This is a genomic window from Ensifer sesbaniae, from assembly GCF_013283665.1.
GTDB lineage: Bacteria > Pseudomonadota > Alphaproteobacteria > Rhizobiales > Rhizobiaceae > Ensifer > Ensifer sesbaniae.
Map to the genome: position 1 here is coordinate 2,244,196 of NZ_JABEKU010000002.1, position 82,311 is coordinate 2,326,506.

Consider the following 82,311-nt stretch of genomic DNA (forward strand, 5'->3'; position numbering starts at 1 on the left):
GGGCGCCATTACCGCTCTGGTGATCGTGGCCCAAAACCCGGAGGCGCTTGGCCACAGCGGCTCAATCGAACCCGTCGCCCTCTTCATGCAGATCTTCGCCTTCGGCGCCTCGTTCGCCATGGGCAGTCTCGGCACGGCTTTAATGGGAAAGATCGACTGACCGAAACAACGATCGTCTCTCGCTACGGCCAGTTTTTGGAATCCGTTCCGCCCCGCCACGCCTGGCCCGGCGCCAACCGACCGGAACCAAAGAAACGACAGCCGGTTGGGCCAAGACAACTTGCGGAGTTTCTGGGTGAGCCAGTGCCGCCGGCAGCGACAAGGAGGTTTCGCATGCAAACGGTGACAGGGTTGTTCGACGACTACGCCGACGCACGCGCAGCAGTCACTGAGATGGAGCAGGCGGGCGTTCCCTCCGAGAACATAAGCATCATCGCCAATAATGTGGGCGGCTGGCATGCGGGCGAAAGCCACGCCGTCGAGGGTGCCGGAACTGGGGCGGCCGTCGGCGCGGTGAGCGGAGGTACTCTCGGACTGTTGGCGGGTCTTGGCCTGATGGCCATCCCAGGGGTCGGTCCCGTCGTCGCCGCCGGTTGGCTGGTCGCAACACTTGCCGGGGCGGCCGCCGGGGCCGTTTCCATCGGCGCGGTGGGCGGTATCATCGGCGGGCTGATTGATGCCGGCGTTTATGAAGAGGACGCACATTTCTACGCGGAAGGGATACGCCGTGGCGGCACACTGGTCATTGCCCGTCTTCTCGACGAACCGATGGCCTACCGCGTTCAGGCTATCCTCGGCCGAGCGAGCGTGGACCCCGCAGAGCGCCGCGCCGACTACGAGCAGACGGGCTGGGAACGTTTCGATGAGACTGGCAGACCTTGGACGAACGGGGAGATAGATGCCGAACGGGATCGGCTGCGACCGGGATCCTGATGGCGCAATCCCGGCAAGCGCTGGCTGATTGCGACCCGGTAACCGCACCGACCTTCTTTACAACACGTCTCGCCCCCCGGGCGAGCGACAGCTCCCATGTCTCAATGGTGGATCGGGGCATTCTATTCGGCGTCGAAACCTCGGTATTGTCGCGCTCCAAGGCTTCCGGGCGGGAACAAAATGGACGTTGGAATACTTGGACGGTGACGCAGCCCACGGGTCGGCGTGGGTTGCAAACCGCCAATACCGACGTTGCTCGACACCAGGAGATCGAGATGGCACAGCACCAGCCCGCTTCCCATGGAAGCAAACCGTCTGCCTCTGTAAAACGAGGGCGCGCCAAGATCATCAATCCGTCGGAGGCCGTCTATTACGGGCATTACGACCTTACGGAATTCATTGCGAAATACGGATTGACGCCTCTGGTCGCACGCGAGATTTTCGGTCGCGTCGGACCGGCGCGCAGTGATCTCGACAAATTCATGAACGAACGCCGCCAGCACCTCGCAGAGTGACTGCGCGAGCCGCAGAGCCGCTATGCCCCATCGGTCGGGCGCGGCTCGATGGCGGTCGGCTCCAGGAATCGATCCGCCGGTCCCGCCAATCGCCACCGGAGCATTCCGTCGCCGCAGACAATGTCCACGGTCGCGCTCAGCGCTTGCGCAACGCTGCGCCTCAGCACAACTGCGCCGAAACCGGCTTGCGGAAAGCTCGGGCTTTTGCTTCCCGGTGCGAGCCGCTCTTCCCATGTGATCGAGAAGCCTCGGATCGGCCCCCGTTCGGCGAGCGTCCATTGCACGGAAATCGCTCCGGTTCGCTCTTTCAGGACTCCATTGTGCAGCGAATTCAGTGCCAACTCGTGGACCGCCATGCCGAGGTTCTCGATTGCGATTGGCGCCAATGCAAGGGAGGGCCCGGCGAGTTCACAGGTATCGCCCGGATGAAACGGCGCCATTTGCGTCTCGACGAGACCACCGAGATCGACCCCCTTCCAGTCGGCCGACGCAATCAGGTCGTGGGAGGCTGACAGTGCCCAGATACGCTCCTCGAGCCGTTTTTGGAACGTTGCTGCATTGGATGCCTCACTGCCGCTCTGCCTGATCATCGCAAGGATGATGGCGTACTGGTTGCGAACCCGGTGGTTCACCTCACGCAGGAGAAGGCGAATGCGCCGTTCCTTCTCTTTGTTCGATGTAATGTCGCGGGCAGCCACCGACGCACCCACGATCTTGCCCACGCCGTTTCGAATGGGCGAGACTGTCAGCGACACGGGAACATAGCTTCCGTCCTTTCGCTGCCGTACCGTCTCGAACGGTTCGATCCGCTCTCCTCGTCCCACGCGATCGAGCAGCCTCCACTCCTCGTCGTGCAGATGCGGCGGGATGATGGTGAGGATCGATTGCTCCATCATCTCTTCGGCCATGTACCCGAACAGCCGCTCCGCGGCACCGTTCCAGGTGCGCACAGTGCCGTCCAGATCTTTGCTGATGATCGCATCGAAAGACGATTCCACGATCGCAGCCAACCTGGCCCGAAGGACATCGTTGGCGACTGCGTCCTCATCGAACGGGTGTGACGGCATCGGATTGCTCGCTTCCGACCGGGCATTCATCTGCGGATTCGCATTGCCCGGCCCAGCTAGTACGTCCCAACTCTCAAAAATGTTCCGCGCAGCGGAAGCTCAATACCGCTTTCAGGAAGGACTTGAGCATCAGCGCGAGGTGCGATCTTCTATCGGTTTGCGCGTTTCGGCTGCCTTCTTCGGAGAGACCGAGCGATCCGCCTTGGAACGTCGGGCTGAGGCGTCCACGCCGATTTGTCCGCCCTTCTGCAATGACGCTTCGCGTTCCGGTTCATTACCATGGCCAGTCTTGCGTTGATTGTCCTGGCGGTTTGTCCGTTTGTCTCCGCGGGGCACGACCGTTCTCCTCTGGTTGAAGCCGTCAAACCGCCGTCGCGACCAAATGTTCCGCACGAACATTCGCGCCAACCGCGACCGAAAGATCACGGAACCTCTTCAGCCCGCAAAGGTTCAACTAGGGACACAAACCTGACGCGGAGAACACAGAGAGATCATCCTATGTCCCGAAAGATAAAGATCGAGAAAGCTCAAAAAATGAACCTGATGCTGAGCCAGGCCGTCACTGCGATGCGCGTGAATGAGAGGTTGACGTGCCGGCTGTTGCGATGGGCGGCCTCTCATAGCCAGGATCCACACCGCTTCATCGAGAAGACGGTGGAAGAGGCGAGAAACGACCTGCAGCAGGCCGTCGACGACGGCAGTACCACCTCCGCAATCGCTGCGGGTGAGGCGCTCGAATATCTCGACGACCTCGCAGTCGAGATCAAGACGAAAGGCCGCAGAAAGCGCCAGCGTCAGGTCGACCGACCGGCGGCGCGCTGAGCGTCCGATTTTGAGGTCTAACACCCGAAGTTTAGAAGTCCCCGACAATTCAGGCCGCAACGGCGGCCAAAGAAACGGGCCGACTGGCAACCCAGCCGGCCCGATCGATCTGTCAGGCAATGATCACGACAACCTGCAGCGAAGACGGGTCAACGATGACGATCCGACCATCGGCAAGGACGAAGTAGAGGTAGCCTTCATATGCGGGAACGATCTGAACTATGCGACGCGGAAGCGGTTGCAGCTTGGCCTTGACGGTCCGAGGCACAACGACGCCGACCGAAACGTCGAAATCAACGTCAATGGGGCTAACGTTTTCTTCCTTGATGACCTGTGTGATTTCGGTCTTCTGTTCGACGGTCACATTGGTCGTGGACGCGTTGGACTTGCCTTGCCCAGACTGATTGGCTTCACCCTGTTGTGAGGGCTGCTCGTCGCCGCCCTGTCCGCTTCCCGATTTCTGAGTTTGGCTCGTATCGTTCTGTTGCGTGGTGCCGCCTTCCTCCTGAGTTTGGCCCTCGGCTGCAGCATCGGTCTTCTTTCGGTCGGTCTTCTGTTGTTCGGTGCTTTGACCTTGCTTTGTCTGGCCTTGGGTGTCGGGCGCTTTCTGTCCCGTTCCCATCTGCCCGCCATCCGAATCCTGTTGATCAGGTGACTGCGCCTCAGGCTGTGTGGAACCCTGAGTGTCGGGCTGTTGGCTCTGTTCCGTACCACCCTTCGGGCATTCGGTGCCCACAGGACACTCGGTCGATTGGCCCTGGGCGGGTTGCTCGGCTTGCCCTTGAGCGGGCTGTTCTGTCTGGGCAAAGGCCGGAATGCCCACGGTACCAAGGCTCAAGGCCAAGGCACTTTTGATAAGGATATTGGTCATTAGAACTCTCCAACTTGTTTATCCGCACTGCGGCCCAAACCATCGTGCTTTTCTAATGTTCCGGAGACTTCAGGCACTTCGCCAGTTTGCCGAGAACCATTTCATCCTCCGCGAGCCGCAATAGCGCCTGTAGATCGATGAGGACCTTGAACGGTCAGCAACCGTATCGAAGGAAATTGGAAGCGCATCAGAGACAAGATCCGGAGCCGTTTTCGCAGGCCAATTGCCGCGATCTGAGCCCAGGGCGACGCAAGAAGGGATCGATCGCTTTTCCCCACATTGCGGTACATTTGCTGGCAGGGGCCGACATAGCCGGGATACCTCACGGGACCAGATTGCGATCATCGCCTCACGAACCGCAAAGGAACGATCGCATGCGCCACTCCCAACCATTGCTCTTGCATTTGCCACGAGCGTTGTCGCCTTCGCCGCCCAGGCTGCGGACATCAAGAACATCGTCATCGTGCACGGCGCCTTTGCCGACGGTTCGGGCTGGTGGCAGGCCGGCGATATCCCGGCGCGGCGCGGTTTCAACGTAACGGTGGTGCAGGAACCGCTGACCTCGCTTGCGGCCGACATCGAGGCTGCGAACCGTGTTCTGGACCTGCAGGACGGACCGACCTTGCTCGTCGGGCACAGCTAGGGCGGCATGGTGATCAGCGAAGCCGGCCATCACCGGAAGGTCGAAGGAATGGTCTACGTCGCCGCCTTCCAGCCTGACAAGGGCGAGGATTTGGCAACGCTTGCCGGTTCGAAGCCGCAGGCGGCAATGAGTATCAAGGAAACCGCCGACGGCAAATGCGTCTATCTCGACCCGGCGGCGTTTGCTGCTGATTTCGCCGCCGACCTCCTTAGCAGCGAAGTCGCAAGTCTTTGCCGCAAAGGAAGTTTTAACTGCCGGGGCGGGCGATCCCCCCTGGAGGACGAAAAAGGGCTGGGCGATCGTGGCAACCGAAGATCGCGCCATCAATCCGGACCTTGAGAGAAGCATGGCCAAGCGAGCCGGCAGCAAGGTAAGCGAAATCAAGGCGAGCCACGCCGTCTTTGCCTCGCAACCGGAAAAGGTTGCCGAGATTATCGAGACCGCAGCCAAGGATGCCGGCAAATAGCCCGAACACGGCGAGCATCCGCGTCCTGAGTGCGGCGCCCTTGCGCACTCAGGACGGTGGGCTGGCCTTCCATTCTCAACCGTCGGCTTGACAGTCGGCTCAAAGAGCGGAAAACTTGATACATGGGGGTGCGATCACCCCATGAGGCGCCAGCTGAAGAATCGCGTCCATTCAACCGCTCATCCGGAGGACGCGTCATGTCGTCATTTCTCGAAATATCCTCGGAAAAACTCTCCCGCCTCATCGGCACGCCGAACTGCCCGGCACTGATCGATGTCAGGATCGACGAAGACTTCGATGCCGATCCACGCCTCATCCCAGGTTCCCACCGGCGTGACTATCGCCGGGTGCAGGACTGGATGAAGGATGTCGACAGAACAGCGGCAATCATCATCTGCCAGCAGGGCAAGAAGCTGAGCCATGGCGTTGCAGCCTGGCTTCGACATGCCGGCATTGCTGCCGACGTGCTCGAAGGCGGTTTCGAGGCCTGGGCGGAGGGCGGCCATCCGGCCGTGCCGGCTTCTGCTATCCCCGAACGGGACACCAATGGACGAACCGTCTGGGTGACACGGGCGCGACCGAAGATCGACCGTATCGCCTGTCCCTGGCTGATCCGCCGCTTCGTCGACCCGATGGCGGTGTTCCTGTATGTCGCCCCATCCGAGGTCGAGTTGGTCGGCGAGCGCTTCGGCGCCACGCCCTTCGATATCGATGCCCCGATCCGCTGGAGCCACCGCGGCGAGCTCTGCACCTTCGACGTCATGGTAGAGCAATTCGGCCTGGCAACCGCCCCGCTGCTGCGGCTCGCGACCATCGTGCGCGGGGCCGACACCGCCCGTCTCGAGCTTGCGCCCGAGGCACCTGGTCTGCTGGCCGCCTCTCTCGGTCTTTCGCGCATGTATGCTGACGACCTGGAGCAACTGGAAGCAGGGATGCTGCTCTACGACGCCTTCTATCGCTGGTGCCGGGACGCGACCAACGAGACGCACAACTGGCCCTCGCCGAAGAAGGATCTCTGAGATGACCGATATCGCTGACAAGGCCGCGCCCGACGTGGCGCGGCAAGGGCAGAGCCACGGCATTTCGTTTAGCGAAGCGGTGCGGGTATGGGCGCGCATCGCGGCGCTGAGCTTCGGGGGCCCGGCCGGACAGATCGCGGTGATGCACCGCATCCTCGTTGATGAGAAGCGCTGGATCGGCGAGCATCGCTTCCTGCATGCGCTGAACTACTGCATGCTGCTGCCTGGACCCGAGGCGCAGCAGCTTGCCGTCTATATCGGCTGGCTCCTGCACCGCACCGCCGGCGGCCTCATTGCCGGCCTTCTCTTCGTGCTTCCTGGTTTCCTGGCGATCCTGGGCTTGAGCTACATCTACACCGCCTTCGGTAATGTCACCGTCGTCGAAGGGCTGTTCTTCGGCCTCAAGGCCGCCGTGCTCGCGGTGGTTTTCCAGGCCGTCTTCCGCATTGGCGGCCGGGCCCTCAAGAACCGGATGATGGTCGGCATCGCGGCAGTCGCCTTCATCGCCATTTTCTTGTTTCGCGTTCCCTTCCCCCTGATCATCCTTGCAGCCGGTGTGCTTGGCTATGTCGGGGCGCGCGTCGGCTCGCCGCTTTTTCGCATCGGCGGCGGACACAAGGGTGGCACGGGCACATTTCTGAGAGACGAGGACTCCGCGCTCGGCGAGGAAATCCCCGTTCACGCACGCCCCAATCTTGCATGGTCGCTTCGGATCTCCGGCGTCCTGCTTGCGTTGTGGCTCTTGCCGTTGGCGCTCATCGTCATCGTCCTCGGCCGGGAGAGCGTCTTCAGCCAGATCGGCCTGTTCTTCAGCCAGATGGCGGTCGTCACCTTTGGCGGCGCCTATGCCGTGCTCGCCTATGTCGCCCAGGAGGCGGTCCAGCACTACGGCTGGCTAAGGCCCAGCGAGATGCTCGACGGTCTCGGCATGGCCGAGACGACGCCTGGGCCGCTGATCATGGTGGTGCAGTTCGTGGGCTTCATGGGCGCCTACCGTGATCCGGGTGGGCTCCATCCGATGGCGGCGGCGACACTGGGCGCGATGCTGACCACCTGGGTGACCTTCGTGCCCTGCTTCCTCTGGATCTTCCTCGGGGCGCCCTTCATCGAGCGGCTGCGGAACAACATCGCGCTCACAGGCGCCATGTCGGCGATCACCGCCGCCGTCGTCGGCGTGATCCTCAACCTTGCCGTCTGGTTCGGCCTGCACACGTTGTTTGCGGAGCTCGTGAGCTGGCAATTCGGGCCGTTCGCGCTCGACATACCGGTGCTACGGTCGCTGGTCATGCCATCGCTCCTGCTGACGGTTGCTGCCGGCACGGCGATCTTCCGCTTCAACGCCTCGGTCATCACGACGCTGCTTGCCTGCGCGTTTGCCGGCATGGGCTGGACGCTGGCAACCGCATGATTGCGGAGGCGACATCTCGTCTTGGTCTCGTCGCTTTGTGCAGAGGATTTGGCGGGTTATAGCTTTGGTAGGTCGTCGGGTTTGATGAGCCATTCGACGCTTCGCGCGACGCCCAGCCGCCTTCCGTGTCGATCTCGACCGACCCGAACCAACGGGGCTCGCACGCGCCCCTGCCCCCGAGCGTCCATGGTGTCAGCCATCAGCAACAGCACGGGATCGCGCAACGCCGCTTCGTCCTCTCACCCTCGATCGGTAGAAAATTGCGCTTTCATCCGGTAGAGGGTGGGTGTATATAGCTAGACAGACTAGCTAGTTTGGAGCGCAATCATGGAATGGCAGTTGCAGGACGCCAAGAACCACTTTTCGAAAGTGGTGCAGAAGGCCCGACACGAGGGGCCGCAGATCGTCACGCTGCGTGGCGAGCGCGCGGCGGTGGTCCTGTCCGCCCATGACTATGACGCCCTGCGCGCCGGCCGACCGACGCTGGTCGACGATCTACTTGGCGGTCCCCCTTGGAATGATGAGCTTGCCGATGCGGTCGAGGCGCGCGCCAAGACACCAAGCCGCGACGTGGCCTTCTGATGTATCTGGTTGATACCAACATCGTTTCGGAGGCGCGGCGCGGCACGCCGCAGGCGATTGCCTGGTTGCGCTCGGTCGATCCGCTCAGTATCCATCTGAGCGCGCTGACCCTCGGCGAAATCATGCGCGGTATTGCGCTGAAGCAGAAGTTGGATCCGAAGGCCGCTGCTCACCTCACCGAATGGCTGCGCAAGCTGCGCCACGACCACGGCGACCGCATCCTCCCGGTGACCGACCAGATCGCCGTCGAATGGGGCCGCATCGCCGCCATCCGGCCGCGTGGCGATATTGACGGGCTCCTCGCCGCGACCGCGATCGTCCACGACCTGATCCTCGTCACGCGCAACGTCAAGGATTTTGAAGACACGGACGCATCTGTGATCAATCCCTGGGAGACATCGGCGTGAGCGGCCCACCCACGAGCTTGGAACTGACAGAAGTCGATCTCTCCGACCAGCTGGTGTAACGGTCGACACAAGCCCCGGGTGGCACTGCACAGGAAGCGATGCCGCCCTGCCGGCGCACCTCGAGCGCCTCGCCGATGCCGATGCCGATGCGCAGCATGCTCAAGAGTTCGTGGCGTTCGGTTGGTCGAGATCGACACGAAGGCGCTCCGGTGTCGAACGAAGCAATGGCTCGTCGAACCCGACTGTGCACCAAAGCTACAACCCGTCAATCCTCTGCGCAGAGCTACTCGCCGTCGTAGACCGACTGCGGCAGGTGAAAGCCTTCCGGCAATTGCGATCCGTAGAAGCGCTCTTCCGGCGGAGATGGCGGAGGTTCGCGGTGTTTCACCGCAAAGGCGGCGAGCACGGCCTTGAGCTGTACCGGCCGATAATGTTCGACAAGACTTGGAGGTGGATCTTGCTCGTCCGTCTGTCGCGACATCAGGCCCTCCTGGAAACAGCTCGTTACGCACCGACAGTGCCAGCCAATCGATCTCGCTGCAACTATCCACCGACGCAGTCGCCCGTTTGTCAGTGCGACCATTGGACAATTGACCTCTGGCCACTCCGGGTTTCCTTTATGGCCCCGTGCGATGCCCGGGCTATCAATCTTCGCCGATTGATCACCAGCTCCTCGGAACGTGGCCCCGACCCCGCAAGAGGAAGATGCCCGCCCCTTTACTTCTGCCAAGCCGCGGGTGAATGCTTGCCAATAGGCAACCATCATCGCGAAAGTCGGCAGAATGGATCGTATCGACGCCATGAAAGTCTTCGTGACTGCTGTCGACGAAGGCAGCCTCGCAGCCGCGGCCCGACTGCTGAAGCGATCGCCGACGGCCGTCAGCCGCGCCCTGAACCTGCTTGAAGCCCATGTCGGGGTCGAGTTGCTGCATCGAACGACGCGATCGCTGAAGCTCAGCGAGGCCGGCCAGCGCTACGCGGCGGCCTGCCGGCGGGTGCTGATCGATCTCGAAGAGGCCGACATGCTCGCAGGTGGCGAACGTGCGGCCCCTCGCGGCACGCTGACGATTTCCGCGCCACCGATCGTTGGCGAAGAGGTCCTGCGTCCGATCCTCGACGACTTCCTCAACCTCCACCAGGCGGTATCAGCCAGGCTTCTCTTGCTCGACCGCTTCGTGAACCTCGTCGACGAGGGTGTCGATATTGCGCTCCGCATCGGCCATCTCGCCGACTCGTCGCTGATTTCGACACGGATCGGCGGCGATGTCCGGCGCGTGGTCGTCGCCTCGCCCCGCTATCTTGCCAACCATCCGCGGATCGGCGAGCCGGCCGATCTCGCCAAACACCAGATCGTCGCCTTCACCAACTTCGGCCTCGATTCCTGGACATTCACGCCAGCCGAAGGCTCGTTGATCCCACGCACGGTGCAGTTCACACCGCGGTGCATCGTCAACAGTGTGCGTGCCGCGCTCGACTTTGCCGCTGCGGGTACTGGCCTGACCCGGCTCTACTCCTATCATGTCGCGCGCTATGTCAGCGATGGGCGGCTGAAAATCGTGCTGGCTGACGCCGAGCATCCGCCGATGCCGGTTCACCTTCTTGCGCCACAGGGCCGCATGTCGGTGCCGAAGGTTCGCGCCTTTACCGATTTCGCGTTACCGCGTCTCAGGACCGAGTTCTCACGAATGGCAACAGAAGCCGGCAAGCTCGGCTAACTATGCCGATTTTCGGTTGACTGACTGTCGAATGGCGCCAATTCTCCCACTCATCGGATGGGTCTAAATCTGATTGCACCAACGCCGAGGGCGAAGGACGGGCCGGACCAAGCGCCCGTTGCAGTCGAAGAAGGATCACATCCATGAGCAATGAGCAGAAGGTCGCCGTCATCACTGGTGCATCGCAGGGCATCGGCGCCGCCCTGGTTCAGGCCTACCGCGATCGCAACTACCGGGTCGTCGCCACGTCCCGTTCCATCCAGGGAAGTTCGGACGCTGGCATTCTCAGCGTTGCCGGCGATATCAGCGAGCCGGAGACCGCCGAGCGGGTGGTTCATCTGGGCTTGGAACGCTTCGGCCGTATCGATACGCTGGTCAACAATGCCGGCGTCTTCACCGCCAAGCCGTTCACCGAATTCACCCAGGAAGACTATGATCTGAACATGGGCGTCAACGTCGCCGGCTTCTTCCACATCACCCAACACGCGGCCCGCGAGATGCTGAAGCAGGGCTCCGGTCACATCGTCAGCATCACGACCAGCCTCGTGAACCAGCCGATTGCTGGCGTCCCGGCAGCGCTTGCATCTATCACGAAGGGTGGGCTGAATTCCGTGACCCAGGCGCTCGCCATTGAGTTTGCCAAGACCGGCGTTCGCGTCAATGCCGTCTCGCCGGGCATCATCAAGACCCCGATGCACGCGCCAGAAACGCACGCGGCCCTCTCGACATTGCATCCCGTCGGCCGCATGGGCGAAATTCGCGACATCGTCGACGCCGTCCTCTACCTGGAGGGCGCTGGCTTCGTCACCGGTGAGATCCTGCATGTGGATGGCGGACAGAACGCCGGACGCTGGTAGGCAACTCTCAGGCGTGAGGGGAGCGGCTGTCGGCCCAATCCTGGTCGCTCCTCCGCCTTCCCACCCATTGCACAAGGGTGCGGCCCCTGATGGCGCTATCACCTCCCAGATTTGAAGAGGAAACGACAATGCCGATCGTTACAGTTCAGGTGACCCGAGAAGGCACCACTGCGGACCGCAAGGCGGTCACGGCCGAGGAAAAGGCCGAAATCATCAAGGGCGTGAGCCAGGTGCTGCTCGACGTGCTCAACAAGCCGTTGGAATCGACCTACGTGCTCATCGAGGAAGTCGAACTCGACAATTGGGGCTGGGGCGGCCTGCCGACCGCGCAATATCGCGCTCAGCGGGCGGTCGAGGCAAAGGCCTGACACCTCCGACCAGACGTCCCTGCTACCCGCCGCTCGAAAGCAAGCGGCGGGTTTCGTTTGCGAAATTGTGTCGAAATGTATCCGGAGGTGCTTGCATTACATTCTCATGCAAGTCTGGATGTTGCGAACACACCGAGGACATATCCCAGGCGCCAATCAGGCTGAGCAGGCCGGATGATGCCGCAAGGACGCGACGACTGAACCGGATATGAGGAGCTTGCTCGATGGAGCATATCGACCATGTATTGATTGTCGATGACGACCGTGAAATCCGGGAACTCGTGTCTAGTTATCTCAAGAAGAACGGGCTGCGCGCAACGGCCGTCGCCGACGGGCGGCAGATGCGCAGCTTCCTCGAAGGAGATACCGTGGATCTCATCGTGCTCGACGTGATGATGCCGGGCGACGATGGGCTCGTGCTCAGCCGCGAGCTGCGCGCCAGCAAGCACAAGGCAATCCCGATCATCATGCTGACGGCCCGCAGCGACGAGATGGACCGTATCCTCGGCCTCGAGATGGGCGCGGACGATTATCTCTCCAAGCCGTTCTCGGCGCGCGAACTGCTCGCGCGCATCAAGGCGGTGCTCCGACGCGCGCGCATGCTGCCGCCGAACCTGCAGATCTCGGAGGCCGGACAGTTGCTGCGATTCGGCCAGTGGAAACTCGATACGACCGCCCGGCACCTGATCGATGCGGAAGGCACGGTGGTCGCATTGAGCGGTGCCGAATATCGGTTGCTGAAGGTGTTCATCGACCATCCCCAACGCGTGCTCAACCGCGACCAGTTGCTCAATCTCACCCAGGGCCGCGAGGCCGAACTCTTCGACCGATCGATCGATCTGCTCGTCAGCCGGGTTCGCCAGCGGCTGGGCGACGATGCCCGTGAACCGACCTACATCAAGACGGTGCGCAGCGAAGGTTATGTCTTCTCGGTGCCGATCGAAATCATGGAGGCGCGGGAATGACGACGCGTGCCGAGCCAAAAGGTTTTCGACTGTGGCCGCGCACGCTCAGGGCGCGGCTCTTCGTTATCCTTCTGGCCGGCCTCATCATCGCGCATGTCATGTCGTTCACCGTCCTGTTCTTCGAGCGCTATATGGCCGCCAGGTCGGTCATGTTCGATACGCTCGAAAACGACATTGCGACGTCGATCGCCATCCTCGATCGCCTGCCCGCGCCCGAGCGAGCCTCGTGGCTTACGCGCCTGGCCCGCGACAATTACGGCTTCGTTCTCGGACCCGGCATTCCCGGCAATCCGTCGCTCGATCCGGCCGCCATGGAGATCGCGTCAAAAATCGAGCGGGCGACGGGCCTTCGATTTCCGGTCAAGGTGGAAACGATCCCGGGCGACCGCCGCCATCTGCAGGCGCATCTGACGCTGAGCGACGGCTCGCCGCTGACGATCGACGTCTTTCCCAAGGGGGTCATGCCCTTGGCCGATTGGCTGCCCTTCGTGCTCGTGGCCCAGCTCGCACTTCTGCTCCTGTGCGCCTGGTTCGCCATGCGTCAGGCGGTGCGCCCGCTCGTCAATCTTGCCGCGGCTGCCGATACGCTCGATCCGAACCGGAACACGCCGCGCCTCAGCGAGACCGGACCTACGGAGGTTGCCTATGCGGCGACCGCGTTCAACGCCATGCGCGACCGGATCGCCCAGTATCTCGAAGAGCGGGTCCAGATCCTTGCCGCCATTTCCCACGATCTGCAGACGCCGATCACCCGCATGAAGCTACGCGCCGAGATGGCGGATGATTTCGCCGACCGGGAGAAGCTGATCCAGGATCTGGGCCAGATCGAAAGCCTGGTTAAGGAAGGCGTCGCCTATGCGCGCAGCGCCCATGGCAACGTCGAAAAGGCGACACGCATCGACCTTGCCTCCTTCGTCGAAAGCCTCGTCTATGATTATCAGGACACCGGCAAGGTCGTTGCCATCAGCGCTGTCGATCGCGGCGCGATCATCACCCGGCCGCAGGCTCTCAGACGTATCCTCACCAACCTGATCGACAATGCGCTCAAGTTCGGCGGCAGCGCCGAGATCGAGGCCAGCCAGCTTTCTGACGACGCGGTGATAATCAAGGTGCTCGACCGCGGGCCCGGCATTCCCGATGATCAACTGGATGCCGTACTCAAACCCTTCGTCCGGCTGGAGGATTCCCGCAATCGCGATACCGGCGGTACCGGCCTCGGTCTTGCCATCGCCCAGCAGCTCGCGGCCTCGATCAACGCCTCGCTGACCCTCAAGAACCGCGACGGCGGTGGATTGATCGCAGAGCTCGCCATTCGTCATCATCGGGCATGAGACATAACAAGGCGCGGCTATTTCGCATGCCTGTGCCTCGCCGCTTCAATACAACCGATCCTCCAGTATCCGGCTTTGTGGTTCCGCACCTGCGTTGTTTCGGTCGGCACGCAGGACGTCTGAAGCCCGTTACAGATGCTTGCCAAGGATGGTCGTCTTATCGGCGCAGATCTTGCGCATGGTGCGGAATCGCGCACGTTGCCCACTGACGGCGACTGATCTCTTTCTTCGAAGGTTTGGCAGGGCCGGCCGCGGAAGCGGCCGCCCCCGTTGTCTGCCTAGATATCCCAATCAGAGTTCAGCGAGTACGCCTCGATGGAGTCGATCTTCATCTCCGATCCGTCGGCAAAGTCGTCATTGGGCGTGTCCGCCATGCCACCGACCGCGAGATTGACGACCATATACATTGGCTCGTGCATATCTGCGGGCGTGTCGGCGCGGGCGATCTCGGTATCGTCGAAGTACCAGACGATCTCGTCTTTCGTCCAAAGCACGCCGTAGTCGTGAAACCCATCGGTATCGGCAACCTGCACTCCGTCTCGGGTCATTGTGTGTTCGCCGCTTTCATTGGAATGGGCGGTGGTGATCACGGTATTCGTGTCCTGCCCGCGCATTTCGACGACGTCGAGTTCCGGCGGCCAGGAGCCGTCGGCGGGCAGCAGCCAGAAAGCGGGCCAGGCTCCCTGATCATCCGGCATGTCGGCCCGCATCTCGAAGTAGCCGTAGGTCTGGGCGAAGGAGGAGTACGTCGTCAGCATGCCCGATGTATAGTCATAGCCACCGATTTCGGCCTGGATCTCCTCCGAGGCACGCTCTGCGGTGATCGTCAGCACGCCTTCCTCGACCGAAAACGGGTTGGCGGAAGCGGTCGGTTCGTAGCTCGGATTGACGTACCACTGCAGTTCACCGTTTTCGACGAGCGTTGCTCCCTCTTCCGGCGCCCACCAGTATTTCGTGTCCCAGACACCGCCTGTGTCGTTGCGGAGTTGAAGCGTGTCGAAGTCGTCCGAGAAAGTCTGCGTCAGGGACGACCGATCCAGGCTCAACTGGAACTGGCTCTCGTGCAGCTGATCGGCTGTCGTATCGGAAAAGACCAGGCTTTCGCCATCGGTCAGATGAAGGCGGAGATCCTCCCCCTCCTGGGCAGAATTGGCCAGGACCTGGTCGAACGAGGTAATTCCATAACCGTCGAGGCGGACAGTGTCGTTGGAGCTGAAATCGGCAATGAGGTCGCTGCCATTGCCGTGCCCGAACACGAAGGTATCGGCGCCACCGGCACCGAACAGCACGTCGTTACCGGCGCCTCCGTCGATGGTCTGGCTGCCCGAACCACCCCTGATGATGTTGTCGGCACTATTGCCGAACGCGTGCCGGCCGTCGCCGGTGACGGTCAGATTCTCGAAATTCTGCGGCAAGGTGTAGCTCATCCACGTATCGATCGTGTCTACGCCTTCGCCTTGGTCTTCATAGGCTCGGTTCGTCGATGAATAGAGATAGTAGACATCGTCGCCCGTGCCGCCGACCATCGTTACGTCGACGGAACTGTCGCCCCAGATGGAATCATTGCCCGGCGTGCCATAAAGGGTCGGTCCGGATCCGGTTGCGGAAAACCATGCCGTCGAACCTCCGCTGTAATAGACCGGCTGTCCTAGGGCGTTCATGGCAGTTCTGCTCATCGAGAAGTCTCCTGCTTCATTGCGTGCCCCTTCCCGACGAACACCCCTAGCATCTCTGACTGTGGCCTGTCGCCCACACCTCCAACTCTTTTGCCGCGACGCACTCCTCAACCTGCGATGCAGCAAGTGGCGCCGACCGACCGGATACGGCGCGGCGCCAAAGCGCTACCCCGTGTGGCCGGTCCCAGCCCAGGCGATCTTCTCAACCCGATGACTGGTCGAGGGACCGCTGCCGAGGCACCGCGGCCTCGTGCCCTGCCGCATATGAAGGCATAGCGCTGGTTTCCTGCCAAACAACTGCACCGAAGACGCGCACGTCCTCGGAGAGCCCGAAGAGGATTTCCTTATGCCGGATGGTGGCGGGCGCTCGTAGGCACCGACGCCGACCCCGATAACGGTGGCGCTTTCCATTACAGCCTTGTAATCACCCTGTTTGAAGGCGGCCGAACCTGGTGTCGCCTGGTAGCGACAAGCTCGCGCCGCAGAGTGTCGGGCCGGCGCGCCGAGATTGTGCAGTCCGATGCCGAGCGCGATGGTCGCAAGCGCAACCAGTCGGCCACCCCTGTCGTTGGGAGATCGACCTGATCGACAGGCAGATGCTTGATGCTTGCGACCGCATCCGCGCACTCGCCGAGCCATGACGACACGTATTTTGCCGACCTTAGGAAGCACACTCGGAGGATTGCCTATACACCGGGGCTGCTCGCAGGCCTCGATCTCAGCACCGCCCTCGCCGCCCTCGCCGGCCGCCCCTTGCTGGAGGCGATCACGTTCAGGCCGCGCCGCGTTCCTCGTTCGGCCGAACGTTCTGGTTCAGCCGGAAGAGGTTCTGCGGGTCGTAGCGCCGCTTGACCTCCACAAGTCGGCGGTAGTTGCCGCCATAGGCCGCCTCAACCCGGTCGACCTCGTCTTCCGGCATGAAATTGACGTAGGCTGTGCCAGCGGCATGGGGCTTGGCGGCCTCGAAGAGATGCCGCGCCCAATCGATGCAGGCCCGGTCCATCGCCGGATCGCGCCAGCGGGCGTGCACATTCATGACGAAATGCGAACCGCGCTGCGGGAAAGCAGTCTCCTCGACTGCGATGCGACCGGCGGCCCCGCCGACATGGCCGATGAATATCTCGCATTCCGGCCCCGGCAGTTGCCGGATGGCATCGAGCAGTAAGCCCGTGGTCTGATCGGAAAGCTCCAGGAAATCATGGCTCTTCCAGTAGTTGCGCGCGCCGGGGGCCAGCAATGGATCGAAGGCCTGCTGCCAGGCGACGAAGGGATGCGGCGCGACGACGTCGGCGATCGGCCTGCCGATCGCGCGAAGGCCGGCCGTCGCCTTCTCACCCGCCTCGAGATCGCCGCAATAGCACATCGCGAGCACGAGCACCTCCTTGCCGTGCCACTCGGCAGGAAGGAACGGCAGCGGTGGAGCCTGCCGCATCACCACCCAGCAGGTGAGTTCGTCCGGCGCGTTTTCAAGCGCCTGCCGGTACTGCTGGAGCACGTTTTGCGCATCGGCGAAGGGATGGACGACGAGCCCGGAGAGAACCTCCGGCCCGAGATCGTGCAGTTCGAATTCGAACGCCGTGACGACGCCGAAATTCCCGCCGCCGCCTCTTAAGCCCCAGAAGAGGTCGCGGTGCTCCGTCGGGCTGGCGCGCACCAGTTCGCCGTTCGCCGTGACCACATCGGCCGAAAGCAGGTTATCGATCGTTAAACCGAACTTGCGCGTGATCCATCCAAAGCCACCGCCGAGCGTCAGGCCGGCAATGCCGGTCGTGGAATTTATGCCGGTCGGCAGGGCGAGGCGGAATGCCTGCGTCTCCTTGTCGACATCGGCAAGCGTCGCTCCCGGCTCGACCCAGGCCCTCTTCGTAGTCGCATCGACACGTACCGATTTCATAGGCGTCAAGTCGATCATCAGGCCGCCGTCGCAGACCCCGTTCCCGGCAATGTTGTGACCACCGCCACGCACGGCGACGAGCAGGTGGTTTTCAGCCGCGAAGCGAACCGCATGGGCGACATCGGCAGCCCCGGCGCACTGCACGATCAGTCCGGGCCTGCGGTCGATCATGGCGTTCCAGATCGTCCGCGACTCATCATAGGTGGCGTCGGTCGCGTTTAGGACTCGACCGCGCAACCGTCCCGCCAGCACCTCGATCGCCGCGGCGCTGATCATTGTTACTCCCGCTTGCAGATTGGTGAGGCTCATATCGTCCATGATTCGCTCCTCCAACAGGAAGCATTGCCCCAGCGGCCAGCATTCTGCGCCTTTGCCGCGCACCCGGCAAGCGCGCCGGCGACCGCCATCCATAGCCCTTTGGGGTGCTGTCGGCCCAAATCGTCGATGCCGTGTTCCCCCCATCACGACCTTCCGGAGTTGAGGAAGCATTGTCGAATGCAGAGGCGTGTGCGTTGTCGCTGTGAACCGGAACCGGCAATCTCCGGTTGAACATTGATCCAGCCAAGACCGGGCGCGTCGCTTGCCCATGTCCCGACCAGCGATCGCGATCGAACGTTTGTAGCCGCAGGCCCGGCAGACCCGACCATCGGGCGACACCATGCTTTCCAGCAATCTGCGGCAATGTACCTCGTCGCGGAAGCCCGCAACCATCTCCTCTCTCAACGACAATGCTGTCTTTGGTTGATAAGCCGCGTTGTTCGGCAGGCGCTATGCCCTCCTATGGAGAATGACGCACAATCTCGTCCGTTGCATCCTGAGAGATGTGCATTGTCGATACGCCGAGAGTGTGTCAGCTTCCCGTGTAGGAGGATGGTCGATGATAACGCCGCTATCGCATATACGTGAGATAGAGCGTGTAGCTTCGGGAGCCGCGAGCCCGCGCGATGCGCCCGTCGTCCAATCCTGGCTTCGCTGCCTCAACGATTACAAGCTGGATCCGACAATCGCGCAGGAAGCCTATATTGTTCCGGGATCGAAGCTGCGCGAGCATCGCGAGCAGGCAGAAGAGCTGATCCGCATCGGTCGCTCCGGCCTTGAAGGGCTGTTCAATCAAGTCGCCGAACAGAACTATGTCCTGTTGCTGTCCGATGCGCGCGGCGTCACGGTCGATTTCATGGGGGATCCGACCTTCGACAACCAGTTGCGCAAGGCGGGTCTCTATCTCGGTTCGGAATGGTCGGAGAGCCGCGCGGGCACCTGTGCCGTCGGGGCCTGCATCGTCTCCGGCGAACCGGTCATCATTCATCAGGACGATCATTTCGACGCCAGCCATATCGGATTGACCTGTACGGCAGCACCCGTCTTCGACACGCTTGGCGACCTCACCGCCGTGCTCGATATCTCCCAGCTCCGATCGCCTTCCGCCAAGGCGAGCCAGCAACTGGCGTTGCATCTGGTGTCCGCCACCGCCCGGCGGATCGAGCTCGCCAATCTCATGACCCGTACCCGCAATGACTGGGTCCTGCGGCTCGCTCGCTCCCCGGAATTCCTCGATGTCGACCCGGACGCCGCCATCGCACTGGATGGCAGCGGCCGCATCACCGGAATGACCCATGGCGGTTTTGGCGCACTCGCCCGCTCGATGAACATACGAAGCCTCAGAACGCGCGACTTCCTTGGCCTGCCCATCTCCGAGGTTTTCGATATCGACGTGGACGACCTGCCCAACTTCATGCGCGGCCGGCCGAACGGCGAGCGCCTGCTCCGGGCCAAGAGCGGCCTGGTCCTCTTCGCCAGCGCAATCGCGCCCGTCGTCAATGTTCGAGCGCCTGCCGTTCCGGAACCGCGGCTGCCCCGGGCTTTGCGCGACCTCAGCCACGGCGACGCGGCAATGGAACGGGTGCAGGCACGCGCGGCGAAGCTTGCCACTCGCCATATCCCGATCCTCATTCAGGGAGAAACGGGCAGCGGCAAGGAATATCTTGCGCGTGCGATCCACGACAGTTGCGGCGACAACGGCAATTTCGTCGCCGTCAATTGCGCGGCGATCCCGGAGCACCTCATCGAATCCGAACTTTTTGGCTATGCGCCCGGCGCGTTCACCGGCGCCAGCCAGAGGGGTAAGCGCGGCCTGATCGAGGACGCCGATGGCGGCACCCTGTTTCTCGACGAGATCGGCGACATGCCGCTTTCGCTGCAAAGCCGGCTATTGCGCGTGCTTTCGGAAAACGAGATCCAGCCGGTCGGCGCACTGAAGGCCCGCCCGATCCGCCTGCGCGTCGTCTCCGCCTCCCACCGCGACCTCGCAGAACTGGTGAAGGAAGGTCGGTTCCGGCAGGATCTCTATTATCGCCTGAACGCCGCGACGCTCTCGCTTCCCGCATTGCGGGAGCGCCAGGATCTCGGCTGGCTGATCGACCAGTTGCTCTCTCGCATCGAGAAGGAGAACAACGAGTCCTACCGGATCGACAAGGCCGCGCGGGCGGCATTGCTGGCGCATGAATGGCCGGGAAATCTGCGCGAGCTTTCCAACGTCCTGCGGGTGGCCGCGGCACTTTCCGAACGCGGCCTCATAGATGCCGAGTGCCTGCCGGAACAGCTCTTCTCCGCCTCCGTCTCTCCGCTACCTGGCGAAGACGACGCATTGCGTCAGGCGCTCAAAGACTGCGGCGACAACGTCTCGGCACTTGCAAGGAAACTCGGGGTCAACCGCTCAACGATCCACCGCCGTCTGAAGCGGCTCAACTGACGCAACGTCTGCAACACCTGTTGCAGAGCAACTGTTGCATTCCCTGAATGCCTTCGACGAAGAGCTTTTTAAGCCATTGATATCACGCCGCAAATAGGCGTCCCGTCGATTTGGCATGCCGTTTGCTGCGCCTCCTGTGCAAGAACAACAGGAGGAAACGAAATGAAAGCTCTGCGCTTTCACGCCGCCAGGGATTTACGCATCGATGAAGTCGAGGCCCCACCGGAGCCTGGGCCAGGTGAGGTGCTGGTGGAAAATCGGTTCTGCGGCATCTGCGGGACCGATCTGCATGAATATGCCTATGGTCCGATCTTCATCCCGAAGGAACCGCATCCCTTCACCGGCGCCCATGGGCCGCAGATTCTCGGTCATGAATTCGGCGGCGTGGTGAAGGCGATCGGCGAAGGGGTCAGCCATGTGAAGCCGGGCGACCGGGTCTCGATCCAGCCTTTGATCATGCCGCGCCGTGGCGACTACTATGCCGATCGCGGCCTGTTTCACCTGAGCGCCGACCTCGCTCTTGCAGGGCTCTCCTGGCATTCCGGCGGGATGGCGCAAGCCGCCCTTCTCAACGACTACAACGTGCAGCCCATACCCGATGCCCTGTCAGACGAGGAGGCTGCGCTGATCGAACCGACCGCAGTCGCCGTTTATGCCTGCGACCGCGGTGGCGTCACTGCGGGCAACAGCGTGCTGGTCACCGGCGCGGGACCGATCGGCATTCTCGTCGCCATGGCCGCGCGAGCCGCCGGCGCATCGAAGATCTTCCTCTCCGACCTCAACGACACCCGGCTGGCGCTGGCAAAGGAGGCGCTTGGCGAAGTCCGCACGATCAACCCCAAAATGGAAAAGGTCAGCGACGTCGTGCAAGCCGAGACCGAGGGCGGCGTCGGTTGCGACGTCGCAATCGAATGCGTCGGCAACGAACATGCACTCAAGAACTGCGCAAGCGCCGTGCGCAAGCAGGGTGTCGTGGTACAGACCGGTCTTCATCCCGGCGAAAACCCGCTGAACTGGTTCGACGTGACCTTCAAGGACATCGATATCCGCGGTTCCTGGGCCTACCCGACCCATTACTGGCCGCGGGTCGCACGCCTGATCGCCAGCGGCCAGATACCGGCCCGCCGCATCGTCACCAAATATGTCTCGCTCGCCGAGGCCGTTTCGGCCGGGTTCGACCAGTTGCTCGACCCCGCCGGCACTCATCTGAAAATTCTGATCGACCTCAAGCGCTAGGCCGATCCGCGTTGCGGGACGGTTGAAGAGCCGCCCCGTTTTCCATCGAAGAGCAGGAGGAGAAACAATGCTCGACAAGACCCCCACCACCCGCGTCCAGGCACTGCTTGATGCCTTTGGCGTCGCACTCGAAGCCGGCCGCATCGACGATGCGACCAGCCTCTTTGCCGAGGAATGCTACTGGCGCGATCTCGTCGCCTTCACCTGGAACATCAAGACCGTCGAGGGGCGCGATCAGGTACGCGACATGCTTCTTGCGCAGCTTGCCTCCGCAAAGCCCTCCAACTGGCGCGTCGCCGCCGGCGAGGAAGCGACAGAGGCGGATGGCGTACTCGAAAGCTGGATCTCGTTCGAGACGGCGACCGGGCGCGGCTATGGCCTCGTGCGCATCAAGAACGGCCTCATCTGGACGCTACTGACGGCACTGGCAGAACTCAAAGGTCACGAGGAGAAATCCGGCTTCACCCGCCCGCTCGGTGCCAAGCACGGCCAGAATGTCGGCGCGAAGACCTGGAAGGAGGAGCGCGAGCACGAGGAGCGCACGCTCGGTTATGAGACGCAGCCCTATGTCGTGATCATCGGCGGCGGACAGGGCGGCATTGCGCTGGGTGCCAGGCTTCGCCAACTGGGCGTGCCCACCATCATCCTCGAGAAAAACGATCGGCCGGGCGACAGCTGGCGCAAGCGCTACAAGTCGCTCTGCCTGCACGACCCGGTCTGGTACGATCACCTGCCCTACATCGATTTCCCGAAGAACTGGCCGGTCTTCGCGCCGAAGGACAAGATCGGCGACTGGCTGGAATTCTATACGAAGGTAATGGAGCTGAACTACTGGACGCGCTCCACCGCCAAGTCGGCGAAATGGGACGAAGCCACGAAGGAATGGACGATCGTGGTCGACCGCGACGGCGAGGAAGTGTTGCTGCGCCCGAAGCAGCTCGTCTTCGCAACCGGTATGTCCGGCAAGGCAAACATTCCGGACTTCAAGGGCCGCGAGCGCTTCAAGGGCGAGCAGCATCATTCCTCGCAGCATCCGGGGCCGGATGGCTACAAGGGCAAGAAGGTCGTCGTCATCGGCTCGAACAATTCGGCCCATGACATCTGCGCGGCCCTTTACGAAGGGGGCGTCGACGTCACGATGATCCAGCGCTCGACGACCCATATCGTCAAGTCCGACACGCTGATGGACATCGGCCTCGGCGCGCTCTACTCCGAACAGGCGCTGGCAAATGGCGTGACGACGGCCAAGGCGGATCTCATCTTCGCCTCGCTCCCCTACCGGATCATGCACGAGTTCCAGATCCCGCTTTACGACAAGATGCGCGAGCGCGATGCCGACTTCTATGCGGCGCTGGAGAAAGCCGGCTTCCAGCTCGATTGGGGCGCTGACGGCTCGGGTCTTTTCATGAAGTATCTGCGCCGCGGATCCGGCTACTATATCGATATCGGCGCTTCGCAGCTGATCATCGACGGCAAGGTGAAACTTGCCGCGGGACAGGTGGAAGAGATCACCGAAACCTCCGTAAAACTGTCTGACGGCAAGGAACTCCCGGCCGACGTCATCGTCTATGCGACGGGCTACGGCTCGATGAACGGCTGGGTCGCCGATCTCATAGACCAGGAAACCGCCGACAAGGTCGGCAAGGTCTGGGGGCTCGGCTCCGATACGCCGAAGGATCCCGGCCCCTGGGAGGGCGAGCAACGCAACATGTGGAAGCCGACGCAACAGGAGGCGCTGTGGTTCCACGGCGGCAACCTGCACCAGTCGCGCCACTACTCGCAGTATCTCTCGCTGCAACTGAAGGCGCGCTTGGAAGGTATTCACACACCGGTCTACGGCCTGCAAAGCGTTCATCACAAACGCTGATTGAAGCCAGACGACGAGAGGGCGGTTTGACCGCCCTCTCGTCGTGCCCGGCCGGGTCCATTGAAAAGAGGCTGGCAAATAACGACTCAGGTCCAGCTCGGTAGGGGCGGCGCCGTCAGAGGTTCACCGGGGACGGATCGCATTCGACAATGCCAAGCTCTTGAAGGAAGTCGAACCGCGGGCCGCAAAGCATGCATTGATGTTGTGTCTACTCGTCGCCGAACTCGAAGGGCCAAATCTGGGCGCCATGCAAAATACGAAGAATGCGATTCGATCCACCATCAGCATGTAGGCTGCGATGTATGGTGTGCGTGGGATTACCAACTCCCGCGTTCCCTCTATTCGACCAGGTCGACCGCTTTCGGGAAAATCGAGGAGACGGCGAACGGCTCGCGCAATCTCCTCGTCGACGTGAACCGCCGCCTTCGGGTTCTCATTTTCAATGTAAGTGAAGATGGCATCGCGATCGTCAAGCGCATACTGCGCCCAGACAATCCTCATCGGCCGCCCGCTCCGGATTTACGCGCAGCCGCCATCCGACGCTCGCGGAATCGAGCCTCCGCGTCGCCATCCTCGAGATCGGGTCGCGTGTCTTCAAGAGCCTGCAACACCTTCGCGCGGAACCAGGCATCATGAGCGTCAGTGCCACCAACCAGTTCCAGTGGAAGCGAGCCTTCGTTTGCCGTTCGAGTTAAAAGGATTCGAACAGCATCCGAAACCGTCAGTCCCATATTCTGTAGGACAGCAGTAGCGCGGTCCCGAATATCGGGATCAATCCGAGTCTGTACGATTGCATTTGAAACCATCGCAAATCTCCTTCGGTTTCAGTGTAATGCAATTGCATGACAAACTTCAGTCCAGCCATACACGCCGAGCATTCCGGTCGATATATCATGCACTTCGGTCAGCTTTTCCAAACGTTCTTTTCTACGTGCGGTCCCCCTTGTGCCGCGGGCGCTTTGTAATTGGCGGTATTGCTAACCGTGTTTTTTTTGCAGCCCCACGGCCCTGAAGCGCACTCGAACTGGGGCCTCATCCAAACCGATGGCCGTTCGCATCGAACATGTGGAGAGCATCGGCGCTCGCCCCGACTTTCACCGCGTCGCCGATCGCGTTGCGGGCACGCCCGGAAACGCGAAAGATCAGTTCACTGCCGTTTTCGAGCCTGCCGTGCAGCAGGCTTTCGGCTCCGACCAGTTCGATCCCGTCGACGCGAACCGTCGCCTCGAAGGCCGGAGCCGGACCATTGGCAAGTATCGGGGAAAGGTCCTCTGGACGGACGCCCAGCGTAAAGTCACCATTCGGACGCGCCACGTCAGGGGCGAGCGACCAGCCCGCCGACGCGTCCCTGCCGTGCAGCAGGTTCATGGAAGGCGAGCCGATGAAGGTGGCGACAAAGGTGGTCGCGGGCTTCTCGTAGAGCTCCAGCGGCGTGCCGACCTGTTCGATCCGGCCGGCGCTGACGACAACGAGCCGATCGGCGAGCGTCATCGCTTCCATCTGATCGTGTGTGACATAGACGCTCGTCGTCCCGAGGGAGCGCTGCAGCCGCTTGATCTCTATACGCATCTGCCCGCGCAGCTTCGCGTCGAGGTTTGACAGCGGCTCGTCAAAGAGAAAGGCCGCGGGTTGGCGAACGATGGCCCGTCCCATGGCAACCCGCTGGCGCTGGCCGCCCGAGAGCTGCCGCGGCTTCCGGTCGAGATAGGGTTCGATCTCCAGTGTCTTCGCCGCGGCGGCGATGCGCCGATCGATCTCGGCACTCGGTGTTTTCCGGTTCTTGAGACCATAGGCGAGGTTCTGTCGCACGGTCATATGCGGATAGAGCGCGTAATTCTGGAACACCATGGCGATGTCGCGTTCCGCCGGCTCGACATCGTTGACCTGGCGCCCGCCGATGAGGATATCGCCGCCCGTAATGCCTTCGAGGCCTGCGATCATGCGCAAAAGCGTGGACTTGCCACATCCCGACGGGCCGACCAGAACGACGAACTCGCCGTCGTCGATGTCGAGCGAAACGCCCTTGATCGCCTCCACCGTGCCGTAGGACTTGCGGACGTCTTTGAGGGTAATCTCAGCCATTACTTTTCTGTCTCCACAAGGCCTTTGACGAACCAGCGCTGCATCAGCACGACGACGAGAATGGGGGGAATGATCGCAAGGATTGCGGTCACCATGACATAATTCCAGGGGGTCGAAGCGTCGGTGAAATCGATCATCCGCCTGAGCCCGATGATGATCGTGTTCATTTTCGCATCGTTGGTCACGAGCAGCGGCCAGAGATATTGGGTCCAGCCATAGATGAAGAGAATGACGAAGAGCGCAGCAATGTTCGTTGCCGAGAGCGGCAGCAGGATGTCCCGCATGAAGCGGAACGGACCGGCATTGTCGATGCGTGCGGCCTCGACCAGTTCGCCCGGTATCGTCAGGAAGAACTGGCGAAAGAGGAAAGTCGCCGTGGCCGAAGCCATCAGAGGCAGCGTCAAACCCGCATAGGTGTCGATCAGGCCGAGGTCGACGATCACCTTGTAGGTCGGCAGGATACGCACCTCGACCGGAAGCATCAGGGTGATGAAGATCATCCAGAAGAACAGCATTTTCAGCGGGAAACGAAAGAAGACGATCGCGAAGGCCGACAGGAAGGAAATCACGATCTTGCCGACGGCAATCGCGATCGCCACGACCGTCGAATTGAACAGCAGCCGCTCGAGGCTGACGCCGACGACGCGCTCGACGCCGCCGCCGACCGCCTCCCTGTAGTTCGAGACGAGATGATCGCCGACCGCAAGCGACATGGGTGGCCGCACGATCTCAATCGAAGTGTGCGTGGAAGCGACGAAGGTGTAGTAGATCGGCAGCGCGACGATGATGATCCCGAGCACGAGCACCAAGTGGCTGATCAGGGTGGAAATCGGACGATTCTCGATCATCGGCTTCTCACGAATAATGGACCCGCTTCTCGACGAAGCGGAACTGGAAGGCCGTCAGCGCGACGACGATGATCATCAGGATCACCGACTGGGCCGCCGAACTGCCGAGGTCGAGATTGACGAAACCGTCGTTGTACACCTTGTAGACGAGCGTCTCGGTCGCCTTTGCCGGACCGCCCCCTGTTACCGCGTGGATGATGCCGAAGGTATCGAAGAAGGCGTAGACGGTGTTGACGACGAGAAGGAAGAAGGTCGTCGGCGCGAGAAGCGGAAAGACGATGGTCCAGAACCGCTTGGTGCCGCGCGCGCCGTCAATTGACGCTGCCTCGATCAGCGATTTCGGGATCGCCTGCAGACCAGCGACGAAGAAGAGAAAATTGTAGCTGATCTGTTTCCACGCCGCCGCGACGATGACCAGCCACATCGCCTGGTTACCGTTGAGCAACGGATCCCAGACGAAGCCGTTCCGCCGCAAGATATAGGCGAAGGTTCCCATCGCCGGATTGAACATGAAAAGCCACAACATGCCGGCAACCGCCGGGGCGACCGCATAGGGCCAGATCAGGAGCGTGCGGTAGACGTTGCGCCCGCGCACCACACGGTCGGCGGAGGTCGCCAGCAAAAGCGCGAGAGCCATCGACAACAGCGCAGTTGCGAGACTGAACACGACCGTCACCTGCAGCGAGTGCAGGTAGTCCGGATTGGCGAGAATGGCCCGGAAATTGGCAAGGCCGACAAAACCGGACTTCAGGCCGAACGGATCCTCGCGCAACACCGACTGGTAGAGCGCCTGGCTTGCGGGCCAGAAGAAAAAGACGACCGTCAGGACGATCTGCGGCGCGAGCAGAAGATAGGGCAGCACCTTGTTGGGAAACACGACGGACTGCATGAAACGACCCCTCCATGAATAACCAGTCCGCACCGCCTACAGCGTCGCGCGTCTTATCAGACGCGCAAAGGCCGCTGTAGCACTTTGAAGTGCTGCATGTTTTTGTCCTTTAATCGGCGACGATTAAAGGAAACATGCAGTGGCGGTGCGGACGTTCGCTGAGAAGATCAGTTGCCGATCGCGGCAGTGATCGCCGCGTTTGCCTTCGCTACACCTTCGCTGAGAGCCGTCTTTGCATCCTTCTGTCCAGCAAGCATCGCCTCGAATTCTTCGTTGAGAATGTCGCGAACCTGCGGAAGGTTGACGAGGCGAACGCCCTTCGAATTTTCGGTCGGCGCCTTGCCCATCATTTGCTTGATCGGCGTTTCGCGACCCGGATTCTTTTCATAGAAGCCGGACTTCTTGGTTTCCTCATAGGCTGCGAGCGTCACGGGCAGATAACCAGAGACCTGGTGGAGCTGGGCCTGGGTTTCCGTTTTCGAGAGGAAATGGAAGAACTCGGCCACGCCCTTGTATTCGGCATCACTCTTGCCGGCGAAGACCCAGAGGCTTGCGCCACCGGGAATGGTGTTTTGCGGGCCATGCCCTTCATAATAGGGAAGCTGGCCGACGCCATAATTGACGCCCGACTTCACGATGTCGCCCAGACCGCCGGAAGATTCGGTGAGGATGGCGCATTCGCCTGACATGAAGAGCTGCTTTGCTTCCGAGGTGCGGCCGCCGTAGCGGAAGGTACCGTCCTTGGCGAGGTCGGCAATCGACTGGAAATGCTCGACGAACAGCGGGGCGTCGATCTTCAGTTCCACTTCGAGGCCGGCAAGCCCGTTTTCGTTCGTGCCATAGGGTACATTGTTCCAGGCAGAGAAGTTCTCGGTCTGGATCCAGGTCAACCAGGTCGAGGTGAAGCCGCAATTTGCCGCTCCGCTCGCCTTGATCTTCTTTGCCGCCTCGAAGACCTCAGGCCATGTGGCCGGCGGCTTTGCCGTATCGATGCCGGCCTTCGCGAAAGCGTCCTTGTTGTAATAGAGAACCGGGGAAGACGAGTTGAAGGGGAAGGACAGCATGGTACCGTCCGGCTTGGAATAATAAGCAACGATCCCCGGCAGGTACTGATCCTTGTCGAACTCGTAGCCGCCCTTCTTAAGAACGTCCGCCACCGGGACCACGGCGCCCTCGGCACCCAGCATCACGCCGCTGCCTGCGTCGAAGACTTGCAGGATGGCGGGAGCCTGCCTGGAACGGAAGGCGGCGATACCGGCATTCAGCGTCTCGGCATAGGTCCCCTTGAAGACCGGAACAACCTTGTATTCCGACTGGCTTTCGTTGAACTCCTTGGCAAGCCGTTCAACCGTTTCGTTGTTGGCGCCGGTCATTGCATGCCACCAGGCGAGTTCCGTCGCCGCGAAGGCGCTCGAGGTGGCAAAGATCGAAAGCGCAGATGCGGCCGCAAGGGTCCATTTCAAAGCTCTCATGGCGGTTCCTCCCATTGGTAAGACGATAAGTCCCGATGCTCAGACACGTCGACTCTCCTCAATCGGACGCACCCGACTTTCGCAGCGAAAGTGCGCCGATTAAAAACGAACGATAACGAACCCGCAAGAGAAAACTGGAACGGAAAATTCGCAGATTTTTCATAGTGGAATATTCGTTCTGCTTCATATGCGAATGGCGGATGAAGCGGCCAAACGGACAGAACGAGATGGAGCCAGGCAAGCTGCGGCGGTGACATGGAAATTCTCGAGCGGCCGGCGATCGCCGACCGCGAAAAGATGGCGCCTGTTTCAGACGAGCTTGATCAGAACGACGCCCGCAAGCAGCAGCAGCACCCCGGCAAGGCGCAGGCCCGACACCGGCCTTTGCGGCAGGCGGAACCAGCCGTAACGATCGACGAACACGCTTGCCACCTGCTGCCCCGCGACCGTGAAACCAACGGCGGCAACGGCGCCGATCACCGGGATCGCCGTAAAGACCGTGGTGACATAGGTCGCTCCGGCGAGACCGCCGAGCCAACCCCACCAGGGCATAGCCTGCACGCCGACAATGTTGGGACGGGGTGTCTTCTGTCCGGCGAGCGCCAAGAGCAGCACCGTCGCCATGGCGAGCGTAGCGACGAAGAACGAGATCGCGCCCACCGCAAATGGCGCACCGCCAAGATCATGGCGCAGCAGCGCATTGACGGCCCCCTGGACCGGGAGCACCGCACCGGCCACGAGTGCCAGGGCGATCCATCCAAGCTTGTCAGCCTCGATCTTGTCCTTTCCGCCTTGGCCGAACACGATCATGCCGACGCCGATCAGCACGACGAGCGTACCGATTGCGGCTCCGACCCGAAGCCCGGTTTGCACGACACCCAGCAGGCCGAAGCTGTCGAGCGCGAGAGAGGCGAGCATCTGCCCGGCGATAAAGAGCCCGACGGAAACGACTGCGCCGAGGCGGGGGAAGAGAACGATCGTCGAGACGACGTAGGACGGCCGAGGCAGTGCCTCCGACGAGATGCCACCACTTAGCCTGCGGAACGGTCGCAAGCACGGCCAGTGTCCCGGTGAACAGGGCGACCAGAACCAGCAGGCCGGTGCCGATCGCGAGTTGGAGCGTGGTCGCCACGAACGGCGATCCGACCGCTTTCGAAAGTTGCGCGTTCGCGCCGGCCTGAACGGCGAGCAGACCGCCCGCGACGAGAGCCAATGGGACAAACAGGGTCTCCATGACGGGACCTCCTTGATGAGAATGACGTTGGACGGATGGGAGAAAAGGGATCAGGCGGTGATGCGCTCGCGAAACGGCAGCCGCGGCACGACAAATCTGGTGTCTCCATCGACCGGCCCATCCGATCATGGCTACTTAGTTAGACCGTGCTTTCTCGCAGCGCGATCTGTTGCTTTGCCGAATTCTTCTGCATATTTGCACATCCGCAGCCACGACGACCGCGCAGGCCGACGCAACACCGGTGGCGTAATCAGGCGAGGTCGACTTGGCGGATCCGATCAATAGTGGCGCGCTGCAACTTCGCTCGCTCGGTCACCAACCGTAGCTTTGGGCAATCATGCACAGCCATCACCGTATCGACTGGGAAGATCTCCGTTTTGTCTTGGCGGTCGCGGAGGCAAACTCCCTCGCCGCTGCCGCCCGCGCGCTCGGCGTCAATCACACCACCGTGCTGAGACGCGTTGGATCGTTCGAGCAGAAACTGGGGGTTCGGCTTTTTGATCGCCTCCCTTCCGGCTACACGCGGACAACCGGGGGCGAGGAACTGCTCGCGGTGGCCCGCCAGATGGCCGAGACCGTCACGGAACTCGAACGCCGACTGACGGGGCAGGACCTGCGTCTGGAAGGTAGCCTGCGCATCACCACCACCGACACGCTCATGGCTTCGATTCTGCCATCGATATTGGCAGCCTTCCGGCAGCGCCATCCCGGTGTCCTCCTCGAGGTGAGCACGTCGAACGCTCTCGCAAATCTCTCCCATCGCGACGCGGACGTCGCCATTCGACCAGCGGTCGATTCACCCGATGCCCTGGTTGGCCGCCGAATAGCGAGCGTTGCCTTCGCCGTCTATGCGTCGCCCGCCTACCTGCGGGAACGCGGCCTCGCTTCGATCGAGAAGATCAAGTACGCAAACGAACGCTGGATTGGGCTCGGCGATGCGCTTGCCTCTACATGCGTCGCACGGTGGATGCGGGCGACGCTGTCCTCTCCAGCGGTCCTGCGTTGTGACTCACTCGTTACGGCGCGTGAAACTGCCGCAGCCGGCATCGGCCTTACCGCCCTGCCGTGCTATCTCGGCGATACGACAGCCGGTCTGGTGCGCGTCGGCCCGCCTGTCGCTGAAATGACGAGGGAACTTTGGCTTCTCACCCACGAGGATCTCCGCCGTACGGCCCGCGTCAGCGCCTTTAGCGAGTTTGCGGGCCGGGCACTTGCCAAACAACGCCCGCTGCTCGAAGGGCATCTTCCCTTGGAACGCTCCCGCTAGGGAATTTACTCCTAGGCGGCGGGATCTGTCCTCTGGTTCAGTCGGTCGAGCGCTTCGGCGTGGAGCGTCTCGTTTGCTGCCATCAGGACCGTCTCGTACCGGCTCGCGTCGGTCAGCGTCCGGCCCTCCCAGTCCGTAACGATACCACCCGCCCCTTCGATGATGGGTATCTGCGGAAGGATGTCGTAGTCGAATACGTTGCTCTCGACCAGAAGGTCGATGCTGCCAAGCGCCAGCAGGCCGGCGGCGTAGCAATCATGAGACATTCGCGTGAAGCGCGCCCCCGCGGCCAGCCGCGAGAAGCGCTCTCTGGCATCGAGATCGAACTGCTCCAACGCCGATGTATAGACGATTGCCTCCCTGAGGCGGGCCGTATCGCTCGTTCGGACTGGCACACCGTTGAAGAGCGTCGGGCTCGTGCGTTGGCCGACCCAGCGCTCGTTCGTTATCGGCTGATCGATAATGCCGAGGACCGGCGCGTCCTGATGCAACAGGGCGATCTGGATGCCGAACGCAAGGGAGCCGGACGCAAAGGATTTCGTGCCGTCAATCGGATCGAGCACCCAAACCCATTCCGCCTCCGCATTTGAAGTGCCAAACTCCTCGCCACGAACACCGTGGCCGGGAAAGCACTTCTCGATCATCCGTCGCATCGTCATTTCGGCAAGGCGATCGGCGACGGTAACGGGGCTGCTGTCCGCCTTGGCGGCGATCTCGAGCCGCTGGCGAAAATAGGGACGGATAACGGTAGCGGCGGCATCGGCTATTTCGTGGGCGAATGCCAGAAACGCCGGCGGACAGACATTTTCGGCCGTCATTCTTGGACCTTCTCGGCTTGGGTTGTAATTCTCTGCAACAGGCTTCTGACCGTATCGACCTGCCGGCGGGCGGCGACGGCCTCCTGGCGCAACCGAGCCTGCTGATTGCCCGTTCCGATCGCGGTGAAGCTTGGCGAGCGGGCGGGAATGAACGGGTCTCGGGCCTCGGAGGCAAACCGGAGTGCCGGTGCGAAATAGCCCTCCTCCTCTTCCAGCCCGAAGGCCAGAACCTGAGGCTTGTCGCGGCCAAGCAGCAGGAGTTCCACCAACATCGCGAGCATCGGCAAGTCGCCGCCTCCAGACAGGCAGGCGAGATGGGCCCAACCGCCACGATCGGGTCTCACGAGGCAGTCCTTGACGTGCACCTCGGTGATGTATGGCGACTGGGCGATCAGGGCCGACATCGGCATTTCAAATGCATTGATCATGTTGCCGAAATCGAACAGAAGGCTGAGGCGCGGATTGGCGACCGCCTCGATAATCCGGATCAACTCCGCCGACTTGAGATCCTCATGCTGTTCAAGCGTGAAGCGAAGCCTGCCGTCAGGATCGAGTATCTCAAGCCGGCGGAGATCTGCGATCGTCCATTCGACGATCTCAGAGACGCGCCCCTCGTAGCGCGGATAGCAGCGAAGCGAAGTGGCGCCTGTGGCAAGCGCGATGCGCACCGCATCCGAGAGCCCGGGCAGTTCCGTCGTGCTGGTTTCGACATGCAGTTCCAGGCCGAGCCCGCCAACCGCTGCCCCGAAGGCACGCAGCTCTTCGTCCGGCATTCTGGCGAGACTGGCCTGCTCGCCGTCCTCGACGTGAATCTTGAGGCCCGAGAGGCCCTGAGCTTTGGCGAATTCAGCCAGATGCAAGGGCTTCATGCCGCCAAAGCGGAAGTTCAGATGAAAGGCATAGGCATGAGCAAAAAGCGGCGCGCATCGCGCCCGTGCAGCCAGCTGCGCGCGGCTCTCAGCGGACAAGCCTTCTATCCTCTGTCGCCAATTCGGACGAGGCGTCATTTCCCACGGCATATCGGTCACCATCCCCGGTTCCTTCCCGCGCTGCGTCAGGCGGCAAGAACGAGCAGGTCGCGATCAGAAATGCTGACCTCGACCGGGGTGCCGACCGAAGGCGGCGGTCTATCGGGTTGATTGAACGTGTCGAGCGAGACGAACTGACCGGCAACCGCGACCCGGATGCGGATGACCGACCCTAGGAAATGCACCTCCGCGATATGGCCGGGGAGAACGACGCTGCCTTCGCCTTTTCGCCCCAGCGCCACGGTTTCCGGCCGAAGCGCCAGGCTCACCCGGTCTCCAGCCCGGCCAGGCAGCTTACGGTTCAGCGCCACCGGCAGATCCCCCAACCCTACCCGCCCTGCGGCTGCGTCGAGGAGGCTGGCGTCCAGGAGATTGAGCGTACCGACGAACTGCGCCACGAAACGCGTCGCCGGACGATTGTAGATTTCAAACGGTGTGCCGACCTGATCGGCAATGCCCTGATGCATGACCACGACCCGGTCCGACATCGACAACGCCTCTTCCTGATCATGCGTCACGAAGATGGTGGTGATGCCGAGCTCGCGCTGGATGCGGCGGATCTCCTCCCGCAGGCTCGTGCGTATCTTCGCATCAAGCGCCGACAGCGGCTCATCCAGCAGCAGAACCTGCGGTCGGATTGCCAGTGCGCGCGCCAAGGCGACCCGCTGCTGCTGGCCGCCGGAAAGCTGGAACGGGTAGCGTTCGCCAAGATTCGGCAGGCCGACCATCTCCAACATTTCGCCGACACGTGTGCGAATGTCCGCCTTTCCTTCACCCTTTATTCGCAGCCCGAACCCGACGTTCTGCTCGACTGTCAGGTTGGGAAAGAGCGCATAGGCCTGGAAGACCATCCCGATGTTGCGACGGTTGGCAGCAAGCCCGCTGACATCGCGCCCGTCGATGCAAATCGCGCCTGATGTTGGCGTCTCGAAACCGGCGACCATACGCAGGACCGTGGTCTTGCCGCAGCCGGAGGGCCCGAGGAAGGAGATGAATTCGCCCTTCTCGATGTTGAGATTGAAATCCTTGACGACGCGATGCGCGCCAAAGGACTTTTCCAGTCGAAGGATATCGAGAAAGGCCATGGTCAGCGCCTCACGGTGGAGAATTTGGAAAAGCGGGTGAAAAGCTGGATCAGCCCCATACAGGCCCAGGTAATGGCAAAGGCCACCACCGCGAGCGCGGATGGTTCATAGGCTCGGTTGCCGCCCATCCAGACCATGTAGGGACCGAAGGAGCCGACGTTGAGCAGGGCGGCGAAGACATATTCGCCGATGACGATCGCGAAGGTCAGGAACGCCCCCGACAGTATTGAGACGAAGACGTTCGGCAGGATGACGACAGCGAGAATGCGCGCCCAGCCGGCCCCAAGGCTCTGTGCTGCCTCCGTCAGGCTGCCGATATCGATGGTGCGAAGGCCCGTATCCACCGAACGATACATGTAGGGGAGCGACAGCGTCGCATAACCGAACAGAAGCAGGAGATTGGTACCCCACCAGCTTCCCGTCAACGGCAGGACCGAGGACGTGTTGTAGATGCGGATATAGCCGAAGACGATGACGATCGGCGGAATGACCAGCGGCAGCAGCGTGAGGAACTCGACGATCGGCCGCAGGCCCGGAAAACGCAACCGCACGAAATAGGCGGTGGGGACCACGATCAGGATACCGAGCACGATCGTCAGCAGCGCCAGCACGACCGAATAGCCGAAGGTCTGCTGGAATTGCGGATCGGCCAGCACGACACGGTAGGCTTCGAAGCTGTAGCCATCGCGCTGCATGCGCATCGAGAAATCGACCATGCCGACGAGCGGCAGCAGGAAGTAAAGCCCGCCGAGGACGACGGCGAGCCAGGACCAGAGGCGTCTCTCCGTCATTTGACCCACCTTTCCGCGCGCATGCGCAAGAGGATGTAGATTGCATTGGCAATCGCGGTCAGCAGGATCATGGCGAAGGCAATGGCGTAGCCCAGATGCGGGTCATTGAGCACGTCGCCGCGAACCTGCGCGAACAGCACGATGGGGGCGATCGAGAGCGACGAGCCCGTAAGGGCGATGGCGGTGGCAACCGCTCCAAAGGCATTGGCGAAGAGCAGCGCCAGCGTGCCGAGCAGCGAAGGCCAGAGCACCGGCAATGCCACCATGCGCCAATATTGCAAGCCGCTGGCGCCAAGGCTTTCGGCCGCCTCGCGCCATTCGCGCCGCAACCCTTCCAGGGCGGGGGTGATGATCAGCACCATCAACGGGATCTGGAAATAGAGATAGGTAAGCGCCAGGCCCAGAAACGAGACGATGTTGAAGCCGGCCCCGTAGAGATTGATGCCAAACCAATGGCGCAGCAGCATCGTCACGAAGCCGAGGCGGCCGAGCGTTGCGATGAAGGCGAAGGCGAGCGGCACGCCGGCAAAGTTCGAGGCGACGCCCGAAAAGGTGAGAATGGCACCGCGCAGCGGGCGCGGGAGACCACCGAGGGTGATGGCGGCAGCGATCAGGAAGCCGAAAAGACATCCGAGCGCCGCCGTCAGCAGGCTGAGTTCGATCGAGATCCAGAAGGCCGACCGTATGGAGGGTGACAGAAGTTTGCCAAGGTTCTCCAGCGTCACCTGTCCCTCAGCGTTGCGGAACGCGCCGAGCACGATGTTGAGTGTCGGCAGGATGAGGAAGAGCGTGGCGAAGAGGAAGAAGGGAGCAACCCCGAGCCAGCTGAAAACCTGCCGCGGCCGGAACGCCGTCGGCAGGGATGCGACGCTTGTCGTCATCGGATTTGTCCCTGGAATAAATTGCGCCAAAGCGGGCGAGAGGCTTCGTGCGAGCCTCTCGCCGGCCGAAAGACTTATTTCACGTTGGCGCCGACCACCTTGTCCCAACCCTCGACCACAGCGGTCTTGTTGGCGGCAAGTTCGTCGACCGTCGGGAAGATCGCCTTTTCATAGGCTTCGGCCCGCGGCAGCTTGTCGAGCAGATCCTGCGGGAACTTGCCGGCCTTCAGCATGGCGTTGAAGCGCGCCGGGTGGCAGTAGCCCTTCAGCCAGCCGGTCTGGCCCTCGTCGGAATAGAGGTATTCCATCCAGAGCTTGGCGGCGTTCGGATGCGGCGCATAGGCCGAGATCGCCTGTACATAGACGCCGGCGACGACACCGCTTGCCGGCACGACCACGTCCATCGGCGGATTGCCTTTCAGCGCGTCTCGCCAGGCCAAGAGATTGTAGTCCCAGGCAGCGACGATCGGCGTCTGCCCCTGTGCGATCGTGCCGGCCTTGCCGAGCACCGGCACGAAGTTGCCGGACTTGTTCAGTTCCGCAAAGAGCTCCAGGCCCTTGCCGCCGGATTCCGTTCCAGGCTTGGCACCGCGCGAAATACCGGCCGACATCAATGCGAGGATCGCCTGCGCCGAGGACCGCGGGTCGCCGGTCAGCGCCACCGCCCCGGAATATTCCGACTTCGACAGATCCGACCAGTCGGCCGGTGCGGTCTCAAGCAGGTCCTTGTTCACGCCGAAGGCCATGACGCCGTAATAATCGCCGTACCAATAGCCCTTATCGTCCTTGATATTGTCGGGGATTTCGTCCCAGGTCGCCACCTTGTATGGCTGAAGCAGGCCCTCTTGCGCGGCAGCCGGCGCGAAGGCCAGGCCGAGATCGACGACATCGGGGGCCTGCGACCCCGTATTGCCCTTGTTCGCCCGGATTGCTTCCAGCTCATCGGCCGTACCGGCGTCAGGGTTCAGTTCGTTGACCTCGATGCCCGGATACTTGGCCTTGAACCCCTCTATGACCTCGCCATAGTTGCACCAGTCGTGCGGCAGAGCGATGACCGTCAGCATGCCTTCCTTCGTGGCGGCCGTGACCAGCTCTTTGGCGGCTTCAGCGCGCGCGAGACCCGGCAGCGCCGCTGCCAAGGCAAGCGTGGAGACGAAGGCGCGGCTCATTGCGCGCGATACAAGCTTCTTCATGAATTCCTCCTGTTGACCGTCAGCGACGGATCGTGGGCGATGGCTGTTTTTTTCCTTGCATCCGGTCGTCGGCACCGCCGCCTGGCCCGGTTCCCCCGCACCTTGTCTGCGTCCTGCGGGGGCTGCATCGGTGCGTTTTTGTGTAGGGACAGGATGTAACAATTGGACGACGAAGGAACGTCCATTATGATGCATTTGACTGTACCAATTTTGAAAGACGCATCGATGGTCAAACAACTTGAAGGCCCTATCCTGCCTTTCCTTCGCCTCGACGCCACGATCGCGCTGCCGAAATTCCGCCAGGTGCAGGACCAATTGCGCGCGGCGATCCTCAAGGGGCACTTGCGCGCCGGAACAAGGCTGCCCGCAAGCCGCATCCTTGCCGAGGAGTTGGGCCTGTCGCGCCAGACCTTGGTGCGGGTGCTCGAGAACCTGAAGGCGGAGGGCTACCTGGAGGCACGACAGGGAGCCGGCACTTTCGTGTCGGCCGCCCTGCCCCGCCCATCCGCCAACCGCCGCTTCACCCCAATTCGGCGAGATGCCGCGGAGAGCGCACCGCCGCGCCTGTCGCGTATCGGCGACCTCTCACGCCTGATGTCGGCCGATATCGGCCAGATGGAAGACAGGCCTTTCCTCCCGAATCGTCCGGCGCTCGACCGGTTTCCTTTCGCCGTCTGGCGCAAATGCTGGAATTCGGTGACGCGCGGCGGCAAGGCCGTGGCCTTGGGCTACGGCGACGTTGCGGGCGAACTGGTTCTGCGGCAGAGGATTGCGGAATATCTGGCCCTGCATCGGCGCGCCCCCTGCGATCCCGAGCAGATCGTCATCACGCCCGGCGGGCATGCAGCCTTCACGCTCGCAGCCCTGGCGCTTGCCGATCCTGGCGATGGCATCTGGTTCGAGGATCCGGGGCCCGTGACGACCAGCAACCTTTTCCGCACGCTCGGGCTGCGGCTGTGTCCGGCCGATGTCGATGCAGACGGCATGGCTGTCGAAAGCGTCATGGCGCGCTATCCCGATGCGCGGCTCGCCTTCGTGATGCCGTCGCGCCAGCACCCGCTCGGCATTACCCTGTCGCTGCCCCGCCGGCTTGCCCTGCTCGAATGGGCACGGGCAAACGATGCCTGGATCATCGAGGACGATTACGACAGTGAATTCCGTTATGACGGTGCGCCGCTGCCCTCCATGCGCTCGATCGACGGCTCCGACCGGGTGATCTACGCGGGCAGTTTCAGCAAGGCGCTCTACCCGGGAATCCGCGTCGGCTATCTCGTCTTGCCGCCGCAGCTCGTCGGGGCCTTTCGCACGCTTTCGGGGTTGATCCATCGCAGCGTGCCAGTGGAAACCCAGCTCGCCCTTGCCGAGTTCATCGGCGGCGGTCATTTTGCCAGCCATCTGCGCCGCATGCGCGGCCTTTACGCCGAGCGCCGCGAGGCCTTCATCCAGGCCGGACGAGAGACCCTCGCCGGACTCGCCCGCATCGACTGCTCCGAAAGCGGGCTCAACGCGCTCGCCTGGCTGGAGGGGGGCCGGGAGGACCAGGCCCCGCACCGCGCGGCGCTCGATGCGGGGCTGCAATGTTATCCGCTGTCCGACTATACGATCGCGTCACCCCAGCCCGGGGCGCTCATTCTCGGTTATGCCGGCGTTCCGGCGGATCGGATGAGACCTCTTCTTCTTCGGCTGGCCGAGGCGATCGCCCGAAAGGAAGGCCACATCGGGAGATGAGGCGGTTGAGGAGCCTCTCGACCGCCAAAGCCCATTCGTTCGGCTCTTGCCTATCGCCGCGAGCTCGCCGGGCCACCACATAACCGATACCCCGCAACATGCCGCACCGCCTTCTCTAACGTCATTGTCGGACGGCGCGGAGCGGCTTGCCGCTGCGCTGCGTTACGCCGACACCCGGTGCAACACCGACTTCGGCATTGGAGGCCGCGAGCAGCGGTTTGCCGCGCACCATGTCGGAGGCCCGCTCGGCCAGCATGATCGTCGGCGCGTTTAGATTGGCGTTCGGCTCGGACGGAAAGACGGAACTGTCGATGACCCGCAAACCTTCGATGCCGCGCACCTTGAGCTCGCTATCGACGACCGCCATTCCATCCTCGCCCATCCGGCAGGAGCCGCAGGGGTGATAGGTGCTCTCCATGGTCTCACGCACCCAGGCGTCGATCTCGTCATTCGTGCGAACATTCGCCCCTGGGGCGATCTCCTCGCCCCGGAAACGGTCGAAGGCCGGCTGGGCGATGATCTCGCGCGTCAGCCGCAGGCAGCGGCGGAACCCTTCGCGGTCCTCTTCGCGGTCGAGGTAGTTGAAGAGGATGTCCGGCTGCTCATGGGCCTCGGGAGAGCGTAGCCGCACATAGCCCCGACTCTTCGGCTTGTTCGGTCCGGTCAGCACCATGAAGCCATGGCCATCGAGCGGCTTCTTGCCGTCGTAGCGCATCGCCGCCGGCAGGAAGTGGAACTGAACATCAGGCCACTGAAGCGATGCGTCGGAACGAATGAAGCCGCCGCTTTCGAAGTGGTTCGAGACCGAGAGCCCCTTCTTGAGCAACAGCCATTCGGCGCCGATCAGGGCCTTGCTCAAAAGTCCCATCTTGCCATTGAGCGTGATCGGCTCCTTGCAGGCATATTGGATATAGACCTCGGAATGATCCTGCAGGTTTTCCCCGACACCCGGCAGATCGTGCAGCACCGCGACGCCCGCCTGTTGCAGAACCGACGCCGGGCCAATGCCGGAGCGCTGCAACAGGTGGGGCGATCCGATCGGCCCGGAGGAGATGAGCACTTCGCGGTTCGCCCGTGCAACAACACGTTCGCCAGCAAGTTCGTACTCGACGCCGACGGTGCGCTTGCCTTCGAGCAATACCCTTCGTGTCATGGCATGCGTGACCACGGTGAGGTTCGGCCGGTCCATCGCCGGCTTCAGATAGGCATTGGCCGTCGACCAGCGCACGCCGTTCTTCACGGTCATGTGCATCGGCCCGAAGCCTTCCTGCATGTATCCGTTCGGATCGTCGGTGGCGATGTAGCCCGCCTCGCGGCCGGCATCGACGAAGGCGCGGTAGAGCGGGTTTTTCATCTTGTTGCCGGCATTGGTCGCAAGCGGCCCGGCGGCACCGCGATAGCTGTCGCCGCCGTCCTGCCAGCTTTCGGCCCGCTGAAAATAGGGCAGGCAATTGGCGTAGCGCCAGCCCCGCGCCCCCAGTTCCTCCCACTCGTCGAAGTCCCGAGCATGGCCACGCATGTAGACGAGACCGTTAATCGACGACGAGCCGCCGATGACCTTGCCGCGCGGGCAATGCACCCGGCGGCCGTCGAGACCGGGTTCCGGCAGGGTCATGTATTTCCAGTTGTACTTCGTTCCGTTCATCGGAATGGATAGCGCCGTCGGCATCTGGATGAAGATCGACTTGTCGCTGCCGCCGAATTCAAGCACGAGTACCCTGGTGGACGGATCCTCCGACAGGCGGTTGGCAAGTACGCACCCGGCCGACCCTGCGCCGATGATGATGTAATCGTATGTGTCGCTCATGGCGATCTTCTCCGGTGTTATGGGTATTGGCCCCAGCCACGGCCGCGGGCGAAGAGCCGGGTCAGCACGTAGTGCGCGGCACCTGCGGCAAGGCAGGACGGCACGGAAGCGGTCAGGTATTTGAAGGCCGGCAGGCTCGCGAGCGTCTGCGGGTTGAAGACGGCGACATAGACGATGAAGCCGACCGCAAGAGCGAAGAGCCCGATGGGATTGAAGCCCGCCCAGAAGCGGTAAGGTCCGTTTTCCTGCGGCCCGTGCAGGCTGCGCATGTCGAGCTTCTGGCCACGCAGGAAGAAATAATCGGCGATGCCGATGCCGGCGAGTGCGGAATTCAGCGCCGAGGTCCATACCAGGAAGATGAAGAAGCCGTCGTACATCTGCGGGTAGAAGATCACGAGTCCGAACGGGATGAGGCAGAAGAGGAACAGGATCGTGCCCCAGGAAATCGCGCGCACCGACACCGTGCCGACCTGCCTGAGGCCGACAATGGACGTGTAGAGGATGTTCGCCATCGAGGTCATGTTGGCGAAAGCGACAAAGAGCAGCGCCACGATGCCGATCATCGGGCCGGCGATCTTCGTCATCCAGATGGTCGGATCGCTTTCACCGAGCGCAACCGCCGCAAGCAGACCGACGATTTCGCCAAGTGCAGCCGCACCGAAGATGCCGAGAATGTTTGGCCAGAAGGCGGTGCGCTCGTTCTTCGTCAGCCGCGCCAGGTTGCCGATATAGGGCCACCAGGAGAAGCCGGCGGCGAGATTGACCTCGACTGCGACGACGAAGTTCAGCGTCTTGTCCTCGAAGGGCGGAGCGAGCGCGGGAAGTGCCAGAAGCTCGCCGATCGAATGGTGGCTGAGGATGAGGTAGAGCATAGCCACCATCAGCAGCACCAGCGCCGGCGACACGACCATGTTGAAGAACTTGATCGAGGTCGGCCCCTTGGCGACGATGAACCAGGTGAGAAGGATGGCGCCGATGGCGGCGACGATCATCTTGGCGCCGGTCGGATTGGCGGCTTCTCCGGAGCTCAGCGCCATAAGGCCGTCGATCGAGCGGCCGAACATCATCGCGAGGACCGCGAGCCAACCCATGGTCAGCACGACCACGGCAAGCACATAGACGACGCGGCTGCCGTTGTAGCCGAATTGGCTGCGCAGCGCGACGAATTGCTCGACACCATAGCGGCCCGACATGGGCGTCGTGGCGAGCGCCGTCAGAATGACGCCGACGATGTTGCCGATGACGATGGCGGCGATGCCTTCCTTCGGCCCGACGAAAAGACCGACGGAGCCGCCGATCAGGAAGGCCCAGGTGGCAATCGCCAACGCGGAGTTGGCATAGGTGAATTCCCAAAAGCCCCAGAGCCTTTCGGATGGCAGCAGCGGCGCATCGCCGCGCTCGGCGGCGGCGCGGTTGCGCGCCGCCTCTGCCTGTTCGGTTTCGACGGATGCCAGCCGGCCCAGTGCGACGTGATCGGTCATCTCACGCCCCCCAGAACCAGAAGCCGACGACCAGCACCAGCGTCAGCACGGTCATGCCGGTGTAGTCGAGCTTGGTCATCGTGCCCTCGAAGCGGTCTCCAGCCTCGATGTCCTCATAGATGCGGGCGCGCCGAGACAGTTCGCTCTGCCAGGCGATATCGTTGTGTTCCATTGTCGTTCCCCTTTTCGCGTCGCGCCTTTGGCGTCTTTCCCGCGAAGACAGTCGCGGCTCCATCAGCCGCCGATCTTCGGAAGCGGCGAACCCGCTTCCGGCTACCGAACCCGCACGGGCTCGGAATAGAAGGGCAGCCGGTCGATCCTCGGCGACCAGCTGCCATTTTCGACAACGCGCCGCACATGGGCGGCAATCTCCTCCATCGGCGCGAACCAGACGTCGCCGCGTGTGAGAACCCGTTCGAGAAAGCGGTGCACCACCTCCCAGCGGGCCAGACGGCCGGTGGCAAACGGATGGACGACCGGCACCCAGAGTGCGCCATGGCGATAGGCGGCCTCGAACTCCTGCGCAAAGGCGGCAAAGCCCTGTTCCGGCGCCCGGATCGGCATCATGTAGTCGAGGTCCATCGACTGGACGTATTGCGGCCAATCGTCGAGACCCCAGTGCGAGGGAAGTTCGACGAGGCGCCCGGCATCGCACTCGAGGAGGTAGGGAATATCGTCGCCCATCAGCGAGGCGTCGTACTCAAAGCCACGCGACACCAGGAGATCGGCAGAGCGATGGGAGAAATTGTAGAGCGGTGCCCGCCAGCCACGCGGCCGCTTGCCGCTCGCTTTCAAGATCACTTCGATGCCACGATCCAGACAGTAAGCCTCTTCGTCATCGGAAAGCTCGCGCGGGTGTTCGTGCAGGAAGCCGTGGTGAGCAAGCTCGTGACCGCCTTCGAGGATGTCCTCGATCGCTTGCGGATATTGCTCGATGCACCAGGCAGGAACGAAGAACGTCTGTTTGATGCCAAGTTGCCGGTAGCTCTCGACGATGCGCGGGATCGCCACCTTCGGCCCGTATTGCAGCATCGAAATCGCCGAGACGCGGCTGTGGCCATCCTCGGGATGGGCGATATGGATGAGGCTGTCGGCATCCATGTCGAAGGTGATAGAGGCGGCGCACTTCGCGCCATTCGGCCAGGGGATGGGGTTGCGGATCATGGCATGATGCTCCCGCCGTTGCTGCCGATCCCCTGACCGGTGAAGTAGCGTCCTGCGGACCCGGCAAGGAACAGCGCGAGTTCACCGATTTCCTCCGGCTTGCCGAAGCGGGCAAGCGGGATCGCCAACTCCCGAGCACGCCATTCCGCGCTCATATGGGCGGCACCCAGCATCTCCGTATCGATCGGACCTGGGCAGATGGCGTTGACGAGGACGCGTGGCGCGAACTCCTTCGCCCAGGAGCGCACCAGGCCGAGCACGCCGTGCTTCGAGGCGACATAGGGCGAGAATGTCTCACGGCCGTAATAGGCCATGTCGGAGGCGACCATGATCAGCCGGGCCGGCGCCTCGGCCGTTCCGTTCATCAGCCCCAGCGCCATTTTGCCGACGAGGAAGCTGCCGCGCAGATTGATGGCAATCACCCGATCGAAATCGGCAACCGGCGTTTCGAGCAGCGGCGCCTCGTGGATGACGCCGGCGCAGTGAACGACGACATCCAGTCCACCGAAGGTCTGCCGCAGCGCCTCGCCGACGGCGGCGACGGCGCCTTCGTCAGAAACATCGCAGGCGAGTGTGAGCGCCTCGGCCGCCCCGGCCCGTGCGGCCGCCGCCGCGGTCTCCTCAGGTTTGCGGATGTCGGCAAGCGCGACGCGTGCGCCGGACGCAGCGAAAGCCAGCGCACATGCGGCGCCGATGCCACGATAGGCGCCGGTGATGAGAACACGCGTGCTCATGCCATCACCTCGCCGCGGTCGAGCATCAGTGCCTGGCCCGTCATATCCTTGGCGCCGTCAGAGGCGAGGAAGAGATAGGGAGCAGCCAGGTCCTCCGGCTCGAGCAGCCCCGGCAGAACCTGCGCGCCGACGATCTCGGCCAGGAGATCTTCTTCGCTGCGCCCGGTGCGCAACGACATGTTCCTGAGCGACAACATCGCTGCCTCGGTGCGCACCCAGCCCGGACAGACGGCGTTGACGCGGATCCCCTTGCCGGCGAGTTCCTTCGCCATCACGCGGGTAAAGCCGAGGTTGGCATGCTTGGAGGCGATATAGGCCGAGAATTCCGGCACCGCGACCCGGCTCCAGATCGACGCGGTGACGACAATGCGGCCGCCGGCCGCCATATGCGGCACCGCGTGGCGGGTGACGTAGAAGGTGCCGTTGGTGTTGATATCGGTGATGCGGCGGAACGTGTCCTCGACGGCATCACCTTCTTCGGTGAGTGGCGTGATGCGCTCCAGCCCGGCATTGTTGACGAGAACGTCGATCCGCCCAAGCGGCGCAAGTATTGCCTTCACCGCGGCGCTGTCGGTGATGTCGCATTCGAGCGCCGCGATCCTGCGGCCGAAACGAGCCGACATTTCGCGGGCTGCCGCATGGATGCCGGCGCCGGAGGAGAGGATCGTCACCTCGGCTCCGGCAGCGGCAAACCCCTCGGCCACGGCGCGGCCGATGCCGCGGCTTGCGCCGGTCACCAGCACGTGTTCGCCGGAAAAATCGTAACGGATGCGCCCCATGGTCTCAGCCCCTCGTCGCGTGCATGACGCGGCCGATCAGGTTCATCAGCACCTGCGCGGCGAGGATCGACGTGGAACCGGAATGATCGTAGTCCGGCGCAACCTCGACCAGGTCGATACCGACAATCGTGCCGCGCTTGGCAAGTGCCGCAAGGATCTCAAGCACTTCGTAGTAGATGAAGCCGCCATGGGACGGCGTGCCGGTGCCGGGCGCGATCGAAGGATCAAAGCCATCGATGTCGATGGTGACATAATAGCGGGCGCCCGACGGTACGCGCGCGACGACAGCTTCCGTTCCCAATGCACGGATCTGGCGCACCGAGAGGATGTCCGAGCCCATGGCGCGGGCATCCTCATATCCCTCCTTCGCAGTCGAGGAGACGTTGCGGATGCCGAGTTGCGAAAGGCCGCTGACATAGGATTTCTCCGCCGCCCGGCGCATGGGGTTGCCGTGGCCGTAGCGAACCCCATGGCGCTCGTCGACGAAATCGAGATGCGCGTCGATCTGGACGATATGGATCGGACCGTTCCGGGCGCAGTCCTCAGCGAACGCATTGATGCAAGGGATGTTGACGGAATGGTCGCCGCCCAGCACCACCGGCAACGCACCCGCGGCCAGGATCTTGCGCACGCCGAATTCGATATTGGCGTGGCTCTTCATCGTGTCGGTATGCACGATGTCGGCGTCGCCGATATCGACGATCGAAACCTTGTCATTCGGCAGGTAAGTGACGTCGTCTTCGTGGTCATAGGCGCCGCCGTGGCCAAAGGAAAACAAGGTCGAGGCCTCGCGGATGGCGCGCGGTCCGAAACGGGTGCCGGCACGCCATTGCGTGCCGCAGTCGAAGGGCGCACCCAGGATCGCGATGTCGGCGTTTATCGCGTCCCAATCCGGCTGATAGGGATATTTGCCGAAGGTGCAGATGCCGACGAAGGGCAGGTTCAGTCGACCGGAATCGTAGGAATTGCTCGCCATATGTCTCCTCCACAGGTGAAGGAGTGTGCGGAAGGCCGATACCTTTAAAAATATCTATGATTGGATGTTTAGTTGTGACTTAATCAATGCATGATCAACAAGGTTCGACACCGCGTTCTCAATCTGTCGCTCGGCGACACGGAGCTCAGGCTGCTGCGCGTCTTTGCCTCCGTCGTCCAGTATGGCGGCTTCTCCTCCGCGCAAACCGCGCTTGGAATGACGCAGGCAACGATCTCCACCCATATGCGCCATCTCGAGGATCGCCTGGGCTTGCGGCTCTGCAGCCGCGGGCGCAGCGGCTTTCTGCTGACGGACGAGGGGCGCCTCGTCTATGAGGCGACGCTGGAACTCTTCGGATCGCTGGAGAAGTTTCAAAGCCGCGTCGGCGAGGCGCAAGGCGAGCTGACCGGCAGCCTGACCTTCGGCACCGTGGATGCCATGATCACCAACAGGGATCTCGATCTTCAGGGCGCCCTTGCCGCCTTCCATCGGCAGGCGCCGCGCGTGCATCTCGAAATCGACGTCGCCGCGCCGCAACTCCTGCAGCAGGGGCTGCTGAGTGGCGGCTATCAGATCGTGCTGATGCCATCGGTCGGTAGCGTCACGCCGCATTTCCGTACCCAACCGGTCTTTTCCGAGGTTCAGAAACTCTATTGCGCGCAAGGTCACCCGCTCTTCGGCGTCGCGGATGCGGCAATCACGACGGAGCTTCTGGAGGCACAGTCCTTCGCTGGCCGCACCTATATGCTGAACGAGACGATTTGCGGCGTGAACTTCCGCTGGGCGGCAGCCACGCCGCATATGGAGGGAACGCTGCTGCTTCTCCTCTCCGGCGCCTATATCGGCTTCCTGCCCGATCATTATGCCGAGGAATGGGTGCGCAGCGGCCGCCTTCGGCTGCTGGCGCCGGAGCGTATGGCCTTCGAGGACATGTTCCACATTGCTCACCCACGCAACAAACCGTCGCGCGCCGCCGAGACGCTGGCGCGCGCCATTGTCGAAAGTGTGCGCACCCATCGTTGACGGCGGCGGCCGCAGCCCACGCGAAGCGCCTGCGGCCGACACGATCACTAGCCTTTCACCCGGACCGCTTTCGGATCATAGGCCGCAGTAAGGTGCGCAGTGACCGGGAACCGGTCGCCGGCGAGTTCGACCTCGAAGCGGCCGGACTCCACGAAGGCCCGGTCCACACCAGCCGCATGTTCGATCAGTGCCAGCGCCACCGAGCGACCAAGGGTATGACCGTAGGCGGCCGAGCGCACCTCGCCAACGGGCTTTCCATCCCGAAGGATCAACTCGCCACCCCAGAGCATGGGCAAGGGATCATCCACGGTAAATTGAAGGATGCGGCGGGAGGGTGAGCCCTTCGCCTTTGCGGCAAGATAGGCCTCCCGGCCGATGAAGCCCCCAGCCTTGTCGACAGCCACCGCAAAGGAGAGCCCCGCTTCGCAAGGATTGACGTCCGGCGTGAGTTCGCGGCTCCAGGCACGGTAGCCCTTCTCCAGCCGGAGCGCCTCCAAGGCATAGTAGCCGCAATCAGTGAGCCCGAAATCACGGCCCGCCGCGTGCAATGCCTCGTAGACGCCGACCGCGAATTCCGTCGGCACGATCAGTTCCCATCCGAGTTCGCCGACATAGGTCATGCGATTGGCATAGGCGGTGGCGTAGCCGATATCGATTTCGCGGATCGTGGCGAAGGGAAAGCCCTCGTTCGAGAGATCCGCGGAGGTCAGGCGCGAGAGGACATCGCGCGACTTCGGCCCCATCAGGGCGAGAACCGCATAGGCGGAGGTGACATCGGTGAGCGTCACATGGGCCTCAGCGGCAACGTTCTTGCGGATCCAGTCCGCGTCATGCACCGCCTGCGCCGATCCGGTAATCAGCAGGAAGCGATCAGCGGCGAGGCGCATCACCGTAAGGTCGCTCTCATATCCGCCGCGCTCGTTCAGGAGGCCGGTGTAGACGGAGCGGCCGATCTCCACGTCGATCTCGGCCGCACAGATGCGATTGAGCGACGCCACGGCATCTCGCCCCTGGACCAGCAGCTTGGCGAAGGAGGTCTGGTCGAAAATGCCGGCTGCCTCGCGCGTCGCTTTCATCTCGCGCTTTACCGCCTCGTGCCAATTCTGCCGGCCAAAGGCGTATTCCGTCGCGGGTCTTTCGCCCCCGGCGGCAAACCAGTTGGCTCGCTCCCACCCCATCTTCGAGCCGAAGCAGGCCCTCTTGGCGGCGAGCCGATCATAGAGCGGCGACCGGCGGAACGGACGCGCCGTATCCAGCTCCCGGTTTGGCCAGGGCATCGCATAATGCAAGCCGAGTGTCTCCTTGACGCGATCGTGCAGCCAGCGCGGGTTGTTGTTGAAGCTCGCGAAGCGGCGGATATCAACGGGCCAGAGATCCATGGTCGGGGCGCGGTTGACGATCCACTCCGCCAACGCGCGCCCTGCCCCGCCGGCGCTGGCGATGCCCATCGAATTGAAGCCGGCGCCGACAAAGAAGTTCCTCAGTTCGGGCGCCTCGCCCAGAATGAAATTGTTGTCCGGGGTGAAGCTCTCCGGGCCATTGTAGAACTTCTTCACCTCCGAGGTCGCCAGCTGCGGCACGCGCTGCAGTGCGTTGTGCATGAGGATCTCAAACTGGTCCCAATCATCCGGCAGCAGAGCGAACTCGAAATCGTCGGGAATGCCCGCCATGCCCCAGGGTTTGGCCTCCGGCTCGAACCCGCCCATGACCAGACCGCCGACCTCCTCCTTGAAGTAGATGTAACCATCGGGATCGCGCATGACCGGCAGATCGGGATGCACGCCGTCAATCCGGCCTGTGACGATGTACATGTGTTCGGCCGAGTGCAGCGGCACGGTAACGCCGCACATCTGGCCGACCTTGCGCGCCCATTGGCCCGCGCAGTTGACGACGATCTCGGCGGTGATGGCCCCACGGTCGGTTTCCACGGCCGTGACGGCGCCGTTGCGGACGGAAATGCCGGTGACCCGAACGCGTTCGAAAATGCGCGCACCGCGACTGCGTGCGCCTTTGGCGAGCGATTGCGTGAGATCGGTCGGATTGGCCTTGCCGTCGCCCGGCAGCCAGACGGCGCCGACGAGGTCGTCGATCGCCATGACCGGCCACAGATCCTGCGCCTCCCTCGGCGAGATCACCTCGATCTCAACGCCCTGCGCGCGTGCTGAAGCAGCGGTGCGTTTCAGCACCGTCATGCGTTCCGCCGAGCGCGCGACGGAGAGGGAGCCGCAATTCCTCCAGCCCGTAGCAAGCCCCGTCTCCGCTTCCAGCTCGCTATAGAGCTTGGTCGAATATTTGATGAGACCCGTCATATTGGCCTGGCTGCGCAATTGCCCGACCAGGCCCGCCGCGTGCCAGGTGGTGCCGCCGCTCAGTTGCCCCTGCTCCAGAAGGATGACATCCCGCCAGCCGAGCTTGGTCAGATGATAGGCGACCGAGCAACCGATAATACCGCCACCGACGATGACGACCTGGGCTTGTGTTGGAAATTCCTGCGCCATGAAACGACCCTCCCGAAACCATGGAAGGCCATACGGTAACAAAACGCCGCCAAAGAACAAGACAAAATGTTACAAAAGATTACATCTTCTATTCTGCGACGATCAGAACCGGCCCCTTGCGCTCCAGTGCCTCACGGATCGCCTCCGGCGGACGACGATCAACGATCACCCCGGCGGCAGCCTCGAACCGCGGGATGCGCAGCGGCGTCAGCCGTCCGAACTTGGAACTGTCGAGCACGAAATAGGCCTTGGCAGCCGTCGCCACCATCCGGGAGCGCTGCTCGGCGCCACTGCGGGTAAAGTCGGTCACCTCGCCATCCGGCGACAGTCCGCCACCGCCAAGGAACGCAACGTCGACGCGGAAGTGAGCGATGGCTTCGAGCGCATCGACGCCGACAGCCGCCTCCTCGTCCGGATCGATTTCGCCGCCAAGCATATGCACGCGGACCCGGGGTTGCCGGCACATCAGCAACGCGATCGACAACGAAGTCGTGCAAATCGTCAGGTTTTTCCGCCCAGACAGCGCATGGGCGACCGCCAGCGTCGTCGTGCCGGAGTCAAGGAAGACGACCATGCCGTCGCGCACCAAGCCAGCGGCAGCACGACCGATCGCCGCCTTCGCCCCGGCATTTTCCTCCCGGCGCTCGACGAACGCCGCTTCCGTCGGCTCAAACAGGGTGGCGCCGCCATGCACGAGATCGAGCTGGCCGCGATCGGCAAGAAGCTTCAGATCCCGGCGGATCGTCTGACGCGAAACATCGAAGAAATCGGCAAGCTCGGTGATTCCAACCGTGCCGTCCTGAGCAAGGCGTCGCAGGATTTCGCCGTGACGGCGTGGTGCAAGGGCTCGGGCGCTTTGCGAGTCTGACATATGGCTATCTGTGTTCATTTTTGTCGTTTTGGCAAGCCGGGCGGCAACATCGCTGCCACTGCGGGATCATTCTCGCTCATTACCAGCAGAAGTTCACGCAGTTTTGCCGATATCTCGACAAGAATACGCTTGGAGATGTCCTTATATGTTTCATAATGTAACCATTCCTTTCACTCACGTTCCAACCCGTCGCTTCGCGATCAGGAAGGTGACAATGCAACAGGCCAGCATGGGCGCCCGCCACTTCATCTTCTATCTGCTCGACGGTTTTGCCCTGCACGGCTTTTCCGCGGCGATCGAGGCGCTGCGCCTCGCCAACGATGTGGCAGGTCGGCCGGTGTACGGATGGCAATCTGTAACGGCGGATGGTCATCCCGCGGTCTCGTCCTGCGGCACACGCATTGCTGCGACGGGATCGCTGGTGGACGAGCGTGGTCGTATGCATCGCGGCGGAGAACCGCCGTTCGTCGTCGTCTGTGGCGGCCGCGCAAAGCCGCCGGATGACAGGGCGCTGGACGCATGGCTTCGGCTTTGCGCGCGGAGCCACCGGCCACTCGCCGCGCTTGCCGGCGGTGTCTACTGCCTGGCTCGCGCCGGCCTGCTCGACGAGCGCCGTTGCGCCGTCCACTGGGAACATTTCCCGGATTTTTCGGAGCGGTACGTCGCGGCCAAGGCGCACCAAACTGCGTTTGAGATCGACGGCAGCATTTACACCTGTGCCGGCGGCAACGCACCGTTCGACATGTTCCTGCGCATCATCGAAACGGACCTCGGTCGGGACGTGACCAACCGCATCTGCGAGACAGCACTTTGCGAACGGCTTCGCGAGACGGGCGAACGCCAGCGGCTTCCGTTGCAGGCACGCCTCGGCATCGACAACCCATTGCTGATCCGGATTATCGAGCAGATGCAGGCAAACCTCGCCGAGCCACTGAAACTTGCCGACATGTCGCCGGCAACCGGCCTTTCCCGACGCCAGATGGAGCGCCTGTTTCGAAGGGAAATGGGGCGCACGCCAGCGCGCTACTATCTCGAGCTGCGGCTGGAGCGCGCCCATCTCCTTCTGCTCACCTCGTCGCTTCCCGTCATCGAGATCGCCGTCGCCTGCGGCTTCTCCACCGCCTCGCATTTTTCCCGCACCTATCGGGAGCGCTACGGCATCACGCCGCTGCGCACGCGTATCGCCGAAATGGAGCGGCTTCATAAAGGTGGTGGGTTGAGGATGGAGAAGGAAGAGCGTCGGGTGGCCTGAAAGGCGCCACGTCCATGGCGCCTTCCTTCGGGATAAAGTCTTGTTGGAGCGGGGCTACCCGCCGCGATTGGCTATCGCCAAGCCTGGGTGCGGGCCAGCAGACCGCGGGCGATCAGCGCGTGAACGAGCTTGGCAACGACGTTCGTGTAGAAGATCATCATGCCCATGGCGGCGGCCGGCGCGATGTCGCCCGCATCGTCCATGTTCAGCACCGCAACTGAGGCAAGCTTGGTGTCCGTCGCATAGAGAAAGACGACCGCCGAGACCGTCGTCATCGCATTGACGAAGAGATAGATCGCGATGTTGAGGATCGCCGGAAGGCAGACCGGCACGGTCACGCGGAACAACAGCCGATGGAACGGCTGCTTGAGGGAGGCGGCGACGGATTCGAATTCCGGATCCATCTGCTTTAGCGCGGTCAATGCCGTCAGATGCGCGACGGTATAGAAATGCGTCACCGTCGACACGACGAGAATCGTCATCGTGCCATAGATCGCGTGCAGCGGATTGGCCGGGTTGTTGAAGAAGAAGATGTAGGCAAGGCCGAGCACCATGCCGGGCACGGCCATCGGCATCATTGCCAGGAAATGAAAGAGGCCACGGCCGAAGCGGAAGCCATCGGCCTTCTCGACCATATAGGCGCCGGCAAAGACGACGACCGAGCCGAAGAGCGCCGTGAGAAGCGCGAGCCGGATCGAATTGCCATAGGCCGCCCAGCCGCCACCGTCCATCAGGTCGAAGGCAAAGTTCTTCGTCGTCAGCGTCAGGTCATAGGGCCAGAACTTAACGACGGCCGCGATCTGGCACATGGCGATCATGCCGAGAATGAACAGGCTGACGAGGCAGGCGAAGGCAAGGCAGAGCCCATCCATGCGCATGTTGGGCTTCGGCGAATAGGGTACCGCGCGCGCCGAGAGAAGTGCCACTTGCCGCTTCTGCATATGTTGATCGACGACAAAGGCAAGCACGGCTGGCACGAGCAGGATGACGGAAACGACCGCGCCCATCTCGAAATTCTGCTGGCCGATCACCTGCTTGTAGATATCGACGGCAAGCATGCCGTATTGCCCGCCGATCACCTTGGGCAGGCCGAAATCCGTGATGACCAGCGTAAAGACGACGAAGGCCGCCGACACGATACCATAGCGCGCGCCGGGCACGGTGACGGTGGTGAAGGTGCGCCACTTGCTGGCTTTGAGAGAAGCGGCCGCCTCGTAGTGTCGGGCATCGGCGACGGAAAGCGCCGTCAGGATGATCAGGAAGGCGTGCGGCAGGGTGAAGAAGATCGAGCCGATGACGATGCCGATCGGCCCGTAGATCGAATAGCCGAGCAGCCAATCCCTGAAGATGCCCTGATTGCCGAAGAGATAGACCAGCGCTATGCCCGGCAACAGCGACGGCACCAGGATCGGGATTGTCAGGATGCCGCGAAACAGGCCCTTCAGCGGCATGCAGCTTCGCGTCAGCCCATAGGCGAGCGCAAAGGCGATCGAGACCGTGAACACGGTACTGATCGCCGCCATCAGCACCGAATTGTAGATCGACCGGGCAAGGGCCGGTGTCGAGAAATAGGTCGCGAAGTTCTCGAAGCCGAGGCTGCGCGTCGGCCGCAGCACGACACGCCGGAACGTGCCGGAATCGTATTCGCGCCATTCCGTCCCCTTCTCCAGGGTGGAGCCGACGAGGAAGGCTGCATCATCCGTGGTACCGCGAATGCGGTAGTGAACGGGACTGCGGAACTTGAACTCCGGAAAGAACTTCGTGGCGGCGAGCCGCCCGTCGGAACTGCTGGAAAGTTCGCTCTCCGCCACTGCTTCGAGCTGCCGGTTGAGGTCCGCGGCACTGACGACCGGTCCCCAGTTCGCGCCCGTCTCGTCGCTCACCTGAAACTCGAATGCCGCAAGGTCGAACCGGTGCGTGGACAGCGACTTCGACAGCATGACGAAGAGCGGCGCCCCGAGCGCCACGATCAGGTAAAGCCCGATGACCGCCATGAAGCCGAGCTTGATGCGGTCGTCGCCGGAGGCTTCCTGCCGGAGCCGCTTGCCGATAACGGGAAGATGAGGCGCTTCGAGGACCATGTTCATCGTCAGGCCCCCCTCGGATAGAGCAGCAGGCGCTCCCGCGGGATCTCCACCTGGATGGCACCGCCCGTTTCGATCCTGAGGCGCCTGACGGCGTTGACGGAAAAATCGGCGACGAGCGTGCGCTCGCCGAGGCGAGGTGCCGTCAGGCGCGTGCGCCAGAACATGCCGAGGAATTCCATTTCCCGCACCTCCGCATCGATCAGGTTCTGCGGCGTTGCCGGCCGGTCGCTGGCGTTGGCGGCATGCGCATCGGCACCATGCGGGATGATGTCGACGGGACGCACGACAGCCGTGGCCGCATGACCGGCCGAAAAATCCTCGGTCGAGCAGCAGAAGGCCGAATGGCCGATCTCGACCTCACCGTCGCGTAGCACGCTCGCGGGAAACTGATTGGTCTCGCCGATGAAGTCTGCGACGAACAGCGTTTCGGGATGGCGATAGATTTCGGTGGGCGGGCCGACCTGTTCGATGACGCCGTGGTTCATGACGACGATCCGGTCCGCCATGGCGAGCGCCTCCTCCTGGTCGTGCGTGACCATGATGGTCGTCACGCCGAGTTTGCGCTGCAGTGCCTTGATCTCGTGACGGAGGTGCACACGGACCTTTGCGTCGAGCGCGGAGAGCGGCTCGTCGAGCAGCAAGAGCCCGGGTGAGATGGCGATCGCGCGGGCAAGCGCGATGCGTTGCTGCTGGCCGCCGGAAAGTTGCGCCGGATACTTCTTGCCGTGGGCCGAAAGGCCGACCATTTCCAGCAGTTCAGCGACACGAGCCGCCACCCCCGCCTTCGATCGGCCGGTGTTTTCCAGGCCAAAGGCGATGTTCTGTTCGATCGTCAGGTTCGGGAAGAGCGCGTAGGACTGGAAGACGATGCCGTAGTCCCGGCTGGAGGCCGGCAGGGTCGAGATATTGCGCCCGTCCTGCAGGATGATGCCCCGTGTCTGCAGATCGAGGCCGGCAATTGCCCTCAACAACGTCGTCTTGCCGCAGCCGGACGGGCCGAGGAAACAGATGAATTCGCCCCGCGCGATGCTGAGCGATATGTCGCGCAGCGCAACGAAGTCGCCATAGGTCTTCCACAAATCCGAGATCTGCAGATAGGGGGCCGGTTCCGCACAATCGGCGGGGCGCTGACGGCTGGTGGGCATCGGTTCGATCGACAGGGCATGCCTCATCTGCAAGCTCCGCTGCTTGAGGGATTTCGGGAGAATGCGGGTGGGCGCAGCGCCAAGGCGCTACGCCCGGCCGATCAGGCTCAGCTTTTCGGTTCCGACTTGGCGTCGTAACGCTTCTGCCATTCCTTCAGGATCGCCGCCCGATGGTTGGCGGCCCATTCGAAGTCGTTGTCAATCATCTTCGAGGCGATGTCGGACGGCAGGTGCTCGACCTGCTTGGCGACACCCGGATAGGCAACGACGGCATAGCCGGCATTGTACATCTCGTTGGCTTCCTTGGTGACCGACCAGTCGACGAGCGTCTTGGCGGCTTCGAGATTTGCCGTACCGGCAATGATCGCCGTCGCCTCAGCCTCCCAGCCCGAACCTTCCGAAGGAAAGATGATGTCGATCGGCGCACCAGCGCTCCTGGCCTTGGCGCCCGGGAACTCGAAGGAAACGCCGATCACCGCTTCGCCGGCGCCGGCCATCTTGCAAGGCTTGGAGCCGGAATGGGTATAGGCAGAGATGTTCTCGTGGAGCTTGTCCATGAAGCCCCAGGCCTTCTCCTCGCCCCACATCTGCATCCAGCCCGAGACGTCGAGGAACCCGGTGCCAGACGACGCCGGATTCGGCATCACGATGTGGCCCTTGTATTCCGGCTTTGTCAGGTCGTCCCAGCTCGTCGGCGCCTTGAGGCCGAGCTTTTCGCCCTCGACCGTGTTGTAGCAGAGTGCTGCGACATAGGCGTCCATGCCGACCCAGCTCGGCGGCTTATCCTTGTCGACGAATTTCTTGTCGAGTACCTCAACACCCTTAGGCTGGTAAGGCTCCAGCATGCCTTCCGTTTTCAGGAGCAGGAGCGATGTGGCGGCAAGGCCCCAGACGACGTCGGCCTGCGGATTGTCCTTTTCGGCCAAAAGCTTGGCCGTCATGACGCCGGTGGAGTCGCGCACCCAGTTGATCTTGATGTCCGGATGAGCCTTCTCGAAGGTCGCCTTGTACCGATCGAGGTCCACGGCTTCGATCGCCGTGTAGACGGTCAGTTGGGTTTCAGCGGCAGCGATGGCAGGAAGCACAGCGGAAGCGGCGCCGGCAAGCACAAGGAGCATGCGTCTGTTCATGATTGAAGTTCTCCTCTGAAGTCCTGGAAAAACCGGGGAAGCGCGGCGGGCAATCTTGATGCTGCCCTGTTGTGATCGGCTTCGGGAAACATTCTGCGCAGCGGTTTCCGGTAAGTAAAATTTATTATTCTTATCGTTCAGTAGATAAAAACTATGGATGCCATGCCGCGAAACCAGGCATATCGACAGGCAAACGGTCACATCTTCGGCAACCTTCAATAGAACTTCGGAAAGACTGCAAATTCCCGAGGCAGATCTGCGATTGCACCCGGAAAAGGCTGTCAAAGCATCAGGCGGCACAACAAAAAAGGGAGCCGCCACGGCAGCTCCCAGAAGGGTGATTGCGCGGGGGAAACGCTCAGATCACCATGGCAGGGAGAAGGTCTTGACGTTGGTAAAGCTCTTCATCGCCTCGATGACACCTTCCTTGTAGCCGTTGCCCGAATCCTTGATGCCGCCGAAGGGGCTCATCTCGATGCGGTAGCCCGGCACTTCCCAGATGTTGACCGTGCCGACCTTCAGCCCGGCGATGTATTTCTGCATGCGCCGGAAGTCGTTGGTGCAGACGCCGGAGGAAAGGCCGAAGGCCGTCGAATTCGACAGGGCGATCAGCGCGTCGTCGTCATCGGGCGCGCGCACGATCGGGATGATCGGCGCGAAGGTTTCCTCCATCACCAGTTCGCTCGAGTGCGCGACCCGGTCGACCACGATCGGCGGCAGCAGGGCACCCTGTCGGCCGGGGTTGTAGAGGATCTCCGCTCCCTCTTCGGCCGCCTGGTGCACGCGCCGCTCGAAGATTTCGGCCGCGCGCGCATGCACGACCGTGCCGAGTTCCGTCGCGCGGTCCATCGGATCGCCGAACTTGAGCTTCTTCGCCCGCTCCAGCACCAGCGGCACGAAGCGGTCGGCAACGCTCTCCTGGCAGAGAATGCGCTTCACCGCCGTGCAACGCTGGCCGGAATTCTTCGTCGCGCCGGCAACGGCGAGATCCGCTGCTTTGGCGAGATCGGCGTCCGACAGATCGTTGAGGATGATCATCGGGTCGTTGCCGCCGAGTTCCAGCACCTGCCGCTTGTAATGCGCGTGCGCCGCAATCAGCTTTCCGACCGGCACGCTGCCCGTGAAGGTGATCAGGTCGAAGTTCGGGTTGGTGATCATCTCCATGCCGATATCGGCCGGCCAACCGGTCACGACCGAGAGCATCTCCGGCGGCAGGCCGGCTTCGTAGAGAATGTCGGCGAAGACGAGCGCCGTCATCGGCGTCAGTTCGGTCGGTTTCAACACCACGCAATTGTTCGTCGCAACGGCCGGCGCCACCTTGTGTGCCACCATGTTGAGCGGGTGGTTGAAGGGCGTGATCGCCGAAATGGCGGTCAGCGGTTCGCGGGTGGTGAAGATCTTGCGCGCCTTGCCGTGCGGGGTGAGGTCGCAGGAGAAGATTTCGCCATCGTCATGGATGCACATCTGACCGGACAGCGTCAGCACGTCGAAGGCGCGGCCGACCTCGTAAAGCGAATCCTGCTTCGAAATGCCGAGCTCCAGAGTGATCAGGTCGGAGATCTCCTCCTTGCGCGCGACGAGCAGCTCCGCCGCCTTCAGCAGGATGCGCTGACGCTCGTAGCGCGTCAGCTTCGGCTGGTAGGCGGCCGCGATCTCGAAGGCCTTGCGGGCGTGCTCGGCGTTGCCCGCCGGCACGGTGCCGATCACGGCATCGTTCCAAGGGTAACGCACCTCGATGCGCCCCTCGGTCTCGACCGCCTTGCCGGCGATCCGCATCGGCTCGTGGCGAATTGCGAATGTCGTTTCCACCTTGGTCATCGCTCCCTCCCTAATGTGCGGCTTGCGCGGCTGCGACGAGCGCATAGAAGAAGGCATCGAAATTGCGCAACGTGCCGGCCGCCGAAAGCTCGGGCAGCTTGCGGTTGGCGATGAAGGGGACCTCCTGCTCGGTCAGGCCACCGTGCGAGCGCAATGGCTCGTTCAGCGCGGCAAGGTCGTGACGGTGCTCGCTGGTGCCGAGCGTCTTGTTTTCGGTCGAGATCAGCACGAGATCGCCGATGCGGTCGTCGGGCAGGTCGAAACGCACGCAGGCTTCCGGACGGGAGAGCACGACGTCGATGCCGTCGATCGCCTGCAGGCGCTCGATGATCTCTTCCTTGTCCGTCCCTTCAGGCAGATAGGCCGTGGCGAACGAGCCGAGCGCGCCGTGATGGACGACATAGGGGTCGGTGATCGGCAGGATCACCCGCGCGGCGTCCTTGCCGAGCCATTCGTCGAGCAGGTCCTGAACGTAGACGACATCCGGCGAACCATCGGCCTTGTGCTTCGGCTTCATGCCGTGATCGGCGGTGACGATGATTGCCGCACCCAGCGCGTCGAGTTCGGTCAGGTACTTGTCGAACATCTCGTAGAAGGCGTTCGCCTGCGGCACCCCCGGCGCGTATTTGTGCTGCACGTAGTCGGTCGTCGTCAGGTACATGACATCCGGCCGGAATTCCTTGAGCAGCTTGACGCCGGCGGCGAAGACGAACTCGGAAAGATCCGCCGAATAGACTTCCGGCACCGGCCGGCCGAGCCAGGCCGAAGCATTGTCGAGGCCGTTTTCCGCCCTGGTCGTCTTGTCGGATTTTTCCGACGAGAAGCAGATCGCCCTGCCCTCGTCGAAGGTGAGGCCATGGCCGAGAAGCGCCCGCAACTTGTCCTTCGCCGTCACGACCGCGACCTTTGCACCGGCATCGTAGAACGCCTTGAAGATGGTCGGCGCGCGCAGGAAGCGCGGGTCGTTCATCATCACTTCCTTGCCGGTCTGCGGTTCGTAGAGATAGTTGCCGCAGATGCCGTGGATCGCCGGCGGTCGACCGGTGGCGATGGACAGGTTGTTGGGGTTGGTGAAGCTCGGGATAACGCTGAGCGCGGTACGCTCCGTTCCGGTCTTGCGGATGCGCTCGAGCGTCGGCATCAGCCCGGCCTTGATGGCTTCGTCGAGATAGGCCGGTTCGCAGCCATCGAGGCAGATGGCGATGGCCGGAACCTTCGGCCAGGGATAGGTGCGGCGGTTGGCGGTGACGGTGATCTTGGACATCTGGTTCATGGGAGTTTCCTCTGTGTTCAGGCAGCGAGGCGGCGGCGTTCCTCAAGGGCAACGGCCGGCGGGGCGGCGCTGTCGACGCCCATTTCGGTCAGGGATTCGCGGGCAGCCGCGACCACGCAGCGCATGACATGCTCGTCCATGCGGCCGATGCAGCCCACACGGAAGCTGTCGACGACGGTCAACTTGCCCGGATAGATGATGAACCCCTTCTCCTTCATCAGGTCGTAGAAACGATCGAAGGCGAAGGCCGGATGGGCCGGGCTGAAGAAGGTGACGATGATCGGCGACAGCCACTGGTCGGCAAGCAGCGTCTCGAACCCGGTCTCACGCATTCCGGCGACCATGACGTCGCGGTTGCGGGCATAGCGGGCTCCGCGGCCGGCGACACCGCCCTCTTCCCGGTGCAGCCGCAGCGCTTCCAGGAAAGCCGCGACCACATGGGTTGGCGGCGTGAAGCGCCACTGGCCGGTCTTGTTCATGTATTCCCATTGGGCATGTACATCGAGGCTCAGCGAATGGCTGAGACCCTTGGCGGCCTCCAGCTCGCTCTTGCGGGCGATGACGAAGCCGAAGCCGGGCACGCCCTCGATACATTTGTTGGCGGAGGAGACGATCGCCTCGTAGCGGAAATCGTTGACACCGGCCGGCACGGCGCCGAAGGCGCTCATGGAATCGACGAGCAGCTTGCGGCCGCGGGAGTAGACGGTGTCGGAGATCTCCTTCAGGGGATTGAGGATGCCCGAGCTGGTCTCGCAATGGACGACGACGACATGGGTGATCGCCGGATCGGCATCAAGCGCGGCGGCGACTTCGGGACCGCGCGGTGGCATGTAGTCGCCCTTGTCGATCGTCACGTGATCGCGACCGAGATAGGAGAGCGTCTGGGCGATGCGCTTGCCATAGGCGCCGTTCATCAGCACCAGTACCTTGCCGTCCTTCGGAACGAAACTGCCGAGCATCGCCTCGACCGAGAACGAGCCGCTGCCCTGCATCGGCACGCAATCGAACTCACCCTCGGTATCGCCTGCAATCTCAAGCAACTCGCCGCGAAGTCTGGCGGTCATCGCGCGGAAATCGCCGTCCCAGGACCCCCAATCCTTCAGCATCGCTTCCTTGACTTCATAGGCCGTGGTCAGCGGGCCGGGCGTCAGGAGATAGGGTTCGCCGAGTCTCGGCTTTTCCAGGGGCGCGATGGTTCTGTCAGAAGCGGTGTTTGGCATGGTCCGTCCTCGCAGTTGGCGTGTTCGAGAAAGACAATGCGGTGGAAACATGTATCTGTAAAATCGTTCTTTTGTATCAATATATAGACTGTACTTATACATCTAGGCTGCGGGAACCAGACGGCTTTCGAGCAGATCTCCGCTGTCGCGCAGACGCGGATAGGCCATGGCCGTCACCAGTGAATTGACCTCCTTCAGCGCCCGCACGATCTCCAGATGCATGTCGCTCGACAGGATGCTCGCCGCCACCCCTTGGCGAAGCCGCTCCAGATGGCTCTTGCTGCTCTCCTCGACGAGGCGGCGCACGTGTTCCTTTTGCCGGACCATCTCGCGGGCAATTACCGGGTCGGGGGAGACGAGAAGATTGGCCGCGAGCCTGACATTGGAAGATACGGCCGCGTGCAGCAGGGTGAGCTCGCGCCAGCCCGCCTGCGAGAAGGTGCCCGCGCCCTCCAGCCGCTCCTCTGCCATTTGCAGAAGGTTCTTCGCAACGACGTCGCCGGCATATTCGAGATGGATCGCCGCCTCCGTGAGCTCGATGCCGCGCCGGGATTGGTCTTCGGTGAGCACACCGCGGTTGACGGCGGCGATGTAGAGCTTGATCTCGCTATGCGCCCGGTGGATGTCGGCGTCGATGCCGCGCAGCGTCTTGACCGCCTCCGGCGTCGGCGACTGAATGACAGTCATGACCGGCTCCAGCATTCGCGCAATGAGATTGCCCATGTGCAGCACTTCGCGCGCCGCGGCCGCGAGCGCCTGCGCCGGCTTGTCGATCAGCGTGCGGTCGAGCGCGCTGACATGGACAGAGTGGTCGCCAGCACCGGCGGCGTCCGGCATGAGCAACTGAACGAGCCGCGCCATCGCGCCGCAGGAAACCATTCCGACGAGAACCAGGGTGGCGTTGAAGAATACATGCAGGTTGACGAGTTGGCCGGCCGCCGTATCACCCGGAAGCCAGGTGAAAGGGGCGTGCAACGAGAATAGGCCGAAGATCATTGCGCCGAACAGGGCGCGAAAGAGGAGGTTCCCAAGCGGCAGGCGCCGGCCCTCGACCGGCAGACCGCGCGTCAGCCATAGCGCGATCAACCCGCCGCCAATGTTGACGCCGAGAACCAAGGGTATGCCGACCTCGATGGGCACGATGCCTTTCGCGGCAAAGGTCAGGATCAGCAGGATCGCCGCCACGCTGGAATGCAGCGCCCAGGTAAAAAGCGCCGCAAGGATCATCACGGTCAGCGCGTCCCTGCCGATGAAAGCGACGATGGACGGCAGGAGCGGGCTTTGCGCGAGCGGCTGCGTCGCATGGCCGATCATCTGCAGCGACAGGAGCAGAAGGCCGATGCCGAGCACGGCGCGTCCGCCTTCAACAGCCTTGCGCGCCGAGGCCTTCAGATGCATGAGGCCGCCCACCGCAATCAAGAGCGGCGCCAGCCAATTGAGATCGAAGGACAGGATCTTGACGACGAGCGCCGAACCGAGATCGGCGCCGAGCAGCACCGCCAGGCCGGTATCAAGCGCCAGCGCGCCGCTGACGGCGAAGCCGGCGGCAAGCATGGCGACGGCCGTCGAGCTCTGCAAGGCAATGGCAACGGCGCAGCCGCAGGCGGCGGCGCGCGGCCGCCCACCAGCGCCGCCGACGGTGCGCGCGACGATGTCGCCCGCCGCCGCTTCAACGCCTTTCTTCACGAGACTGACGGCATAGAGCAGCAGGACGGTTGCGGCGGCGAGCTCGAGGGCGACAGCCGGCAGGTTCATGGGCGTGTTCCGGAAAGAGCAGCAATCCGAAAACTATCCTTTGCGGCTTTACATAAATCAAATCGTTCGTTCTAATGAATCCATAGATCAAATCTATCCTGAAGAGGCGTCCGCACGCATGCGCTATGTCCAGCTTCGCGCCTTCCACAATGTGGCAATCCATGGCGGCTTCTCGCGCGCTGCGGAAGCGCTGTTCCTCACCCAGCCTGCCGTTTCGGACCAGGTACGCAAGCTCGAGGAGGAGTACGACGTGCTGCTCTTCAACCGAAACAAGAAGCAGGTGACACTGACCCAGGCCGGCCAGCACCTCCTTGAAGTCACGCGCCGCATGTTCGACGTCGAGCAGCAGGCGCTGGACCTTCTTTCGGAATCGCGGGCGCTCAGGGCCGGCAAGCTTCGCATCGTCGCCGACGCTGCCCACCACCTGCTGCACATCCTTGCCGCCTTCCGGCGCACCTACCCGACAGTGCAGGTCTCGATCGATTCCGGCAATACCGAGACGGTCATCACCAGTCTGCACGCCTACGAGGCGGATATTGGCGTTCTCGGCGAAATCCCGCAATCGAGCGATTTCGACATCCTGAAACTCAATTCCACGCCAATCATCGCCTTTGCCAGCTTCAACTATTCGCTGGACAATCGGAAGAAGATCACCTTCGCCGAGCTCGTGAAACACCCGCTCGTCATGCGCGAGCAAGGTTCGAAAACCCGGCAAAAGCTGGAGGCCATGGCGGCACGATGCGGCGTGCAGCTGACGCCGCTGATCGAGGCCGAAGGCCGTGAGGCCGTTCGCGAGATCGTGGCGGCCGGCGGCGGCGTCGGTTTCGTCTCCTCCGCTGAGTTTGGCCAGGACGCCCGCCTCGTTCCCATCGAAATCGACGCGCCCGAGATGCTGATGGACGAAGCGCTGATCTGCCTGCGCGAGCGCAGCAACGGCAAGCTCGTCAGCGCCTTCTTCGACATTGCGCGCAAACTTGCGCACACGCCGACGTGAGCCGCGAGGGATCAAAGACACAAAGGTGTCGCTGCAGCGCTTTGACTTGCCGCATGCTTTGTCCCTTTGACCCGCTGTCATTAAAGGGGACGTGCAGTCGGCCGCCGGTTTGACGCCTGAACGACGGTCACGGCGATCATGTGAAAGACATCGTCGACAGTGCAGCCACGCGAAAGGTCGTTGGCGGGCTTAGCAAGCCCTTGCAGGATCGGGCCGATGGCGGTGGCGCCGCCGATGCGCTGGGCGATCTTGTAGCCGATATTCGCCGCATCGAGATTGGGGAAAACGAAGACATTGGCCTCGCCATGCAGCGCCGAGTTGGGTGCCTTAGCGGCGCTCACCGCCTCGACGAAGGCGCTGTCGAACTGCAGTTCTCCATCGATGACGAGACCGGGTGCGGCGGCATGGGCAAGCCTCGTCGCCTCCACCACCTTGGAAACGCGCTCGTGCGCAGCACTGCCCGCGGTCGAAAACGAGAGCATCGCCACCTTCGCAGGCTGGCCGGAGAGCGCCTCGAAGGACTGCGCCGAAGTCACGGCGATGTCGGCGAGGCCCGCAGCATCCGGATCCACCACCAAACCGCAATCGGCAAAGACGAAAGCGCCCTTCTTCGCGTGATGCGGTGCACAGAGCATCATCAGGAAGAAGCTCGAAACGAGACTGACGTCCGGCGCGGGGCCGATGGTCTGGAGCGCGGCGCGCACCGTGTCGGCGGTGGTCGCAACCGCGCCCCCCACCGTACCATCGGCCGCATCTTCCCGCACCATCATGGCGGCAAAGACGAGCGGCGAACGCACCGCTTCGCCCGCTGCTGCCGCATCCACACCCTTGTTCCGACGCAGTTCATGGTAAGCCGCAGCAAGGCGCCGGGTAAGCGGTGACGAGGCCGGATCCTCGATGCGGATTTCGCCCGGCCCAGCACCAGCGGCCTCCAGCCGCTCTTCGACAATCTTCCGACTACCGACGAGCGTGATCTCGGCGAGACCGGCACGAACGGCCCTGAGGCCCCCCTCGACGATGCGCGGGTCTTCCCCTTCGGCAAGCACGATATGGCGCGGCGCGGCCTTCGCGGCTTCGAGAATGCGATCGAGCGGTTTCATCAGGCGTGCCCCAGATAGTGAATGCCGACGAGGATGAAGAGAGCGATGAAGATGGTTTCGGCAACGATCAGCGCGACCGCATCGCCGCCGACGTCGAGCACGCGGCGAAGCGAAGTGCGCATGCCGACGGCGACGATGCCGGCGAGCAGCGCCCAGCGCGAGGTCTCCATCCCGGCCTTTGCGACCATTTCCGGCACGAAGCCGAAGGAGTTCAGCGCCGCAAAGATCAGGAAGGCGACGACGAAGCCGGGCAACAGCGGCGGGCGCTTGCCGGTCTCACCCTCGAGCTGCGGCACCTTGCGCAGTGCCAGCGAGAAGGTCAGCACGACCGGCGCCAGCATGGTGACGCGGATCAGCTTGACGAGGGTCGCCGTCTCGCCCGCCTCCGGCGAGACCGAAAAGCCGGCGCCGACGACCTGGGCGACATCATGGATCGTGCCACCGAAGAAGATCCCGGTCGCCCGCGCATCGAGCCCCATGGTCTGGGCGATGATCGGATAGGCAATCATCGCAAGGGTCGAGAGTACCGTGACCGAGAGCACGGTGAAGATCAGGTTGCGCTCGGAAAACTCGTTCTTCGGCAGCACCGCGGCGATCGCCATTGCCGCCGAGGCGCCGCAGATGGCGACGGAACCGCTGGTGATGAGCGCCAACCGCCAGCCGCGGCCGAGCAGTTTGGCTGCGAGCAACCCGAAACCGATCGTCGCGGCAATGGCAGAAACGAGCAGCAGGATCGTACCGGCGCCAAGCCCGATCAGGAGGTCGACGCTGATGCGCATACCGAGCAGCGCCACGCCGATGCGCAGCACCTTCTTGGCGCAGAAATCGATGCCGGCGACGCAACGCCCCTCCTCCGAGAGAAAATGAAAGGCAATGCCGAGCAGCAGCGCCATCAGCATGGCCGGCGCACCATAGTGGTCGGAGAGGAACTGCGCAGCAACGGCGACCGCCGCGGTAACGGCGAAGCCTGGCCAATAGGCCGAAAATCCAGAGGGCATGCTGCGGAAACGTTCGTGGACGGAGGCGGTGAAGGTCATGTTTGCGTTCCGGTCGCTTGCGGGAAGCTTCGCCTGCCCGGGCTGACCGGGCAGGCATGGTCTGTGAACGGTCACGCCCGCTTCTGCGGACGCATGTCGGCACGGTCGATGCCGGCGACCGGCACCGGCTTCTTCATCGCGTCGCGGCGGAAGGGTTCGCCAAGCTCCTGGTTGAGGATGACTTCGATGAAAGTCGTCACGCCGTTCTTCTGGTCGGCGATCGCATTGGAGAGCGCCTCGGTCAGTGCTGCCGTGGTATTGACGGCAACGCCCTTCAGGCCGCAGCCCTCGGCGACTTTCGCGTAGGAGAGATTGGGATTGAGCTCGGTGCCGACGAAATTGTTGGCGTACCAAAGCGTCGTGTTGCGCTTTTCCGCACCCCATTGGTAGTTGCGGAAGATCACCATGGTGATGGCCGGCCAGCCCTCGCGGCCGATCGAACCCATCTCGTTCATCGAGATGCCGAAGGCCCCGTCGCCGGCAAAGCCGACCACCGGCACATCCGGGCAACCGATCTTGGCGCCGACGATCGACGGGAAGCCGTAACCGCAGGGCCCGAACATGCCGGGTGCGAGATATTTCCGGCCGGCCTCGAAGGTCGGATAGGCGTTACCGATCGCGCAATTGTTGCCGATGTCGGTGGAGATGATCGCCTCCTTGGGCAGAGCCGCCTGGATCGCCCGCCAGGCCTGGCGCGGCGACATGCGGTTCGGCTCGCGCGAACGTGCGGTCTCGTTCCACTCCGTGCCCGGATCGTCGTCCTCGTGATCCATGGAGGAGAGCTGCTGCTGCCAGGCCGAACGGGTCTGGTGGATCGCAGCCTTGCGCTCCTCGCGGCCGGCATCACCGGCCGACGGCGAGAGCTGCTCGAGGATCTGGCGGGCGACCTGCTTGGCGTCGCCGCAGATGCCGACCGTCACCTTCTTGGTGAGGCCGATCCGGTCGGCATTGATGTCGACCTGGATGATCGCGGCGTTCTTCGGCCAATAGTCGATGCCGTAGCCCGGCAAGGTCGAGAAGGGATTGAGCCGGGTGCCGAGCGCCAGTACGACGTCGGCCTTGGAGATCAGCTCCATCGCCGCCTTCGAGCCGTTGTAGCCGAGCGGACCGACCGACAGGCGATGGCTGCCGGGGAAGGCGTCATTGTGCTGATAGCCACAGCAAACCGGTGCATCGAGCCGCTCGGCAAGCTTCATGGAATCGCCAATGGCATTGCCGATGACGACGCCGGCGCCATTGAGGATGACCGGGAATTTCGCCTCTGAAAGCAACTTGGCCGCTTCTGCGATCGCCTGCGGCCCGCCGGCCGGACGCTCGAAACGGACGATTGCCGGCAGGTCGACGTCGATGACCTGGGTCCAGTAGTCGCGCGGGATGTTGATCTGCGCCGGGGCGCAGCCGCGCCAGGCTTTTTCGATGACCCGGTTCAGCACCTCGGGAATGCGGGAGGGATCGCGCACTTCCTCCTGATAGCAGACCATCTCCTCAAACATCGCCATCTGGTCGACTTCCTGGAAACCGCCCTGGCCGATCGTCTTGTTGGCCGCCTGCGGCGTGACCATCAAAAGCGGCGTGTGGTTCCAGTAGGCGGTCTTGATCGCCGTGATGAAACCGGTGACGCCGGGGCCGTTCTGGCCGATCGCGATCGACATCGTGCCGGTGGCGCGGCTGAAGCCGTCGGCCATCATGCCGGCATTGGTCTCGTGGGCGCAGTCCCAGAACTTGATGCCGGCCTTGGGGAACAGATCCGACACCGGCATCATGGCCGAGCCGATGATGCCGAAGGCATGTTCGAGGCCATGCATCTGCAAGACTTTGACGAAGGCTTCCTCGGTGGTCATTTTCATGGGGCAGTTCCTTTCCTGGGAATTATTTCAAAGAGTTAGAGGATCTCGTCGCGGAGGTAGTACCAGCGGTACATTCCCCATTGGCCAAGCCGGCGGAACGGCGTCAAAAGCCCGTGGCTCGGCAAGGGCGAGGTGAAGATGGGAAGGTCGAGGGCGCCGCCCTTGCCGGCGACCATCTGGGCCATGCGGCGGCCGGCCTGGGCGGAATACATGACGCCGTTGCCGCCATAACCCATGGCGTAGAACAGCCTTTGGCCCGGATCCGGCTGGAAGATGCGCGGCATCATGTCGTGGCTGACATCCACCCAGCCCCACCAGGAGTAGTCGATGTCGATGCCCTTCAGCGCCGGAAACTTGCGGTAGAGACCTCCGAGCAGCAGCTCGAGATGCTTCGGATTGCCGGCATCGCGCCCGGTGATGGCGCTGCGACTGCCGATCTGCACGCGGCCATCGGGCAGCATGCGGTAGTAGTGGCGGAGTGTGCGCGTGTCGGTGAGCGGTATGCGCGCCTTGAAGTTCAGCGCCTGCTGCTCGCCTTCAGTCAGCGGCCGGGTGACGATCGAGTTCGACAGGATCGGCATCAGCCGGTGGCGCGTGAGCGCATTCATGCCGGGTGACGTGTAGCCCGCGGTTGCAATGCAGACGGCGCGGGCACGAACCGTGCCGCCTGGCGTCGTCAGGTAGTGCAAGCCACCCTTCGCCGTGCAGGAGAGCACGGGACTGGAGGTATGCACCTTTGCGCCAAGCCGGCGGGCGAGATTCAGGTAGCCGAAGGCGAGCTTTGCCGCATGAATGCCCATGCCGTCTGGCTCATACATCGCCCCGCGCGCTTCCTCGTCGCGGACGAAATCGCGGTGGATCTCCTCGCGCGAGACCATGCGGGCTCGGTAGCCAAACGTGTCGTTGAGGACGCGAACCTCGCTCTCGAGCGCCGGCAGCATCTTGTCGCGGTGGGCGATATAGAGATGGCCGCCGTCCTGCGGATCGCAGTCGATCTCCGGTTCCCGGACCAGCGCCCGGAAAAGGTCGAAGCCTTCGGCGATCTCGGCATGCATCTTTCTGGCGACATCCACACCCCAACGGGCAATCCATTGCGAGCGCTTCAGCCGGCCGGCGGAAATCTGCGCCTGCCCGCCATTGCGGGTGCTGCAGCCCCAGGCAACGCCATTGGCCTCCAGCACCGTCGCCTTGATGCCGTGGTCGCGCGCCAGATGGATGGCACAGGAGAGGCCGGTATAGCCCGAACCGATGATGGCGACGTCGACATCGATGTCCCGGGTGACGGGACCGTCATCCTCGGGTTCGGGCCCGGCGGTACCAATCCAGTAGGTCGGCGCATAGTCCTTGCCCGTGCCGGGGCTGCGGGCATGGTTGGGATCGTAGGCCGGATCAAACGGCTGCCTTGCGGGCTTGAGGGGTGTGGCGCGCAGTTGCATGGCTCTTGCTCCAGGCCATCAGTAGCGGGGTTGCAGGACCGGGCGGTTCTTGCGGAACGCCTGCTTGCGCACGATCTTGCCGTTGCGGAATGTGAAGAGGTCGCAGCCTTCCGCCTCGATGCGGCTGCCATCGGCCGCCGTGCCCGAGAAGGTCCATTCGGACACGCCGCGATCGCCCTCGACGAAGTGGCTATGGTTGCCCCACTCGGCATCCGGCATCGATTTCCAGACGCTGCTGAAAGCATCTGCGATCGCTCCGGTGCCGACGAAGCGGGTGCCGTGGATCTCCGGCCCGCCGACCGCATTGAATACGCAGTCCTCGGCGAAGAAGCGCATGACCCCGTCAATGTCGTGCCGGTTGAAGGCATCGAACAAGGTTTTGAGATCGGTTGCAGAGAGTGTCATGGTCCTGTCCTTTGGCTTGGTCCGAAGGCATGGCTTCGCCGGAGACGGGAAATGCCGTCTTCAAAAGGCCGCCAGGCCGAATTCAGATAAAGTGTCGAAGTTGCCGCCGGTTACAGGCGGCCCTTCCAGGGGATCAGCGCCTTTTCGAGGTAGCGGATCAAAAGATCGAAGGCGAAAGCGAAGATGCCGATGATGAAGATGCCCATGATCACGGTATCGCTTTCGAGGTTTTCGGCGGCGTTGAGGACCATGAAGCCCAGGCCTCGGTTTGCAGCAACCATTTCCGCGGCCACCAGAGTGGTCCAGCCGACGCCGATGCCGATGCGCATGCCGGTGAAGATCTCGGGCAAGGCGGCCTTCATGATCACCTGGCTGATCACCTGTCCGCGCGTGGCTCCCATCGCATAGGCCGCGTGGATCTGTTCGGTCGAGACCGAACGTACCCCTGCCCTTGCGGCAATCGCCATCGGCGCGAAGATCGCCAGATAGATCAGGAACACCTTCGGGAACTCGCCGATGCCAAGCCAGATGATCACCAGCGGCAGGTAGGCAAGCGGCGGCAGCGGCCGGTAAAATTCGATGATCGGATCGAAGAGGCCGCGCACGACGCGATTGACCCCCATCAGGATGCCGATCGGCACCGCCGTCACCAACGCCAGCAGGAAGGCACCGAAGACGCGGCCGATACTGGCGAGCGTATGCTCTATCAGCGTCGAGTTCGAAACGCCGTCGGTCAGCGCCAGTATGAATTTGTCCCAGACCGCCAGCGGCGACGGCAGGAAGAGCGGTTTGACCCAGCCGGATTCGGTGACGGTGAACCAGAGGGCGACGAGAACGACCGTCGTTGCGAAACTGATCAGGCCGCTGCTTCCGTCACCTGGCGCACCGAAGATCTTTCCGGCCTTGGCGGGCTTGGCCCGTGTCACTCTATCAAGCATGGGCCACCTCCGGGTTGCCGGACGCACGTTCGTCGCCATAGATGATGCCGAGCACTTCCTCGCGCATGCGGATGAATTCCGGGCTGGACTTGATCGCACGCGCATTGCCCTCGGCGAGGAAACGCTTGTTGAAGTCGAGCTCGTAGGTGTGGGTGATGCGGCCCGGGCGCGGCGACATGACGATCAGCCGCGAGCCGAGGAACAGCGCCTCTTCGACGCTGTGGGTGATGAAGAAGAACATCTTGTTGGTGAGCTGCCAGACCTTGAGCAGCAGTTCCTGAATGGTCTCTCGCGTCAGCGCGTCGAGCGCTGCCATCGGCTCGTCCATCAGCAGCATGGCGGGATCGCAGGTCAGTGCCCGCGCAATGCCGACGCGTTGCTGCATGCCGCCCGACAGGTGATAGATCATGTGCCGGTGGAAGTCCTGCAGCCCGACCAAGGCGAGGTTCCTGGTGGCGAGTTCCCGCCTCGTCGCCTTGTCGACACCACGCAGCTTGAGACCGAATTCGGTGTTCTCGATCACGTTGAGCCACGGCAGAAGAGCGTGTTTCTGGAAGACCACGCCACGTTCGGCGCCCGGCCCGTTGACCTGGTGGTTGCCAAGCGTGATATCGCCCTCCGAGGGGGCCATGAAGCCCGCCATCAGATTGAGCAAGGTGGTTTTTCCGCAGCCGGAAGCACCCAATGCAACGACGAAATCGCCGCTGTTGATGGTAAGGTTCACACCTTTCAAGGCGATGATCGCCTGGTCCGAGTACAGGCCCGGATAGGTCAGACTGATGTTCCTGACGCTCAGTGTTTCCATGAGAAATGCCTCCCTGCACCTCGGTCACGGTCTCGATGATGGACGCACCGGCCGCTCCCCACGGCCGGCGCAACAGGCAGAATACGCTATTGCGCGGCAGCCTTCGCGAAGTTCGCGTTGACGTAGGGCGCATAGTCGTCAAGCGAATTGCCGATCTGCTTCTGTTCGACCAGGAATTTTGCGCTCTCGCCGAGCGCGCGCGTCGCACCGCCGCCGAGCCAGACGTCGGAGGCCTGCTCATCCGCATTCGGGAAAGAGAGGAGGCGCAGGGCTTCCACCGTGCTCGGGCCGTCGCCGCCGATCAGCTTGACGATACCCTGGACCTCGGCCGACTCTTCCGTCCAGGCGGCCTTGTTGGAATTGTAGTCGGCATAGGCTTTCGCCAGGACCTTGGTGAAGGCCTCCATCAGCTTCGGGTTTTCTTCCGCCCAGGCCTTGTCGACCACCAGGCCGTCGAAGGTCGGTACGCTCGCCGCACCGATCACCTCGGAATCGGAGATCGTCTTGCCGGTCTTCTGGATTTCGGAAAGCGCCGGCGGCCAGACATAGGCGGCATCGATATCGCCACGCTGCCAGGCGGCGACGATCTGCGGCGGCTTCAGGTTGAGGATCTCCACCTCGCGGGGATCGACGTTCCAGACCTTGTTCATGCCGACAAGCAGATGGAAGTGCGAGGTCGAGACGAAGGGGACGGCGACTTTCTTGCCCTTGAGGTCGGCCGGCGTTTCGATGCCCGAGCCGTCGCGCGCAACCAGCGCTTCCGACTGGCCGATATTGTCGAGGATCCAGAAGAGCTGCAGGTCGACACCGCGTGTGGCGGCAGCCGCCGTGCCGGTCGACCCGAGAACGCCGATCGGCACGTCGCCGGAAGCAAGCGCCGTCGTGATGTCGCCGGCCGAGCTGAACTGACGCCAGTCGATCGAATAGCCGGCTTCCTTGGCCGCCGCGTCGAAACGGCCATCGGCGATCGCGGCGACGAAGGGGCCAACGATCTGCTGATAGCCGACGACAAGCTTCGTCTCCGCATAAGCTGCGCTGGATGCGGCAAGGCTCGCCACGATGCTGGCTGCTGCTGCCAACCGCTTGAAATGTCCATGTAGCATTCTTCGTTCTCCTCTTTGATTATTGATTGACCGGTTTTTCCGGCCTTGCTGACGACGATAAGGCCGAGGCTTGGCTTGCGTTATATCCAGTTTGGAAGTTGAATAGATCCAGATTGAGCTCGCTGAGGGCCGCCTTTGTGCGCATGAGCGTTTCCGAAACGATTTTCTTCATCGAGCGCGAAAGCGGGATCGGCCTGCAGGCGCAATTGCGCGAGACGGTGGTTTCGGCGGTGCTCGCCGGTCGGGTGCAGCCCGGCGCGCACCTGCCCTCGACGCGCAAGCTCGCTGACTATCTGCGCATCTCACGCATCACGGTAACCCTCGCCTACCAGGAATTGATCTCTCAGGGTTACGTCGAGGCCGCCAGCCGCAGTTCCTATCGCATCACCGATAATCCGCCAGGCAGGGACGTGGACGACAATCTCCCGTCCGGCGGTTCCGCCCCGGTGGACTGGAGCAGCAAGATCAAGATGAGCTTCGGCGTGGTGCGCCAGATCCCGAAGCCGCTGGATTGGCGCCGTTATCCCTTCCCCTTCCTCTATGGCCAGATGGACCCGACGCTCTTCGATCTCAACGCCTGGCGTGATTGCGCCCGCCGGGCGCTCGCCCGTGAGGACTTCGTCTTGATGGCGAGCGACTTTGCCGCGGCCGATGACGTGCGGCTCGTCAATTACATCTGCTCGCGCACGTTGCCGCGACGCGGCATCCATGCCACTCCGGACGAAATTCTCGTCACCGTCGGCGCCCAGAATGCGCTCTGGATCGTGACCCGACTGATCCTGGACAGGGCCTCGGCCGCGGTCTGCGAAAACCCATGCCACCCCGACATCAGCGCCTCGCTGCTGCTGAGCGGTGCTGATGTCACCACAGTCGACGTCGATGGCGAGGGCCTTTCGCCGGATGCCCTGCCGGAGAACGTCGACGCCGTGTTCGTGACGCCGAGCCACCATTCACCGACGGGCGCGACAATGCCGGTCGACCGGCGCGCGCGGCTGCTTGAGGCCGCCGAGGAGAAGGACTTCGTCATCGTCGAGGACGACTACGAGTTCGAGATCAGCTATCTGGCACCGCCCTCGCCGGCACTGAAGGCCCTCGATCCGACCGGGCGTGTGCTCTACATCGGCAGCTTCTCGAAATCGCTGTTTCCAGGACTCCGGCTCGGCTACCTCGTCGCGCCGGCCCCCTTCATCCGCGAGGCCCGCGCGCTCCGCTCGCTGATGCTGCGCCATCCGCCCGGTCACCTGCAGCGCACCGCAGCCTATTTCCTGGCGCTCGGCCACTATGACGCCGTGCTGCATCGCATGCGCACGGAGTATCACAAGCGCCACGTCATCATGGCAGAGGCACTCCGCCGCGAGGGCTTGACGATCGCGGGCTCGTCGGTCTTCGGCGGCACGTCTTTCTGGATCAAGGGACCGGAAGGGCTCGACGCCGATCGACTTGTGAGCGAACTGCGCCAGGATGGAGTGCTCGTCGAATCCGGCTCCCCCTTCTTCCCCAGAAGTGACGAGCCCTGTCGCTACTTCCGCATGGGCTATTCGTCCATTCCGAGCGCGAGTATCCCGGAAGGTGTTGCCCGTGTTCGCGCCCGCATCGATCTCCTTTCAGGCCAGCGACGATTGTAGGCAACCGGATCGGCGGCCGTGAACGGAATATCACCGCGCTTGCCGATGCGGATGCCCAGTTGGAACCATTGAAGATGACCTCGGTTGTATCCTTGGCCCCTCTCCTCATCGGGTAGCGGGCGCAGAGGATACATATGAGGCAGACAAATGGTTGAGCATTTGGACGAGCGCGGCGAACCGGAATCTGCAACGCATGATGCGGAGCGAACCCAGTTTTCGCCACGCGAGGCCAGGCAGGCAGGATTGGGCAGGCGCGTCCTTCTGGTGCTCGTCGCCAGCCTGGCTTTGGCGCTGGCCGCATGGGGCCTCGTGGAATGGGGGCAAGGCGTTGGCTCTGATCAAACCGGTTCGGTTGAACGCACTGGGCCCGCCTCTTCGGGTCAACGGCCGGAAGCCGAGCAGCGCCCGAGCACCGAGAGCCCGGAAGGCCTGGCACCCACGGATCGCAACCCGACCCCACAATCCGGAACGGGCGCACCAAGCAACAACAGCGCGCCCGATGATACCAACAGGTGACGGGAAAGCTGGCCTTCGATGTTGGGGGGACACCGACGGTGAATAATGCGCCGGGCATCGGCGAGGTACGCAGATCCCTGCAGGCGCGTTTGGCCCGGTCACAGTCGGAAGGGCAGTCCTAGCTCGTGCTCCGGCGAGATCAGGGCCGGTCCACGAATTTGTTGAACCTGCTCAGGCGGCCATCCGCCGTCTTGTCCTGGCGAAGAAACAACAGCTTGTTGTGATCGAAGATGCGGAAAAACTCATCCCAAGAGATCGGCTCCAGGTCCACCTCTGCTTCCCCGAAATCGATCCGCAATATTCCATCGAGGGCACCTTTTACCCGGGCGGGTCTTCCCTTGCGCGCTTCGGCCCAATGGCGAATTTCGTCGTGGTTGTCGGTGGTTTGTGCCTCGCTCATGCACTCGCTCCTTGCGCTCAGTCGCTACACCGTATCGAACCGCTTTCATGCAGGTTTGTTCCCCGCGTGCGCACTGCCGCTGCGGACGCCAACTGGTACAATAGACGGCGTCGGAAACGAACAAACTTGCCGCGCACTTTGCGTGACGTTTAATGGCAGCGGCTGGATCTAAAGACCGGAACGCAACCGATCCCGATGCATCCCGATCTCGGTCTCTGTCAGCGGCTCCCCTCGTTCATCGAAGCGACGCCAACCGGTTGCTTCGTAGGTGGCGCGACGTTCGGCCAGATCGACGCCCCTGTTGCGAAAGATCATCTCTGCACGCTCGGCCAGATGTTCGCTCAGCGACCGCGCCGTCACGAGTGCGCCGCCACGGCGGATGCCCTCGGCATACACGTTCGCGTCCGCTTCATCGATACCCGATTCCGAAAGTGCGCCGATCACGCCGCCCACGGCACCGCCGGCGATGGCGCCGGTTGCGGCGCCCGCAGCCGTTGCAGCCAGCCACCCCGCCGCGACGATCGGACCGATACCGGGAACAGCCATAAGGCCGAGGCCCGTCAACAGGCCGATCGCGCCTCCATTGGTGGCGCCGATGGCCGCGCCGGCTCCGGCGCCCTCGGCAGCGCCGCTCTCAGGAGAATATCGGCCGCCCGTGTTGTTGGCGATAATGCCGATGTTTTCCGGAGGAATTCCGGCTTGCTCCAGTTCACTGACCGCCGACTGCGCATCCGTATAGTCGTCGAACAAACCACTTACGGTTTTCATGTCGAGATCTCCTCACTATTTCGATTGAGACGTCACGTTGCCCTGATAGTCGAGGGCGACCTCAACGGACTTTCCGCCCCTTGTCGCTGCAGCCCGCCAGACGCCCTGGCTGTCCAGTTTCAAGCCCTGCACGGAAGCGTAGCCGGCCTTTTCGATGCGATCCTTGGCCTGAGCTTCGGTGAAGCTGCTGGCGCCGGCCACCGGTGCGGTCGGATTGTTCGAGTCCGGGGTCGCAATGGCGGGCGTCTCGCCGTCTGGATTGGGCGTCGTCTGCGCGAAGGCCGGCATTGCGACAACACCGAAGAGCGCTGCCATTGCGAGAGTGGTGCGTTTCATGGAGGACCTCTTACCGGGTCCCAATCGGCCCGTGGCGCTCTAACCGGGGGATACCCTGCAAGTTCCGAGAAACATCCGAATTTTGACGGCCATCGACCTGTTTCTCGATACCGACGACGGCTGCCAGCCGTGGTTCGAGTGGAACAGTTTCGTCCAGTGCCGGTTCTTTTCGGTTCATTTCAAAGGAGCAACGAAAATGGATCACACCAATCACGTACGCCTCGACCCGACGGAACTCACGCCTGCTGTCCTTGAAGGCGCGACAGTATATGGGGTGGATGACGACAAGGTCGGCACGGTTGATCACGTCCACGGCGCCGGCGCCGCCAGCACCGTTATCATTGACGTCGGCGGCTTTCTCGGCATCGGCGCAAAGCCGGTTGCAGTACCCACTGCCGACCTCGATTTCATGCGGGATGAAAACGGTGAGGTTCATGCGGTGACGGCCTGGACCAAGGATCAACTCAAGGCGATGCCCGAGCATCGCGAGTGACCATGGCGGCCCGGCCCCGTGCCGGGCCTCTTCTCGCCCACCGCCCGCCTTGACGCGAAGGGCGAACCTTACGCCCTCCGCGCCTCGCTGCGATCAAGCTGCAACCTTTGCCTTGTTGTTGGCGGCGGACAGGGCGATCTTGGTGAGTGCCTTGTCGGTCGCCCCTTCTTCCTGAAGGGTCTGGTCGAGCAGCAGCGCCGCCTTCTCCAACCCAAGCTGCTTGGCCCAGGTCTTCAGGGTGCCGTATCGCGCGATCTCATAGTGTTCGACCGCCTGAGCCGCGGAGATGAGGCCGGCGTCGAGAGCCGGGCTCCCCTTGAATTCCTCCATGATCTCCTCGCCCTCGGCGATGATCCCCTGAATAGCCTCGCAGGTCTTGCCCTGCGCACGTTTGTCGATGATCTCAAAGACCTGTTGCAGGCGCTCGACATGGTGCTCCGTTTCGTCCCGATGCTTCTGGAATGCCGCTTTGCTATCGGGCAATTGCGCCGCGCGCGCCATTTTCGGCAGCGCTTTCAGTATCTGCTTCTCCGCATAGTAGATGTCCTTAAGGCCGTCATAAAACAGCGCCTCGAGTGTCTTCTCCGGCATAGCAAGCTCCTGTGCCATCTGGTTGGAGCGCCTCCAACATCTGCGGCGACAAAAGGTTCCGGACGGCGCCGAAGCAGGGACCCGGAGTGCGAAGCGTGTCCGGGCACGGCCCTTCGACAGGTTGGGCATAAACGGGCGGAATTGATCCGTAACGACATTTCGATCACCGACACCTAAGCCTCGTAGATGAAAGGATCTCTGCAATTGGCAGGGGCGCTGGCCCCTCCTGCAATATTCCTCGGATTTGACAAGCCCGATCCTCGCCCCAGTTCATGGGGATGGCTTTAAGTGAGGTCGTGCGCAGTAACGCACAGCGAACAGCAGCACTGGTCAGATGGACCTTCGGCCGGGAGCGACGACACCGGACCAGTCCTGTTGCTTCAATGCGCAGCTTTTGGGGTCTGTTGCTGGCCTACTGGCTCTCCGAGCGTTGGCGCGAGGCCTGGGGCTTAACGTTTCTTATCCTGCTGCTCACCGGCTTGTCGGCCCAGGCAAGCGTATGGTTCGCCTTGACCTCCGGCGAACTCGTCAATCGGATCGCTAATTTTCACCATCCCACCGTGCCGACGACGCCCTGGTCGCTCCTGACCACCGCAGCCACGCTTGCCGCGATCGCGATCACTAGGGACGCAGGATTCACTGCAGTCCGTCATTTCTTTAACACCACACTCCACCGGAAATGGCGCCAATGGCTGGACGATCGCTTCAACCAGGCGCTGCTCGATTCCAACCACACCCATTTTCACCTCCTGCAAAACGGGTTTGGCGCCGCAAGCGAGGCGGAGGCTTCATCGCCCGACAACATCGATCAGAGGATACAGGAAGCCATAAAGGGCATGACGGGCGGTGCAATCGGCCTGGGCGTGGGCATAGCCGGCGTCGTGCTATCGCTTGGATTCGTCGGGCTAAAACTGATCGAGACGTCGAGCACCGTCAGAGGACTCGATCTCCTGGGCAGCTACGGCAGCGCCTGTTTGACATTCCTCGCAATCGCGATCTACGTGCCGCTGAATACGTTCCTCGCAGCCAAGCTCGGTCATGTCCTGCAGGGTCTCTCGATACGCATCCAATCGGCGGAAGGCAGTTATCGCAGCGAATTGAACCAATTGTTGCACCGCAGTTTTCATGTTGCGGTAATTAATGGCGAACCGGCCCAGAAGGCGGTCAACCGGCGCCGATATCGCGAGATTGATCGCACCTGGGCAAGCCTCAATCGCGTGACCGCCGGGTTCATGGGGTTCGAACTGGTGCACAATTTCATCGGCTCACGCATTGTCGCCTACGCACCAGGGCTGCTCCCCTACGTCGACAAAACGATCAGCCTGCAGGACTATGTCACCGGCGCCGAGCTGGCGACGGCGCTCATCAACGAATGCTCGTGGTTCATCCACGCGATGCCCGACATCGCGACGCTAAGGGCCGATGCACGCCGGATCACCGAACTTGCGCAAGCGATAGAAAGCGTGCAGCTGCCGCAGGACTACTATGCCCGAACCGGCCCCTCGGCGTTCGAATACAAGACCCAGGATGCCGCGCGGGGCCTGACCGTCCACTCGGTCGAACTCCTGCATGTTGGCGACGACACCCCCTTTTTGATCGCCGACAAGCTGCATTTCCTCCCTGGAGAGTGGACGTTGGTGGTCGGTGAATCCGGTAGCGGCAAGACCTCGCTGCTCAAAGCGATCAACGGTCTTTGGGCACACGGCCGCGGTACGATCACCACGCCCGAAAACGTTCGAAGCCTCTACGCCGCCCAAGACGTCAAGCTCCAGGGCGTTTGCCTGAAGGATCTCGTCTGTTTGCCAGATGAGGCTGACAGCCATAGCGACGCCGCTGTCGTGGCGGCGCTGGAGGAGGCCAGGCTCGAAGAATTTGCGGGCGAGCTTTCAAAGGATGGTCGCGAGGGCCAGACCTGGGACAAGCTTCTCTCCGGAGGCGAGAAACAGAAGCTCGTCCTGGCCAAGATCATTTTGTTAAAGCCGGGCCTGCTCTTCCTCGACGAGGCGACGAGTGCCCTGGATAGCCAGGCGGTCCAGGCATTTCATCAATCGATCAAGGAGCATTGCCCAAAGGCGACTGCAATCGCCATCATGCATGACACTTCGTCGATCCAATCAGGGGGTGACACCCATCTTTTCGACAGCGTGCTGACCATCGACAACGGTATCGCGAAGAAAGCGCCGATGGCAGCCTGGCGCGACGCGCAGGAGTAGGCCGTCTTGGTGCAGTGTCGTCCCGCCCTATTTCTTAGGTCGTGCGCGGTGCATCAGGCACTGGCGCGAACGGGACCAAAATCCGAAGCTGGGAACCCCAATGCGAATCGCCCTCCTTGTCAACGCACTCGAAACCGAAGCGCCAGCTTATACGACCACAGCGTTGGCGCTTGCCGCGCTCGCCCGCGGGCATGAGGTCCTTTATGTCACGCCCGGTGATTTTATCCTGCGCCCGGACGACACATTGATGATACGGGCGGCCGGTTTCGACGGAACACGGCCAAAGAAACCAGAAACGCTTTTGCGCGCACTCAGGGATGCAGACAGGGCCGTCGTCAACATTGAAGACGTGGATGTTCTGTTTCTGCGCAACGATCCTTCTGAGGATGCGGAGAGCCGTCCTTGGGCATCGCACGCCGGGGCGAATTTCGGTCGTCTCGCCACAGAGCGCGGTACGATCGTGGTCAACGACCCCTGCGGTTTGGCATTGGCACAAGACAAGCTCTATTTTCAGGATTTCCCGGTGGCCGTTCGCCCGACAACTCTGATCTCCAAGGACATCGATGAAATTCGCGCGTTCATCGACGGTTACTCCGAGGGCGTGATCATCAAACCGTTGCAGGGATCTGGCGGTAGAAATGTTTTCAGGGTCGCGACCAGCACGGAAGGCAACCTTACTCAAATTGTCGAGGCCGTCGGCGTCGTCGGCTATCTGATTGTGCAGAGCTACCTTCCGAAGGCATCGGAAGGCGACACGCGGTTGTTCCTGATGAACGGACGGCCGCTCCAGAGGGGCGGCGTCTATGCTGCGTTCAGACGCGTGCCGCCGAAGGGAGACGTGCGGTCCAATATCCACGGCAGCGGCACTCCAAAGGCGGCGCACGTTACGAAAGAGATGCTGGCGATCGCCGAAACACTACGTCCGAAACTGGTTGAGGACGGCATGTTCCTGGTCGGCCTTGATATTGTCGGCGACAAGCTTCTCGAAATCAACGTATTCACGCCTGGCGGCCTCCAGACCATCCGCGAGCTTCACGACATTGATTTCTGCGAGGAGATCTTGGATTCACTGGAAAACAAGGTCGAGATCAAGAAGACCTATCGCGGATCGCTCAGCAACCGGATCCTGTCAACGCTTTGAACCGGCCGGTCGTCCGTCCCGCGTTCCACTTTCGCTTAATGCGTTGCGCGTGATGTGTTGGCGGAACAGAACCGCCTATCTGGTTGTTGTCCCCTACTTTCGAGTGGCAGACAGAAAGCCTGCCCGTATACAAGGGCAGCAAAGGAGATAGCGTTTCTGTGAATTTTCTACATCAAATTGCCTCTGACGTGCAGTTGATGCTTCGCCGGCCGCCACGCATGCAATACGCGGCCCTGTGTTACCGCCGTAAGGACAACGCACCGGAAATTCTTCTCATCACCAGCCGGGACACCGGCCGCTGGGTCATTCCGAAGGGCTGGCCGATGAAGGGAAAACGCGCGCATGAGGTCGCGGCGAGAGAGGCCTATGAGGAAGCAGGCGTCAAAGGCACTTGCCAGAGGTTCCCGTTCGGCCACTACTTCTACAAAAAACGGCTGGACCACGGACTCAAGATTTCCTGCAGGGTTCAGCTCCACCTCCTCGAAGTCGGGCGCATGCGCCGGAAATTCCCCGAGAAGGGTGAGCGGAAGCTGGCCTGGTTCGACTATCGGGAAGCGGCAAAGCGTGTCGCCGAGCCCTCGCTGCGGGACCAATTGCTCCGTTTCGGGCGGCAATGCGCTTCTTAGTGGACGCTGGCGACCTTGACGGCGCTGGCGAAATCTTCCGCCACCAGTTCACTGATCGCGATCAACACCTCCTCCACCGAAAACCCGGAGTCGATCGTTTCGCGGATCAAAAGCTGAAGATCAAGCTCAACGACGTCACGGCAATCCTCGAGCCGTTCCTCAGATACCGTGATGCTCTGCAGTTCTTCCATCGCGAGACTCCTCTTGGCGTGGATTCTGCTGGCTCGCCCTCGCAAGCTTCCTTCCAACCCTTGGGAGGAGGTTTGAGTTCCGGCGAGAACTTCTCGAAGAGATCAAAGAAAGAGATTCGCTGCAACGCCTTGCTGTCGCACGGAGCTGTCTATCGGTCGCGGCGACCGAAACGGGGCGATCGCTCCGCGTCCTCCGATGGTCCTGCCGGTCCTTCCCAGCCAAATACACTGCGGCCGCCGAACTCTTGCGATTGGCGAAACTCGCCGGCCACAATTTCCTTGAGATCCGGGCCGGTTACATATTTTTCGAGCTGGCGAGCCTGATCGTCCAGGCGTTTGAGAACCTGCATCTCTTCGTGGCGACCGAGCTTCGCCTTCGACACGGCCGACTTCATCACCCGGATCGTCTCGTCATAGACTTTCAGGGGCACCTGAAATGGGTGGCGATCCTTGCCTCCATGGGCAAGCGAGAAGCGCGCCGGATCGGCAAACCGGCATGGCGCACCGTGTACGACTTCGGCCACCATCGCCAGCGCCTTGACGGTCCGCGCCCCAACGCCCGGCACCAGCAGGAGGTGCTCGAAATCCTCTGGACCGCGGTCGGCAGCGGCTGCGAGCGTGGCGTGCAGACGCTTCATGTTGACGTCTTCCTGACGCACGTCGTGATGTGCTGGCATGATCAGATGCGGCAGCATCGGCTGCGCGGTTTGCCTGGCTTCGCGCCCGGGCTCGATAGCCACGACCTCCCGGACAATCCGATCCGGGCCGAGCGAAGCCAGCAGATCGAGCTGGCTGTTGCGCGAGGCCGCGGCGCGGCGATCGGCAAGATTGACGATCTCGCCCTGCCGCACACCCTCGATCGCCGTATGAGGCGAGTCCACGAAGCTGGTGATACCCTCCGACAGCCAGTGGTAGCGCCGGGCCTGCCGCTTTTCGCCGTTCATGCCCTGTTGCACGACGACCCATTTGCCGTCGTCGGCGACGATAAAACCATGCAGGTAAAGGTCGAATCCATCCTGCACCGCCGCGCTGTCGACCTTTGCGACGAGGCGGCTGGTGGTCGCAAGGCCACCTCCATCCAGACCCACGCGCTCGCCGATCGCAATCAACTCGCCAGGCGTCTCCCGAGAATTCCGCCCTCGCCCGCCGCAAACATGAATGCCGAGTTCGCGGGACAGAGGCGACAAACCACGCTTCAGGGCGCCGATGACGCTGGTGGTGATGCCCGAGGAGTGCCAGTCCATGCCCATGACGCATCCGAAAGACTGAAACCAGAACGGATGCGCCAGCCGCCGAAGAAATTCGTCTCGACCGTATTCGATGACGATCGCCTGGGTGATGATCGCGCCAAGTTTCGTCATGCGCTCGCCAAGCCACCGGGGAACCCGGCCACCATGAAGCGGAAGATCGGCACTGCCTGCTCTTTGGACCATTCGGCCTTATACACCGCCAGATGATCCTGTCACACAGGAAAGTTCTCCAAACGTTCTCATCAGCGACGGCAGACCGCGAGACCACGGCCCCGGTCGGGAACTTTAGGCATCATCGCAGGTTCTAATATAACCCTGCAGGCCCATGGTGTTCAGCACTGACCATGGGTGCAAGACAGCATCAGAGCAGTCCCAAATTCCTTTCGGCCGGCTCTGCTGCTGTCGAGGGATAAGGTGACATGCAAAGGACTTGGAGATGAACCACAAGCACAGCTATGACAAGCCGCGGAGGTCTTCGACAGAACTGCCGATAGGCTTGATGCTGCTCGCCATCTTGGGGATTGCGGCCTATCTGTTCGTCGCCGGTGCGTTCTCCGGCGAAAGAAATAATGTCGCCGTCTATCTTCCGAAGACGACAGCATCGGACCCGCGGTGAACGCATCAGACGTCGGCCGGCGCCCGCTTGGTCATTGCCGAGATCAAATGCGGGTCCTTGGGACAGCTGACGCCTCGGCCTCCTGCGCTGACGGACTATGGACGGCTAGGGCGAATCGACATTCACTGGAGCCAACTCATTGCGGCGACGAGATAGAGGA

General features: G+C 62.4%; 74 protein-coding genes and 4 pseudogenes (1 of these 78 only partly in view). 28 read left to right on the forward strand and 50 right to left on the reverse strand.

Annotated features, from left to right (window positions below; translation table 11 throughout):
- From BHMPCIPO_RS28200 to BHMPCIPO_RS28210, 3 genes are all read left to right on the forward strand, one after another.
- Window positions 1-160 carry the 3' portion of a hypothetical protein gene (locus BHMPCIPO_RS28200; protein ID WP_173520006.1) on the forward strand. 110 nt of this gene lie to the left of the window's left edge, so 160 of the gene's 270 nt are visible here — the last part of the coding sequence; its start codon lies beyond the left edge, outside the window; its stop codon occupies window positions 158-160.
- A gap of 173 nt (window positions 161-333) precedes the next feature.
- Window positions 334-933 (forward strand): general stress protein, encoded by a 600-nt coding sequence (locus tag BHMPCIPO_RS28205; RefSeq protein WP_173520007.1) that lies wholly within the window; start codon window positions 334-336, stop codon window positions 931-933.
- Window positions 933-1,448 carry a hypothetical protein gene (locus BHMPCIPO_RS28210; protein ID WP_173520008.1) on the forward strand — a complete coding sequence of 172 codons (516 nt, stop codon included), beginning with the start codon at window positions 933-935 and terminating at the stop codon, window positions 1,446-1,448. Before BHMPCIPO_RS28205 ends, BHMPCIPO_RS28210 begins: the two co-directional genes overlap by 1 nt.
- Window positions 1,449-1,468: 20 nt before the next feature.
- Here BHMPCIPO_RS28210 and BHMPCIPO_RS28215 read toward each other — a convergent pair whose 3' ends face one another.
- Window positions 1,469-2,545 carry a PAS domain S-box protein gene (locus tag BHMPCIPO_RS28215; RefSeq protein ID WP_173520009.1) on the reverse strand — a complete coding sequence of 359 codons (1,077 nt, stop codon included), beginning with the start codon at window positions 2,543-2,545 and terminating at the stop codon, window positions 1,469-1,471.
- Between the two features lie 504 nt (window positions 2,546-3,049).
- On the opposite strand from BHMPCIPO_RS28215, the gene BHMPCIPO_RS28220 reads away from it, so the two are divergent.
- A complete protein-coding gene (locus tag BHMPCIPO_RS28220; RefSeq protein ID WP_173520010.1) occupies window positions 3,050-3,337 on the forward strand; it encodes a hypothetical protein in 288 nt (95 codons plus the stop codon).
- A 112-nt stretch (window positions 3,338-3,449) separates the two neighbouring features.
- On the opposite strand, the gene BHMPCIPO_RS28225 is transcribed toward BHMPCIPO_RS28220, so the two are convergent.
- Window positions 3,450-4,208 carry a DUF1236 domain-containing protein gene (locus BHMPCIPO_RS28225; protein WP_173520011.1) on the reverse strand — a complete coding sequence of 253 codons (759 nt, stop codon included), beginning with the start codon at window positions 4,206-4,208 and terminating at the stop codon, window positions 3,450-3,452.
- 343 nt (window positions 4,209-4,551) lie between these two features.
- Between BHMPCIPO_RS28225 and BHMPCIPO_RS28230 the strand changes: the two are divergent.
- From BHMPCIPO_RS28230 to BHMPCIPO_RS28250, 5 genes and pseudogenes are all read left to right on the forward strand, one after another.
- A pseudogene (locus tag BHMPCIPO_RS28230) lies at window positions 4,552-5,317 on the forward strand (alpha/beta hydrolase).
- Between the two features lie 197 nt (window positions 5,318-5,514).
- Window positions 5,515-6,336 carry a chromate resistance protein ChrB domain-containing protein gene (locus BHMPCIPO_RS28235; RefSeq protein WP_173520012.1) on the forward strand — a complete coding sequence of 274 codons (822 nt, stop codon included), beginning with the start codon at window positions 5,515-5,517 and terminating at the stop codon, window positions 6,334-6,336.
- Window positions 6,329-7,744 carry a chromate efflux transporter gene (gene chrA / locus BHMPCIPO_RS28240; RefSeq protein WP_376741727.1) on the forward strand — a complete coding sequence of 472 codons (1,416 nt, stop codon included), beginning with the start codon at window positions 6,329-6,331 and terminating at the stop codon, window positions 7,742-7,744. The genes BHMPCIPO_RS28235 and chrA overlap by 8 nt, the downstream gene beginning before the upstream one ends.
- A 327-nt stretch (window positions 7,745-8,071) precedes the next feature.
- Window positions 8,072-8,326 (forward strand): type II toxin-antitoxin system Phd/YefM family antitoxin, encoded by a 255-nt coding sequence (locus BHMPCIPO_RS28245; protein WP_173520014.1) that lies wholly within the window; start codon window positions 8,072-8,074, stop codon window positions 8,324-8,326.
- Window positions 8,326-8,733: a type II toxin-antitoxin system VapC family toxin gene (locus BHMPCIPO_RS28250; RefSeq protein WP_173520015.1), complete on the forward strand. Its 408-nt coding sequence runs from the start codon at window positions 8,326-8,328 to the stop codon at window positions 8,731-8,733. Before BHMPCIPO_RS28245 ends, BHMPCIPO_RS28250 begins: the two co-directional genes overlap by 1 nt.
- Window positions 8,734-9,016: 283 nt before the next feature.
- Here the strand turns inward: BHMPCIPO_RS28250 and BHMPCIPO_RS28255 are convergent, their stop codons facing one another.
- The gene (locus BHMPCIPO_RS28255; RefSeq protein WP_173520016.1) at window positions 9,017-9,214 is read right to left on the reverse strand and encodes a hypothetical protein; all 198 of its coding nucleotides are present in this window, start codon (window positions 9,212-9,214) and stop codon (window positions 9,017-9,019) included.
- A 301-nt stretch (window positions 9,215-9,515) separates the two neighbouring features.
- Here BHMPCIPO_RS28255 and BHMPCIPO_RS28260 point away from each other — a divergent pair, with 301 nt between their 5' ends.
- From BHMPCIPO_RS28260 to BHMPCIPO_RS28280, 5 genes are all read left to right on the forward strand, one after another.
- On the forward strand, window positions 9,516-10,448 hold the full coding sequence (locus tag BHMPCIPO_RS28260; RefSeq protein WP_173520017.1) for a LysR family transcriptional regulator: 933 nt from the start codon (window positions 9,516-9,518) through the stop codon (window positions 10,446-10,448).
- 143 nt (window positions 10,449-10,591) lie between these two features.
- Window positions 10,592-11,305, forward strand: a complete 714-nt coding sequence (locus tag BHMPCIPO_RS28265; protein ID WP_173520018.1) for an SDR family NAD(P)-dependent oxidoreductase — start codon at window positions 10,592-10,594, stop codon at window positions 11,303-11,305.
- 128 nt (window positions 11,306-11,433) lie between these two features.
- Window positions 11,434-11,673: a tautomerase family protein gene (locus BHMPCIPO_RS28270; protein ID WP_173520019.1), complete on the forward strand. Its 240-nt coding sequence runs from the start codon at window positions 11,434-11,436 to the stop codon at window positions 11,671-11,673.
- A gap of 224 nt (window positions 11,674-11,897) precedes the next feature.
- On the forward strand, window positions 11,898-12,638 hold the full coding sequence (locus BHMPCIPO_RS28275; RefSeq protein ID WP_173520020.1) for a response regulator: 741 nt from the start codon (window positions 11,898-11,900) through the stop codon (window positions 12,636-12,638).
- Window positions 12,635-13,969 carry a sensor histidine kinase gene (locus BHMPCIPO_RS28280; RefSeq protein WP_173520021.1) on the forward strand — a complete coding sequence of 445 codons (1,335 nt, stop codon included), beginning with the start codon at window positions 12,635-12,637 and terminating at the stop codon, window positions 13,967-13,969. The genes BHMPCIPO_RS28275 and BHMPCIPO_RS28280 overlap by 4 nt, the downstream gene beginning before the upstream one ends.
- 278 nt (window positions 13,970-14,247) lie before the next feature.
- On the opposite strand, the gene eglC is transcribed toward BHMPCIPO_RS28280, so the two are convergent.
- The 3 genes and pseudogenes from eglC to BHMPCIPO_RS28295 form a co-directional block, all read right to left on the reverse strand.
- Window positions 14,248-15,645 carry an endo-1,3-1,4-beta-glycanase EglC gene (gene eglC, locus BHMPCIPO_RS28285; protein WP_173520022.1) on the reverse strand — a complete coding sequence of 466 codons (1,398 nt, stop codon included), beginning with the start codon at window positions 15,643-15,645 and terminating at the stop codon, window positions 14,248-14,250.
- A 772-nt stretch (window positions 15,646-16,417) separates the two neighbouring features.
- On the reverse strand, window positions 16,418-17,857 hold the full coding sequence (locus tag BHMPCIPO_RS28290; protein WP_173520224.1) for an FAD-binding oxidoreductase: 1,440 nt from the start codon (window positions 17,855-17,857) through the stop codon (window positions 16,418-16,420).
- 162 nt (window positions 17,858-18,019) lie between these two features.
- A pseudogene (locus tag BHMPCIPO_RS28295) lies at window positions 18,020-18,250 on the reverse strand (IS1595 family transposase); the annotation flags it as partial.
- Window positions 18,251-18,416: 166 nt separating this feature from the next.
- On the opposite strand from BHMPCIPO_RS28295, the gene BHMPCIPO_RS28300 reads away from it, so the two are divergent.
- From BHMPCIPO_RS28300 to BHMPCIPO_RS28310, 3 genes are all read left to right on the forward strand, one after another.
- Window positions 18,417-20,288 carry a sigma-54-dependent Fis family transcriptional regulator gene (locus BHMPCIPO_RS28300; RefSeq protein WP_173520023.1) on the forward strand — a complete coding sequence of 624 codons (1,872 nt, stop codon included), beginning with the start codon at window positions 18,417-18,419 and terminating at the stop codon, window positions 20,286-20,288.
- A 162-nt stretch (window positions 20,289-20,450) separates the two neighbouring features.
- Window positions 20,451-21,524, forward strand: a complete 1,074-nt coding sequence (locus BHMPCIPO_RS28305; protein ID WP_173520024.1) for a 2,3-butanediol dehydrogenase — start codon at window positions 20,451-20,453, stop codon at window positions 21,522-21,524.
- 67 nt (window positions 21,525-21,591) lie between these two features.
- On the forward strand, window positions 21,592-23,391 hold the full coding sequence (locus BHMPCIPO_RS28310) for an NAD(P)/FAD-dependent oxidoreductase (protein ID WP_173520025.1): 1,800 nt from the start codon (window positions 21,592-21,594) through the stop codon (window positions 23,389-23,391).
- A 208-nt stretch (window positions 23,392-23,599) separates the two neighbouring features.
- Here the strand turns inward: BHMPCIPO_RS28310 and BHMPCIPO_RS28315 are convergent.
- From BHMPCIPO_RS28315 to BHMPCIPO_RS33920, 8 genes and pseudogenes are all read right to left on the reverse strand, one after another.
- Window positions 23,600-23,892 (reverse strand): annotated as a pseudogene (locus tag BHMPCIPO_RS28315) (type II toxin-antitoxin system RelE/ParE family toxin).
- Complete coding sequence (locus BHMPCIPO_RS28320) at window positions 23,889-24,197, reverse strand: type II toxin-antitoxin system RelB/DinJ family antitoxin (protein ID WP_173520026.1); 309 nt, start codon at window positions 24,195-24,197, stop codon at window positions 23,889-23,891. The pseudogene BHMPCIPO_RS28315 and the gene BHMPCIPO_RS28320 overlap by 4 nt, the downstream one beginning before the upstream one ends.
- 226 nt (window positions 24,198-24,423) lie before the next feature.
- Window positions 24,424-25,473 (reverse strand): sn-glycerol-3-phosphate import ATP-binding protein UgpC, encoded by a 1,050-nt coding sequence (locus BHMPCIPO_RS28325; RefSeq protein WP_173520027.1) that lies wholly within the window; start codon window positions 25,471-25,473, stop codon window positions 24,424-24,426.
- The gene (ugpE, locus tag BHMPCIPO_RS28330) at window positions 25,473-26,321 is read right to left on the reverse strand and encodes a sn-glycerol-3-phosphate ABC transporter permease UgpE (protein ID WP_173520028.1); all 849 of its coding nucleotides are present in this window, start codon (window positions 26,319-26,321) and stop codon (window positions 25,473-25,475) included. The genes BHMPCIPO_RS28325 and ugpE overlap by 1 nt, the downstream gene beginning before the upstream one ends.
- Before the next feature lie 7 nt (window positions 26,322-26,328).
- On the reverse strand, window positions 26,329-27,210 hold the full coding sequence (ugpA, locus tag BHMPCIPO_RS28335) for a sn-glycerol-3-phosphate ABC transporter permease UgpA (protein ID WP_173520029.1): 882 nt from the start codon (window positions 27,208-27,210) through the stop codon (window positions 26,329-26,331).
- A gap of 167 nt (window positions 27,211-27,377) precedes the next feature.
- Entirely contained in the window at window positions 27,378-28,682 is a 1,305-nt protein-coding gene (gene ugpB / locus BHMPCIPO_RS28340) for a sn-glycerol-3-phosphate ABC transporter substrate-binding protein UgpB (protein WP_173520030.1), read from the reverse strand.
- Window positions 28,683-28,991: 309 nt separating this feature from the next.
- Complete coding sequence (locus BHMPCIPO_RS33540; RefSeq protein ID WP_282439099.1) at window positions 28,992-29,735, reverse strand: DMT family transporter; 744 nt, start codon at window positions 29,733-29,735, stop codon at window positions 28,992-28,994.
- Between the two features lies 1 nt (window position 29,736).
- Window positions 29,737-30,045: pseudogene (locus tag BHMPCIPO_RS33920) on the reverse strand (DMT family transporter); the annotation flags it as partial.
- Between the two features lie 208 nt (window positions 30,046-30,253).
- On the opposite strand from BHMPCIPO_RS33920, the gene BHMPCIPO_RS28350 reads away from it, so the two are divergent.
- Window positions 30,254-31,183 (forward strand): LysR family transcriptional regulator, encoded by a 930-nt coding sequence (locus BHMPCIPO_RS28350; protein ID WP_173520031.1) that lies wholly within the window; start codon window positions 30,254-30,256, stop codon window positions 31,181-31,183.
- Window positions 31,184-31,194: 11 nt separating this feature from the next.
- Here BHMPCIPO_RS28350 and BHMPCIPO_RS28355 read toward each other — a convergent pair whose 3' ends face one another.
- From BHMPCIPO_RS28355 to BHMPCIPO_RS28380, 6 genes are all read right to left on the reverse strand, one after another.
- Window positions 31,195-32,001 carry an inositol monophosphatase family protein gene (locus tag BHMPCIPO_RS28355; RefSeq protein WP_173520032.1) on the reverse strand — a complete coding sequence of 269 codons (807 nt, stop codon included), beginning with the start codon at window positions 31,999-32,001 and terminating at the stop codon, window positions 31,195-31,197.
- Window positions 31,998-32,969 (reverse strand): sugar phosphate isomerase/epimerase family protein, encoded by a 972-nt coding sequence (locus tag BHMPCIPO_RS28360; RefSeq protein ID WP_173520033.1) that lies wholly within the window; start codon window positions 32,967-32,969, stop codon window positions 31,998-32,000. The genes BHMPCIPO_RS28355 and BHMPCIPO_RS28360 overlap by 4 nt, the downstream gene beginning before the upstream one ends.
- Window positions 32,970-33,055: 86 nt before the next feature.
- Window positions 33,056-34,114, reverse strand: a complete 1,059-nt coding sequence (locus tag BHMPCIPO_RS28365) for an ABC transporter ATP-binding protein (RefSeq protein ID WP_173520034.1) — start codon at window positions 34,112-34,114, stop codon at window positions 33,056-33,058.
- Between the two features lie 2 nt (window positions 34,115-34,116).
- Window positions 34,117-34,905: an ABC transporter permease gene (locus BHMPCIPO_RS28370; RefSeq protein ID WP_173520035.1), complete on the reverse strand. Its 789-nt coding sequence runs from the start codon at window positions 34,903-34,905 to the stop codon at window positions 34,117-34,119.
- Entirely contained in the window at window positions 34,902-35,786 is an 885-nt protein-coding gene (locus BHMPCIPO_RS28375; protein WP_173520036.1) for an ABC transporter permease, read from the reverse strand. The genes BHMPCIPO_RS28370 and BHMPCIPO_RS28375 overlap by 4 nt, the downstream gene beginning before the upstream one ends.
- A 74-nt stretch (window positions 35,787-35,860) precedes the next feature.
- A complete protein-coding gene (locus BHMPCIPO_RS28380; protein ID WP_210266723.1) occupies window positions 35,861-36,955 on the reverse strand; it encodes an ABC transporter substrate-binding protein in 1,095 nt (364 codons plus the stop codon).
- Between the two features lie 249 nt (window positions 36,956-37,204).
- Between BHMPCIPO_RS28380 and pdxR (BHMPCIPO_RS28385) the strand changes: the two genes are divergently transcribed.
- On the forward strand, window positions 37,205-38,707 hold the full coding sequence (gene pdxR, locus BHMPCIPO_RS28385) for a MocR-like pyridoxine biosynthesis transcription factor PdxR (RefSeq protein ID WP_173520038.1): 1,503 nt from the start codon (window positions 37,205-37,207) through the stop codon (window positions 38,705-38,707).
- 121 nt (window positions 38,708-38,828) lie between these two features.
- On the opposite strand, the gene betA is transcribed toward pdxR (BHMPCIPO_RS28385), so the two are convergent.
- From betA to speB, 7 genes are all read right to left on the reverse strand, one after another.
- Window positions 38,829-40,514 (reverse strand): choline dehydrogenase, encoded by a 1,686-nt coding sequence (betA, locus tag BHMPCIPO_RS28390; protein ID WP_173520039.1) that lies wholly within the window; start codon window positions 40,512-40,514, stop codon window positions 38,829-38,831.
- Window positions 40,515-40,531: 17 nt separating this feature from the next.
- Window positions 40,532-41,995: a purine-cytosine permease family protein gene (locus BHMPCIPO_RS28395; protein WP_173520040.1), complete on the reverse strand. Its 1,464-nt coding sequence runs from the start codon at window positions 41,993-41,995 to the stop codon at window positions 40,532-40,534.
- Between the two features lies 1 nt (window position 41,996).
- The gene (locus BHMPCIPO_RS28400) at window positions 41,997-42,167 is read right to left on the reverse strand and encodes a hypothetical protein (RefSeq protein WP_173520041.1); all 171 of its coding nucleotides are present in this window, start codon (window positions 42,165-42,167) and stop codon (window positions 41,997-41,999) included.
- Window positions 42,168-42,268: 101 nt separating this feature from the next.
- The gene (locus BHMPCIPO_RS28405; RefSeq protein ID WP_173520042.1) at window positions 42,269-43,159 is read right to left on the reverse strand and encodes a polysaccharide deacetylase family protein; all 891 of its coding nucleotides are present in this window, start codon (window positions 43,157-43,159) and stop codon (window positions 42,269-42,271) included.
- Window positions 43,156-43,893 (reverse strand): SDR family NAD(P)-dependent oxidoreductase, encoded by a 738-nt coding sequence (locus tag BHMPCIPO_RS28410; protein ID WP_173520043.1) that lies wholly within the window; start codon window positions 43,891-43,893, stop codon window positions 43,156-43,158. The genes BHMPCIPO_RS28405 and BHMPCIPO_RS28410 overlap by 4 nt, the downstream gene beginning before the upstream one ends.
- Window positions 43,890-44,672, reverse strand: a complete 783-nt coding sequence (locus tag BHMPCIPO_RS28415; RefSeq protein WP_173520044.1) for an SDR family NAD(P)-dependent oxidoreductase — start codon at window positions 44,670-44,672, stop codon at window positions 43,890-43,892. The genes BHMPCIPO_RS28410 and BHMPCIPO_RS28415 overlap by 4 nt, the downstream gene beginning before the upstream one ends.
- A 4-nt stretch (window positions 44,673-44,676) precedes the next feature.
- Window positions 44,677-45,648 (reverse strand): agmatinase, encoded by a 972-nt coding sequence (gene speB / locus BHMPCIPO_RS28420; RefSeq protein ID WP_173520045.1) that lies wholly within the window; start codon window positions 45,646-45,648, stop codon window positions 44,677-44,679.
- A gap of 90 nt (window positions 45,649-45,738) precedes the next feature.
- Between speB and BHMPCIPO_RS28425 the strand changes: the two genes are divergently transcribed.
- Window positions 45,739-46,671, forward strand: a complete 933-nt coding sequence (locus tag BHMPCIPO_RS28425; protein ID WP_173520046.1) for a LysR family transcriptional regulator — start codon at window positions 45,739-45,741, stop codon at window positions 46,669-46,671.
- Window positions 46,672-46,718: 47 nt separating this feature from the next.
- Here the strand turns inward: BHMPCIPO_RS28425 and BHMPCIPO_RS28430 are convergent, their stop codons facing one another.
- Window positions 46,719-49,169, reverse strand: coding sequence for a GcvT family protein (locus BHMPCIPO_RS28430; protein WP_173520047.1), 2,451 nt, complete (start codon window positions 49,167-49,169; stop codon window positions 46,719-46,721).
- Between the two features lie 88 nt (window positions 49,170-49,257).
- On the reverse strand, window positions 49,258-50,040 hold the full coding sequence (locus tag BHMPCIPO_RS28435) for a DeoR/GlpR family DNA-binding transcription regulator (protein WP_173520048.1): 783 nt from the start codon (window positions 50,038-50,040) through the stop codon (window positions 49,258-49,260).
- Window positions 50,041-50,254: 214 nt separating this feature from the next.
- On the opposite strand from BHMPCIPO_RS28435, the gene BHMPCIPO_RS28440 reads away from it, so the two are divergent.
- On the forward strand, window positions 50,255-51,292 hold the full coding sequence (locus BHMPCIPO_RS28440) for a GlxA family transcriptional regulator (RefSeq protein ID WP_173520049.1): 1,038 nt from the start codon (window positions 50,255-50,257) through the stop codon (window positions 51,290-51,292).
- 71 nt (window positions 51,293-51,363) lie between these two features.
- On the opposite strand, the gene BHMPCIPO_RS28445 is transcribed toward BHMPCIPO_RS28440, so the two are convergent.
- From BHMPCIPO_RS28445 to BHMPCIPO_RS28475, 7 genes are all read right to left on the reverse strand, one after another.
- Window positions 51,364-53,373 (reverse strand): putative 2-aminoethylphosphonate ABC transporter permease subunit, encoded by a 2,010-nt coding sequence (locus BHMPCIPO_RS28445; protein ID WP_173520225.1) that lies wholly within the window; start codon window positions 53,371-53,373, stop codon window positions 51,364-51,366.
- Window positions 53,374-53,381: 8 nt separating this feature from the next.
- The gene (locus BHMPCIPO_RS28450) at window positions 53,382-54,551 is read right to left on the reverse strand and encodes a putative 2-aminoethylphosphonate ABC transporter ATP-binding protein (RefSeq protein WP_173520050.1); all 1,170 of its coding nucleotides are present in this window, start codon (window positions 54,549-54,551) and stop codon (window positions 53,382-53,384) included.
- Between the two features lie 80 nt (window positions 54,552-54,631).
- Window positions 54,632-55,654: a putative 2-aminoethylphosphonate ABC transporter substrate-binding protein gene (locus BHMPCIPO_RS28455; RefSeq protein ID WP_173520051.1), complete on the reverse strand. Its 1,023-nt coding sequence runs from the start codon at window positions 55,652-55,654 to the stop codon at window positions 54,632-54,634.
- Window positions 55,655-56,017: 363 nt separating this feature from the next.
- Window positions 56,018-57,472, reverse strand: coding sequence for a phosphonoacetaldehyde dehydrogenase (gene phnY / locus BHMPCIPO_RS28460; RefSeq protein ID WP_173520052.1), 1,455 nt, complete (start codon window positions 57,470-57,472; stop codon window positions 56,018-56,020).
- 10 nt (window positions 57,473-57,482) lie between these two features.
- Entirely contained in the window at window positions 57,483-58,745 is a 1,263-nt protein-coding gene (phnA, locus tag BHMPCIPO_RS28465) for a phosphonoacetate hydrolase (protein ID WP_173520053.1), read from the reverse strand.
- Between the two features lie 17 nt (window positions 58,746-58,762).
- On the reverse strand, window positions 58,763-59,965 hold the full coding sequence (locus tag BHMPCIPO_RS28470; RefSeq protein ID WP_173520054.1) for a 2-aminoethylphosphonate--pyruvate transaminase: 1,203 nt from the start codon (window positions 59,963-59,965) through the stop codon (window positions 58,763-58,765).
- Between the two features lie 102 nt (window positions 59,966-60,067).
- Window positions 60,068-61,720 (reverse strand): Na/Pi cotransporter family protein, encoded by a 1,653-nt coding sequence (locus BHMPCIPO_RS28475; protein ID WP_173520055.1) that lies wholly within the window; start codon window positions 61,718-61,720, stop codon window positions 60,068-60,070.
- Window positions 61,721-61,838: 118 nt separating this feature from the next.
- Between BHMPCIPO_RS28475 and BHMPCIPO_RS28480 the strand changes: the two genes are divergently transcribed.
- On the forward strand, window positions 61,839-62,714 hold the full coding sequence (locus BHMPCIPO_RS28480; RefSeq protein ID WP_173520056.1) for a LysR substrate-binding domain-containing protein: 876 nt from the start codon (window positions 61,839-61,841) through the stop codon (window positions 62,712-62,714).
- Between the two features lie 80 nt (window positions 62,715-62,794).
- Here BHMPCIPO_RS28480 and pta read toward each other — a convergent pair whose 3' ends face one another.
- The 8 genes from pta to tauA form a co-directional block, all read right to left on the reverse strand.
- Complete coding sequence (gene pta / locus BHMPCIPO_RS28485) at window positions 62,795-63,814, reverse strand: phosphate acetyltransferase (protein ID WP_173520057.1); 1,020 nt, start codon at window positions 63,812-63,814, stop codon at window positions 62,795-62,797.
- Window positions 63,814-64,851 carry a YeiH family protein gene (locus tag BHMPCIPO_RS28490; RefSeq protein ID WP_173520058.1) on the reverse strand — a complete coding sequence of 346 codons (1,038 nt, stop codon included), beginning with the start codon at window positions 64,849-64,851 and terminating at the stop codon, window positions 63,814-63,816. The genes pta and BHMPCIPO_RS28490 overlap by 1 nt, the downstream gene beginning before the upstream one ends.
- 71 nt (window positions 64,852-64,922) lie before the next feature.
- Window positions 64,923-66,698 (reverse strand): sulfoacetaldehyde acetyltransferase, encoded by a 1,776-nt coding sequence (xsc, locus tag BHMPCIPO_RS28495; RefSeq protein WP_173520059.1) that lies wholly within the window; start codon window positions 66,696-66,698, stop codon window positions 64,923-64,925.
- 35 nt (window positions 66,699-66,733) lie between these two features.
- Complete coding sequence (locus tag BHMPCIPO_RS28500) at window positions 66,734-68,134, reverse strand: NAD(P)/FAD-dependent oxidoreductase (RefSeq protein ID WP_173520060.1); 1,401 nt, start codon at window positions 68,132-68,134, stop codon at window positions 66,734-66,736.
- Window positions 68,135-68,152: 18 nt separating this feature from the next.
- Entirely contained in the window at window positions 68,153-68,539 is a 387-nt protein-coding gene (locus BHMPCIPO_RS28505) for a nuclear transport factor 2 family protein (protein WP_173520061.1), read from the reverse strand.
- A 110-nt stretch (window positions 68,540-68,649) separates the two neighbouring features.
- The gene (locus tag BHMPCIPO_RS28510; RefSeq protein WP_173520062.1) at window positions 68,650-69,477 is read right to left on the reverse strand and encodes an ABC transporter permease subunit; all 828 of its coding nucleotides are present in this window, start codon (window positions 69,475-69,477) and stop codon (window positions 68,650-68,652) included.
- Entirely contained in the window at window positions 69,470-70,282 is an 813-nt protein-coding gene (locus BHMPCIPO_RS28515) for a taurine ABC transporter ATP-binding protein (protein WP_173520063.1), read from the reverse strand. The genes BHMPCIPO_RS28510 and BHMPCIPO_RS28515 overlap by 8 nt, the downstream gene beginning before the upstream one ends.
- An 86-nt stretch (window positions 70,283-70,368) precedes the next feature.
- Window positions 70,369-71,385 (reverse strand): taurine ABC transporter substrate-binding protein, encoded by a 1,017-nt coding sequence (tauA, locus tag BHMPCIPO_RS28520; protein ID WP_173520064.1) that lies wholly within the window; start codon window positions 71,383-71,385, stop codon window positions 70,369-70,371.
- A 143-nt stretch (window positions 71,386-71,528) separates the two neighbouring features.
- Between tauA and pdxR (BHMPCIPO_RS28525) the strand changes: the two genes are divergently transcribed.
- Window positions 71,529-73,010, forward strand: a complete 1,482-nt coding sequence (gene pdxR, locus BHMPCIPO_RS28525; RefSeq protein ID WP_173520226.1) for a MocR-like pyridoxine biosynthesis transcription factor PdxR — start codon at window positions 71,529-71,531, stop codon at window positions 73,008-73,010.
- Between the two features lie 655 nt (window positions 73,011-73,665).
- On the opposite strand, the gene BHMPCIPO_RS28530 is transcribed toward pdxR (BHMPCIPO_RS28525), so the two are convergent.
- From BHMPCIPO_RS28530 to BHMPCIPO_RS28540, 3 genes are all read right to left on the reverse strand, one after another.
- The gene (locus tag BHMPCIPO_RS28530; protein ID WP_173520065.1) at window positions 73,666-73,926 is read right to left on the reverse strand and encodes a hypothetical protein; all 261 of its coding nucleotides are present in this window, start codon (window positions 73,924-73,926) and stop codon (window positions 73,666-73,668) included.
- 168 nt (window positions 73,927-74,094) lie between these two features.
- On the reverse strand, window positions 74,095-74,694 hold the full coding sequence (locus tag BHMPCIPO_RS28535; RefSeq protein ID WP_173520066.1) for a general stress protein: 600 nt from the start codon (window positions 74,692-74,694) through the stop codon (window positions 74,095-74,097).
- A gap of 15 nt (window positions 74,695-74,709) precedes the next feature.
- Window positions 74,710-75,030: a PepSY domain-containing protein gene (locus tag BHMPCIPO_RS28540; protein ID WP_173520067.1), complete on the reverse strand. Its 321-nt coding sequence runs from the start codon at window positions 75,028-75,030 to the stop codon at window positions 74,710-74,712.
- 196 nt (window positions 75,031-75,226) lie between these two features.
- Here BHMPCIPO_RS28540 and BHMPCIPO_RS28545 point away from each other — a divergent pair, with 196 nt between their 5' ends.
- Window positions 75,227-75,523, forward strand: coding sequence for a PRC-barrel domain-containing protein (locus BHMPCIPO_RS28545; protein ID WP_173520227.1), 297 nt, complete (start codon window positions 75,227-75,229; stop codon window positions 75,521-75,523).
- A 93-nt stretch (window positions 75,524-75,616) separates the two neighbouring features.
- Here BHMPCIPO_RS28545 and BHMPCIPO_RS28550 read toward each other — a convergent pair whose 3' ends face one another.
- Window positions 75,617-76,114, reverse strand: coding sequence for a YciE/YciF ferroxidase family protein (locus BHMPCIPO_RS28550; protein ID WP_173520068.1), 498 nt, complete (start codon window positions 76,112-76,114; stop codon window positions 75,617-75,619).
- Between the two features lie 383 nt (window positions 76,115-76,497).
- Between BHMPCIPO_RS28550 and BHMPCIPO_RS28555 the strand changes: the two genes are divergently transcribed.
- From BHMPCIPO_RS28555 to BHMPCIPO_RS28565, 3 genes are all read left to right on the forward strand, one after another.
- Window positions 76,498-78,327, forward strand: coding sequence for an ABC transporter ATP-binding protein/permease (locus BHMPCIPO_RS28555; protein WP_246304591.1), 1,830 nt, complete (start codon window positions 76,498-76,500; stop codon window positions 78,325-78,327).
- A gap of 100 nt (window positions 78,328-78,427) precedes the next feature.
- The gene (locus BHMPCIPO_RS28560; protein WP_173520070.1) at window positions 78,428-79,468 is read left to right on the forward strand and encodes a glutathione synthetase; all 1,041 of its coding nucleotides are present in this window, start codon (window positions 78,428-78,430) and stop codon (window positions 79,466-79,468) included.
- A gap of 158 nt (window positions 79,469-79,626) precedes the next feature.
- Window positions 79,627-80,094, forward strand: coding sequence for an NUDIX hydrolase (locus BHMPCIPO_RS28565; protein ID WP_173520228.1), 468 nt, complete (start codon window positions 79,627-79,629; stop codon window positions 80,092-80,094).
- Here BHMPCIPO_RS28565 and BHMPCIPO_RS28570 read toward each other — a convergent pair.
- Together BHMPCIPO_RS28570 and BHMPCIPO_RS28575 are read right to left on the reverse strand one after the other, a co-directional pair.
- A complete protein-coding gene (locus tag BHMPCIPO_RS28570; protein ID WP_173520071.1) occupies window positions 80,091-80,285 on the reverse strand; it encodes a hypothetical protein in 195 nt (64 codons plus the stop codon). The genes BHMPCIPO_RS28565 and BHMPCIPO_RS28570 overlap by 4 nt on opposite strands.
- Window positions 80,286-80,434: 149 nt before the next feature.
- Complete coding sequence (locus BHMPCIPO_RS28575; RefSeq protein WP_173520072.1) at window positions 80,435-81,718, reverse strand: DUF763 domain-containing protein; 1,284 nt, start codon at window positions 81,716-81,718, stop codon at window positions 80,435-80,437.
- Between the two features lie 253 nt (window positions 81,719-81,971).
- Here BHMPCIPO_RS28575 and BHMPCIPO_RS28580 point away from each other — a divergent pair, with 253 nt between their 5' ends.
- Window positions 81,972-82,151: a hypothetical protein gene (locus tag BHMPCIPO_RS28580; RefSeq protein WP_173520073.1), complete on the forward strand. Its 180-nt coding sequence runs from the start codon at window positions 81,972-81,974 to the stop codon at window positions 82,149-82,151.
- The last annotated feature ends 160 nt before the right edge of the window (window positions 82,152-82,311 follow it).

What these genes read in the sequence shown, in the direction of transcription:
- BHMPCIPO_RS28205 (WP_173520007.1), top strand. Translation starts at nt 334, where the DNA reads ATGCAAACGGTGACAGGGTTGTTCGACGACTACGCCGACGCACGCGCA.
- BHMPCIPO_RS28210 (WP_173520008.1), top strand. Translation starts at nt 933, where the DNA reads ATGGCGCAATCCCGGCAAGCGCTGGCTGATTGCGACCCGGTAACCGCA.
- BHMPCIPO_RS28215 (WP_173520009.1), bottom strand. Translation starts at nt 2,545, where the DNA reads ATGAATGCCCGGTCGGAAGCGAGCAATCCGATGCCGTCACACCCGTTC.
- BHMPCIPO_RS28220 (WP_173520010.1), top strand. Translation starts at nt 3,050, where the DNA reads ATGAACCTGATGCTGAGCCAGGCCGTCACTGCGATGCGCGTGAATGAG.
- BHMPCIPO_RS28225 (WP_173520011.1), bottom strand. Translation starts at nt 4,208, where the DNA reads ATGACCAATATCCTTATCAAAAGTGCCTTGGCCTTGAGCCTTGGTACC.
- BHMPCIPO_RS28235 (WP_173520012.1), top strand. Translation starts at nt 5,515, where the DNA reads ATGTCGTCATTTCTCGAAATATCCTCGGAAAAACTCTCCCGCCTCATC.
- BHMPCIPO_RS28245 (WP_173520014.1), top strand. Translation starts at nt 8,072, where the DNA reads ATGGAATGGCAGTTGCAGGACGCCAAGAACCACTTTTCGAAAGTGGTG.
- BHMPCIPO_RS28250 (WP_173520015.1), top strand. Translation starts at nt 8,326, where the DNA reads ATGTATCTGGTTGATACCAACATCGTTTCGGAGGCGCGGCGCGGCACG.
- BHMPCIPO_RS28255 (WP_173520016.1), bottom strand. Translation starts at nt 9,214, where the DNA reads ATGTCGCGACAGACGGACGAGCAAGATCCACCTCCAAGTCTTGTCGAA.
- BHMPCIPO_RS28260 (WP_173520017.1), top strand. Translation starts at nt 9,516, where the DNA reads ATGGATCGTATCGACGCCATGAAAGTCTTCGTGACTGCTGTCGACGAA.
- BHMPCIPO_RS28265 (WP_173520018.1), top strand. Translation starts at nt 10,592, where the DNA reads ATGAGCAATGAGCAGAAGGTCGCCGTCATCACTGGTGCATCGCAGGGC.
- BHMPCIPO_RS28270 (WP_173520019.1), top strand. Translation starts at nt 11,434, where the DNA reads ATGCCGATCGTTACAGTTCAGGTGACCCGAGAAGGCACCACTGCGGAC.
- BHMPCIPO_RS28275 (WP_173520020.1), top strand. Translation starts at nt 11,898, where the DNA reads ATGGAGCATATCGACCATGTATTGATTGTCGATGACGACCGTGAAATC.
- BHMPCIPO_RS28280 (WP_173520021.1), top strand. Translation starts at nt 12,635, where the DNA reads ATGACGACGCGTGCCGAGCCAAAAGGTTTTCGACTGTGGCCGCGCACG.
- eglC (WP_173520022.1), bottom strand. Translation starts at nt 15,645, where the DNA reads ATGAGCAGAACTGCCATGAACGCCCTAGGACAGCCGGTCTATTACAGC.
- BHMPCIPO_RS28290 (WP_173520224.1), bottom strand. Translation starts at nt 17,857, where the DNA reads ATGGACGATATGAGCCTCACCAATCTGCAAGCGGGAGTAACAATGATC.
- BHMPCIPO_RS28300 (WP_173520023.1), top strand. Translation starts at nt 18,417, where the DNA reads ATGATAACGCCGCTATCGCATATACGTGAGATAGAGCGTGTAGCTTCG.
- BHMPCIPO_RS28305 (WP_173520024.1), top strand. Translation starts at nt 20,451, where the DNA reads ATGAAAGCTCTGCGCTTTCACGCCGCCAGGGATTTACGCATCGATGAA.
- BHMPCIPO_RS28310 (WP_173520025.1), top strand. Translation starts at nt 21,592, where the DNA reads ATGCTCGACAAGACCCCCACCACCCGCGTCCAGGCACTGCTTGATGCC.
- BHMPCIPO_RS28320 (WP_173520026.1), bottom strand. Translation starts at nt 24,197, where the DNA reads ATGGTTTCAAATGCAATCGTACAGACTCGGATTGATCCCGATATTCGG.
- BHMPCIPO_RS28325 (WP_173520027.1), bottom strand. Translation starts at nt 25,473, where the DNA reads ATGGCTGAGATTACCCTCAAAGACGTCCGCAAGTCCTACGGCACGGTG.
- ugpE (WP_173520028.1), bottom strand. Translation starts at nt 26,321, where the DNA reads ATGATCGAGAATCGTCCGATTTCCACCCTGATCAGCCACTTGGTGCTC.
- ugpA (WP_173520029.1), bottom strand. Translation starts at nt 27,210, where the DNA reads ATGCAGTCCGTCGTGTTTCCCAACAAGGTGCTGCCCTATCTTCTGCTC.
- ugpB (WP_173520030.1), bottom strand. Translation starts at nt 28,682, where the DNA reads ATGAGAGCTTTGAAATGGACCCTTGCGGCCGCATCTGCGCTTTCGATC.
- BHMPCIPO_RS28350 (WP_173520031.1), top strand. Translation starts at nt 30,254, where the DNA reads ATGCACAGCCATCACCGTATCGACTGGGAAGATCTCCGTTTTGTCTTG.
- BHMPCIPO_RS28355 (WP_173520032.1), bottom strand. Translation starts at nt 32,001, where the DNA reads ATGACGGCCGAAAATGTCTGTCCGCCGGCGTTTCTGGCATTCGCCCAC.
- BHMPCIPO_RS28365 (WP_173520034.1), bottom strand. Translation starts at nt 34,114, where the DNA reads ATGGCCTTTCTCGATATCCTTCGACTGGAAAAGTCCTTTGGCGCGCAT.
- BHMPCIPO_RS28370 (WP_173520035.1), bottom strand. Translation starts at nt 34,905, where the DNA reads ATGACGGAGAGACGCCTCTGGTCCTGGCTCGCCGTCGTCCTCGGCGGG.
- BHMPCIPO_RS28375 (WP_173520036.1), bottom strand. Translation starts at nt 35,786, where the DNA reads ATGACGACAAGCGTCGCATCCCTGCCGACGGCGTTCCGGCCGCGGCAG.
- BHMPCIPO_RS28380 (WP_210266723.1), bottom strand. Translation starts at nt 36,955, where the DNA reads ATGAGCCGCGCCTTCGTCTCCACGCTTGCCTTGGCAGCGGCGCTGCCG.
- pdxR (WP_173520038.1), top strand. Translation starts at nt 37,205, where the DNA reads ATGGTCAAACAACTTGAAGGCCCTATCCTGCCTTTCCTTCGCCTCGAC.
- betA (WP_173520039.1), bottom strand. Translation starts at nt 40,514, where the DNA reads ATGAGCGACACATACGATTACATCATCATCGGCGCAGGGTCGGCCGGG.
- BHMPCIPO_RS28395 (WP_173520040.1), bottom strand. Translation starts at nt 41,995, where the DNA reads ATGACCGATCACGTCGCACTGGGCCGGCTGGCATCCGTCGAAACCGAA.
- BHMPCIPO_RS28400 (WP_173520041.1), bottom strand. Translation starts at nt 42,167, where the DNA reads ATGGAACACAACGATATCGCCTGGCAGAGCGAACTGTCTCGGCGCGCC.
- BHMPCIPO_RS28405 (WP_173520042.1), bottom strand. Translation starts at nt 43,159, where the DNA reads ATGATCCGCAACCCCATCCCCTGGCCGAATGGCGCGAAGTGCGCCGCC.
- BHMPCIPO_RS28410 (WP_173520043.1), bottom strand. Translation starts at nt 43,893, where the DNA reads ATGAGCACGCGTGTTCTCATCACCGGCGCCTATCGTGGCATCGGCGCC.
- BHMPCIPO_RS28415 (WP_173520044.1), bottom strand. Translation starts at nt 44,672, where the DNA reads ATGGGGCGCATCCGTTACGATTTTTCCGGCGAACACGTGCTGGTGACC.
- speB (WP_173520045.1), bottom strand. Translation starts at nt 45,648, where the DNA reads ATGGCGAGCAATTCCTACGATTCCGGTCGACTGAACCTGCCCTTCGTC.
- BHMPCIPO_RS28425 (WP_173520046.1), top strand. Translation starts at nt 45,739, where the DNA reads ATGATCAACAAGGTTCGACACCGCGTTCTCAATCTGTCGCTCGGCGAC.
- BHMPCIPO_RS28430 (WP_173520047.1), bottom strand. Translation starts at nt 49,169, where the DNA reads ATGGCGCAGGAATTTCCAACACAAGCCCAGGTCGTCATCGTCGGTGGC.
- BHMPCIPO_RS28435 (WP_173520048.1), bottom strand. Translation starts at nt 50,040, where the DNA reads ATGTCAGACTCGCAAAGCGCCCGAGCCCTTGCACCACGCCGTCACGGC.
- BHMPCIPO_RS28440 (WP_173520049.1), top strand. Translation starts at nt 50,255, where the DNA reads ATGCAACAGGCCAGCATGGGCGCCCGCCACTTCATCTTCTATCTGCTC.
- BHMPCIPO_RS28445 (WP_173520225.1), bottom strand. Translation starts at nt 53,373, where the DNA reads ATGGTCCTCGAAGCGCCTCATCTTCCCGTTATCGGCAAGCGGCTCCGG.
- BHMPCIPO_RS28450 (WP_173520050.1), bottom strand. Translation starts at nt 54,551, where the DNA reads ATGAGGCATGCCCTGTCGATCGAACCGATGCCCACCAGCCGTCAGCGC.
- BHMPCIPO_RS28455 (WP_173520051.1), bottom strand. Translation starts at nt 55,654, where the DNA reads ATGAACAGACGCATGCTCCTTGTGCTTGCCGGCGCCGCTTCCGCTGTG.
- phnY (WP_173520052.1), bottom strand. Translation starts at nt 57,472, where the DNA reads ATGACCAAGGTGGAAACGACATTCGCAATTCGCCACGAGCCGATGCGG.
- phnA (WP_173520053.1), bottom strand. Translation starts at nt 58,745, where the DNA reads ATGAACCAGATGTCCAAGATCACCGTCACCGCCAACCGCCGCACCTAT.
- BHMPCIPO_RS28470 (WP_173520054.1), bottom strand. Translation starts at nt 59,965, where the DNA reads ATGCCAAACACCGCTTCTGACAGAACCATCGCGCCCCTGGAAAAGCCG.
- BHMPCIPO_RS28475 (WP_173520055.1), bottom strand. Translation starts at nt 61,720, where the DNA reads ATGAACCTGCCGGCTGTCGCCCTCGAGCTCGCCGCCGCAACCGTCCTG.
- BHMPCIPO_RS28480 (WP_173520056.1), top strand. Translation starts at nt 61,839, where the DNA reads ATGCGCTATGTCCAGCTTCGCGCCTTCCACAATGTGGCAATCCATGGC.
- pta (WP_173520057.1), bottom strand. Translation starts at nt 63,814, where the DNA reads ATGAAACCGCTCGATCGCATTCTCGAAGCCGCGAAGGCCGCGCCGCGC.
- BHMPCIPO_RS28490 (WP_173520058.1), bottom strand. Translation starts at nt 64,851, where the DNA reads ATGACCTTCACCGCCTCCGTCCACGAACGTTTCCGCAGCATGCCCTCT.
- xsc (WP_173520059.1), bottom strand. Translation starts at nt 66,698, where the DNA reads ATGAAAATGACCACCGAGGAAGCCTTCGTCAAAGTCTTGCAGATGCAT.
- BHMPCIPO_RS28500 (WP_173520060.1), bottom strand. Translation starts at nt 68,134, where the DNA reads ATGCAACTGCGCGCCACACCCCTCAAGCCCGCAAGGCAGCCGTTTGAT.
- BHMPCIPO_RS28505 (WP_173520061.1), bottom strand. Translation starts at nt 68,539, where the DNA reads ATGACACTCTCTGCAACCGATCTCAAAACCTTGTTCGATGCCTTCAAC.
- BHMPCIPO_RS28510 (WP_173520062.1), bottom strand. Translation starts at nt 69,477, where the DNA reads ATGCTTGATAGAGTGACACGGGCCAAGCCCGCCAAGGCCGGAAAGATC.
- BHMPCIPO_RS28515 (WP_173520063.1), bottom strand. Translation starts at nt 70,282, where the DNA reads ATGGAAACACTGAGCGTCAGGAACATCAGTCTGACCTATCCGGGCCTG.
- tauA (WP_173520064.1), bottom strand. Translation starts at nt 71,385, where the DNA reads ATGCTACATGGACATTTCAAGCGGTTGGCAGCAGCAGCCAGCATCGTG.
- pdxR (WP_173520226.1), top strand. Translation starts at nt 71,529, where the DNA reads ATGAGCGTTTCCGAAACGATTTTCTTCATCGAGCGCGAAAGCGGGATC.
- BHMPCIPO_RS28530 (WP_173520065.1), bottom strand. Translation starts at nt 73,926, where the DNA reads ATGAGCGAGGCACAAACCACCGACAACCACGACGAAATTCGCCATTGG.
- BHMPCIPO_RS28535 (WP_173520066.1), bottom strand. Translation starts at nt 74,694, where the DNA reads ATGAAAACCGTAAGTGGTTTGTTCGACGACTATACGGATGCGCAGTCG.
- BHMPCIPO_RS28540 (WP_173520067.1), bottom strand. Translation starts at nt 75,030, where the DNA reads ATGAAACGCACCACTCTCGCAATGGCAGCGCTCTTCGGTGTTGTCGCA.
- BHMPCIPO_RS28545 (WP_173520227.1), top strand. Translation starts at nt 75,227, where the DNA reads ATGGATCACACCAATCACGTACGCCTCGACCCGACGGAACTCACGCCT.
- BHMPCIPO_RS28550 (WP_173520068.1), bottom strand. Translation starts at nt 76,114, where the DNA reads ATGCCGGAGAAGACACTCGAGGCGCTGTTTTATGACGGCCTTAAGGAC.
- BHMPCIPO_RS28555 (WP_246304591.1), top strand. Translation starts at nt 76,498, where the DNA reads ATGCGCAGCTTTTGGGGTCTGTTGCTGGCCTACTGGCTCTCCGAGCGT.
- BHMPCIPO_RS28560 (WP_173520070.1), top strand. Translation starts at nt 78,428, where the DNA reads ATGCGAATCGCCCTCCTTGTCAACGCACTCGAAACCGAAGCGCCAGCT.
- BHMPCIPO_RS28570 (WP_173520071.1), bottom strand. Translation starts at nt 80,285, where the DNA reads ATGGAAGAACTGCAGAGCATCACGGTATCTGAGGAACGGCTCGAGGAT.
- BHMPCIPO_RS28575 (WP_173520072.1), bottom strand. Translation starts at nt 81,718, where the DNA reads ATGGTCCAAAGAGCAGGCAGTGCCGATCTTCCGCTTCATGGTGGCCGG.
- BHMPCIPO_RS28580 (WP_173520073.1), top strand. Translation starts at nt 81,972, where the DNA reads ATGAACCACAAGCACAGCTATGACAAGCCGCGGAGGTCTTCGACAGAA.